The sequence below is a fragment of the Allorhizobium undicola ORS 992 = ATCC 700741 genome (assembly GCF_000621665.1).
GTDB lineage: Bacteria > Pseudomonadota > Alphaproteobacteria > Rhizobiales > Rhizobiaceae > Allorhizobium > Allorhizobium undicola.
Map to the genome: position 1 here is coordinate 1 of NZ_JHXQ01000007.1, position 115,343 is coordinate 115,343.

The window sequence follows — 115,343 nt, forward strand, 5'->3', positions numbered from 1 at the left end:
GTCCGGATCATTGGACATCGCAGCGAACATACGCCACCAGACGCCCTTTTTGCTCCAGCGGCTGAAGCGCCGGAAGACGCTATTCCACTCGCCGAAGACCTCTGGCAAGTCACGCCAGGGCGAGCCCGTGCGCACGATCCAAAGCACGGCTTCCACGAACATCCGGTTGTCGCGGCCCGACGACCCCCGTGTCCGTTCGTCACCAATGATGTGCGTCGATATCCGCGCCCACTGCTCGTCCCGAAGGATCAACCGGTCCAATACGCCCATGACTGCCTCCAAAAGACAGTCTTGAATCTGATTTGCTCAGCCTTGGGAATCCCAAGAGTCCACAAGACCTAAAGCAGCCCGGCCTTGCGCATCCGGTATTCCAGCTTGGCGCGGGAAATGCCGAGATGGCGCGCGGCGGCGGAAAGATTGCCGCCGCTTTGGGCCAGAGCCTCGGCAAAGAGACGATTTTCGGCGATTGTCAGCTCCTCCAGCGCGGTTTCACGCGGTTGCGCTGGATATTCCGGTTTCCGGCTTTTCCTGAGATTTTCCGGGTAATCGGTTTGCAAGCCGGTAGGGCCGATACGGCCAAGCCGGTTCAATGCGAGGTTTTCCGGCTTGGCGCTCCGCGTCTCCGAGCCGGTGAAGAGATGTTGCAGATCGATCTGGCCATCCGGCTCGGCAAAGATGACGCCACGCTCGATCATGTTCTGCAATTCCCGGATGTTGCCGGGAAAATCATAGGCCAGAAGCGCGTCCATGGCCCGGCGGGTCAGGCCGCGGACGTGCCGCCCGTGGCGCAGGCGGAACTGTCGCAGAAAGTGGTCGGCAAGCAGCGGCAGGTCGTCGCGCCTTTCGCGCAGCGGCGGAATGGTGATGGGAAAGACGCAGAGGCGGAAATAAAGGTCCTGCCGGAAGCGGCCGGCGCGCACTTCTTCCGCAAGATCGACATTGGAGGCCGCGATGATGCGCACATCCGTTTCGATCAGCCTCGTGCCCCCGACCCTTTCGAGTTTTCGCTCCTGAATGGCGCGCAGCAGTTTGCCCTGTGCCGCATAGGCAAGAGAGGCGACCTCGTCGAGAAAAAGCGTGCCGCCATTGGCCCGCTCGAAGGTGCCGGGACGGGAGGCCACGGCCCCGGTAAAGGCGCCCCGCTCCACGCCGAACAATTCCGATTCCACCAGATTTTCGGGAATGGCCGCGCAGTTGACGGGAAGAAACGGCCCGCGCGCGCGGCTGCTGAGACGATGGATTTGCTGCGCAAACACCTCCTTGCCGACGCCGGATTCGCCGACCAGAAGAACGGTGGCCTGGGTATCGGCCACCTTTTCCACCATCAGGCGGGCGGTGAGAAAGCGGGCGGAGACGCCCACCACTTCATCGCGCTCCGGCTTTACGGTCTCGTTCAGGGGCGAAGCTGCCGGAGCGGATGTTGAAGGCGCGCTGTGCCGGGCCTTCCATTGCAGGCCGAGATAGGCTTTCTCCGGCGCATCGGCCTCCCATTCCTCGGCATTTTTGCCAATGACCACGCAATGGGCCGCGCCCATGGCGAGGCATTCCGTTTCGCGAAACAGCACGGGTCTGCCGAAGAGCGTGCTGGTATAGCCGGTGGGGTAGCCTGCCTGCATCCAGCAAACCGGCTCTGCCGACAATCCGTGATGGCTGAGATGTTCGGCGGCCTCGGAGGAATCGTGCCAGTGGAATTCGCCGTGGTAAAAGCCCTTTTCCCGATCGAATTCGAAATGGCGGGTGACGACCTTTACAAAGCCTTCCAGCGTATGCATCCGTGGCCCGGCGGCCAGCGCATGGGTGAGATCCTGATCGGGAAAGCGCTTCATCACCAGTTCGGCATCGCGCACGCCCTGCATGTAGCCGACCCGCATGAAAATGCCCTTGGCGGTTTCCATGCCGAAGGCATCGATGATTTCCTGCCGCAGACGTCCCAGAACCTGGCTCTGGATCAGCACCATGCGCTGGTCGTTCAGCCAGATACGGCCATCGCCGAGCGAAAAATGCAAGGCATCGGCCAGCTCTGCCCAGGTGGGGGAGGCGCCGGAGGCCAATTGCCGGAAGTCTCCCCGCAGCATGGGGCTGGCGGCCGCTTCTGAAACCTGCCTGAGAGTGACGCTATCGGAACCGGAGGGGCGTTTCGGCATCAGACTTCTCTTCATCAAATGATGAAATTATTCATCATTTTTAGAAATCCGCAAGGGGAAAAGCCGGAGCGTGGTTTTGGTGGTCGAGGAAATGCCTGTATTTCCCGAAAAAATCCATTTGGCACGGTGTTTGCTGATCCCTGTAACAGGCCGCTTGAGGAGGCGGCTTGGAGGATGTCGCGTAATTCGAAACTGTCTACCGGGCTTTGCCCGGCAGGGCGAAGCCTTGCCTTCAGGTCTTCGAATGGTCGCCACGGGCGCTACGCGGCAGAGATGAGTGTGGAGCGACAGAGAGAGGAGATGGCGCCATGACAATGCAAACACCCGAATTTATCGACAGGGCCCGCTGGACGGACCGTGGCTTCCTTGGCGGCTGGCGCAGCCTTGCAGGCGGTACCGGCGAGGTTGTCAATCCTGCCACGGGGGCAATCCTTGCCACCGTCGGCATGGCGGGAGCGCAAGATGTGGCGCTGGCGGCCCGTGAAGCCCGCGCCGCCCAGAAGGAATGGGCGGCAAGATTGCCGCAGCAGAGGGCAGAGATCATCAACCGGGCTGCCGATCTTCTGGAAAAGCATGGAGCCGAGCTTTCCGGCTGGATCATGCGCGATTCCGGCTCCGTTCAGGCCAAGGCGATGATTGAAATCGAGCATGGCGCCTTGTTCCTGCGCCATGCGGCAAGTCTTGCAACCCAGCCGCTCGGCACCTTCATCACCGGCATGGACGAGCGCCGCCAGTATGCCCGCCGCGTGCCTCATGGGGTGGTGGGGGTCATATCGCCCTTCAATTTTCCGCTGGTGCTGTCCCTGCGCTCCATTGCGCCAGCGCTTGCGCTGGGAAATACGGTGGTCCACAAGCCCGATCCGCGCACGGCGATTTCAGGCGGCATCATTATTGCGAGGATTTTTGAGGAGGCAGGTCTGCCGCCCGGCGTGTTGCATGTGTTGCCGGGTGGTGCCGAGGCCGGGGAGGCGCTCTGCACCGACGGTAATATCGCCATGATCTCCTTCACCGGCTCCAGCCGTGGCGGGGCAAAGGTAGGCGAGTTGTGCGGGCGGCATTTGAAGAAGGTGCAACTGGAGCTTGGCGGCAAGAACCCGCTGGTCATTCTGGACGATGCCGATCTCGATGTGGCGGCCTCCAATGCCGCCTGGGGCGCCTTTTTGCATCAGGGCCAGATCTGCATGGCAACCGGCCTCGTGCTGACGCATGAAAAGATCGCCATGCAACTGGCCGAAAGGCTGGTGGAAAAGGCCAGGAACCTGCCCGCAGGCGATCCCGATACGCTTCAGGTGGCGCTTGGACCGATCATTTCCGATGGACAGGTCACGGCGATCCGCGAGGTTGTGGAGGATGCGGTTGCCAAGGGCGCGAAGCTTCTGGCCGGTGGGCGCCATCAGGGCCGCTTTTTCGAGGCGACAGTCCTGGCCGGTGTAAAGCCTGGAATGCGCGCCTTCGACGAGGAGATTTTCGGCCCGGTTGCCTGTGTCGTATCTTTCTCGACCGATGACGAGGCCGTGGAACTTGCCAATCGCAGCGAATACGGGTTGGCGGGCGGGGTGATTTCCGCCGATCTTGGCCGGGCCATGGCGTTGGGGGAAAGGCTGAATGTCGGCCAGCTGCACATCAACGACCAGACGGTGCAGGGTGGCCCATATGCGCCCTTTGGCGGGCGCGGCAAATCGGGCAATGGCAGCCGCATGGGCGGCCCCGCCGACATCGAAGAGTTTACCCAGTGGCAGTGGGTCTCCGTCAAGCAGGCCGCCACAGCCTATCCCTTCTGAACTGCTTGAGGTCCGCCTTATAGCGGTTTTTCCACACATGTGTTGTTTTGAAGCGTGATCAAACTTTTTGCCGGCTTTGTCCGGATCGCTCATGCTAGTCGATGAGGAGATGAAACATGAATTTGCAGGGTAAGACGATTGTCGTAACAGGCGTTTCTTCCGGTATTGGCGGCGAGGTCGCCCGGCTTGCCCGCTTTTACGGGGCAAATGTCATCGGCATTGACCGCAATGACGCGCTTTTGACGCTGGATGGCTTTGTGAAGATGGATCTTGGCGATCCGACGCTTATCGACCGGGAATTGCCAAAGCTTCCCTCCCGGATCGATGCGCTGGTCAATGCCGCAGGCGTGCCGGGAACGGCGGATCGCGATCTTGTCGCGCGGGTGAATTATCTCGGCCTCAGGCATTTGACGGAGGCGCTGATGGAGCGGATGCCGAAGGGCGGCTCCATCGTCAACATTGCCTCCATTCTCGGCGGGGAATGGCAAAAACGGCTGGAGCAGCACAAGGCGCTGGCCGCAACGGCGGGCTTTGCCGAGGGGCAGGCGTGGCTGCGGCAGAACCCGGTGGCGCAGGAAAGCTGCTACCAGTATTTCAAGGAAGCGCTGATCGTCTGGACCATGAAGCGCGGCTACGAGCTGTTCATGGACAATGACATTCGCATGAACAGCGTGGCGCCGGGGCCGGTGTTAACGCCGATCCTTGGGGATTTCGTGACAATGCTGGGTGAGGAGCGGGTGCAGAAGGACGCCGCCAAAATGAAACGACCGGCGCTGGCCGATGAGATAGCCGGCCCCGTGCTGTTCCTTTGCTCGGATCATGCCCGCTGGGTCGCAGGCATCAACCTGCCGATCGACGGTGCGCTGGCGTCGGTCTATCTATGATGGGCCGCGTTGCGTGGCGGGGGCCTCCCGTCACGCAATATTATGATTGAGTGCGATGCAAAACGGCTTGCAATCTGCAAAATATTTCTATTATCATTTCTGTGTTCTCAGGGCGGGGTGCAATTCCCCACCGGCGGTATGGAGCCTGCTCCGAGCCCGCGAGCGCTTTTCCGGTTTTGCGGAAAAGGTCAGCAGATCCGGTGAGAGGCCGGAGCCGACGGTATAGTCCGGATGAAAGAGGACAAGCGACATGGCGCCTTTCCGCGTGAGGGGCGTACTACGCCTGTTCGCCCAAGGGAGTTTGGTGTGCTTCGGCACGCATAACCAGCCGGTTTTCCGGTGGAACCCTTGAAAGGCAAGTGCATGAGTTTTTCCCGTATCGAAGACGCCATCGATGCCATTGCGCGTGGTGAGATGATCGTGGTTGTCGATGACCATGACCGTGAAAATGAAGGCGACATCATCGTCGCCGCAGAGAAGGTGACGCCCCAGCAGGTGGCCTTCATGATGAACAAGGCGCGCGGCCTCATCTGCGTTCCCATGGAGGGCGAGCGGCTGGACGCGCTCGAAATGCCGCTTATGGTTCCGAACAATACCGAGCTTTACCAGACGGCCTTCACCGTCTCGGTGGATTACCGCCCGGCTACCACCACCGGCATTTCCGCCAGCGATCGTGCCGCCACCATCCGGGCGCTGCTGGATGAAAATGCAAAGCCGGAAGACTTTGCCCGTCCCGGCCACATGTTTCCGTTGCGCGCTCGCAAGGGAGGGGTTCTCGAGCGGCCGGGCCATACGGAAGCAGCGCTCGATATGTGCCGTCTGGCGGGGCTTTATCCGGCGGGCGTCATTTGTGAAGTGGCCAAGGATGATGGCGAGATGGCCCGGTTGCCGGAGCTGGAAGTCTTTGCGGCAGAGCATGGTTTGCATCTGATCGCCATCGAAGACCTCATTGTCTGGCTGAAGGAAAATGGCATGGCCGACGGCGTGCGCGAAAGCGTTGCCGCCTGAGCATGGCATCCATTGTGAAAGGGCCTGCCTTCGGGCGGGCTTTTTTTTGACCATTCTGATTTGTATACAAAGTCCCGAACCGCAGATGAGAATTAGCCTATACGGCCACGTATCTAGCGAAAAATTCCGCTGAATATTGACATTCTGTATACACCGTGGTCATCTTCCAGCATGAACTGAGGAGGACAGATCATGACCGCACGACCGACTTTCCCGATGAATGCCTGGTACGCCGCCGCTTACGATGTGGAGGTAAAGCGCACGCTTCTGGCGCGGACCATCTGCAACAAGCCCGTGGTGCTTTATCGCAAGGCGGATGGCAAGGCCGTGGCGCTGGCCGATGCCTGTTGGCATCGCCTTGTGCCTTTGTCCCTTGGGCGGCTGGAGGGTGATAATGTCATCTGTGGCTATCACGGGCTTGAATTCGACGATACGGGGCGCTGCGTCTACATGCCTTCGCAGCACACCATCAATCCCTCGGCCTGCGTCAAATCCTATCCGGTCGCCGAAAAACATCGCTTTATCTGGATTTGGCCGGGCGACCCGGCCCTTGCCGATCCGGCCCTCATTCCCGATCTGCACTGGAACGACGATCCAGATTGGGCAGCGGACGGAAAGCTGATCGAGGTGAAATGCGATTATCGCCTCGTGGTCGATAATCTCATGGACCTGACGCATGAAACCTTCGTCCATGGTTCGTCCATCGGTGACAGGGCGGTTGCCGAATCGCCCTTCGAAGCAACCCACAGCGATCGCTTCGCCTATATCACCCGCTGGATGGAGGGCATTCACCCACCGCCCTTCTGGGCCAAGCAGTATGGCCGGTCCGGCCCCGTCGATCGCTGGCAGATCATCCGCTTCGAAGCGCCTTGCACGGTTGCCATCGATGTGGGTGTGGCAGAGGCCGGAACCGGCGCGAAAGAGGGCAACAGGTCTAAGGGTGTCAATGGTTATGTGCTGAACACTATCACGCCCTCCACGGACAAGACCTGTCTTTACTTTTGGGCCTTTGCCCGCAATTACGACCTCAAGAACCAGGCCCGGACCCATGAATTGCGCGAGGGGGTTGCCGGTGTCTTCCGGGAGGATGAGGTGGTGCTGGAGGCGCAGCAGCGGGCCATTGATGCCAATCCCGATCATCGCTTCTATAACCTCAACATCGATGCGGGTTCCATGTGGGCGCGCAAGCTGATCGATCGGATGATCGATGAGGAGCTGGGCATCGGGACGGGTTTGCCCGTTGCGGCGGAGTAGATCATGGCCGAAGAACAGGCATCCGGCCGGCAGCAGACGGCAAAGGCCCTTTTGGGGCTTCGCGATCTGGTGCTGACGGGACGGCTTTCACCCGGTGAAAGACTTTCCGAAGTTGCGCTTGCCAACCGCCTGGAGGTGTCGCGCACGCCCCTGCGCGCCGCCCTTCAGAAGCTGGAGCAGGAGGGGCTTTTGACCCCGCTTGCCGGCGGCGGATATGAAGTTCGCCGCTTCAGCCGTCAGGATGCGGTGGATGCCATAGAGTTGCGGGGCATCATGGAGGGAACGGCGGCACGATTTGCCGCCGAGCGCGGTGTGCCGCCTGCTCTTTTGCGCAAGCTGGGAGACATCGTGGAAGCGCTGGATGGCGTCTTTGCCTCCTACCCGCAATCCATGGATTTCGAGGCCTACCCGCAAATGAACGAGGCCTTTCACCGGCTTCTTGCAGAGGCAAGTGGCAGCAAGCTGGTAATGGCGGAAATCGAGCGCGTCACCAACCTGCCCTTTGCCAGTCCGAACGCCTTTGTGGGAACGGAAACCGACTTTCCGGCCTTTCAGAGTTCGCTTTTCGTGGCGCAATCGCAGCACAAGGCTTTGCTGGAGGCAATTTCCCGCCGGGAGGGTGCCCGCGCGGAAGCGATTGCCCGTGAACATGCCGGAATTGCCCGGCGAAACCTCGATTTCGTGCTGGAGGAGCAGCCTGATTTGAAGGGCAAGGTGCTGGCGCTGGCATTGCTGGAAAATATCCGCTGACGCCTGCACATCGCAACACCGCGTCATGCGGAAATCCGAATGTCTGGCGAGGGATGAAAAATGAGGAGGAGCAGATGAAATCAAGACTGGAATGGCGAAGGGCCCGCGTCATCGAGACAAGTCAGCCCGCCGAAGATGTGCGCATGGTCACGTTTGCCGTGGAGGGGCTGCGCGGTGGTTTCGATCCGGGATCGCACAGCAATATCAAAGTGCTTATCAATGGCGCACCGGCCATACGCACCTATACTGTTATTCCCAGTGCGCCGGGCACGCTGGCAATTGCGGTCAAGCTGCATCCCAATAGCCGCGGAGGATCGGCCTATATCTGGACCTTGCAGCCGGGAGACGAGACGGAGATGACGGAGCCGGAAAACCGGTTCGAATTGTCCTGGCGAGCCTCGCATTATCTGCTGATCGCCGGTGGGGTGGGCGTCACCCCCATTTATGGCATGGCGCAGGCGCTCGCGGCGCGCGGTCAATCCATGCGCATGATCTATGGCGCAAAAAACCGAAGTCTCATGGCCTTTGCCGGAGAGTTGCAGGCTTTGCTGGGTGAAAGGCTTGCCTGTTTCTCACAGGATGACGGTCAGGCGATGGACCTGAAAGCAGAATTTGCGGCACTGCCGGAGGATGGTGAGGCCTATATTTGCGGACCGCTTGGCCTGCTTGAGGCTGCGAAATCGCTCTGGCAGCAAAGCGGGCGTCCGATGAGCCGCCTGCGTTACGAAGTGTTTGGCGATAATGGCCGCTTTGCCGAACAGGAATTCAGCGTGCGCGTGGCTGGTCTTGAGCGTAGCGTGGCGGTACGCGCCGACCAGACCATGCTCGATGCCTTGAGCGAAGCAGGCGTGCCGATGATCTTCGACTGTCGGCGGGGAGAATGCGGGCTTTGCGCCGTCTCCATTCTATCATCGACCGGAGAGATCGATCATCGGGATGTGTTTTTTTCCGACGCCGAGCGGCGCGAAAATCCGCGCATCTGCGCCTGCGTTTCAAGGCTTTGCGGCGGTGAACTGGTCATCGATACCGGCTACCGCCAGGAAAAGGCAGCCTGATCGGCTGCCTCTTCGACGGTTCAGGCGCCTCGCCTCGGCTCATGCAGGCTGCCTTTCCTGCTTGCGGGCAAGGCGGGCGCGGATAGAGGCGACATCTGCCTGAGGCGTGGCGGCAAACAGCGTGCGGGTATAAGCGTGTTGCGGATTGGCAAACACTGCGTCCCGGCGGCCATATTCCACCGCTTCGCCGTAATACATCACCATGACCTGATCGGCGATATGGCGCACCACCGAGAGGTCGTGGCTGATGAAAACGTAAGTCAGGCCGAACTCTTCCTGTAGGTCGGACAAGAGGTTCAGCACCTGCGCCTGTACGGAAAGATCAAGGGCGGAAACCGGCTCGTCCAGCACCAGCAGCTTCGGGTTCAGCATCAGCGCGCGGGCAATGGCGATGCGTTGGCGCTGGCCGCCGGAAAACATGTGCGGATAGCGGTTATAGTGTTCCGGTCCCAGTCCGACCTTTACCAGCATGTCCATGGCGCGCTCGCGCCGCTCAGCGCTGGACAGGCCGGTGTTGATGGCCAGCGGTTCGCCCAGCACATCGCCGATCTTCTGGCGGGGATTGAGCGAGCCATAGGGGTTTTGAAAGACGATCTGCACCTTGCGGCGCATCTGCGCGCTCAAATGACCGGGACGGGTATCGACGGTCTTGCCGTCGATCAGCAGTTCGCCTGCCGTCGGTTCGTCGATAAAGGTCAGGATTCGCGCCAGCGTGGATTTTCCGCAGCCGCTTTCGCCAACGATGGCAAGGGTCTTGCCCTTTTCCAGCGTGAAGGAAACGCCTTTTACGGCGTGGATGATCTTTTCCTTTTTGAGAAAGCCGCCGGGCACAACATAGTCGCGCTTGATATTGCGGATTTCCAGCATGGGAATGGGGCTGTTGCTGTCGCTGTCGCTCATGGGCGTTCTCCCGTCGTCTCGGTCAGCGCCATAAAGTCGGAAACCGTGTTGAGGCGCTTGCCCGTGGCATTTTCCGGCAGGGCGGAGAGCAGGGCGCGGGTATAGGGATGGCCCGGTGACTCGAAAAGGCTCAGCACATCGGCTTCTTCCATTTTGCGGCCCTTGTATTGCACGATCACGCGGTCGGCGGTTTCCGCCACCACGCCCATGTCATGGGTAATCATGATAAGCCCCATGCCGGTCTTGTCCTGAAGGGAGACGAGAAGATCGAGGATCTGCTTCTGGATCGTCACGTCGAGCGCCGTTGTCGGCTCGTCGGCAATCAGGAGCCTGGGGTTGCAGGCAATGGCCATGGCAATCATCACCCGCTGGCACTGGCCGCCCGACATCTGATGGGGGAAATGATTGAGCCGCTCGGCCGGATTGGGCAAGCCCACCTGCGTGAGAAGTTCGATGGCGCGGGCGCGGCGCTGCTTGCGGCCAAGACCCATATGGATGCGCAGCACCTCCTCGATCTGGAAGCCCACGGTGAAGCAGGGGTTGAGGCTGGCGATCGGCTCCTGGAAGATCATTGCCATGTCCTTGCCGATGAGCTTGCGGCGTTCGGCCGGTGCAAGAGCCTGAATGTCGCGGCCCTCAAACTCCATGCGGTCGGCGGAAATCCGGGTGCTGGCTGGCAGCAGGCCCATGACGGCCAGCATGGAAACCGATTTGCCCGAACCGCTTTCCCCGACGATGGCGAGAACCTCGCCCGCCTTGACCGAAAGGGAAACGCCATCCACGGCACGGAACCAGCCATTGGCCGTCTGGAATTCGACGGTGAGATTGTCAATCGTCAGAAGTGCCATGGTCACGACCTCTTCATCTTCGGGTCAAGGGCATCCCGCAGACCATCGCCCATCAGGTTGATGGCCAGCACCGTGATGAGAATGGCAAGCCCTGGAAATGTCACCACCCACCAGGCACGCAGAATGAACTCACGGGCTTCCGCCAGCATGGTGCCCCATTCGGGTGCGGGCGGTTGCGCGCCCATGCCGAGAAAGCCGAGCGCTGCGGCATCCAGAATGGCATTGGAAAAGGACAGCGTGCCCTGAACGATCAGCGGTGCGGTGCAATTCGGCAGGATGGTGCGAAACATCAGCCGCAACGGTCCGGCCCCGGCAAGGCGGGCGGCGGTCACATAGTCGCGTGTCTTTTCCGCCATGACGGCAGCACGGGTCAGCCGCACGAAATGCGGCTGAAGCACCAGCGCAATGGCGATCATGCCATTGATGAGACCGGGACCGAGAACGGCAACCAGAACCAGCGCCAGCAGCAGCGAAGGAAAAGCCAGGATGATGTCCATCAGCCGCATGATGAGCGTATCCACCCAGCCGCGATAATAGCCGGCGATCAAGCCCATGATAATGCCGGTGGACAGCGACAGCGTGGTCACGAAGACCCCGATGAACAGGGAATATTGCGAACCGTAAATCAGTCGCGAGAGAATATCGCGCCCGACGGGATCGGTGCCGAGCAGGAACTGCGCCCGTCCGCCTTCGACAAAGGCCGGTGGCAGCAGCACGGCATCGCGATATTGCTCGAAGGGTGAGTGCGGGGCAATCAACGGCGCCAGCACGGCAATCAGCACCAGCAGCACGAACAGGACCAGGCCGATGACCGCGCCCCGGTTTTCGGCGAAATAGAACCAGAATTCCTTGAGCATCTGGCGGCGCATCGCCGCGCTGCCGGTGGCTTTGGTTTCGGATGAGCTTGCATTCATGGATGTTCTGCCCTCAATGCCGGATACGCGGATTGATCAGCCCGTAGAGCAGATCGACGATCAGGTTGACGATCATGATAATGCCCGCCACCAGCAGCAATCCGCCCTGAATGACGGCATAATCCCGGCGAAACACGCTATCGACCATCCATTTGCCGATACCCGGCCAGGAGAAGATCGTTTCCGTCAGGATCGCGCCCGCCATCATCACGCCGATTTGCAGGCCGATGGTGGTGATGACCGGGATCATGGCATTGCGCAGCGCGTGAAGGCCGACGACACGGAAGGGCGAAAGACCCTTGGCGCGAGCCGTGCGGATATAATCCTCGGACAGGACTTCCAGCATGGCCGAGCGCGTCTGACGCGCAATGACGGCCAGCGGAATGGTGGCCAGCACGATGGATGGCAGGATGAGATGGCTGACGGCCGAGGAAAAGGCCCCCTTCTGGCCGGAAATCAGCGAATCGATCAGCATGAAACCGGTTACGGGTTTGAAGAAATAGATGAGCGAGATGCGGCCTGATACGGGCGTCCATTGCAGGATGCCGGAAAACAGGATGATGAGCAGCAGCCCCCACCAGAAGATCGGCATGGAATAGCCGACCAGCGCAACACCCATCATGGATTGGTCAATCGCCGAACCACGCTTGATGGCGGCAATGACCCCGGCAGGCACGCCGATGATGACGGCAATCAGGATGGCGCAGATGGACAGCTCGACCGTTGCCGGGAACAGCGCCAGAAACTGCTTGAGGATCGGGGTTTTCGAGACGATCGACGTGCCGAAATCGCCCGTGAGGACACCGCGCAGGTAATCGAAATATTGCACGATCATCGGCCGGTCCAGCCCAAGCTGGGCGCTGATCGCCGCATGGCGTTCCGGCGACATGACCCTTTCTCCCGAAAGCAGGGCAACCGGATCGCCCGGCAAAAGCCGGATGAAGGCGAAGGAAATAATGGAAACCCCGATGAAGGTCGGGATCAGCACGGCAAGACGCCGCAGAAAAAAGCCGAACATGGGCGAACCTGTTATTGGGCGATGATGACGTCAGGACATGCCTTCAGCAGGGTGCTGGCCCCGCTGTTTCTCGATGCGTTTATCGTTCAGGAAAAGCCGGAACCGGCTTTTCCCGGCAAACGCAAGCAAAAGACGCGAACCGGCGCGGGCTGCGCCGGTTCGCAAGGCTTTTTACTCCGCGATGTCCACGTTTTCGAACGTGAAGGCGCCCAGCGGGCTCTGCGTGAAGCCGCTGACTTCCTTGCGCATCGGCACCACCGAAAGCGAATGGTCGAGCGTTGCCCAGGGGGCTTCCTTCTTGAAGATCACCTGTGCCTCTTCATAAAGCTTGGTGCGCTCTGCCTTGTCGGCAGTGACCTTCGCCTTCTTCACAAGGGCGTCGAACTCCTTGTTGCACCATTGCGCACGGTTGTTGCCGCCAACGGCATCGCAGCCGAGAAGCGTATCGAGGAAGTTGTCCGGATCGCCATTGTCGCCGGTCCAACCGAGAATGGCGGCGCCGTCACGGTCCTTGGCCTTGGAGCGTTGCAGATATTCGGCCCATTCATAAGAGACGATCTCCACCTTCACGCCGATCTTGGCAAAGTCATCCTGCATGATTTCGGCGGCGCGGCGGGCATTCAGCATATAGGGGCGCGACACCGGCATGGCCCAGATCTTCATGGACAGGTTTTTCACGCCTGCCTTTTCAAGCATCTTCTTGGCCGCATCCAGATCGTAACTGTCGTCCTGGATCTTGTCGTTATAGGACCACATGGTCGGCGGGATCGGGTTCTTGGCCGGTGCGGCCATGCCCTGGAACACGGCATCCACGATTGCCTGCTTGTTGATGGCCTTGTTCAGCGCAATGCGCACTTCCGGCTTGTCGAAGGGGGCCTGCAAGGTATTGTAGCCGAGATAGGCAACGTTGAGGCCTTCCTGCTCCATGACCTTGAGGCTGGGATCGGCCTTCATCGCCTTGACGTCGGCGGCATTCGGGTAAGGCATCAGCTGGCATTCGCCAGCCTTGAGCTTCTGATAGCGAACGGCGGCATCCTTGGTGATGGCAAAGACCAGATCGTCGATCTTCGGCGCGGTGCCCCAGAAGTCGGGGTTCTTCTGGTAGCGGATGGCGGCGTCTTCCTGATAGGCGACGAAGGAGAAGGGGCCGGTGCCGAGCGGCATCTGGTTCAACTGCTCCATCTTGCCGTCAGCCTTGAGCTTGTCGGCATATTCCTTGGACATGATCGAGGCAAACGGCATGGCCAGATTGGCCAGGAACGGGGCTTCCTGACGGTTCAGCACGAACTTCACCGTCAGATCGTCCACCTTTTCGATCGACTTGATCAGTTCGGGAAAGCCCATGCCGGCGGCATATTCCCAGCTGCCACCAGTGACATACTGGTTGAAGGGATTGGCCTTGTTGATCTGGCGGTCGATGCTGAAGATCACGTCATCGGCGTTCAGCGTGCGGCTTGGCGTGAAGAATTCCGTGGTCTGGAATTTCACGTTCGGGCGCAGCTTGAACGTATATTCCTTGCCATCGGGTGAAACGGTCCAGCTTTCCGCAAGGCCAGCCACCGGATTGGTCGTGCCGGGCTTGAATTCCAGAAGACGGTTATAGACCGGATAGGCAGCGGCATCATAGGTTGTGCCGGTGGTGTAGAGCCCGGGATCGAAGCCTTCCGGCGATCCTTCGGAGCAATAGATGAAGGTCTTGGCGCTGGCCGTTCCAGCCAGGAAGCTGGCAGCAAGCAACGCCGCTGCAAAAGCGAATGTCCGTTTCATAAAATTCTCCCAGCGAATGATCCGCGCAAAAGGGCGGCCCCGCAAACAATGAACCCTCAAGACGCGGCTTCTGCTTTTTCTTCCGCGCCTGTCTGAATTTGTCTGCATGAAACAAGCTTGCAAAATATCGCCATTCGCAGCTTGCCCGACTACAGAACTGCTGTTTGTAGCGGGTGTATTAGAGCTGTAAATACCGGCTTCAATGAATTCGCCAACTCAGCCCCGAAATCCTGTTGAATTTTACTGATCGGAAAAAAGAACCGCCTTTCGCGAAATAAAATTTCGTGCGCAATTGTCTGCGAGCGGTTGAATGGCGATTGCGCAGCAACCAGAAGGAAGAGGTTGGTATAATCACAAAAAAAGCCCACCGATGGACGGCGGGCTCAAATCAGTCGGGGAATTGGCGATTTGCCCGGCACGCCGGGCGTTTCGTCACATACGGTCCACGGCGCCCTTCACGGCATCCTTGGCATTGCCAACAGCCTTCTGGGTCTTGCCCTTGGCTTCCTGGCCGGCACCTTCAGCGCGCAGACGATCGTTATCGGTTGCCTTGCCGACGGCCTGTTTTGCCTTGCCGGCAACTTCGTTGGCGGCGCCCTTTACCTTGTCAGACATGCTACCCATGGTTTTTCTCCTGTTTCCTCATATTCGTTGCAAGCGGAAAACGGGGATGGGCATAAAAGGTTCCGGTCTATTCTGAACGGGAGAATTTCCGCTCAAACTGTGTTCCCAAAGCGGCTCAAGGGACAAAGGCCGAGAAGCTTCCGAAACGGCCATTGGCGAAGCAGAGCGGCGCTCCGTTTCGCAAGGTAGCGCGCATGACCTCGCCGATCAGGAGAGAGTGATCTCCGGCATCATGCACGGCATGAAGGCGGCATTCGAAGCAGGCAAGCGTGCCGGTGATCACCGGCACGCCTTCGCCATTGGTCTGCCAATCGACGCCATCGAAACTGAAGGCGCTGCGGGCAAAGGCCATGGCGATGGCCTCCTGCTGCTGCCCCAGAACGTGAATGGCAAAATGCGCTGCGGCGCGAAAGGTCGCGTGGCGGGAAGAAGAACGCGCCGCCGACCACAGCACCAGCGGTGGCTCGAGCGAGACCGAGGTAAAGCTGTTCGCCGTCATGCCAACGGGGCCGGAGGGGCCTGCGGCTGTCACCACCGTAACGCCGGTGGTAAAGCTGCCGAAGGCATCGCGCAGGGCACGATTGTCGCCTGCGCCGGGAATGATGACGCGCTCTTTTGCCATCAGGGCACGTCTCCACCGATGGCTGCCGTATAGAGCCGGAACCAGGTCTGGCGATCCAGTCTGATGCGGACGGCATCGCCGATGCGGGCAATGCGCTCCAGCCTGTTGGTGCCGACGACCGGCAAAATCCCAGCCGGGTGGTGCAGCAGGAAGGCAAGCGCGATCGTGCCGGCATCTGCGTCATGCTGTTTGCCAACGGCTTCCAGGACGTGCAGCAAGGCGGCGTTCTCGCCTGAAAACAGGCCACCGCCGCCGAGCGGCGACCAGGCCATGGGATGGAGACGGCGTTCCTGCAAATAGGCCAGATCACCATTTATGAAGGGAGCCGTATGCGTCAGGCTCATTTCGATCTGGTTGGTGACGAGGCGGTTGTGCATGGCCGATTGCAGCAGGCTGAAATCCCAGGGCCGGAAATTGGAAACCCCCACCGCCCGCACCTTGCCGGAGGCGACCATGTCGTCCAGTGCCCGGCCCGTTTCTTCCGCGTCGATCAGCGGATCGGGCCGGTGGATCAGCAGAAGGTCGATATGGTCTATTCCCATTTGCGAAAGCGAGGTTTCCACACTCGCGCGGATATGGGCTGCACTGGTGTCGTAATATTTCACGGGCGCGTCGGCATACCGCCCTACTGGCGCGACGATGCCGCATTTCGTGACGATTTCGATGTTGTCGCGCAGGCAAGGGCGGGTTTTCAGCGCGGCGCCGAAAATGCCCTCGACGGTGTATCCGCCATAGATGTCGGCGTGATCCATCGTGGTGATGCCCTGTTCAAGGCAGCAATCCAGCTTGGCAAGAACATGATCGGCGGAGGTGTCGGCGCCGTCGGCCAGGCGCCACATGCCATAGGCGATACGGCTGAACTCAAGGCCCGGTTGCAGGGAAATTCGTTCCATCAGCGACGCTCTCCCATGCCCAGTGGCGTTGCCGGTGTGCTTTGCGGAACGCGGCCATAAATGTGCGGCAGGGAGCAGGTCTTGAGCTGCGGCAGAACGCGCCTGCCGAAATGCTCCGCCTCGTCGAGATGCGGATAGCCTGAGAGAATAAAGGCCCGGATGCCCATTTTTCGATATGCCTCCAATTCGGAAAGTACCTGATCCGTCGAGCCGACGATTGCCGCCCCGCAGCCCGACCGCGCCCGGCCGATGCCGGTCCACAAATGCGGCTCGACATAGCCGTACTGGTCTGCCAGTTCGCGGGTGCGGGCCTGATGATGTACGCCGAGCGAGATGCTGTCATGGGCGCGGTCGCGGATAAGCCGTCCGTATTCGTCATCCAGCCGGGAGACGAGATGGTCGGCATAGTCGCGGGCCTCTTTTTCCGTATCGCGTACGATGACATGCACACGCAGCCCATAATCCAGCGTGCGGCCATGGGCTTCAGCCCGCGCATGGACGGCGCGCATCCGCTCGGCCAGTTGCTCCTTGGGTTCGGGCCACATGAGATAGACATCGCATTGCGCGCCGCAAAGCTCCAGCGCGTCGGGGGAATAGCCGCCGAAATAAAGCAGCGGGCCGCCATTTTGCTGATAGGGCCGGGCGGGCTCGGTGGAAACCCCCTTGAAGCTGTAGATCGTCCCTTCGAAATCAATGGATTCGCGGGTCCATGCCTGCCGCAGGATTTCCACCACTTCGTGGCTGCGCCGATAGCGATAGCCGCTATCGGCAACCTCGCCCGGAAAATCCGAGCTGATGACATTGAGCGTCAGGCGGCCTTGCAGCATGTGATCCAGCGTGGCGATGGTGCGCGCCAGCATGATGGGCTGCATTTCGCCGCAGCGAATGGCGGCGAGAAAATTGATATTGCCGGCAAGCTGCGATGCAGCGGCAACAAATGTTAGTGTATCCTGACCGACTTGATAGGAAGACGGGCATAGAATATTGCGAAAGCCGAGGGCATCGGCTTTTTTGACAATGTCGGCGCAATGCTGAAAACTGGAACGCAGGGCGCCGTCGGGAACGCCGAGGAAGGCATAATCATCAGAGCAGAGCGCGGAAAACCAGGAGACTTCCGCCCCATCCAGATCGGCAGAGGTAACAGGGACTACAGTCATGCGGATGTTCTCCTCGCGATTGGCCCTTCAGGCAGGAAAGCTGGCGGGCCATGTTTGGCGGCTTCTTGTGGCCGTCCTGGGGTTTGCCGTTCTTGAACGCTGCCATTCGTTTCAAATGCTGCTAACATAATTGCGTAACATCAATAACGGCGTAGATCAATAATATAACAATTTCTCTTTGGTAAGGGTTCATGAAGCAGGCGCGTGGCAGTCTTCCGCTTTATCTTCAACTCGTTGAGCTTCTGGTTCGCGACATTGCCGCCGGGCGCTTGCAGGATGGTGAAAAACTGCCGCCCGAGCGCGACATGGCCAACGATCTGGGCGTGGCGGTTGGCACCTTGCGCAAGGCGCTTGCCGAGCTCGACATACGCGGATTATTGCAGCGGATCCAGGGGTCGGGCAATTATATCCGCGCCCAGGCCAGCCCCCGAAGCGTCTATTCGCTTTTCCGTCTGGAGTTGCTGGAAGGGGGCGGGCTGCCCACGGCACAGGTTCTGGGCGTGGAACGGTTGCGCAAGCCGGACGACCTGCCCAGATTCGGTGCCGGCGACTTTGCCCATCGCATTCGCCGTCTGCGGTTTCTCTCCGGCAAAGCGGCCGCGATGGAGGAAATCTGGCTGGATGCGGGGTTGGCGCCCGACCTTGTTGCCGAGGATCTGTCTGAATCCCTCTATCTTTTCTATCGTATGCGGCTTGGCCTGTGGATCGAAAAGGCCGAGGATGTCATCGGCCAAAGCCCGGTTCCGGATTGGCGGCCGGCGGGTTTTGGCCCCCCTTGTGCAGCGCCCCTGCCGCATATCGTGCGGCGCAGTTTCGCGCAGGACGGCTCCGTCCCTGAAGTCTCGCAGACCTGGTACGATCCGCAAATTGCCCGCTATGTGTCGCGCCTGCGCTGACGAAACGCAATTTCTCTAAACTCTCCCGATTTAGTAGGATTTTGCAAAATCCTGCTTTCAGGCAAATTGATGCAATATTGATTTCTGCTAAAACCCTCGTAAGATTGCTCGACCAAAGCATTTTCAGGAAAAGTGGAAACCGGTTTTCCGCGTGAAAATGCGAAAGAACAGACAGTGGGAGGCCCGCCGCATATCGCTGCAAGCAGCTGTCCGTATCTCCGAATGGTCGCTGGACATTCGGGGCGCGGGATGCCTTTTCGCGGGATGCGGATGTTGCGGCAAATCAGAAAAACGCAAGGCGAAGCCGTGCTTGGAGCAGGATATGGCGTCAGTAACCCTGAAGGGGGTGGAGAAGCATTACGGCGCAAGCCGGGTTGTCAAAGGCATCGATCTTGACGTCGCGGATGGTGAATTCGTCGTGCTGGTCGGCCCCTCCGGCTGCGGAAAATCCACGACCCTGCGCATGATAGCCGGGCTGGAAACCATCAGCTCCGGCGATGTGATGATCGGTGATGCGGTGGTGAACCGGCTTTCTCCGCGTGAGCGCGATATTGCCATGGTTTTCCAGGACTATGCGCTTTATCCGCACAAGACGGTGCGGCAAAATATGGGATTTGCCCTGAAGGTGCGCGGAGTGGCGGCCGATGAGGCCCGTGCCCGGATTGATGAGGCTGCCGAGCTTCTGGGCATTTCCCATTTGCTGGATCGCCGCCCCGGCGCGCTTTCCGGCGGCCAGCGCCAACGGGTGGCCATGGGGCGCGCCATCGTCCGTCATCCGCGCTTGTTTCTCTTCGATGAGCCCCTGTCCAATCTCGATGCGCAATTGCGCGGGCAGGTGCGCACCGAAATCAAGAAACTGCATCAGAAGCTGAAGACGACGATCATTTATGTGACGCACGATCAGGTCGAGGCGATGACGCTTGCCGATCGCATCGTCATTTTGCGCAATGGGGTAATCGAGCAGGTGGGAACGCCCGACGAGGTTTATAACCGTCCGGCAAATGTGTTCGTTGCGGGCTTTGTCGGCTCTCCGGCCATGAATTTCGCTCACGCCACCGTCAAGGGCGACAGCCTCGTTTTCTCCGATGGAAACAGCGTGGCACTGGAAAGGCTGAGCCTGCCCCGCGGCTATCTTGCGCAGGATGAGAGGCTGATTGTCGGCATTAGGCCTGAGCATGTGCTGCCCTGCGGCGAAGGGCTGGATGAGATTGCAGTGCGGGTCGAGGTGGTCGAGCCTTTGGGCTCCGATACGCTGCTGCATTTTTCTCTCGGCGGGGCAACGGTCACGGCGCGCCTGCCGCCCGCCTTCAGACCGGCGCCGGGCGAGATGGTGCGTCTCGGGATCGATCCGGGCAAGCTGCACCTTTTCGATGCGGCTGGCGAATTGCGACGAGAAAAATGAGCATCGGGCCGAAAAGTGGTTTCCGGTTTTCGGGAAACCCGATGCGGAGAAAAATGAGCATCGGGCCGAAAAGTGGTTTCCGGTTTTCAGGGTGACGGGAAAAGCAATAATTGAAAATGGGGAGGATGAGATGACGACACGAGACCATTCGGATGAGATTGGAAAGCCCGCTTTCACACGTGGACATGTCAAGAACAACGAGATGAAGGGTTTCCATACGCCAATGATGCGCGCACATATGCTGTTGAAGGCTGCTCTTGCCACGGCACTTGCTCTTGCGGCAGGAGCCGCGCACGCCGAAACCGACCTCAAGATCTTTCTTTCCAGCCAGCACCGGCCCGAGGTCTGGCGCAAGGCGCTCGACCAGTATGAGGCGAAAAATCCGGGAACGAAGGTGACAATCGAAACCGGCGGCAACACGTCCGAGCTTCAGGCGCAGTATCTGAACACGGTCATGTCCGCCAAGGATTCCAGCCTCGATGTCATGATTCTCGATATTATCCGCCCCGCGCAATATGCGGCCGCGGGATGGACCGCAGATTTTGCGGGCAAGGACATGTCGGCCTATCTGCCGACCTATGCCGAGGCCAATACGGTGTCGGGAAAGGTGGTGGCTCTGCCTGCCTTTGCCGATGCAATGTTCCTCTATTATCGCAAGGATCTGCTGGACAAATACAAGATCGCGCCGCCGAAGACCTGGGACGAACTGGTCAAGGCCGCCGAAACCATCACCAAGGGTGAAAACGATCCTGAGCTTCAGGGCCTTTCCTTTCAGGGCAAGGCCATTGAAGGGGCTGTCTGCACGTTTCTGCTGCCATACTGGAGCCAGGGAAAGACGCTGGTGTCCAATGGCAAGCTGAGCTTCGACAAAGAAGCAGCCGTGAAGTCGCTGGCGCTCTGGAAGGGCTTTGTCGATAAAGGCATTGCCAAGAAGAACATAGCCGAAGTGGCAACCGACGATACCCGCAAGGAGTTCCAGGCGGGTAAGGTGCTGTTTGCGGTGAACTGGTCCTATGCGTGGAACCACTTCCAGGGGGCGGAATCCAGTGTCGGTGGCAAGGTTGGCGTGGCACGGCTGCCCGCCATGCCGAATGGCGAGCAGGCAAGCTGTCTCGGTGGCTGGGAATTCGGCGTTTCGGCCTATTCGACGCATCAGGACGATGCCCGCAAGCTGGTGGAATATCTTTCCAGCCCTGACGTCTCCCGCTTCATGGCGGTCAATGCGGGCCTTTTGCCAACCTATGGCGCAACTTATTCCGATCCAGAAGTGTTGAAGGCCGCGCCGTGGTTTGCCGAGGCCAAGGCGGTGGTCGAAACCGCGCGGCCGCGCCCGGTAACACCGCGCTATAACGAGGTCAGCGAAGTGATCCGAACCACGGTGAACTCGGTGCTGGCGGGTGCTACGACGCCGGAAGACGGCGCGGCGCAAATGGAAAACCGGCTTCGCCGCATTTTGCGCTGATAGAGCATAATCCGACCGGAGTGAAACGAGGATCGACAAGATTATCGTTCAAAAAGAAAAGGTTAGAGCGTCGATCTGATTCAGTCGGATCGACGCTCCAAGGGTGACAATGCGGAAGGCAGGTCTTGCCGCCCACCGTACCCTCTTTTCTATTTCCAGCCTCCTTTGTGCTTTTGATGGCACCCGCAAAGGAGGTTGCAGAGCGAAAAATTGGAAACCGAATTTTCATTCTGAAGCATGTAAAAACAGTCAGTTAGATGGTTTTGCCGTTCCCTTGAAACGATGAAATGCTCTAAAGGCCAACCCGATGTGACGCCCTTGAACACGACAGTTCCACCGCGCCAGAAAAGCCGCTCGCCACTGGCAAAAATCCTCGATCCCGGCGAAACCGCGCTTGCCACTCTGCTGCTTGCGCCGGGAGCCCTGCTGCTTTTGCTGGTCATTGTCTATCCCGTCGGGCGGCTCATCCTTACCAGCTTCTTCAACCTGTCGCTGACCTCGGGCCTGCCTGCCGAATTTGTGGGGCTGGACAATTACCGGCTGATGGCCAGCGACCCGGTTTTCTGGGAGACGAGCTGGAATACGCTGCTGATCACGCTGATTACCGTGCCGGGAGCGCTGCTCGTGGGGCTCGCGCTCGCACTTCTGGCCAATCTGCCCTTCAAATATCGCTGGCCGGTGCGTCTTTCGCTGCTCATTCCATGGGCTTTGCCGCTTTCCTTCGTGGGGCTGATTTTCGCGTGGTTTTTCCATTCGGAATATGGGATCGTCAACGATGTGCTGGCGCGTTTCGGCGTACACGGCATAATCTGGTTTAATTCTCCGGATCTGGCCTTTGCGGCCATCTGTCTGGCCATTATCTGGAAAACCTCCTCCTTCATGGCGCTGATGATCCTGGCCGGTCTGCAAACCATTCCCCGCTCGCTTTATGAGGCCGCCGATGTGGATGGCGCAGGCCCGTTGCGGCAGTTTTTCGAGATCACCCTGCCGCTTCTGAAGCCGGCAATCGTTGTGGCTCTGATCTTCCGCACCATCACGGCCTTGCAGACCTTCGACATTCCCTATCTGATGACGGGTGGCGGCCCCGGCACATCCACGGCAACGCTGGCCATGTATATTCACCAGAATACCGTGTCTTTCCTCGATCTGGGTTATGGTTCGGCTCTTGCGGTGGTGATGTTTGTCTTCTCCATGGCGGTCACGGCGGTTTATCTGCGCATCATCCGCGCAAGGGGGAAGTGATGGGGCGCGACAACACGATTCTTTCGGGAAAGCCTCTGCGTTTCATTGCCTCCGGGGTGCTGCTGGTGAACGGACTTTTTCCGGCGTTGTGGATTCTTTTCACCTCGCTCAAGTCCGAGGCCGAACTGACGGTAAGGCCTATTACCTGGTTTCCGCACGCCCCGACGGCTGGCAATTATCTGCGGGCCTTTTCCGATCAGCCTTTGCATCTTTTCCTGTTCAACAGCTTCATGGTGGCGCTGATCTCCACGCTGTTGACACTTTTCGTCTCGGTGCTGGCAGCCTATGCGCTGGCGCGGCTCGATCTTCGGTTTCGCGGTCTCATTCTCGGCGCGATCATTGCCGTTTCCACTTTTCCGCTGGTGACGCTTCTGGTGCCGCTTTTCGAGGTGATGCGCACGCTCAACCTGCTCAACAGCTGGACGGCGCTGATCCTGCCCTATGCGGTGCTGTCATTGCCTGTCTGCACGCTGATGCTGGTTTCCTTTTTCGAGGGTATTCCTCGTGATCTCGAAAATGCAGCCATGATCGATGGCTGCACGCGGCTGGGGGCGCTGTTCCGGGTTGTCGTGCCGCTTTCAGCACCCGGCGTGTTCACGGCGGGCATTCTTGCTTTCGTCAACGCATGGGATGAATTTCTGCTGGCGCTTTCCTTCAATTCCAACCCGGCCCTTCGCACCCTGCCGGTCGGCATCCAGCTTTATCAGGGAGAGTTTTCCTTTCCCTGGCCGGTTATATCGGCAGCGCTGGTGGTGGGCATCGTGCCTGTGGCCATTCTCATCGTGATCTTCCAGGAGCGCGTCGTCTCCGGCCTGACCACGGGCGCGATCAAGGGATAAGACTTTCATGACATTGACGCTCACGCCACTTTCAAACGGCTTCTCGCTGGCTATGAATGGCCTCACGCTCCTGTCGCACACGCCGGAAAGCCCCGCTCTTTATCTGGGGTGCGGACGGGAGCGGATGGACATGTATCGCGGCAATTTCGACATCGAGGACTATCTGGAAGAGCGGGTGCCTTTGTCTCGTGCTGAGGTGAAGGGGGACGAGGTTCATCTTTCCTTTGCGGCCGGGCAGGCCCCCGCGCTGATCCTCACCGCAGAGGTGGGACGGCTGCTGTTGCGCGCGCAAGACAGCAGGTTCAATCGCTTCTGGCTGCGGGTCCGGGCTGAGGCGGGCGAATATGTCTATGGCGGCGGCGAACAGATGTCCTATTTCGACATGCGCGGGCGCCGCTTTCCGCTGTGGACGTCGGAGCCCGGCGTTGGCCGCGACAAAACCACGGAGATCACGCTTCGCGCCGATCTGAGCGGCAAGGCGGGGGGTGATTACTATCACACCAACTATCCCCAACCCACCTATGTGTCCTCGCGGCGCTATGCCCTGCATGTGGACACGACCGCCTATTCCGTCTTCGATTTTCGCAATGAAGGCTTTCACGAAATCGAGGTCTGGGCGGTGCCGCAGGCGATCGAAGTCTTTGCCGAGGCAAGCTTTGCCGCGCTGGTCGGCCAGCTTTCCCGGCGCTTCGGGCGGCAGCCCATGTTGCCGGACTGGGCGCTGGACGGAGCGATTATCGGGCTGAAGGACGGCGAAAACTCGCTTCTGCGGCTTCAAACCATTCTTGCTGCGGGCGTAAAGGTTTGCGGATTGTGGTGCGAGGATTGGGTGGGACTGCGCCATACCTCATTCGGTGCGCGGCTCTTCTGGGACTGGCAGGCCAATGAAGCCCGCTACCCCAATCTTCGCGACACGATTGCCCGCCTGCGGGAAAAGGGCATCCGCTTTCTGGGCTATGTCAATCCCTATCTGTGCGAGGACGGGCGCCTGTTCCAGGAAGCGGCGGCTGCGGGCTTTCTGGCGCTGGATGACACGGGCGGCGTGGCCTTGGTGGATTTTGGCGAATTCGAATGCGGCGTGGTGGATTTCACCAATCCCGGCGCGTCAAGCTGGTTTGCCGAGCGGGTGATCGGCCAGAATATGCTGGATTACGGTCTTTGCGGCTGGATGGCGGATTTTGGCGAGTATCTGCCGATAGATGTGCATCTTGCAAATGGCGTGGATGCCAGGCTGATGCACAATGCCTGGCCGACAATCTGGGCCGAGGTCAATGCGCGTGCCATTGCCAGCCGGGATATGACCGGCGAGGCGCTGTTTTTCATGCGCGCCGGCTTTACCGGCGTTCAGGCCCATTGCCCGCTTCTTTGGGCGGGCGATCAGTCCGTGGACTTCACCCGCCATGACGGGCTGGTGACAGTGATCTGCGGCGCTTTATCGTCAGGCTTGCTTGGAAACGCCTATCACCATTCCGATATTGGCGGATATACAAGTCTTTTCGGCAATGTCCGTACCGGCGAATTGATGATGCGCTGGGCCGAGATGGCGGCCTTTACGCCGGTCATGCGCACGCATGAGGGAAATCGGCCAAAGGAAAATCTCCAGATCGATCAGGATGCGGAGGTTCTGGCGCATTTTGCCCGGATGACCCGCCTGCACGGGCTGCTCAAGCCCTATTTCAAGGCTCTGTGCCTTGAGGCCAGCCAGGCTGGCCTGCCGCTGCAAAGGCCGCTTTTCCTGCATTACGAGACGGATGAAGCCGCTTATTCAATCCAGGATCAGTATCTTCTTGGTGCCGATCTTCTGGTTGCGCCCGTCTGGCAGGCAAATCAAACGCAGCGCAGTCTTCACCTGCCGGGCCCGGAGCGCTGGGTGCATCTGTGGAGCGGTGACGTGCATGATGGCGGTGGCGAGATCGTGGTGGCCGCACCTGTCGGTCTGCCGCCGGTTTTCTTCCGGGCCTCCTCGCCCTTCGCGGCGCTGTTCAGGACATTGGCAGAAGATGTACCGCCGCAAGGCTGAGCCCGGCAAGGGCGATAATCGAAAGTGCGCCTGCCGCAAGCACCCGCCCGCCTGAGGAGAGGATGGCGCGAAGATTGACCGAAAGGCCAAGCGCGGCCATGGAAATCGTCGTCAAAGCCGTGGAGCTCTGGTGCAGGGGCTCAAGGACCATGTCGGGCAGAAGGCCGAGCGCGCGGCAGACGATAAGCGCCAGAAAGCCCGTTATGAACCACGGGATGAAAGGCGTTCCGGATTGTGCGCCTGCCGTTTTTTCCTGTCTTTTATGCATCAAGCCAAGCGTCAGGACGACGGGGCCCAGCATGAGAACGCGCATGAGCTTGATGACGGTTCCCATCTGGGCGCTAACCGTGCCGATCGGCAGGGTGGCAGCCAGAACCTGCGGCACGGCGTAGACCGTCATGCCTGCCAGCATCCCGTATTGCGTCTGGCTGATGGACAAATACGAGAAACTCAAGGGCAGCAGCATGACCACGACGATGCCCAAGGCTGCTGTAAAGGCAATGGAGGCCGTAACCTCTTCATGACTGGCATGGACTGCCGGGGCGGCCGCCACGATCGCGGAATTGCCACAGATGGAATTGCCGCAGGCGACCAGCAGGCACAGGCGCGGCGGCAGGCCAAGAAAGCGCCCGATGCTGTAACTGACGAGAAGCGAAATTGCCACCATGGCCATGACGGCAATGAAAAGCATCATTCCGTTTCCCGACAAAGCCGACAGGCTGACCGATGCGCCCAGGAGAACGATCGCCAGTTCCAAAAGCCGTTTGGCGGCAAAATTCACCCCCGAGACAAAACGGTCGGAGAGACCGAAGGCGGTGTGGATGAGCGTGCCAATGATGATGGCAAGCACCAGACCGTCCATGAGGACGCTGCCGAGCAGTCTGCGCTGGAGGGTTTCCAGGAGCAGGGCGATGAGCGTCACCGCTGCCGAGAGCAGGATGCCTGGCACGATGGAGCAAGAAAAAAAATTGCGTATTTGGGTCATGGCGCGAAAATGCCATTGCCAAACATGCAATTCCATCGAATAAAAAAACACGTTTCATGCACTTTTTCTGGATGGTTTGCGTGACATTCGAGCAATTGCAGATCTTTGTCGTGGTCGCCGAGCGTCAGCACATCACGCAGGCGGCCCAGATCCTGAACCTGACGCCATCGGCGGTAAGCGCCTCGGTGAAAACGCTGGAGGCGCTGCACGGAGTGCAGCTTTTCGAGCGCGTCGGGCGGCGGATCGAGCTGACACGGGAGGGAGGGCTTTTTTTGAAGGAGGCGCGCGAAACACTGGCGCGCATGAAGGATGCCGAGCGAATGCTGGCCGATCTAGCCGGTGTGAAGCGGGGACAGGTCGATATTCAGGCCAGCCAGACCATCGGACATTACTGGCTGCCGCCGAGGCTTGTCAGCTTTCAGGCCAGCTATCCGGGCATCGAGGTTCGCTTCTCGCTGGGCAACAGCCGTGGTGTTGCCGAGGCCGTTCGTAACGGGACGGTCGAAATCGGGTTGATCGAGGGAATGCTGGACGATCCGGCCCTCTCCATGCGGCAGGTGGCGACCGATCATCTGATCGTAGTGGCGCCCCTGGGGCGGGTCGCCGCAACCGCCGCAGCCCGTCCGGACGATATGCTGCGCAATCTGCACTGGATCATGCGGGAAGAGGGCTCCGGCACACGCTCCGAATTCGAAACGGCGCTCAAGGCGTTGGGTGTCGATATTGCCGAGCTGAAGGTTTTGCTCACCCTGCCATCGAACGAAGCGGTGCTTCGTGCGGCTCTGGCGGCGGGAGCGGCCACCGTGGTGTCGCGGCTGGTAGCAGAACCGATGTTGGAAAGCGGGCTGCTCGTATCGCTTGATGTGCCGCTGCCGCCGCGCCATTTCATTCTGGTAAGGCATAAGGAACGCCACCTTTCTTCCGCTGCGCGGCGTTTGATCGCGTATTTCGATGCAGGATCGCGCTTGCCTGCGTGAGCCGGGTTGACAGGCGCGCCTCCCGGCTTTTAATAATTCGTCAAATTGCCGAACAAATATCAAGGTGGATCGTGAGCGACGCTTCGTCATCTCCTGCCCCCGGCGCGGCTGCCGGTGAAGGCGCCGCGATGGAGGCGGCCTCACGCTGCACCGTTGTCGGCATAGACCTCGGCGGCACGAAACTGGCGGGCGGTCTGGCGCGGCTGGATGGCACATTGCTGGCCCGCGAAGAGGTCTTGACCTTGCCCGCGAGCCAGCAATCGGCTTTGAGCCAGATAGCCGATATGGTGTTGCGGCTGGCGGGCGCGGCCGGGGTCGAAAGACGTTCCATCGCGGCATTGGTTGTCGGCGTGCCTGCGGTCGTATCGCCGCAGACCGGGCTTGCAAGTCTTTCGCCCAATCTGGCACTTCCCGCCGACAGGCCGCTCTCTCGCCTGCTGGAAGAGGCGCTGGGCCTTGCCGTTGCGGTCGAGAATGATGTCAATCTTGCCGCCTTCGCCGAGGCGCGTGCGGGGCAGGGGCAGGCCTCGCTTGCTTTCGTATCCTTCGGCACCGGCGTTGGAATGGGGCTGGTGGTGGACGGCCAGTTGATGCGCGGCGCGAATGGCCGGGCAGGTGAAATCGGCTTTCTGCCGATTGGCGCCACCCCTCATGCGGTTGCGGGCCAATCCGTCAATGGCCTGCTTGAAGATGAAATCGGGACGGCTGCGCTGCGCAGGCGCCATGCGAGCCGGTGGCCGGATATGCGAGACCTGTTTTCCGCCCTGCGTGCGGGCGATGATGCGGCTTTGGCGGCGCTGGATGATCTTGCCTGCACGGCCTCGATCGGCATCGCCGCCATACAGACGCTGATCGATCCCGCTCTGACGGTGATTGGCGGGGGAATAGGCAGTCAGCCGGAATTTCTCGCAGCGCTCAGGCGGCATGTTGCCGCGCTGCTGCCATTCGAATGCCGCCTGGCGGAAAGCCGGTTTGGCGCCGAGGCCGGAATGATCGGCGCGGTGATGATGGCTTGCGAACTGGCCAGACAAGGGAGAGTTTCATGACGAGCGCTGACTTCAAGGCAAGGCCGCGCGCCGACGGGCTTGTCGAGACCGATCTTCCCTTGCAGATGGCGTTCATGGCCCCGCGTCTTCAAGGCGATTTCTACCCGCAGGGGCGGCTTGACCTGTCTCTGTGGGGGTGCGGACGGATGGCGAGCCTGATGCTGGAGCCGTGGGACGGCCCTTTCATTCATGCGCCAAACCGGCTGACATGCGGCGAGGCCGGCCTTTATGTGGCGCAATCCGCGCCTGTGCTGGCGCTGGTCGGCGCAAGGGTGAAACGGGCCATGCCTGCCAGACGTTGCGCCTGGTGGGGCAGTGTCATTTCCCCGCCGAAGGTGGAGCGGCGCGACAGGCTGCGGCGGGTTGCAACGCCCTGGGGCGTGACCCTCGTCGATGAACGGCCCGATGGCGTCATTGTTGCGGTCGGCGCCTCGGAAGAGGAGGCTTCGCGCGGGCTGAGCCTTTCCGTGGAGGCGATTATCGCCGAGGCCGAGCAGTATGTGCGGCGCTGCGATATTCTGCCCGAGGCGCCCGCTTTGCTGCGCAGCATGGCAATCCAGAGCACCCATGCGGCGCTGTCTTCCATACGCCGTGCCGAAGATGGCAGCTTTCTCGGCCTTGCCGCAGGTCAGGCCTATAGCGCGCCTACCCGCACCTATTACCGGGATGGCTACTGGACCCTTCAGGCGCTCCTGCATCTTGATCTGGAGGCGGTGCGCGAACAGATCGATCTTCTCGCAGGGGGTATCCAGCCCGATGGCGAAGCGCCCAGCGCCGTTATTCTCACGGGCCCCGCCCAGGGCCTGGAATGGGAGAAATTCCGCACGACAAACAAGGTCTACAAGGAAGAACATCTGCGCCCAAGCGACTGGTGGAGCGATCATTTCGATAGCCCGCTCTTCTTCATTCTCACCCTTGGCGATTATCTTGGCAAGGGTGGCGACAAAACGGTATTGGCGCGACATTTCGCCAAGGTGCGGGCAATTTATAACCGCTACCGCGCCCTGGACAAGGAAGGCAATGGCCTGCCGCAAAAGCCGCGCCATGACCGTGACTGGGCCGACAATGTCTATCGCCATGGCTATGTGGCCTATAATATCGGCCTGTGGATCGGGGCGCTGGATGTGATTGCAACCTTCGGAGCCGAAATCGATGCCGATCTGGCGCTGGAGGCAGCCCGAACCGCAGAACAGGCGAGAGCCAGTGTGGATGCCGCCCTCCTGACCGCGAATGGCTGGTATGCCGATTATGGCCTGAAGGGGGAGTTCGTTGAAGATCACCTCACGCTCGACAGCCTGACATTGTTGCGTTTCAACGCCGTATCGCGGGAGAAGGCGGTCGAGGTGCTTGGTCATGTGCAGACTTTGCTGGAAACCCGCAACAATCAGCAGCAACCCTATGGTGACTGGGGCGTGATGTGCGCTTGGCCCCCGTTCAAGCGTCCTGCCGATACCCGTGCGAAATCGGCCTTTGCCTACCGCTATCACAATGGCTCGGACTGGCCCTATCTCTCCGGTCTTTACGCCGAACAAAGGCTGCGGTTTGGCCTTGATGGCGCGGATTATCCGCTGCTGCGCTGGTGGCGCACCAGCCTTGAGAATGGCTGGATCGGTTCGGTGGAATATTTCTCGCCACCCTTTGGCCGGGGATCGCTGCTGCAAGGCTGGACGGGAATGCACGCCGCCGCCATTTTAGCCTGGCGCGAGCGGGTGGAAAACATGATGCAGGAGATGGCCTGAACCCACCCTGTCCTCCCATGCCTCATGTCATCAGGCTTGCCGCGTCCCGATCCACAATCCACGTCACTGACGGGTGGGCGAGAAGGGCCGAAGCGGGGCAGTTCTCCGTAATGGTCCCGCAAAGGGCGCTTCGGACGGCTGCGGCCTTGCGGCTGCCGGTCGCCAGCACCAGAATGCGCCTTGCCTCCAGGATCGTGCCGATGCCCATGGTGATGGCTTCCGCCGGAACCGCGCCATCGGCAAAAAAGCCCCGATTGGCCTCGATGGTGGAGATATGCAATGCCACCTGCCGGGTTCGGCTGGAAAAAGCAGATCCCGGTTCGTTGAAGCCGATATGGCCGTTGCCGCCAAGGCCGAGCAATTGCAGATCGATGCCGCCAGCCGCCACGATTGCCGCCTCATAGGCTTGTGCGGCGGCGCGCCGGTCGCGGCTTTGACCATCGGGCAGGAACGTTTTGCCGGGATCGATGTCCACATGATCGAAGAACAGCCGGTTCATCGTGCTGCGATAGGAGCCCGGATGCGTGGGGGCGAGATTGGCATATTCATCGAGGTTGAAACTCGTGACGCCTGCAAAGCTGACCGCACCGCCGGCATGAGCCGCGACGAGATGCCGGTAGACAGGCTCCATCGTGGCGCCCGTGGCAAGACCGAGAACGGTCCGTGGTTTTTGACGAACCGTCTCGATGATGGATCGTGCAACCCGTTCGGCGGCAGCATGGCTATTATCCATGACATGCCGGGCGGGAGTATGGATGACAGGCGTGGTGGAGGAGACCGGCATCGTCACCTTTTCCTCAGGGCTGGTTGGTGCGAATGAGGCTGCCATCGGCGCGCTTTTTCGCAAATGCCTTGCCCGTTACGGCATCGAAAAGATGCAGCCGGCACGGATCGATGCCAAGCTCCAGCAATTGCCCTTCCTGCACCGATACATGGTCTGGAAGATGCAGCGTGACGGGGCTTTCATGTCCGGCCATACGGCCGTAGATATAGGTTTCCGTGCCGACGCTTTCGGCATAATCGGTTTGGAAGCGGGCCTGAGCTGCCGTTCCATCCGCGCCACCCGTCAGACGGAAATGGTTCGGCCGCGCTCCGAGTGTTACCTTCGCGCCGATGGTGCTTCCTTCGGGATCGACAGCAAGTGTCATCTGTTGAAAACCGGGAACGGCGACCGTTACGCTTTCGGCTCCAAGGCTTGTGATGGTCCCGTTGAAAAAGTTCATTTGCGGCGAGCCTATGAACCCTGCGACGAAGCGATTGACCGGAAAGTCGAACAGTTCCAGCGGGGGGCCGTATTGCTCAAGCCTGCCGCCGTTCAGAACGGCGATGCGGTCGGCCATGGTCATGGCTTCGATCTGGTCATGGGTCACATAGATCATGGTTGCGCCAAGCCGCTTGTGCAGGCGGCTGATCTCGCCGCGGGTCTTGACCCGTAGTGCCGCATCAAGATTTGACAGCGGCTCGTCGAACAGGAAAACCTGCGGCTGGCGCACGATGGCCCGGCCAATGGCCACACGCTGGCGCTGGCCGCCCGAAAGCGCCTTCGGCAGCCGGTCGAGAAGTGGCTCTATGGCCAGCATCTCGGCGGCTTCCTTCACGCGCGCCTCCACCTCCGGTTTAGGCAATCTCGTGTTTTCAAGGCCAAAGGACAGGTTTTTCCTGACTGTCATATGCGGGTAAAGTGCGTAGGACTGGAAAACCATGGACAATCCGCGCTCGCCAGAGGGGAGCGCCGTGACATCGCGTCGCCCGATTTCGATTGCGCCGCCGCTGATTGTCTCCAACCCCGCAATGCAGCGCAGCAAGGTGGACTTGCCGCAACCCGACGGCCCGACCAGAACAGTAAATTCACCATCCTCGACCGAAAGGTCTATGCCATGCAGGACGGTGTGGTTGCCATATTGCTTGACCACGGATTTCAGTGCGAGACCTGCCATGATTTTCCCTCGAAGGCCAAGTGGCAGAAAATGGAGCCCGGATTTGCAACCCTCGTCTGTCAAGGGTTGTGACGGTCCGTAATCTGCCGCAATGTTCTTTCCGCCAGAGCGCCGGTTGTCAGCGAGACGGGGAGAATGTCTCGCATCTTCCATAGTTCGTCAAGTCGCCGAACATTTAAGGCCGTCGATCTGGCGTGATTTGGAAATTCCACGCTTCTCCCTTGACGCCGTGCATTTCCTGTTTTTAATTCGTCTTGGTACCGAACAAATTCGGCCACGCAATCCTGGCGCAGAAACAGGAAGCCGAACATCGCAAGGCCGCGCCAATGCCGACGACAACTTCGCCGGGTGAAAACGAGGGTGTGCCGGAATGCCGCCCGCTGGGAGAGGAAGGGGAACAGCATGAGGATCAAGACACTGGCTGGAGCGCTGGCTCTGGCAACGCTTGCAATGATGACGGATGCTGCGGCAGCGCAGCTCAAGCTGGTCTGGTATGTGGACGACGACGCGCAGGAAAAGGCGCTCAGAACCTTGCTGGACAAATACACAGCCGCCCATCCCGAAACGACCTTCGACCTGCAAATCACGCCCTATGACGGAATGTTGCAGAAATTCCAGCAATATGCCGCATCCGGCATCATGCCGGATCTGTCACTGACCTCCTCGATGGAGCCGGTGATCCGGCCGTTTCTGGCCGATTTCAACAAGGAGATCGGCCCGGACTGGATCAAGGATTTCGTGAAGGGCTGGGCTGATGGCGCAAGGCTTGGCGATCAGGTGATTGCCGCTCCGCTCGATGTCACCTCGACCGGGGTCTTCCTCAATGCCGATGCCTTCAAGAAGGCAGGCGTGGAAATCCCCGCCCAGGACAAGGGCTGGACCTGGGACGAGTTCACGAAGAAAATCAAGGACGTGTCGCAGAAATCCGGCACGCGCTATCCGATGGTCTGGGATATTTCCGCCAGCCGTTTCATCGTCTATCCCTTCCAGTACGGCAACCACATCTTCTCGGAGCAGGAGCCAGTGAAGGTGGTGATGAACGATGCCGCCTGGGTCAAGTCCGTGGAAGGCTTTGTCGGCCTCACCAAGGATGTCATGCCGCCCGGCCTGTGGTCCGGGGCCAGTTCCGATAATCCGAAGGAGCTTTTCCTCGGCGGGCAGGCCGTGGCCTACATGTCCGGCAGCTGGCAGATCCCGACGCTGGCCACCAAGGCCAAATTTGCCTGGCAGGCCGGTCCAACCCCCGGTGGTACGGTGCGGTCCTCCATCTATGGCGGCGATTATCTCGTGGCCTTCAATACCTCGCCGCATCTGAAGGAGGCGGTCGGCTTCATCAAGTGGATCACCTCGCCGGACGTGCAGGCCGATTACGGCAAGACCTTTGGCGTCATTCCAGCCAATATGAAAGCGGCCAAGGTGGATTACGGCAACGAAGCAGCCTCCAACGCGGTCAAGATCATGCAGGGCGAGCTGGATGCAAGCCCGGCCTATGCCGCCACCGATCAGGCATGGCCGGAAATGCAGCCTGTCTGGGCGGTCATCAAGCCCGCCATCACCCAGGCGGTTGCGGGGCAGATCAGCCCGGCTGAAGCGGTGGCGCAAATCCGCAAATCTGCCGAGGAAGCCATCGAGGCCGGGCGGTGAGCGGGGAAACGAAGCCGGAAGGCAAGGGGGCGGCGCTTGTCGCCCGGCATGGCCTTTCGGCTCTTTTTCGCAAAGGCTGGCCCTATCTGTTGATGGCGCCGACCATGGTCTTGCTGGTGGCGTTCACGCTCTACCCGTTGGCGCAGGGCCTTTTCATGGCCTTTTTCAAGCGGGGCGTCGTGGTGCTGCCACAGGTCAAGCAGACATGGCCTGTCTTTGTCGGGCTCGATAATTTCATCAGCCTGCTCGACAATCGCGAATTCCGGGATTCGCTGCTGAAAACCGTGATTTTCGTTGTCTGTGCCGTGCCGGTCAATATTGCCGTTTCGCTGGGCCTTGCCCTGTTGCTGCAACCGCAAAAGCGCATTTATGCTTTTGTGCGCACGGTGGTATTCTTTCCCTCGATGATAAGCCTGCTGATTATCGGTGTTACGTGGCGCTGGTTGTTCGGGCTCAATAACGGGCTGGTCAACTATGCCCTTTCGCTTTTGCATATCGCGCCGGTGCCGTGGCTGGAACAGGACATCATGGCGCAGGTTGCAGTTATGGTGGCCTGGGTGTGGTGGCAGGCAGGCGTCAACATGATGATCTTTCTGTCCGGGCTGACAGCCATATCCCAGGATTATTACGAGGCCGCCTCGATAGACGGCACTTCGAAGTGGCGGCAATTCACCCATATCACCCTGCCGCTTCTGAAGCCGACCATGGCGGTGGTGGTGGTTCTGTCCTGTATCGAAGCCTTCAAGGTTTACGAGCTGGTCGTTTCTCTGACGGGCGGCGGGCCGGGCAAGGCCACGGTCTACCTTATCCAGACCATCTACGAAACAGCGTTCCAGATGCCGATGAAGGCAGGCATTGCGGCGGCGCAATCGGCTGTGCTGTTCATCATTCTTATTACGCTGACCGTCATCCAGCTCAGGATTTCGAGGAGCAAGTCATGACGAATGCCTATTCGCCCCTGCGGCTCGTCCTGCTTGGTGTGGTTCTGCTGGTCTTTCTTCTGCCTCCGGTCTGGCTTTTCGTGTCGGCGCTGAAGCCGCAGGCGGAAATCTTCGCCTGGCCGCCAACGCTGCTTCCTGCCGATCCGACGCTTGAAAACTTTCTCGCGGCAATGTCCCGTGCCCGCTTTCTGACCTTTTTCCGCAATTCCGCGGTTGTCTGCCTGCTGTCGGCAACACTTTCGGTGACGATCAGCGTGATGGCGGGCTATGCGCTGGCAAAATTCCGCTTCAGGGGCGACACGCTGCTGTTCATGCTCATCATGTCGTCGCTGATGGTGCCGCTACAAATCGTGCTGATCCCGGTTTTTCTCGTGCTGCGCGATCTTGGTCTGCTGAATACGCTGGCGGGACTGATCATCGCGCCAGCCGCCACGCCCACCGGGGTTTTTCTGATGCGGCAATATATCGTCAACATTCCCGATAGCCTGCTGGAAGCCGCACGGCTGGATGGAACCCCGGAATGGCGGATTTTGCTGCGGATCATCGTGCCGCTATCGCTTCCGGCGATCGGAACGCTGATGGCCTTCAACCTCGTCTGGCGCTGGAACGATTATCTCTGGCCGTTCCTGATCGTCAATGACCAGGAAATGTGGACGGTGCAGATGGCCATTGCCAATTCTGTAGGGCGTTTCGGCATTGATTGGCCAAAACTCCTGTCCATGTCGGTGCTGTCTGTCCTGCCGGTGCTGGTCGTCTTCACGCTGCTGCAAAGGCTGCTGATGGGGGGCATCATGGCGGGGGCGACGAAGGAATAAAGCATTCCCAGCAAAAGTGCGCAGCGGTTTTGCGTCCGGGAATGCGTGAGGAAAAACCATTCCCAGCAAAAGTGTGGAGCGGTTTTGCGTCCGGGAATGCGTGAAGAAAAACCATTCCCAGCACAGGTGCACAGCGGTTTTGCCGGGAATGCCTGGAATATCGGCCGTGGTGCTGTTACCTGCTCCGAAAGCCGAGAAGGTGATAGAACAGGATGGCGCCGATGGTTGCCGTGCCGATGCCATCGAGGGTAAAGCCCGCGACAGCCAGCTTGAAATTGCCGGCTCCCAGGACGAGCGCGATGCCGACGGTGATGAGATTGCGCGGGTCGGAGAAGTCCACCTTGTTTTCCACCCAGATCCTGCCAGCGGTTGCGGCAATAAGGCCGAAAACCACGATGGAAAGGCCGCCAATCACCGGGGCGGGAATGGTCTGGATCAGTGCACCGAATTTGGGCGAAAAGCCCAGGAGAATTGCGAAGGCCGCAGCCACCAGGAAGACCAGCGTGGAGAAGATGCGGGTGACGGCCATGACACCCATATTCTCGGCATAGGTGGTCATGCCGGCGCCGCCAAAGCAGCCTGAGACAATGGTGGCCAATCCGTCACCAATGAAGGCGCGGCCAAGATAGCGATCGAGGTTGCGGCCGGTCATTGCGCCGATTGCTTTGATATGTCCGAGATTTTCGGCAACGAGAATAACGACGACCGGCGCGATCAGGGTGATTGCGGGAAGCGAAAAGACAGGCGCGGTGAAATGCGGCCAGCCAAACCAGGGGGCTGCCGATACGCCGGAAAAATCCACCGGCGTGCCAAGGCCGAAGCCATTGGCGAGAATGTAATAAGCCAGATAGGCGATTGCCCCGCCGATGAGAATGGGAAGACGTCGCGCCATGCCCGGTGCATAAACGGCGATGGCGCCGACCGAGATAAAGGCGAGAATGGCAATCCATCGCGAAAGCTGAAATCCATTGGGATTGGCCGCACTGGTGCCGGAGGCGCTGGCAATGGCGATTGGCGCCAGCACAAGCCCGATTGCTGCGACGATGGCGCCGGTCAGCACGGGCGGCATCAGCTTTTCGATCCAGCGATGTCCGGCAAAGCTGACCACAAGTCCCACCAGTGCATACAGCACGCCCGCGGCAATGATGCCGCCAAGCGCTACGGCAAGGTTAGGGTTCGGGGATCCCGCCGCTGCGCCGGTCGCAACCAGAATGGGGCCGATAAAGGCAAAGGAGGAACCAAGATAGCTTGGCACCCGTCCGCCCACGGCAATGAAGAAGATCAGCGTCGAAAGCCCGGAAAACAGAATGGAAACATTTGGATCGAAGCCCATGATGATCGGCGCCAGCACGGTGGAGCCAAACATGGCAACCACATGCTGTAGGCCCAGAACCAGGGTCTGAAAGGCAGGCGGTCGCTCATCGGGGAGAATGCGACCCTCGCGTTTCAATGTCCAGCGTGGAAAATATCTGCCGGTCTCGTCCATCAGCCCCTCCATTTTCGATCTGTCGAATGCTTTGCTGTCTCTTGACAGGGCGATACGAGATTCTTTCGGAAAGAAGAAGGGTGGCGATGGGTTTATCCAGAGGAGGTGCGTTGCGAACCGGAAGGGTCGGGATGAGGGGACAAAGTTTCGATAAGTTCGTCAGGTCCACGAACGCTTTCCTTGGCCTGACCGATAATGTACAAAAGAAGGTGGCTGGCGGTCTGGTTTCGATGTTTGCCATGATGTGCAGCCATCGCGACGGCCAATGTCATGTCATTGCATCCGGTTGTGGGTGGCAGCATTGCCGATCACTTTCGTTCCGTCAATCTTGCGCCGCATCAGGTCCTGCCGATGAACCAGAGCATCCCTAATCCCCCCGTGTTGCGGCAGATTTCGGTTCGCGCCGCCATGGATCTCCTGCTGCATGAGGGGCCGATGTCACGCGCCGCGCTCGCGAAGAAAACCGGCCTGTCCAAGCAGACCATGTCGGAGGTCATTCGCACGCTGGAGGAGTCCGGCTGGGTGCAGGTGAAAGGCGTGGTCAGCGGCAAGGTCGGACGCAGTGCCATTACCTATGAGGTGGCGGCCAATGCAGGCTATGCTCTGGGTCTCGATATAGGCGCAACCATGGTGCGCATGGCGCTGGTCAATATTGCCGGCACGATCGTCGAGGAATGCGAGCAGCCATCCGGGGGGCTGAGCGGCGTAAACCTCTTGACCCTGACGCATGACATGCTGGAAACGAGCCTCAAGCGGGCGGGGATTGCCCGCGAAAAAATCCTGCTGGCCGCTGTCGCCACGCCGGGCGTCGTCGATCCCTTGTCCGGGGCGCTGACACTTGCGCCGAATATGGGCGACCTTTCGGGACTGGACCTGGTGGCCGGGCTGAGCAAGGCGCTGGGGGCTGGCGTGATCGTGGAAAATGACATCAACGCCGCCATGGTGGGCGAGGCCTGGAAGGGCTGTTCTGCGGGGATCGAAAACGGCGCCTTCATTTCGCTTGGCACGGGTATCGGCCTTGGCATGATGGTCAATGGCAAGCTGATGCGCGGCGCACATGGAGCCGCAGGCGAGATTTCCTACCTTCCCTTCGGGGCCGATCCCTATGCCAGCGAAAGTCTCGATCGCGGTGCGCTGGAATGCGCAATCGGAGCACGCGGCATCATGGAACGCTATCGGGCCATGGGCGGCGAGGCGGCAGCGGTGCGCGAGGTGCTGGAACGCGCCGTGGCCGGAGATCGCGCCGCCCATGGCGCGATTGCCGAAACCGCCCGCCTCACGGCGCTTCTCGTCGTTTCCGTGGATGCAATGTTCGATCCGCAAAAGATCGTGCTTGGCGGCAATGTCGGGCGGCATCCGCTGATGGTGCGGCTGATTGGCGAGGCGCTGCCTGCTTGCAGCCGCAAGCGGATCACGGTGGAAGCAAGCCTGCTGGGCAGCAGGGCCACCATGGTCGGCGCGGTGGCGCTGGCGCTCAACCAGCTTCACAATACGCTGTTTTCTCCGCAGGATCTTCCCAGCGAGATGCGGCTGCCATCTTTTGTGGCGTGAAGCGCTGTCCACCGGGAAGCGGGAACCGTTTTCATTTGCAAATGCGAAAAAACTGCAAGGCTGGAGGCTGTCTTTTCCGGCAGTGTGAATAGATTATCCGTCAGGGAGAAGGATTTTCGGGAGGAGTTGCGTCTTGTCGCCTTTGGATTATTTTCACGCCTATGCTTTGCGTTACCAGCCCTACAAGGCGGGGGCGTGGTGCTATGAGGATGGATGCCTTTACCGTGGCTTGCAGCTTTTGTATGAGGCCGACCCGCAGGGGCCGTGGCTTGGCCATCTCGTTCGGCTCGTCGATGGCCAGATTGATCGGCACGGCAAGCTGAAATCCTACGATCCGTCCGATTATAATATCGACAATATCCTGCCCGGCCGGGTTCTGTTTTTTCTCGCGGCCCAAAGCGGCGATAACCGCTATCGCCGGGCGGCCGATCGACTGATTGCCCAGCTCGAAACCCATCCGCGCCTGCTTGCCGGAAATTACTGGCATAAGAAGCGCTATCCGCATCAGCTCTGGCTGGATGGTCTTTACATGGGTCTGCCCTTCCAGATCGAATACGGAATGGATAGCGGCAGGGAGGGCCTGATTGCCGATGCACTTCAGCAGCTTGCAACAGCTCTCGTGTTGACCGACCATGGTTCGGGTCTTTTCGTGCATGGTTACGACGAAAGCCGGATACAGGCATGGTGCGACAGGATGACGGGCAAATCCCCGGCAGTATGGGCGCGCGCTGTGGGGTGGCTCGTCATGGCGCTGGCCGATACGCTGTCGCTTGTGGAGGATGACGAGGCCATCACGTCCTTGAGGAGGCGATTTTGCCTGCTGCTGGGCGCACTCGTGGAGCGGCAGGAGGAAAGCGGCCTGTGGATGCAGGTTCTGGAGGCGCCCGGACTTTCCGGAAATTATCAGGAAAGCTCTGCCACGGCGATGTTTGCCTATGCGCTTCTGCGCGCCGCGCGCCTCGGGCTGGTGGAAGAGGGGGTGCTGGCGTCCATGCAGGCTGCGGGCGAAAGGGCGCTTCAAGGCCTTCTGCAAACCCGTCTTCAGGCAGATGAGGGCGTGCTGCGTCTGACCGGAATTGTTCAGGTGGCGGGGCTTGGCGGGTTCGAGGGGCAGGAACGGGATGGCTCGCCTGCCTATTATCTGCGCGAGCCGGTCGTGAGCGACGATGTCAAGGGCGTGGGCCCGCTGATGATGGCCTATTCCGAGCATATGAGACTGTAATTGGCCGTTGAGGCCAATGAAATCTGTCAGGTCCACCGGACGCGCTTCTTTTGTTTTGCGCATTTCCGGACGGAAAACCGTGACTGCACTTTTCTCGGATACTTTAGAGCATTTCCAGCAAAAGTGTAGTCGGTTTTGCGTCCGGAAATGCGCCGAAACAAGAAGTTAGAGCATTGTAGGTGAACCCGTGTTCACCGGAAGTGCTCTAGAAACTCGGCGGGGTGCAGGCGCTTATGACCTCGCATGGCACCGGCCCCACGCAACGGAAGCGATGGGGGCGGCGGCTTTCGAAATAGTAGGCATCTCCCGGTCCGAGGATCCGGCGCTCCCCGTCCACCGTCACCTCCAGACGGCCGCTGAGGACGATGCCGCCTTCCTCGCCGTCATGCACCAGCAGTACTTTGCCGGTATCGGCGCCGGGCTGGTAGCACTCTTTCAAAATTTGCAGACTGCGACCGAACAGGTTTTCTCCAACCTGCCGATAGGAAATTGCCCCCTTGCCGATCTCCACAAGATCTTCGCTGGCATAAAATGCCTTTGCGGGCTTTTCCGGCTCATAGGAGAAAAACTCCGCAAGGCCAATGGGAATGCCGTCGAGAATGCGCTTCAGGGCACCGACGGACGGATTGCTGGCATTCGATTCAATGAGGGAAATCGTCGAATTGGTAACACCCGCCCGCTTGGCAAGTTCGCGCTGCGACAACTTGTTCGCCAAACGCAGGTGGCGCAGCCGGCTACCTATATCGATGTTCATGGCTTGCCTGTTTCAAGTGTTCGAAATATCGCAATATTAGCCAGTCATCCTCATAGAAATCAATGGATTGATCGCCAAAAGAAAAGGGCTTGTTTGCTTGAGCGATATGCGGGAGAGATAGCCAGATCGCCATGGAGCCTTTTGAAATGACCAGCCACTCCGCTTCCAACATGCCCGCACTTGAAAATTTCTGGATGCCGTTTACGGCAAACCGCCAGTTCAAGGCCTCGCCACGTCTCCTCGCCTCTGCCGAGGGCATGTATTACACCGATATCGATGGCAAACAGGTGCTGGACGGTACGGCCGGTCTTTGGTGTGTGAATGCGGGCCATGGCCGCAAGCGTATTGCTGAAGCCGTTGAGCGCCAGTTGCGAACGCTGGATTTTGCGCCCACCTTCCAGATGGGGCACCCGATTGCCTTCGATTTTGCAGCACGTCTTGGCGCCATGGCGCCGGGTGGTCCCGAAGCCGGTCTTGACCGGGTCTTTTTCACCGGCTCCGGCTCGGAGTCGGTCGATACGGCCCTCAAGATTGCCATTGCCTATCAGCGCGCCATTGGCCAGGGCACGCGCACGCGCATCATCGGCCGGGAAAAGGGCTATCACGGTGTCGGCTTCGGTGGCATTTCCGTTGGCGGGCTCGTCAACAACCGCCGCGTTTTCCCGCAGATTCCGGCAGACCACATGCGCCATACGCTGGATCTGGATCGCAACGCCTTTTCCAAGGGGCTGCCTGAACACGGTCTCGAACTTGCCGAGGATCTCGAGCGGCTCGTGGCATTGCACGGCGCGGAAACCATCGCTGCGGTCATTGTCGAGCCCATGTCCGGCTCCGCCGGTGTCATTCTGCCGCCGAAAGGCTATCTGGAGCGTATTCGCGCCATCTCCGAAAAATACGGCATCCTGCTGATTTTCGATGAAGTCATTACCGGGTTCGGCCGTCTCGGTACGCCTTTCGCCACCGATTATTTCGGCGTGGTTCCCGATCTCGTCACGACAGCCAAGGGCCTGACCAACGGGGCAATTCCCATGGGGGCGGTTTTCGCCAGCCGCAAGGTGCATGACGGGCTGATGAACGGGCCGGAGAACCAGATCGAACTGTTCCACGGCTATACCTATTCCGGGCATCCGGTTGCCAGTGCTGCGGGTCTTGCCACTCTCGACATTTACGAGCAGGAGGGGCTTTTGACCCGCGCCGCCGGTCTGGTCGAAGACTGGCAGGAAGCACTGCACAGCCTGAAGGGCCTGCCGCATGTCATCGATATTCGCAATCTTGGCCTTGTCGGCGCAATCGAGCTGGAACCGCGCGCGGCAGCGCCCGGCACCCGCGCCTATGACGTTTTCGTCGATTGCTTCCGAAGCGGCCTGTTGATCCGCGTAACCGGTGACATCATCGCGCTTTCTCCGCCATTGATCATCGAGAAGGAACAGATCGCAACTCTCGTGTCGATTCTGGGCGATGCCTTGAAGCGGGCGGCCTGAGGGGAAGGCTTGCGGCTGAAACCTCACTGGATGAAGCGTTAAAGTCTCCCGCAAAAGTGTGCAGCGGTCTTGCGATAACGACATGCGAAAAAAATGAAGTAAAGCGTCGGGAGCGACTCTGAAAGATCGCGAGACGCTGTAACGGCGCTGGCGTGTTATAATGCCAGCGCCTTTGGCTGGTTGTGGGGCGCGGCCCGCTTTTGCAATTCACCCCCGCAAATGTCGAGAATCCTCATATTCGTCGCTTGACAAAGGCGTAATGATTAGGAAAGTCGATGTCATGAACGAAGTGGCTGATTGGTTAACCGCAGCAAACCCGATCAGTCGGAAAAATGCGGCTGAAGTGGTTTTTGATGATATTCGCACGGCCATCATGTCGGGGCGCGTATCTGTCGGCACGCGCCTGCCTTCTGAATCGCATCTGGCAAGCCGCTATGGTGTCAGCCGTCCTATCGTGCGCGAGGCGCTGCGCTCGCTCCAGACCCTGGGCCTGACGCAGACGCGAACGGGAAGCGGTACCTTCGTGGTCATGTCCCAGCCCGGCAAGGAGCTGACCTACGGCAATTATTCTGCCCGTGATCTGATGGAGGCGCGGCCTTTCGTGGAAATTCCTGCTGCCGGCTGGGCGGCGGAGCGGCGCAACGAAGCGCAGATGAAAAACCTTCTCTCGCTTTGCGACCAGATGGACCGGCAGGAAGATCCCCTCAAATGGGTGCTGCTGGATTGGGAATTTCACCGGGCGATTGCCGAGGCATCCGGCAACGCGGTCTTCTGCAAGATCGTGTCGGATGTGCGTGAGGCGCTGACGGAACAGTCCGAACTGGTCAATTTCATGGCGCCGCGCCGCACGGCCTCCAATATCGAACACCGCCGGATTGCCGAAGCCATCCGCAGCGGTTCTGCCGAGGCGGCGCGCGCGGCGATGGAATCGCATCTTGGCCTTGTCAGCCAAGTGGTCGCCGAGATTACCGGCGAAACCCGCCAGCATTAGAGCATAATCCGACCGACGTGAAACAGGGGTCGTCAAGATTACGCTTCAAAATGTCATGCGCCAAGGTTTCCGGCAGTGTTTCGTCCCGGAAACATAATCGAACCGGCCTTGTTTGCCGGTTCGAGGTTTTCACGCCATTTATGACAGGTTGGCAAGCAGGCTTGGATTAAGCGCCGCCTGCAACTGTGCTTCTGTCAGATGCCCCTTTGCAAGCACGACTTCTGCCACGCTGCGGCCTGTTGCCAAGGCTTCCTGCGCAATCTGCGTGGCGGCATAATAGCCGATCAGCGGGTTGAGAGCGGTGGCAAGGCCGATCGATTCCTCCACCCGGCGCGCCATGATCTCGCGATTGGCGGTGATGCCGTCGATGCAGCGCCCCGCAAGCGTCCGGCAGGCGGCGCTCATATGGGTGATGCTGTCGCTCAATGCCCTGATGATGACCGGCTCGAAGGCGTTCAATTGAAGCTGTCCTGCTTCTGCCGCCATGGTTACGGCAATGTCGTTGCCAATCACGGTGAATGCGACCTGGTTGACCACCTCCGGAATGACCGGGTTGATCTTGCCGGGCATGATGCTGGATCCCGCCTGCAAGGCCGGGAGATTGATTTCGCCGATCCCGGCCCGCGGGCCGGAGGAAAGCAGCCTGAGATCGTTGCAGGTTTTCGACAGCTTCACCGCAACACGCTTCAACACGCCGGAGAGATGCACGAAGGCGCCGGGATCCTGCGTTGCTTCGATCAGGTCGCCTGCGGTGACGAGAGGGCGTCCGGTCAGTTCCACCAGTGCCGCACAGGCCTTGGCTGCATAACCGGCAGGCGCATTCAGGCCGGTGCCGATGGCTGTTGCACCCAGATTGATCTCGTGCAGCAGCGCTGCCGATTCGATCAGTCTCGCCCGGTCCTCACCCAGCATGATTGCGAAAGCACGAAACTCCTGGCCGAGTGTCATCGGCACGGCGTCTTGCAACTGCGTGCGTCCAACCTTGAGAACATCGTGAAACTCCTTTGCCTTGCGGGCAAAGGACTCCTCCAGAACGCCCATGGACGCGACCAGATCGTCGATCGCCTCGATCAGCGCGATGTTGACGGCGGTCGGATAGGCGTCATTGGTCGATTGGCTGAGATTGACGTGATCGTTGGGATGCAGCGCCTTGTAGTCCCCCTTGGCGTGGCCAAGGATTTCCAGTGCACGGTTGGCGATTACCTCGTTGGCATTCATGTTCGTGGAGGTTCCGGCGCCACCTTGAATGGCATCCACGACGAACTGGTCATGCAGCTTTCCGGCGCGTATTTCCTGGCAGGCTTGGCGAATTGCCTTGAGATGGCGCTCATCCAGAAGCCCCAGTTCGTGATTGGCCATGGCTGCGGCTTCCTTGACATAGGCAAGCCCGCGGATCAGCCAGGGATAGCGGCCGATCGGTATGCCGGTAATTTGAAAATTCTCGACCGCCCTTGCCGTGTGAACGCCCCAGTAGGCGCTGGCGGGAATGTCTTTTTCGCCAAGCAGATCACGTTCGCTACGCATCAGGTTCATGAATGCCTCCCAAATAAATCTGTCTTGCTGTCAGACAGATAATACTCTACGGATAATCCCATTCCATCCTCGGGTCAATGGGGGCCTTTTTGGGCTCAAGAGGCGTTCATTGGTAACGGAGAGGGCCCATGGCAGCTGAGGGTTGACGCTTGGGGAGGAAAAGCACTAAGAGGGCAAAGCTGTCATACAGTATAACAGAATATCATAATGCGAAGATGCATTGATATTCGTTCACAAGTTGACTTCGGATGGATCAGGCGGCTTTTTTGATTTGATTATTCGAAGACACTTCTGGATCTGGCGCATCGCGTTTCCGGTCCGGCAATGATTGGCAAAAGCCGCCATGCTTCGAGGGGCAGGGCAGGCTTCTAATGAAAAATCGCAGGGAGGAGTACTCGCCGTGAGTGCGAAAAATGTCGAAAAACAAATGGAGCAGCAGGAAGACCTTGGTTATCACAAGGCCCTGACGTCCCGTCAAATCCAGATGATCGCCATTGGTGGCGCAATCGGCACCGGGCTTTTCCTGGGCGCAGGCGGGCGGCTTGCCGCAGCCGGACCGGCGCTGATTTTCGTTTATGCCATTTGCGGTTTCTTCGCTTTTCTCGTGCTGCGGGCGCTGGGCGAACTGATCATGCACCGCCCCACCTCCGGGTCTTTCGTATCCTATGCCCGCGAGTTCTACGGGGAAAAGATGGCCTTTGCGGTCGGCTGGATGTATTGGCTGAACTGGGCGATGACGTCGGTCGCGGACGTAACGGCTGTCGCCCTTTACATGAATTTCTTCAAGCAATACGTGCCGTGGCTGGCGGGTGTTGATCAGTGGATGTTTGCGCTCGGCGCGCTGGTCATCGTGCTGTCCATGAACATGCTGTCGGTCAAGGTGTTTGGCGAGCTGGAATTCTGGTTCAGCCTCATCAAGGTGGCAGCCCTCGTTTCATTCCTGGGCATCGGCATTTATTTCGTGATTTTCGGCACGCCCATCGAAGGTCACACGGTTGGCTTCAGCCTGATCTCCAGCAATGGCGGCTTTTTCCCCAACGGCATCATGCCGGCTTTGCTTATCGTGCAGGGTGTGGTCTTTGCCTATGCCTCCATCGAGGTCATCGGCACGACGGCTGGCGAAACCGAAGATCCGCGCAAGGTCATGCCGCGTGCCATTCGCACCGTGGTTGCCCGCCTGCTGATTTTCTATGTCGGTTCCGTGCTGCTGCTCACGCTTCTGTTGCCCTATTCGGCCTATAAGGCTGGTGAAAGTCCCTTTGTCACCTTCTTCGGCCTGATCGGTATCAAGGGTGCGGACATCGTGATGAACCTCGTGGTGCTGACGGCCGTTCTTTCATCGTTGAATGCCGGTCTTTATTCCACGGGCCGCATTTTGCACTCCATGGCCATTTCCGGCTCCGCGCCGGCGGCTCTTGGCCGCATGAACCGCCAGGGTGTCCCTTATATGGGCATTGCCGTAACGGCTGTCGTGACGGTCATGGGTGTGGTTCTCAACGCTTATGTGCCGTCAGAAGCATTCGAGATTGCCATTAACATCTCGGCGCTTGGCATCATTACCGCTTGGGCGGCCATCATCCTGTGCCAGCTCAAGCTGTGGCATATGGCCCGTCGCGGGGAAATCCAGCGCCCTGCCTTCCGCATGTTCGGTGCGCCCTATACCGGCATTCTGACCCTGATCTTCCTCTTCAGCGTCATCGTGCTGATGGCTCTCGATTATCCGGTGGGCAGCTATACCGTGGCATCGCTCATTCTGATCGCGCCTGTTCTGGTGATCGGCTGGTACATGCTGCGCCATCGCATCCGCGCCATCGCTGCGGGAGAGGCCGCTGCCTGAAGCATTGTTCCGAGAAAAATGTAGTTTCGTTTTTCCGTCGAAAGATGCGTAGGAACAAGAATTTGGAGCGCGTCCGGTGAACCTTTGTTCACCGGACGCCCATCTAGCCGGGTAATTGGGCCGCTGGAGGATGTCCGACAGCGGCCCAATTGCGTCAACAATCCGGATCGACGCCCGTCATTCGAAGGACCGTGGCCAGCCTCAGGAGGGAAGGCCCTGTCTTTCTGGCATTGTTGCGGTGTGAGACGCGGCTGGTTTCCATTTTCGCCGCAGGTGTTCTATCGCCAGAAACACGGTGGGCGTTGTGTAGATCGTTACCAATTGGGACACCAGAAGCCCGCCGACAATGGTCAGGCCAAGCGGTTCGTAGAGCTCCGAGCCGATGCGTCCGCCGATTGCCAGCGGCACGGCCCCCAGAATGGCGGCCAGCGTGGTCATCAATATGGGGCGGAAACGCAGGATAGCCGCATCCTGAATGGCTTGCCGACGGTCAAGACCCTGCTCGCGCATGGTGGTCAGCGCGACATCCACCATCAGGATCGCGTTTTTCATGACGATACCGATCAGCAGCATCAGCCCGATCACGGCCACGAAGCTGAATTCCGTGCCGGTGACGAGCAGGGTGGAAATCGCCCCGATGGCAGCGGATGGAATGGTGGAGAGAATGGTGAACGGGTGGGCAAAGCTTTCGTAAAGCACGCCAAGAAGTCCGTAAATGGCGATGATCGCGCCGATCAGCAGCCAGCCCTGTTTGGCGATGGATTCCTGACTGGTCTTGGCGCTTCCGGCAAAAATGCCGCGAATATCGCCCGGCATTCTGGCATCGCGGGCAGAGGCTTCGATCAAGGCCGTGGCCTGTTCAATCGAGATGCCTGCTCTTGTATCGAAGGAAAGCGTGATGGCCGGAAGTTGCGCCTGATGATTGACCTGAACCGGGCTCATGCCAGGTCCGGCCTTCGCAACGGAAGTAAGCCGGACGGGCATTCCATCCTGACCGGGTACATAGAGATTTTGAAAGGCTTCCGGAGAGCTTGCCTGTTCCGCCGCCATGCCCATGACGACACGATACTGGTTTGAAGGTGTATAGACGGTGGCGATTTGCCGCTGGCCGAAGGCGTCGTAAAGGGTCTGGTCGATCGATTCCACGGAGACGCCCAGCCGCGCGCTTGCATCGCGGTCGATGGCCAGCGCCGTGGTCAGGCCGCTATCGTCCTGATCGGAGCCGATATTGACCAATTCCGGCATGGCGCTCATCCTGTCGCGCATAACCTCGGCCCATTGCAGCAGTTTAGAAAAATCCGCACCCTGTAGCGTATACTGGTAGCGTCCGCGCCCGGCACGCCCGCCAACCGCAATGGTATCCACCTGCGAGAGGAAGGTTTCGATCCCGGCCACGGCCTTGAGCTTTGGCCGAAGTCTTTCGATGACCTCTGCGGTGGGGATCTTGCGGGTTTCCAGCGGCTTGAGGTCGATGCGCAATGTGCCGGTATTGAGAGCGTTCAACAGACCGATTCCGACGGATGAGGTCAGGGCATTGACGTCCGGATCGGCGAGAATTACCTCGGCTACGGCCTTCTGGCGCTCGCGCATCGCCTCAAAGGAAATCTCAGCGGGGGCAGCGGTCACGCCGCGAATGACGCCGGTATCCTGGGTCGGGAGCAGACCTTTCGGTATGGCGGCAAACATCCAAAGTGACGCAAACAGCAGCGCGAAAAGGCTGAGCAGCGTCAGACGGGGCCGGTCGAGCGCTGCCGCGAGGCTTTTGGCATAACCGCGCGTAATCAGCGAAAGTCCACGCTCGAAGAGTCCGGGCGGACGCGGCTCCTGCGGCGTTGCCGGAAGAAAGCGGGCGCAGAGCATGGGCGTCATCGTCATGGAGACGATGGCTGAAAGAATAATGGCAAAGGCCAGCGTTGCCCCGAATTCCTGAAAAAACCGCCCGATGACATCGGGCATGAACAACACAGGGATGAGCGCCGATAAAAGTGCGGCCGTCAGGGAGACGATGGTGAAGACCATTTCCGAAAGGCCCTGATGGGCGGCTTCCAGCGGGGTCTTGCCTTCATCGATCAGCCTGACGATGTTTTCGATCATGACGATCGTATCATCGACGATGAAGCTGACGGCAATGATGAGCGCCATGATCGAGAGATTGTCCAACCCGAATCCGGCCGGATACATCAAGGCAAGCGTGCCGCCCAAGGTGACGGGAATGGTCAGTGTGGGAATGGCGGTGGCCCAGAAGCGGCGCAGGAAAACGCCAACGACGCCGATGACCAGTGCGGCGGTCAACAGCAGCGTGGTTTGCATTTCCTCAAGGCCCGCCTGGATGAAGCGGGTCTGGTCGGAGGCGATTTGCACGGTGATGGCGGCGGGCAGCCAGCGTTCGGCCTGTTTGAGCGCTTGCCGCACCTCGGCCACGGTGGCGGTGATATTGGCGCCGGGACGGCGCATGATTTCCACGAGGACTGCGGGTTTGTCGTTCCACCACGAGGCCTGGCGGGTGTCGGTCACGCCATCGGTAACGGTCGCAACGTCGCCCAGCCGCACAGGCGCGCCGTTCTGTTCGGCAATCACCAGATGGCGATAGGCGTCGGCGCCGCTCACCTGCGTATCGGCGGCAATCACGAAGCTGCGCTCGGAGGTGTCGAGCCGTCCGAGCGGCTGGAGAATGGTGGCCGCCGCCAGTGCCTTGCGCACATCATCCGTAGAAAGGCCCCGCGTGGCCAGAAGGGCCGGATCGAGATCGACCCGGACGGCGGGTTTGGCGCTGCCACTCAATTCTACCCGGCCAACCCCGTCAATGCGGGAAAGGCGTTGCCGTAACACGGTCTCGGCGCGGTCATAAATGTCGCTGACCGACATGGTGTCGCTGGTCAGCGCCAGGATCAGGATGGGGTAAACGCTGGGATTGGCCTTGATATAGATGGGCGGCTGCGGCATTTCGGCGGGAAGATCGGCCTCTGCCGCATTGATGGCCGCCTGCACGTCCTGGGCTGCGCCATCCACGTCGCGTTGCAGGCTGAACTGCGCGACAATGGTGGAGGAGCCCTCGGCATTGACCGAGGTCAGTTCGCTGAGGCCGGCAATGGTTCCCAGTTGCCGTTCCAATGGCGTTGCCACCGTGGCGGCCATGGTTTGCGGGCTTGCCCCCGGCAGGCTGGCACGGATGACGATGGTGGGCAGGTCCACGGCAGGAAGGGCTGCCACCGGCAGGCGGCCATAAGCAAGGCAGCCGAGAACGAAGATGCCGATGGCCAGAAGCGTGGTGGCCACGGGGCGATCGATGAAGAAGCGAAGCGATGTCATCAGCGGTTCTCGCCGCCAACCGGGCTGGGCCGGGCAAAGGCGCGTGCGAACAGGCCTTTCAACTGGCGTTGCAGCGCATCAAAGGCAAGATAGATGACCGGCGTGGTATAAAGACTGACGATCTGGCTGAGGATCAGGCCGCCAACGATGGCAATTCCGAGGGGCTGGCGATATTCCGCGCCGATGCCGGAGCCGAAGGCAAGCGGCAGCGCGCCGAGCAGGGCGGCCCAGGTGGTCATCATGATGGGCCGGAAGCGCAGGAGGCAGGCCTGATGAATGGCCTCTCTTGGGCTCATACCCTGTTCCCGCTCGGCGACGAGCGCGAAATCGATCATCATGATGGCGTTCTTCTTGACGATGCCGATCAGCAGGATAATGCCGATAAAGGACATGACATCCAGCTCCAGCCCCGCCATCATCAGCGCCAGCAGCGCGCCGATGCCTGCCGAGGGCAAGGTGGATAGAATGGTGATGGGGTGAATGAAGCTCTCGTAAAGCACGCCCAGCACGATATAGACGGTGACGAGCGCGGCAAGAATGAGCAGCCATTGCCCTTCAAGCGTGCGCTGGAATTCGGCAGCCGCGCCGCTATAGCCGGTGGAAAACAGGTCCGGCAAGCCAATCTCGCGTTCAGCCCGGTGAATGGCGGCAAGCCCCTGCTCCAGAGAGATGCCCGCCGCAAGATCGAAGGAAATGGTGGCAGCAGGAAACTGGCCGAGATGGGTGATCGAAAGCGGGGCATCGGCGCGCTGCATCGAGGCGAAGGCGTCAAGCGACACCATGGAATTGTCGCTCGAGCGAACCCTTATCTGCTTCAGCATGTCGGGATCGTCGCGGAAATCGGCGCCGACCTCCATGATGACCTTGTACTGGCTGGCCTCGGCATAGATCGTGGCGATCTGCCGCTGGCCGAAGGCATTATAGAGCGCATCGGCAATGGCCTTGGCGCTGACCCCGAGCCGGGACGCAATATCCCGGTCGATCTCCACGAAAAGCTGGGGGCCGCGGGCCTTTTCGTTCCAGCTGACATCCTTTAATTCCGGCTGCCGCTGGAGCGCCTGCATGAAGGATGGCAGCCATTGCTCGATCTCGGCGGCGTTGGCTGCCTGAAGATTATATTGATAGGGCGTGCGCGAGGTGCTGCTGCCGATCTGGACTTCCTGCACCGATTGCAGTTGCAGGGTGAGGCCGGCAATGCCGGCGGCGGAGGCTTGCAGACGGTGCATGATTTCGGATGCCGTGGCGCTGCGCTCCGAATGCGGTTTGAGATTGATGTAGAGGCGGCCGACATTGGCCGTGGGATTGGCGGTTCCGGCGCCGACAAAGGCGCCGATGCCCGTGATGTCGGGGTCCTGAAGCAATTTCTCCACCATGGCCTGCTGGCGGGCGGCAAGGGCGGGAATGGAGGTGTCGGGCGATGCTTCCGTCACCCCGATCATCAGGCCCGTATCCTGCTGCGGCAGAAAGCCCTTCGGCACGACGATATAGAGGTGAACCGTCGCGGCGATGGTCGCGACCGTTACCGCCAGCATCAGCTTTTGATGGTTCAGCACCCAGACGAGGCCCCGCCCGTAAAGCCGGTTGAAATAGCCGGAATGGTCTTCGTGATGGGCTGAATGTCCGGATTTTCCACGTTTGAGCAGCCGGGCGCACATCATGGGGGTCAGGGTCAGCGAGACGATCGCCGAAAAGATCACGGCGAGCGACAGCGTGACGGAAAATTCCCTGAACAGCCTTCCCACCACGCCGTTCATCATCAACAGCGGAATGAATACGGCAATCAGTGAAACGCTGAGCGAGACGACGGTAAAGCCGATCTGCCGCGCCCCCTTGATGGCCGCCGTCATCGGATCGTCGCCTTCTTCGATCTGCCGCACGATGTTTTCGATCATGACGATGGCGTCGTCCACCACGAAACCGGCGGAAATGGTCAGCGCCATCAACGTCATGTTGTTCAGCGTGAAGCCCGCGACGGCCATGGTGCCGAAGGTGGCGACCAGCGAGACCGGCAGCACGATGCTGGGAATGACGGTGGCCCAGAGCGATTTGAGGGAAAGGAAAATAACCAGAACCACCAGCGCGATGGACAGTACCAGATGGAACTGCACCTCATGAACGGAGGCGCGGATGGTGCCGGTGCGGTCTGTCAGAACGGAAAGCTCGACAGAGGCGGGAAGGTTGCTTTTCAGCTCCTGCAATTGCGCATGGATGGCATCGACCACCTGGATCGTGTTGGCGTCCGGCTGGCGCTGGATGTTGAGAATGACACCGCGCTTGCCATTGAACCATGCGGCCTGATCCTCGTTTTCAAGGCCCGTTCGCACGCTTGCCACATCCTCAAGACGCACGGCTGCGCCATTATTGTAGGCTATGACCTGCTGGAGATAGGCTTGCGGATCGACGAGCTGGTCGTTGGCGTCGATCTGGTAGGATTTGGCTGGTCCGTCCAGCGACCCTTTCGGCAGGTTGGGAGTGGCGGCAACAATGGCCTGGCGCACGTCATCCAGCGAAAGACCGAGAGCGGCGATGGCCATCGGATTTGCCGCAATGCGGATGGCCGATTTCTGACCGCCCTCGACGCTGATGAGGCCAACGCCTTCTACCCGTGAAAGCCGCTGGCGCACCGTGGTATCGGCATATTCGTTCAGCCGTTCCAGCGGCAGGGTGGTGGAGGTCATTGCAAGGATCATCACCGGCGCATCCGCAGGGTTGATCTTGGCATAGGTGGGGCGGCTCGGCATCTGGTCCAGCGGCAGCAATCCGGCAGCGCCGTTGATGGCGGCCTGCACGTCCAGCGCGGCATTGTCGATCTTGCGCGAAAGGTCGAATTCCAGCGTGATCCGGCTGATGCCCGTCGTACTGGTGGAATGCATGTTGGAAAGGCCGGAAATCTGCCCAAGCTGGCTTTCCAGCGGTGTTGTCACCAGCGATTCCATGGTGGCGGGGCTTGCCCCCGGCAACTGGGCCGTGACCTGGATGGTGGGAAAATCCACCACCGGCAGCGCCGTCACGGGCAAAAGCCGGTAGCCGAGAATGCCAAGCAGAATAAGGGCGGCCGTCAGCAAGGTCGTTGCCACGGGCCGCAGGATGAAGGGCGTGGAAAAGCTCATGAGATCGGCGCCGTGGCTGTGGTTGGGCTGGCTTGCTTGACGAGGCTTCCCTCGCGCAGGCTATAGGTGCCGTCGATGACCACCTGATCGCCTTCGGCAATGGCGCCGGCAATCACCGCTTCGCCTTTCAACCTGTCCAGCACGGCCACAGGCTGGCTATGCGCCTTGCCTTGCGGGTCGATCTTCCAGACGAAGAGCCCTTGTGGCCCCTGCTGCAAGGCCGCTTCCGGCACCACGAGCCCACCCTCATGCGAACCGACCTGAAGGCGCATGTTGACGAACTGGCCGGGCCACAGCGTCAATTGCTCATTGGCGAAGGAGGCCTTGAGCTTCACCGTGCCGGTCTGGGTGTCGATCTGGTTGTCGATCATGGAAAGCGCGCCGGATACCAGCTCGTTGCGGTTGCTCTTGTCGAAGGCGGTAACGGGGAGGGGCGCTTTCGCCTGTCCCGACAAAACGGATTGAAGATCATCCGACTGCACGGTGAAGATCACGGCAACCGGCTTCAGCCGGTTGATGACGACGATTGGCGTCTGGTCGGTGGGCTGCACGATATTGCCGACATCGACCTGACGGATGCCCGCCTTGCCATCGATGGGCGAGCGAATGATCGTCTGGTCGAGGCTCGTCTGGGCCGCGTCGATATTGGCATTGTCGGCGGCAAGTTGCGCGGCCAGCCGCTGCACCTGTGCCTGTTGCGTCGTGACGGTTTCCTGGCTGGCGAAATCCTTGAGCGCCACGCGGCGGTTGAGAAGGACCTTGGCATCTTCCAGCTGGGCGGCAGTGCTGTCCCGGGTTGCCAGCGCCTGACGAAGCTGGGCTTCCAGCGCCTTGCGGTCAATGACCGCGAGAACGTCGCCGGTCTTCACGTCCTGACCTTCCTGGAAGTGCAGTTCCACGAGCTGGCCCGTGACCTGGGTCTTCACCTGTACGCTTTCCGAAGGCTGGACGGTGCCGATGCCGCGCAGATAGATCGGCATGTCGCGCCTTGCCACCTGGGCGAGTTTTACCGGCACGACCGCGGGAGCGCTTTCGGTCGGGCGGGCCGTATTGGCTTCGCTTTTCAGGGTCAGCGCATAGAATGCGCCACCGAGGCCAAGCACTGCGATAAGAAGATGGGGCAGATGTCGCATTCTCATGGATTATGACCGTGATGAGGCTGCAAGCAGCCGTTTTGGTTCCACGGCGGCTGCCGTGGCAGAGGGGGAGGCGTGCAGAAGGCCCCAGTCGCTGAGCGTTTCCAGTGCGGTTGCCACGCCATTCTCAGCGCGGATCTTTTCGCCAAGGGCTGCGGCATGGGCTCGCATGGCAAGGGATTTTGCCGCCCTGATTGCCTCGGCAAGGTGTTCTGCACTTAGTTTTTCGCGTGGAAGCGCCGGTGGCGCGGCACCCAGCGCCGCCAGCCGCGCCGCCCAGAATGGCTGATCGCCAAACACCGGAGCAATGACGGAGGGAATGCCGGCGCGCGCTGCGGCGGACGTGGTGCCTGCCCCGCCATGGTGAACGGCAAGTGCAAGCTTGGGAAACAGCCAGTCATGCGGCACGCGCTTGATGGCGATGATCCGATCGTCCGCGCCGGTTGCCGCCTGCAATCCACCCCAGCCCGTTGCCAGAATTACGCGGTCGCCGGTGATGGCGATTGCCTTCATCACCATGGCGGTGAAGCTTTCCGGATCGTGATGCAACATGCTGCCGAAGCCGATATAGACCGGCGGCGGGCCTGCGGCGAGAAAATCGGCAAGGGCCTTGTCCGGCTCGTAACCGGGGCTATCCAGAAACCAGGCTCCCGTGGCCAGCGTCTTGCCGGGCCAGGCGGCGGATGGAGGAATGAGGCTCGGGCTGAAGCCGTAAAGTCGCGGATGGTTGATGAAAGCGGCGTCAAAGCAGGCAAGCCCCGGATAAGCGGGCAGGTTCAGTGCGGGACGCACTTTTTCGTTATAGACGGGCCGCATGGAGCGCCACACCATGAGGCGCGCCGCATTTCCAAGCGCACGATTGGCAAAGCCCGGCAGCGACGAAAGCCAGCGGGGCAGGGGAACCGGCGGCGGGGTCTCGGATGGCAGCGTGGGCATCAGCTGCGTTTCCACGACGGGAATGGCAAGCCTTTCGCCGATCGAGGCGGCCAGATAATAGACCATGCCATTGCCGATGATGAGGTCGGCGCCAACTGCGGCTTCCATGGCCTGACGCGGCCATTGCTCCGCCATGGCTTTCAGCCTTTTTCGGGCCTCGGCCATGATGGTGAAGAAACCGAGGCCCTTTTTCAGCGTGGAATGGTCGCTGCGCATCCAGGCCAGAAAGTCGCCGTTCAGCGGTGCATAGGCAAGGCCCTGATCGGTGACGAGTGCAGCGCAGCTTTGATCGGTGGCGACAAGCACATTGTGCCCCGCCGCTTTCAGCCCAAGACCAAGCGCGATCAGAGGACGGACATCGCCCTCCGTTCCAATGGTGAATATGACGATCCGCATGGCGACACTCAGGCCGTCATCGCGTTTTCCTGGCTTGCGTCATTGCTGCGCAACACCAGGAATTCACGGAGAATTTCTGCCTGGATGGCAGCGCCGATCTCGGCTGCGGGGCCTGCATCCAGCATTTCCTGATGGTAGCAATCCAGCGCACGGCGATAGACACGCCCGCCGACATGGGTCAGCCATGCCTCCGGCTGGTAATTGATGACATGGTCGATGGCGGCATTGTTCCCGCGCTTTGCGGTGAAGAAATGCATATCGGTATCGACCCAGCCCGGCTTGAATTTCTGCGCCAGCCCAAGGTGGTGGATCACCACCGAGCGGGCTTTTTCCAGAATATCCGGCTCATAGGCCTGCACTTCCGTCACCAGCGGATGATCGTCCAGCCCGTATTGCTGGAAGAGATAATCGTTCAGCACCGAAAAAAGCGGCTTGTTGGTGTCGAGTTCAGCCGGATCCACATCGAAGCCGAGGAAGCCAAGGGCTGCCTGCACCAGCGTGGCATCGTCCAGACGCGCGGCATCGGCGTTTTGCAGATAGGGATAGGAATCGAGCAGGCCAAGGAAGGCGACCTGTTCATCCTGATCGCGAAGCTGGCGGGCAATCTCGTGGGCAACCAGCCCGCCAAACGACCAGCCGAGCAGATGATAAGGCCCCTGCGGCTGAATGCGCCGCATATGGTCCACATAGCGACCGGCCATTTCCTCCACCGATTGCGGCAGGGCGGAAAGATCGCGCAGACCTTCCGACTGGAAGGCATAGATCGGCGTGTCGTCCGAAACATGTCCGGCAAGCGAGTAGAAGCCCCAGCCCATGCCAAGAACCGGATGGACGCAGAAAAGCGGTGCGCCATGGCCGCGCTCGCGGATCGGCAAAACCGGATCAAGGAAATTGGCCCTTGCTGCCGGCGCTTCGATCAGGCGCGCCAGCGTGGCGATGGTGGGGGTGTCAAAAACGGCAGCGATCGGAATTTCGCTCTTCATCCGGGCGCGGATGGCGGCAATCATCCGGGCGGCGGCAAGGCTGTCCCCGCCGAGGTTGAAGAAACTGTCATGGATGCCGACATCCTTGATGCCGAGAATATCGCGCCAGATGGCGGCAATCGTCTCCTGGGCCGCGGTCTGCGGCGCAACGAAACCTTCCTCCGCCTTCCATTGCGGTGCGGGCAGGGCGTTGCGATCGATCTTGCCGTTAACGTTGAGCGGGATGGTTTCCATCTCCACATAGGCGGCAGGGATCATATGTGCGGGCAGGGACTGGGCAAGGCGGGCCGAAAGCTCTGCTGCATCAGGCAGCGTGCCCGCGCTTGGCACGACGTAAGCCACCAGCCGCTTGCCCTGGCCGGGATCGTCACGCAGCACCACGACGGCCTGGCGGATTTCCGCCTGATCGATGAGGGCGGCTTCGATTTCACCCGGCTCCACCCGGAAACCGCGAATCTTGATCTGATGATCGTTGCGGCCGAGATATTCCATCACGCCGTCGGCACGCCAGGTTGCCATATCGCCGGTGCGGTACATGCGTGCGCCGTCGCCGGCAAAGGGGTCCGGCAAAAAGCGCTCTGCGGTCAATTCCGGCTTGTCGAGATAGCCCTTCGCCACCCCGGTGCCGCCGATGTAAAGTTCACCGGCAACGCCGGGGGGAACGGGCTGGCCGTTCCTGTCGAGAACATAAAGGCGGGTGTTCCAGATCGGCTTGCCGATCGGCGTCGTATCGAGATCGCTGCCGGTAAGGGCCATGGCGGTGGACCAGACAGTCGTTTCCGTCGGTCCATAAACGTTGAGAACCGGATGGCCGAGTTTTGCCATGCGGTGAGCGAGATCGGCAGGCAGGGCTTCACCGCCAACCAGCGAACGCAGGCCACGAAGCTCGCTCAGATGCTCTTCCAGCAGGGCGCGCCACAGTGAAGGTGTCGCCTGCATGACGGTGGCGCCCGATTGCTTGAGAAGTCGTGCAAGGGCTGCCGGATCGCGCACCGTATCGCGCGTGGCAATGACCGTCTGCGCGCCGGTCAGAAGCGGCAGATAGAGTTCCAGCGCGGCAATATCGAAGGCGATGGTGGTTACGGCAAGCAACCGGTCCTTTTCCGTGAGTTTCAGCAGGTCCTGCATGGAAAGCAGGAAATTGGTCAGCGCACGGTGTGGGATCTGCACGCCCTTGGGGCGGCCGGTCGAGCCGGATGTGAAAATGACATAGGCCGTGTCGTCATCGGCAATGACCGGACGCTTCAACTGCCCGGCCGAGGCCGCAAGTTCACCGGAAATACGGTCGATCAGCAGGGTGTTGATCCCGCCGAGGGAAAGGCGGGCGCTGCCTTCCGTGGTGGTGATCACGGCGCCGGGCCTTGCATCTTCCAGAATGATGCCGATGCGCGCCGGTGGATCGGCCGGATCGAGCGGCAGGTATGCGGCCCCCGCCTTCAGCACGCCGAGAAGGGCCACGACCATCATTTCAGACCGTGGAACGGCCACGGCGACCAGCTGGCCGGGCTTGACCCCCTCAGCCTGTAGGCGGGCGGCAAGCCCGTCGGAGGCCGCGTCAAGCTGGGCATAGGTAAGGCTATGCTCACCGAAACGCACCGCCACGCGCTCAGCCTTGCTGGCTGCCTGCTGGCGGAAGAGATCCGGCCAGTTCTCTTGCGGGAGGGGCTTTGTCGTGGCGTTCCAGTCTTCCAGCACCTGCTGACGCTCGCCTTCGGACAGGAGGCTGAAGGCACTGAGCGGCATGTCGGGCGACAGAAGCAGGCTGTCCATCATCCGGGTGAAGCGGGCCTCGTGGGCCTTCAGTTCCTCTTGCGAATAGAGGGCCGGGTTGGCATCGAAGTCCACCCTGATCTCGCTGCCGTCACCACGGTCATAGGCGAAGATGGTGATGTCGTTCATCGTGCCGTTCGACAGATTGTGCATGGTGGTCGGGTGGCCACCGAAATGAAGATCGTAATCGAAGGGCTCGATATTGACGCCGATGAAGGCGATCTGCTCATCCTGCCGCACCATGCCGATGTCGCGCCGCATATCCTCATAGCGATAGCGCTGATAGCGCAAGGCGCGCATCATCTGCTGGGAAACCTGCTTTACGAGATCCTGAAGCGAGGTTTCCCGCGAGAGCTTGAAGCGAAGGGGAACGGCATTTGCCATCATGCAGGGAATGCGGCGGGCGGCGGCGCTGACGCGCGCCGTGACCATGGTGACGATCGCCAGATCCTCAACATCGGTTGCGCGCGCATAATAGGCGGCGACCATTGCAATGAGGGTTTGGGGAACGCTTGCCCCCAGGACCTTGGCGGCATTGATGATTTCAGCGGATTTTTCGCAGGACAGATAGGTACTGTGACGCAACATGCCGCCAGCCGGGGCAACGCGCTTGCGTGCCAGCGTGACCGGTTGCGGCACATTCTGCAACTGCTCCATCCAGTAGGCGCGGTCGCGCTCGAAATGCGGAGAATTGCGGTATCCCGTTTCAATTTCCAGCAGATCTTCCAGCGAGCCGAAGTCGCAGGGCAGCGGTGCGCGATTTTCTTCCAGAGCATTATAAAGCTCCGAGAGACGGCGTGTCGCCATGCCGCCAGTGAAGCCGTCGAAGGCGATGTGATGGACGCGGTGATACCACAGCCAATGATCGTCGGCGAGCTTGACGAGGGCGCTGGTCCAGAGCAGGCCGGTGGCAAGGTCGAGCGGCGCCTCGATGTCGGCCATCATCCATTGCCTGGCGGCGGCCAGCGGGTCCGTTGCGGAGGAGAAATCCATGACACGGAAGTCTTCCGGATAGGCCGCCAGAACGACCTGATGAGGCTGTCCGTCGATTTCGCGAATGCGAATGCGGGTGGCCTCCAGCTCCTGCGTCAACTGCGTAAGGGCCTTGACGAAATGCGTCTGGTTGACGGGGCCATGAATTTCCATGAACTCGGCCAGATTGAAGACAACGCCCGGTGCTCCAACCTTTTCGCTGATCCACATGCCGGCCTGTGCCGGGGTGACCGGTAAAATCTTTTCCATACTGGTCATCTTAAATCCATACCCTTGAAATATTTGTCAGAAAATGAACAAAGCTTCGCCCTGCGCGGCGATGATGCCCCGTCCGTGGAATAAAAATGGCTGTTCTTGCGGTTTTGGCGTGAAAGCCGGTCGTCGTAAAAAAAATACTTTAGAAAATTATAAATTTAAGTGGATTGCCGTTGTGTGGTCATCCGCTTGCGTCCTTGAATTGTTTTACAGCAAGGTCGTTGTGCAATGCAATTGCGGTATCGAACTAGGCGGTTATGCGCTTAATGAGATATTAAATCGGAAGTCCCTCAAAGCCAAGGGGTCAACGCTGCGAAAGGCCGCACTTACAGGGTGTTACGGCCTAAAAGCCGGGAATTTAACGAATAATTTTGCGCTGCAACATAATGGAAAGGCGTATTTTAGCCCGATTTTTGCCTCATACCCTCAATTCTAACGGGTAAATATGGAAAATTCGACTGAATTACCCTCTTTTGTATGGCGGCGAGATGCCGGGAGCCTGCTGCATTGCGTTAAATTGGATCATTAAAGCGTGTGGCGATCTTTCAGATCCGCTCCTGACGCTTTAGGTGCATTTCGATCTGATTGAATAAGATCGGCGCTCTGGCTTTTTGGCTCGCGCCTCAGGCTGGCATACATTCCAGTGGTGCGGAATTGTGACGGTGAGACCGAATAGATGCGGCGGAAGACCTTGGAAAAGTAATTGCTGTCGGTGAAGCCGCAGAGAATGGCAACCTGCTTGACCGACAGTTTCTCCGAGCCCGCCAGCAGGACTGCCGCATGGTGAAGGCGACGGTGGAGGACGTATTCCGCGGGTGCAATGCCTTCAGCCGCCGCAAAACGGCGGGAAAAATGTGCTCTGCTCATGCCCATCAGGCCCGCAAGACTGCTCACATCCAGAGTGCTGCCGATATGCGTTTCAATGTGATCCAGCACCGGCTGCATATCCCTGTGCCGGTTGGGCATCTCCACCGCGCCGAACACGTCATCATAAAGCGCCGTGATTGCCTCATAGGCAATGGCCGAGGCCTGCCCGATCGTGGCGGGATCCTGCATCAGGCGCAGCGCGCATCCGGCCAGATGCTCTATGGTGGCACCTTGCAGGCGCAGCACGGGGCCGGCTGCGGCCTGGATCATGGTGTGAAGGCGCAGTGCCTCCTCACCGGTCATGGAAATCCAGAAGAATTCCCAGTGTTCGCCCGGTTGCAGCCAGTAACGATGATTGTCCGGAACGGTCAGAAGCAGGGTCTGGCCCGGCGCGATACGAAACTGGCGGCCTTGGTGGCGCAGATTTCCCTGCCCGCTGATCGTGTGCTGCAAGACTGTAAAGGGGGAGGCGCCCCGGTTGCGCCCATCCCATTCATAGTGTTCATTGCGGCGCAGTTCGTAGCCGGCGCTGGTCGGCATGATGGTCAGATGCTGGCGTCCGCGCGGCAATGAAATGATCTGGAGGCGCGGGCCGCCTGCAAGGAGATTTTCAAGCACAAAATTACCCGTATTTGCCGGTTTCGTCCCCTAGCCGCTTGAAATGTTCAATCATAATCTTTCGCCGATCAAGTGCCTCGTCAGAAATTTCAGCGGTTTACCTGTAAAATTCCTGTTGCGGCATCACGTGCACGGGGTCTTCTGTCTTTGGATGCGGGCCACGGAATGGCGATCAAAAAGACAGATGGCCCGCACAGGCAAAGGCGGCGGCAGTGCCGCGCAGGGAAGGATATTGACCAATGGCCAAACAGCCCAGGATCACGTTTATCGGAGCCGGTTCCACCGTCTTCATGAAAAATATCATCGGCGATGTTCTTCAGCGACCGGCACTTTCGTCCGCGCGCATTGCGCTGATGGATATTGACCGCGAGCGGCTGGAGGAAAGCGCTCTGGTGGCTGGCAAGCTGATTTCCACACTCGGCGTTGGGGCAACGGTTGAAACATTCATGGACCAACGGGCGGCGCTTGACGGCGCGGATTTCGTGATCGTCGCTTTCCAGATTGGCGGTTATGAGCCCTGCACGGTCACGGATTTCGAAGTGCCGAAAAAGTTCGGCCTGCGCCAGACCATTGCCGATACGCTGGGCGTGGGCGGGATCATGCGCGGTCTGCGGACGGTGCCGCATTTGTGGAAGATCTGCGAGGACATGCTGGCCGTCTGCCCCGGCGCCATCATGCTGCAATATGTAAACCCCATGGCAATCAACACCTGGGCGATTGCCGAGAAATATCCGCAAATCCGCCAGGTCGGTCTTTGTCATTCCGTTCAGGGCACGGCGCATGAGCTGGCGCTGGATCTGGATATTCCCTATGAAGAAATCCGCTACCGTGCCGCCGGTATCAATCACATGGCCTTTTACCTGACCTTCGAACATCGCCAGCCGGACGGTTCCTATCGCAATCTCTATCCTGATCTCGTTGCGGCCTATCGGCAGGGCCGCGCGCCCAAGCCGGGCTGGAACCCGCGCTGCCCCAACAAGGTGCGCTACGAGATGTTGATGCGGCTTGGCTATTTCGTCACGGAAAGCTCCGAGCATTTTGCTGAATACACGCCCTATTTCATCAAGGAAGGTCGCGAGGATCTGATCGAGAAATACGGCATTCCGCTGGATGAATACCCCAAGCGCTGCATCGAACAGGTGGAGCAGTGGAAAGGGCAGGCCGAGGCCTATCGGAGCGCGGAGCGCATAGAGGTCAAGCCCTCGCATGAATACGCCTCGACGATCATCAACTCCGTCTGGACCGGTGAACCTTCGGTCATCTACGGCAATGTGCGCAACAATGGCTGCATTACGTCGCTACCGGCCAATTGCGCGGCGGAGGTGCCGTGCCTGGTCGATGCATCCGGCATCCAGCCCACCTATATCGGTGAATTGCCGCCGCAGCTGACAGCGCTGATGCGAACCAATATCAATGTGCAGGAGCTGACGGTGAAGGCGCTGATGAGCGAAAACCGCGAGCACATCTATCATGCCGCCATGATGGATCCGCACACGGCTGCCGAGCTGGATCTGGATCAGATCTGGTCATTGGTGGACGAGCTTCTGGCCGCGCATGGGCAATGGTTGCCGCAATGGGCCCGCGTCTGACAGGAAATTGGTGGGGAAAGCTAAAAAAGCTTTCCCTTTTCTCTGGTTTTGTCTAGTAAATATTTACTGCGCTTTTGGGCGCTGTTGCCGCTTCGTTTATGTGCGAAGCGCCATTGGCTGCGGATGGGTTTCGACATCATCCTGGAAGCGCCAATGAGTTTTCCGCCCTTCACGGAAGTGCGGGAAAACGTGTTCAATCGAAACTTCCTCCGGACCCCCGTGCCGGTGGCAGGGAAAGACGCGCAAGAGCATGGCCACGATAAGGGACATAGCCGCGGCAGTTGGAGTGTCGTCGGGAACGGTGTCCCGCGTCTTGAACAACGACCCCAGCCTGTCGATTTCTCAGGCCAGACGCGAGGCGATTGTCGCGACCGCTCAGGAGCTTGGCTATGCTACGCCGCGCAGCCGGTACCGCGCCAGCAAAATTGCGCCGCTTGCAGGCCGCAAGGGGGGCGTGCAGGCCCGCATCGCGCTTTTGCATTTTCTGACATCCGAGCAGGAATTGTTCGATCCCTATTATGTCGGGGTTCGTCTGGGCATAGAGCGGCGTTGCGCGGAAAACGGACTGGAGATCGGGCGGGTTTTCACACCTTTATCCCCCTGGAACGTCAATGATCACGGTGCAATGCCGGGGGCCATTGTCATCGGCAAGCATGGCCGGGGCGAAATCGCGGCCTTGTCGGCTCACTGCCCCCAGGTGGTCTTTGCCGATGTCGATCCGCATCTGGCGCAACACGACTGCGTGGCGGCCGATCTTGCCATGGCGACACGGCAGATTCTGGATGGCCTGTGGTCCGTTGGGTATCGGCGCATCGGTTTCATCGGCTGCAACGAGTTGATGGATGGCAATAGCGAGCCCTATACGGAAATGCGCTGCCGCGCCTATCTTGACTGGATGAAGGCGAAGAATGCTCTGGACCCTGCCCTGCTTGCTTTGGGCGAGGGGCGGGAATGGGGGCATAATCTGCGCCTTGAGGTGGGATATGAACAGGCTGGCCGCTTGCTTGCCCTGCCTGTCCGGCCCGATGCCATTCTGGCGGCCAATGATAACATGGCCATCGGGGCCTATCGCGCCATCCAGGAAGAAGGCCTGACCATTCCTGCCCATATCGCGCTTGCCTCGTTCAACAATATCCCTGTAACCGAATTCCTCAATCCCACCCTCTCGACCATGGATATTCCGGGAGACAGTATCGGCGAGGCGGCGGTCGATCTTCTGGTGGAGCGTCTGATGGGGCGCACCTATTCCAAACATGTCACCATTCCCACCCGGATGCGGTGGCGCGACAGTTGCCGCCATCCCGCCGGGTAATCATTTTCTCGTAATGATTTTCTTCGCATCTGCGAAATAGTTTTACTAAATATTTTCTTGCGCCTTTCGCGGATGAGCGGAATAGTTTGGCCATGCTTGCGCGTCCGTGGCCGGACGTTGCGGGTGTCGTTCTAAACGCGACCGTTCATTTGGGGAGGATGAAATGAAAAAGACTATCGTGACACGCCGCGCTGGCGCCAAGGGAGCCGCTTTTGCCGGCTTGATGGCTTCAACCTTGCTTATCTCTGCCGCAAGCGCCGCCGCTGGTGAAATCACCGTCTGGTGCTGGGATCCGAATTTCAATGTGGCGATCATGAAGGAGGCGGGTGCTCGCTACAGCGCCAAACATCCCGGCACCACCGTGAAGGTCGTGGATTTTGCCAAGGCCGACGTCGAGCAGAAGCTTCAGACGGGCCTGGCCTCCGGCGCCACCGATACGCTGCCCGACATCGTGCTGATCGAGGATTACGGCGCGCAGAAATATCTGCAATCCTTCCCCGGCGCCTTTGCGCCAATGAGCGGCAAGGTGGATTACAAGAATTTTGCCCCCTACAAGGTCGAGTTGATGACGCTTGAGGGCAAGACCTACGGAATGCCCTTCGATACCGGCACCACGGCGCTGTTTTACCGCAAGGACATTATCGAGGCTGCCGGCTTCAAGCCGGAGGACATGCAGAACCTGACCTGGGACCGCTTCCTTGAAATCGGCAAGCAGGTAAAGGAAAAGACCGGCAAGCAGCTTATTCCGCTGGACGCCAATGACGGCGGAATGACACGCATCATCATGCAGGCTGGCGGCGGCTGGTATTTCGACAAGGATGGCAAGCTTTCCATCACGAACAACGCACCCCTCAAAGCCTCGCTGGAGTTGCAGGCCAGGCTGATCAAGGACGGTCTTGCCAAACTGTCCAACGGCTGGACAGATTACGCGCAAAACGCCGTTTCCGGCAATGTCGCGGGCGTGCTGACGGGCGTCTGGTTCACCGGCACCATCAAGGCGCAGAAGGATCAATCCGGCAAGTGGGGTATTGCCGCCACGCCGAGGCCCAATGTGCCAGCTGCGGTCAATGCCTCCAATCTCGGCGGGTCGAGCTGGTATGTGCTGGAGAATTCGAAGGAAAAGGACGAGGCCATCGATTTCCTCAACGAAATCTATGGCAAGGATAATGATTTCTACCAGAAAATCCTGACGGAGCGTGGCGCCATGGGCACCATGCTGGGTGCGCGCACAGGCGCCGCCTACAGCGCGCCGGACCCCTTCTTCGGCGGCGAAAAGGTCTGGCAGAACTTCTCCGACTGGCTCGCCAAGGTGCCGTCCGTCAATTACGGCGTCTTTACCAACGAGCTGGATACGGCGGTTACGGCCCATCTGGCCGACCTCAACAAGGGCGCGCCGATCGACAAGGTGCTGAAGGACATAGAGGGCCAGGCCGAAGGTCTGATCCAGTAAGGGCAAACAGTCATTTTGACCCGGCAACTGCGGATCGGCGATCCGCGGTTGCTCTTCATCGATCTGGAGGCGCCTATGGCTTTCGTGGCACGTCGGGGTGGACTGGCCCGTCAATACCAGATGAGCGGCTGGCTGTTTACCGCGCCCGCCCTTCTGTTGATCGGGATTTTTCTGGTCTATCCGATCATCCGTTCGCTTGTCCTGTCCTTCTATTCAGGCCGGGGAATGATGCAGAAATTCGCCGGTGCGGATAATATCCTGCGGCTGAGCAACGATCCCGTTTTCCTGAAGGCGCTGGGCAATACGATGATCTTCTTCATCGTCCAGGTGCCGATCATGATTACGCTGGCCATCTTGCTGGCGGCGGCGCTGAACAATCCGCGCCTCCGCTTCGTGGGCTTCTTCCGTACGGCCATCTTTCTGCCCTGCGTGTCGTCGCTCGTGGCCTATTCCGTGCTGTTCAAAAGCATGTTTTCCGTTGATGGCGTGGTCAACAACACGCTGATGTCGCTTGGTCTGATGGCAGAGCCGATCGGCTGGCTGACGGATCCCTTCTGGGCCAAGGTGCTGATCATCATTGCCATTACCTGGCGCTGGACCGGCTACAACATGATCTTCTATCTGGCTGCCATGCAGAATATCGACCGCTCCATCTATGAGGCGGCGACGGTGGATGGCGTGCCTTCCTGGCGGCGCTTCCTGCACCTGACGGTGCCGATGCTGAAGCCGGTGATCCTGTTTACCACCATTACCTCGACCATCGGCACGTTGCAGCTTTTCGATGAGGTCTATAACCTCACGGCTGGCACCGGCGGTCCGGCCAATTCCACGCTCACACTCTCTCTCTACATCTACAATCTGACCTTCCGCTATATGCCGAGCTTCGGTTACGCGGCCACGGTCTCCTATGTCATCGTGGTGATGGTGGCGCTGCTCTCGCTCTTTCAGTTCTATGCGGCGAGGGAAAAGCAATGACCAGCTATGCCACGAAACGCCGCCTTGGCTCCCTGTTGCAATATCTGCTGTTGGGACTTGCTGCCTTCCTGTCGATTTTTCCCTTCTTCTGGATGGTGATCGGCGCAACCAATACCACTGCGGACATCGTGCGCGGCAAGGTGTCCTTCGGCATGGCGTTGTTTGCCAATATCGCGGATTTCTTCACCAAGGTGGATGTACCGCTGGTGTTCTGGAATTCGATCAAGATCGCCATATTCGGCACGGCGCTTACAGTGCTGATCTCGGCCATGGCGGGCTATGGCTTCGAGATGTTCCGCTCCCGGCTGCGCGACCGTCTTTACGCGGTGGTGCTTTTGACACTCATGGTGCCGTTTGCGGCGCTGATGATCCCGCTTTTCCTGCTGATGTCGCAGGCGGGGTTGATCAACACCCATGTGGCGATCATTCTGCCCACACTCGCCTCCGCTTTCATCATCTTCTATTTCCGGCAGGCAACCAAGGCTTTTCCGGGCGAGCTGCGCGACGCCGCCAAGGTTGATGGGCTGAAGGAATGGCAGATATTCTTCTACATCTATCTGCCGGTCATGCGTTCCACCTTCGCGGCCGCCTTCGTCATCGTCTTCATGATGAACTGGAACAATTATCTTTGGCCGCTGATCGTACTGCAATCCAATGAGACGAAGACCATCACGCTCGTCGTCTCATCGCTCGCTTCGGCCTACTACCCCGAATATGGCACGGTGATGATCGGCACGATCCTTGCCACTCTGCCCACGCTTTTCGTCTTCTTCGCCATGCAGCGCCAGTTCGTGCAGGGTATGCTCGGCTCCATTAAATAGGAATAGTGATATGCGTCGTTATGAAAGCTTCAACAAGGGCTGGACCTTTACGGAGGGCTTTTCCGCCGCACACGCCGGTGAAATGCTTGCCGGAGAGGTGGTGCAGCTTCCGCATACGGCGGTAGAGCTGCCCTTCAACTATTTCGACGAGACATGCTATCAGCGCGCCTTCACCTACCAGAAAGAAATCGTCTGGGAGGAGGGCTTCGAGGGCTGCGAGGTTTCGGTAGCCTTCGATGGCGCCATGGCCGATAATGTCGTTTATCTGAATGGCGCGGAAATCCTTGCCCACAAGGATGGTTATACCCCCTTCGAGGCGCGTCTGACGCCGAAGCTGAAGGCGGGTAAAAACCTGCTGACCGTGAAAGTGGATGGCTCTGAAAATCCCGCCATTCCGCCCTTTGGCGGACAGATCGATTACCTGACCTATGCCGGTATCTATCGCGATACATGGTTGAAGGTGACGACTCCGGTTTCCATTGCCAATGTGAAGATCGAAACCCCGGATGCGTTGGCCGACCGCAAGACGGTGACGGCCCGGATTTTCCTTGCCAATCCGCAATCGCAGCCGCTGTCCGGCGCAGTCACCGCGACGATCACCGACAAGAGCGGCAAGGTTATGGCCTCCATAAGGGCTGAGCTTTCCGGCGATGACCTCACGCTTCGGCTTGAGGGCATCGAAGGTGCAGAGCTTTGGGATCTCGACAATCCAGCCCTTTATACTCTGACGGCCGAGCTTGAAACGGCCGCGGGCAAGGACAGCTATTCCAGCCGTTTCGGCTTTCGAACGGTGGAATTTCGCATCGACGGCTTTTTCCTCAATGGCCGCAATGTGAAGCTGCGCGGTCTGAACCGTCATCAGGCATGGCCGCATCTTGGCTATGCCATGGGCCGGCGCGGTCAGGAAAAGGACGCCGACCAGATGAAGTTCGATCTGCGTTGCAATGTTGTGCGCACCTCGCACTATCCGCAGTCGAAGTGGTTCCTGGATCGCTGCGACGAGATCGGCCTGCTGGTCTTCGAGGAAATTCCCGGCTGGCAGCATATTGGTGACAAGGCTTGGCAGCAGGAGTCCGTTGCAAATGTTCGCCGCATGATCGAGCGCGACTGGAACCATCCGTCGATCATCATCTGGGGCGTGCGCATCAACGAATCCCAGGATAATCACGATTTCTATCTGGAAACCAACCGTGTGGCCCGCGAGCTGGACACCACCCGCCAGACGGGCGGCGTGCGCTTCATCACCGATAGCGAATTGCTGGAGGACGTTCACACCCAGAATGATTTCATTCTGGGGCTAGAAGAGCAGCCCGGCCATAATCGTGGGCGGATCGTGCTGCGCGAACAATCGGAAATCACCGGCAAGAGCGAAAAAGTGCCGTATATGATTACCGAATATAATGGCCACATGTATCCGACCAAGCGCTTCGATCAGGAGCAGCGGCAGGCAGAGCATGTCACCCGCCACCTTCTGGTGCTGAATGCGGCGGCAGGCGACGAAAACATTTCCGGCTGCACCGGCTGGTGCATGTTTGATTACAACACCCACAAGGATTTCGGCGCGGGCGACCGCATCTGCTATCATGGCGTCATGGATATGTATCGCGAGCCGAAATTCGCGGCCTATGCCTATGCCTCGCAAGGCGCGCCGGAAGGGGGTGTGGTCCTGAAGCCCGTGACCTACTGGGCGCGCGGCGAGCGCAATATCGGCGGCATCCTGCCACTGATCATCCTCACCAATTGCGATTATGTGGAGGTGAAGTTCGGCGATCTTGCACCCAAGCGTATCGGTCCTGACCGCCAGACCTATCCGCACCTGCCGCATCCGCCGGTCATTCTGGACGAGCGCAATGTCACGCCTGCCGAATTCGGAACCTGGGGCCTGCAATGGCGCGGCGGCGTGATCACCGGCTATGTCAACGGCAAGCCGGTGAAAACGGTGGAGCTGGCGGGCGATCCCGTGCCCGGCTCGCTGCAAATCGAAGCGGACGATACGCAGTTGAAGGCTGGCGAGAAGGATACGGTGCGTGTCATCCTGAGGGCGCTTGACCAATGCGGCAATATCCTGCCCTTCTTCGACGATCCGGTCGAACTGTCGCTGGAAGGGCCGGGCCGGATCATCGGGCCAGTGCTGTCCAGCTTCAAGGGCGGCACGACGGGGCTTTATATCGAAGCTGGAAATGAGCCCGGCACATTGACGCTGAAGGCACGGTGCCGCCCCTTCGGCGAGCAGACGATCACCCTGACGGTTGCTTGAGGTTTACCCATGGCTGATGTTTCGCTCACCGATATTCGCAAAAGCTATGGCGCGGTCGATGTCATCAAGGGTGTCGATCTTTCCATCCGCTCGGGGGAATTCGTGGTTTTCGTCGGCCCGTCGGGCTGCGGAAAATCGACGCTGCTGCGGATGATCGCCGGACTGGAGGACATTACCGCAGGCTCGCTGAAGATAGGCGGGACCGAGATGAATGATGTCGATCCGTCCAGACGCGGCATTGCCATGGTTTTCCAGTCCTATGCGCTCTATCCGCATATGACCGTGCGGGAAAACATGGGCTTTGCACTGCGTTTTGCGGGCATGGAAAAGCCCGAGATCGACCGGCGCGTCAATGCCGCAAGCGCCAGCCTGAAACTGGATGCTCTGATGGATCGCAAGCCCGGCGCCCTTTCCGGTGGTCAGCGGCAGCGCGTTGCCATCGGCCGGGCCATTGTGCGTGAGCCGCAGGTCTTCCTGTTCGATGAACCGCTTTCCAATCTGGATGCGGAACTGCGCGTGCATATGCGGCTTGAAATCGCCCAGTTGCACAAGCAGCTCAAGACCACGGTGATCTACGTTACCCATGATCAGGTGGAGGCCATGACGCTTGCCGACAAGATCGTGGTTCTGCGTGCCGGTGTGGTCGAGCAGGTGGGCTCGCCCATGACCCTCTATGACGATCCGGACAATGTGTTCGTGGCAGGCTTCATCGGTTCTCCAAAAATGAACTTTCTTTCAGGGCGAGTTGCGGCCCATGCCGGTAACGGCGTGATGGTGGAGATTTCGGGCGCCGAAAGCGCGCGTATCCTGCTGCCGATTTCGGGCGCGGGCCTCAGTGTGGGAGATGAGGTCAAACTGGGGATCCGGCCGGAACATCTCATGACAAATGGCGGTGGCGACGTCACTCTGACGGTGCCGGGTCTGGCGACCGAAAATCTCGGATCCACCGCGTTCATCTATGCCAGCCTGAACGGCAGCGAAATCATTGCCGAACAGCGGGATCGCCGTGGGCGGACAGGGGAGCAGCAATCGCTTGGATTTTCGGCGAGCCATTGCCTTCTTTTCAATGCGGCGGGCAAGCGTGTCCGATAGGCTGCCCATCGCCGGACATCGTCAGGAGGATTAAAGGCTATAAAATCTAGTAAAAATATATATTATTAAGGTCAGTCCGGCAAAAGGCTTCCTTGTTAAGTTTTCCTCACCTGTCCATGCTTGTTTGTGGGGCTCGCCAGGGGGCGGGGTTGAAAACGGATTTAAGGAAGAACGAGATGCGTGGATTTGCAGGCGCCTTGGCCGGACTGGCAGCAACGGCGGCAATTCTCTTCGGCGGGTCGCAGGTTTCTGCCGCGGAAAAGACGGTGACATTCGCCTATCAGGACATGATGACGCCCATTCGTGTTCTGATGGAAAGCGGCAGGCTGGAACAGGAAACCCACACAAAAATCAAATGGGTGAAGTTCGGCGGCGGCGGCGATGTCGTGCGGGCGCTTGCGTCCGGCAGCGTGGATCTCGGTGAGGCGGGCTCGTCGCCGATTGCGGCTGCGGCCTCGCAGGGCCTGGGCGTGAAACTGTTCTGGATTCTCGACGATATTGCCAATGCCGAGCAACTGGTGGCCCGCAATGGCAGCGGTATCGAGAAGATTGCCGATCTGAAGGGCAAGACGGTCGCAACGCCCTTTGTCTCCACCTCGCATTATCAGCTTATGTATGCCCTGAAGGAGGCAGGTCTTGGACCTCAGGATGTGAAGCTGCTCAACCTGCGTCCACAGGAAATTGCCGCCGCCTGGGAGCGCGGTGACATTGACGCTACCTTCATTTGGGCGCCGACGCTGGATGTCGCCAAAAAGAACGGCAAGGTCATTGCCAGCGCCGGTGATTTCGCGGCCAAGGGTAAGGCAACATTCGACGGTATTATCGCAACGGATAAGTTCGCCGCTGAAAACCGCGATTTTCTTGTCACCTTCGTCCGGCTGCTTTCCGAAGCCGATGCCGATTACCGTCGCAATGCCGCGAGATGGACGCCCGATTCTGCCGAGGTGAAGGCTGTGGCCAAATGGACTGGCGCCAACGCGGCTGATGTTCCGGCAGGTGTTGCGGCCTACAGATTTCCTGATCTCAACCAGCAGGCCTCGAGCCAATGGCTGGGCGGCGGCGCTGCCGAGGCGCTCAAATCCACGGCGGAATTTCTGAAGGAACAGGGCCGGGTCCAGGCGCTCGCGCCAGACTACAGCACCTTCGTGACGGCGGATTACGTCAAGGCGGCGCTTGGGCAATAAAGCATTGTGCCGAGAAAATTGGGAGCCGGTTTCCCGAGTTGGCATGTGAGGTTATGGGCGGATGTTGTCGCTGAAAGATGTCAGTCTGCGGTATGGCGAGGGGGCAGGGCAGACGCTTGCTCTATCCCATGTGGACCTCGAAATCACCGAGGGTGAGATTGTCGTTGCACTTGGGCAATCGGGCTGCGGCAAAACCAGCCTGCTCTCTGTCATTGCGGGTTTTCTTCCCGTAAGCGAAGGGTCATTGCTGCTCGACGGTCAGGTGGTGCGGGGTCCGGGGGCGGATCGTGGCGTGGTGTTTCAGCGTCATGCTCTCATGCCCTGGTTGAGCGTGGCCGATAATGTTGCACTCGGCTTGAGATTTCAGAGTGTGCCAAAGGCTGAGCGGCGTGAGCGTGCCGAAGAGCTTTTGAGCAAGGTTGGCCTTGCCGGATTTGGTCAGCGGCGCGTCTATGAATTGTCGGGCGGTATGCAGCAAAGGGTAGGGATTGCCAGGGCTCTGGCGGCAAATCCCCGAATTTTGCTGATGGATGAGCCTTTCGGGGCGCTTGACGCTTTCACGCGCGAGCAGATGCAGGAACTCATTCTCGATATCTGGGCGGAAACGGGCAAGACGGTGTTCTTCATCACGCACGATGTCGAGGAAGCCGTCTTCATGGCAACCCGGCTTCTGGTAATGAGCCCGAGACCGGGGCGCATTGTCAAAAGCCTGTCGCCCGGTTTCAGTCGCAGCTATCGCGAGCATGGCAATAGCCGGGACATAAAATCTTCACCGGATTTCATCGCTATGCGGGAAGAGGTGCTTGCACAGGTTCATGGCCGAAGCCACGCGAATGGAAGGCATGTCGCATGAACGATATGAGGGTTGTCGCGGAAAGTGCCGGCATCGAGCCGGGCCTTGCAAGGCGCTGCGACAAAGGAGAGGAGCAGCGGCGCGGTAGCGATGCTGCGGTGTCCGATAGATCAGGCATCGCCCGCGAAGGCAGGAAGGACGGGAAAGCAATTGCCCAAGGGGGCACCAATTCTGGGCTACACAGCAGGGCATGGATTGGTGGCGCCAGTACCCTGGCGTTTTTTCTGCTGTGGTTTGCGGTTTCGTCGTCCGGTCTGGTCAGCCCGCTTTTCCTTCCGGCTCCGCAAGCCGTGTGGGCTGCTTTTACCGATGCGCTTGCAGGACGGCTGGACGGTGCGCCGCTGGCTGATCACGTGCTGATGAGCCTTTTTCGGGTCGTGTCCGCCTTTCTGTTCGCCGCAATACTCGGCGTGCCGCTTGGGCTGGCGATGGGGCTCAATCCGGTCATCAAGGCGATTTGTGATCCGGTCATCGAATTCTACCGTCCTCTGCCGCCGCTTTCCTATTTGCCATTGGTGGTCATCTGGTTTGGGATTGGTGAAACGGCGAAAATCCTGCTGATCTTCTTGGCCTGCCTTGCGCCGGTTGTGCTGGCCGCGCGGGCCGGTACGCGCTCGGCCAGCGACGATCAGGTCAATGCAGCCCGCGCGCTGGGGGCAACACGAACGCAACTCCTGCGGTTTGTCATTCTTCCGGCTGCCTTGCCTGAGATTCTTGTCGGTCTGCGGATTGCCATGGGTGTCGGCTGGACAACGCTCGTGGCGGCAGAAATGGTCGCCGCCTCCACGGGGATCGGCCAGATGGTTCTGAATGCTTCAAATTTCCTGCGCACGGATATTGTCGTCATGGGCATTTTCATCATTGGCGGCTTTGCCGCCCTTATGGAATGCGCCATGCGCTGGCTGGAACGCAGGCTGGTGCCGTGGAAGGGGCAAGGGTGAGGCTGCCCGGTGCACGACACACAGCGGACTTTGGAGCCATCATAGTCAGAAATCCAACTTTCTAGGGTGTGTGGGTATTCAACGTTGGGCGGACTGCAAACGGCAATTTGCTGTGCTTACCCAGGCTCATATACATTAAGGACACTCCGCTCCGGTTCTCGCAAATCACCGTTTCCGTGAAACAGTGAAAGGCTCTATGAGGCAGCCATGGCCGTTATATCTTCCGCCGGGGCTGCCTCCAGCGCCTGCTGGCGCAGCACGTGCTTCTGGATCTTGCCGGATGCGGTGCGTGGCAGGCTCTCGACGAGGCGAAACTCTTTTGGCACCTTGTAGCGGGCAATCAGGGTCTGGCAATAATCGGCCAGCACCTGTGCCGTGGGGCGAGCCGCCGGTTCGGCGACCACGAAGGCCATGCCCACTTCGCCCCAGCGCGCGTCCGGCACGCCGATCACGGCCACGTCGCGAACGGCAGGGTGCTGGATCAGCACGGCTTCCACCTCGACCGGATAGACGTTTTCGCCACCGGAAATGAACATGTCCTTCAGCCGGTCAACGATGGAAATGAAGCCATCGGCATCGCGCCGGCCAATATCGCCGGTGCGGATCCAGCCATCGGGCGTGAAGCATCGGCCACGTTCTTCCGGCCGGTTCCAATAACCGGGCGTGACGTTCATGCCATAGACCAGGATCTGCCCCGCCATGCCATCGGGAAGGTCGCGCTCATCGTCATCCACAATGCGGATCGAGGTGAGGGGGCCGGGAATGCCCGCCGCGCCTGCTTTTTCATAGAGGATGTCGCGGGCAAGGGGCATACCCAGAGTGGTGCCGGTCTCCGTCATGCCGTAGCCATCGACCATGCGCACGCCGCGCTCAAGCCACCAGCGGATATTGCTGGCCGGATTGGGCGCTCCGCCGGTAAACAGGGCCTTGAGTTTCCCCCATTTTTCCGGCTGGAAATTCGAAGCCTGACGCAGGGCCTCGGCCATTTGCGGCACACAGAAATAATGCGTGACACCAAGGGCGGCATCGGCAAGGCGGTCATTGGTGGCCTCCGGCTGGAAGCCGGACGAGACGATAAAGGTGCCGCCGCGCAGCATGGGGGGCCATATTTGCGTGACCGCACCGATGACATGGAACATCGGGCTATCGCAAAGAAACACGCAGCCGGTATCCACCTCGCCCAGAATGTTGAAATTGACAGCCGTGGCCAGCAGGAACTGCGAGGTCAGCAAGGCGCCTTTCGGCACGCCGGAGGTGCCGGACGTATAAAGAATGATGCAGGTATCGTGGCCCGAATGCGGTGCGCAGCGGGGAGCGGGCGCGGTTGCTTCCACGGCGTCCCGGAAACTTTCCATATCCTTTTGCCGGCATCCCGGTGGCAGCGGCGGAATGGCATCGTCGGTATAAAGCAGCACCGGCAGGCAATCCATGAGGAGAGCACCCAGCTCTGGCAGCGAAAGCCGCCAGTTGAGCGGCACGAAAATCGCGCCAACACGCATGGCCGCCTGCTGGAGGATAACCTGATGCACGCTGTTGCGCGCAAGCACCGCCACGCGGTCGCCCTTGCCGATGCCCTCCTGCTGCAAGACCGCAACGGCACGCTGAATGTCGGCGTCCAGTTGCCGATAGCTCCATTGGCGGGCGCTGGCCAGATCGATGCAGGCAAGGCTTTCAGGCCGAAGGCGCGCATGAAGGCTGGCCGGATCGGGCGATGTGAAATCCACCATGTTTTCCTCCTCAAAATCGAATGCATATCGGCAACGGGCGCTTGCGGCTCCCCGCCTGCCTTTCCTCCAAAGCTGGCGGGGGCAAGCGCCCGTCTGTCCATCGCGGCAGGTTCAGCCGCGACGGCTCTTGTCGTAAGCTCCCAGTCCGGGCTTGTAGGACTTTTCGTCGATGAACTGGCGAATGCCTTCCTTCCGGCCCTCGTTATCGTAGGAGTTTGCGGCCTCCTGTGCGCGCACCAGATAATCCTCGGCCTCGTCATAGGTCATGATGCCAACGCGGCGCACCGCATCCTTGGTGGCCTTCAGCGCGACAGGATTTTTCTCCAGCAGCACTTTTGCAACATGGGTCACGCGCGCCTTGAGCTGAGCAAGTGGCAGGCTTTCATTGACAAGGCCCCATTCCGCAGCGGTCTTGCCGTCGATCGGTTCGCCGAGCATGGCGTGATACATCGCCTTGCGGAAGGGCAGCAGCTCCACGGCAACCTTGGTGGCGCCGCCGCCCGGCAGAATGCCCCAGTTGATTTCCGAAAGGCCGAACTTCGCCTCATCCGCCGCAAAGGCCAGATCGCAGGCAAACAGCGGACCATAGCCACCGCCAAAGCACCAGCCGTTGACCATGGCAATCGTGGGCTTCTGATACCAGCGCAGGCGTCGCCACCAGCCATAGCTTTCACGCTGCGCCTTGCGCGTGCCGCGCAGGCCGTCTGCCTCGGTTTCGCGGAAATATTCCTTCAAATCCATGCCCGCCGTCCAGGCCGGACCTTCGCCCGTCAGCACCAGAACGCCGACATCGTCACGAAACTCCAGCGCATCCAGAACCTCCATCATGGCGCGGTTCAGCACCGGGCTCATGGCGTTGCGCTTGTCCGGACGGTTGAACCTCACCCAGGCTATACGGTCGATCACCTCGTAGGCGACGGTATCCACGTCATTGGCCATCATGTTTCCTTCCTGCCGCCGGTGGGCGGCTTTCAAAATGTAACGCAAGATCAGAGTGGATAATGCCCAGGCTGGGTTTCCATGGTGATCCAGCGCAATTCGGTAAATTCGGCAATGCCTGCCCGACCACCAAAGCGGCCATAGCCGGAAGCCTTGCTGCCGCCGAAGGGCATTTGCGCCTCGTCATGCACGGTTGGGCCGTTGATGTGGCAGATGCCCGACTGGATGCGCCGCGCCAGGGTCAGGCCGCGCGCCGTATCCCGCGTGAAGATCGAGGCGGACAGGCCGTATTCGCTGTCGTTTGCCAGCCGGATGGCATCCTCCTCATCGGCGGCCCGCAAGATGGCAACCACCGGACCGAAGCTTTCCTCGGCATAAATCCTCATGTCGGACGTGACCTTGTCTACCACCTGGGCAGGCATCAATACGCCCTCGGCAGCTCCGGCGCTGGTGACAACAGCCCCCTTGGCGCGGGCATCGGCAATCAGCGCCTCGACTTTTTCCACCGTATGGCGGTCCACCACCGCCCCCAGCGGCGCATCGCCCTTTGCCGGATCGCCCGCCTTGAGGGCCGCGGCGCGGGCGGTGAATTTTTCCAGAAATGTCTCTGCAATCTCCGGCGTCAGGATGATCCGTTCGGTGGACATGCAAATCTGGCCCTGATTGAAGAAGGCGCCGAAGATTGCCGCCTTCACTGCCTCGTCCACATCGGCGTCCTTCAAGACCACAAGTGGCGCCTTGCCGCCCAGTTCAAGCAGCACGGGCTTGAGCTGGCGGGCGGCCCGTTCGGCAATCAGCCGGCCAACGCGGGTCGATCCGGTGAAGTTGATGCGGCGCACGGCGGCGTGATCGATCAGCGCGCCGACAATATCGGCTGCATCCTCCGGCGCGTTGGTAATCAGGCTGACCAGCCCTTTCGGCAGTCCGGCCTCCTCCAGCGCCTCGACGATCAGCGCGTGGGTGTGGGGGCAGATTTCCGAGGCCTTGAACACCACGCCATTGCCGCAGGCAAGCGGCGTTGCCAGCGCCCGCACACCCAGAATGACCGGCGCATTCCACGGTGCAATGCCCAGCACCACCCCTGCTGGTTCCCTGAGCGCCATGGCCAGGCAACCGGGCTTGTCGGAGGGAATGACTTCACCAGCCACCTGCGTGGTCAGCGCCGCTGCCTCGCGCAACATCGAGGCTGCCAGCATGACATTGAACCGTGCCCACGGCACCGTTGCGCCGATTTCGGCCGCCATGGCCGCAACGAAAAGATCGCCCCGCGCCGCCAAAGCATCCGCGGCCTTCAACAGAACGGCACGGCGTGCATTCGGCCCCATCGCCGCCCAGGCGGGAAAGGCGGCGGCACTGGCGTCTGCCGCAGCGATTGCATCCGCCACACTGGCGGCGGCCGCCTCGCTGGCAAGCACGCCGGTTACAGGGTTAAGGCGGCGGTATGTGCGTCCGCCTTCTGCATTGCGGGGCTCTCCGGCAATGCGCAACATAATACTCGTCATGATATTCCTCCCAATATGCCATGCCACAGGGTGCTCCCGTCCTCCGGCATGTCTGCTATCCTCCATAGCAATTGACTGCTATCATGCATAGCGGTACAGTGATTGCAAGACTGGCAAAGCATGGATGAGGTAAAAATGTCGCGAGATGCTGCGGCAGACTGGCGTGACGAGGCCGCGAAGGGGCGGTTGTGCGACCTGATCGGCTACCAGCTTCGCCGCGCATCCGTTCAGGACCTGCAAGGCGCCGTCGCGGCTCTCGAACCAGCCAATATCCGCACGGTTCCATTGAGCGTGCTGCAAACCATCGTGGAAACGCCGGGCCTCAGCTCCGCAGACATTTGCCGCGTATTGGGAATGCAGCGTGCCAATATCGTTTCCATTCTCGCCGACCTTGAGGGTCGAGGATTTTTTGTCCGGGAAACAGATCCTTCCGACCAGCGGGTGCAGAAACTTTTTCCAACACGGCGCGGGCGGGAAGAGGCCGCGCGCTGCATGGAATTGATCCGCACCCATGAAGACAGGATGCTGGCCCGGTTCACGCCTGAGGAAAGGCAGCAATTGCGCTGCCTGCTTGCAAAACTTTGGGAGGATGAGAGCCCGCCGGAAGCCTGATTTGCCAAGGGCACGGCCTTTGCCCGGTCCTGCGCATTGATGCGATGGATCGCGCAAAACTGCCTTTTTCTAAAGACACTGCGTCCTGTCCGGATCATCCGTTTCAGGGTTTATCCATACATTCACGGGCTCTTGGGAGAGGGCCGTATTGCAACAGGGGCGTGACGATCGCCCCTTCGGGAGGACATCATGAAATATGACAGCAGCGACCGCCCGATCGGGCGGCGAGCCCGTTCGCTCGCCTTTCTGGGCGCGATCATCGAGGGCTTCGACCTTCAGGCCGCAGGCGTTGCCGCGCCACGGCTCATCCCCGCTTTCAAGCTGACACCGGAACAGGCGGGTCTGTTCTTTTCCTCCGCCACGATGGGCCTCATTGTCGGCGCCTTGATCGGCGGGCGTATCGCCGATGCTTTGGGGCGGCGGGCCGGGCTCGTGCTGTCGCTGGTGGTCTTTGGTGTGTTTTCCATCGCAACGGCCTTTGTCGGCACATTCGAGCAATTGGTTCTCTTTCGATTTCTGACGGGCATTGGCCTTGGAGGCGCCTTTCCCAACCTCGTGAACATTTCAGCCGAATCGGCCCCGCCGGAGCGCAGGGGCCGCGCCGTCGCTACCATGTATGCCGGGGTGCCGCTGGGCGGGGCCACCGCCAGCGGCGTGGCAATGCTGGGTTTTCACGGCGGTGACTGGCAATCCATTTTCGTGACGGGCGGTATTCTGCCGCTTCTTCTGGCCCCCTTCGTGCAATTCATGCTGCCGCCTTTCGAGGTTGAAAAGACCGACCGCAAATCACTTTCCTGGGCCATGGGGCAGATTTTCGCGCCTGAACGTCTCGTTACCACCGTTTCGCTCTGGCTTTCCTTCTTCCTTGGGCTGATCGTGGTTTATCTTCTGCTCAACTGGATGCCGCAACTGCTGGTGACACGGGGCCTTGAACGCAGCGAAGCATCGCTGGTGCAGATTGCCTTCAATCTCGGCGGCGCGCTCAGCAGTTTCGTTGGCGGCGGCCTGCTCGACCGCAAAAAGCCCGCCCTGCCGGTCATGTTGACCTTCGTGGCGGCTGCGGCATCGCTTGCCCTGCTTGCCTTCATGCCTGCCGATTTCACGCTGTCGCTCATCGGTGGCACGCTGATTGGCCTCACTATCCTCACGGTGCAGGGCGTTCTCTACGGTGCGGCACCGCAATGCTATCCCTTCGAAATCCGCGGAACGGGCGTTGGCGTCGCGGTAGCGGTCGGCCGTCTTGGCTCCATGGCAGGCCCGCTGCTTGGCGGCTATCTCGTTGCCCATGGCAGCTCGCCTGCCGATGTCATCCTGTTTCTGGTGCCGGTCATGCTGCTGGCGGGTGTTTTCAGCGTCGTGCTGTTGTGGCGGCGCAGCAGGGAGCTGCAATTCGCCTGAATATCTGAGCAAAACCGCGGCTGCATTTATCCTTCAGCAGCAGTGATATATGCTCAGGCCTGAAACGAAAGAAGCGCCGGTTCTTATCCGGCGCTTCCGTGTCAGTCCGATCCATTGATGGATGGCGATTTAAGAGCATAATCCGACCGGCGTGAAACGAGGATCGACAAGGTTATGCTTCAAAAACAAGATGTTACAGCGCCGTGCGTTTTATCAAACGCACAAAGGACGCTGTAACAGTTTAAATCTGCTGCATAATTTTCACCTCAAATCGATTCCGATTCAAGGAATTATGCAGTCGAGCGCCGATCTGATTCAATCAGATCGAAAGGCGCCCTAATAGGGCAGGCCGACGTAATTTTCCGCAAGCGAGGTGGATGCCGCCCGCGAATGGACGAGGTAATCCAGTTCCGCCTCCTGGATCCGCTGGCCGAAGTCGCCCGTATCCGGGAAACGGTGCATCATGGTGGTCATCCACCAGGAGAAACGGACGGCCTTCCACACCCGCGACAGCGCCCGGCCTGAATAGGCATCAATCCCGGCAGATGACTTGTCACGATAAAATTCGATAAGGCCTTCGCTGAGATAATAGACGTCGCTGGCGGCAAGGTTCAAACCCTTGGCGCCGGTCGGCGGAACGATATGGGCTGCATCGCCTGCCAGAAACAGCCGCCCGAACCGCATGGGCTCGGTCACGAAGGAGCGCAGCGGCGCAATGGATTTTTCAAAGGATGGACCCGTCACCATGGCCTCGGCGACATTCTGCGGCAGGCGGCGGCGGATTTCGTCCCAGAAGCGGTCGTCGCTCCATTCCTCCACCTTGTCGTCCAGCGGGCATTGCACATAATAGCGGCTGCGGGTGCTGGAGCGCATGGAACACAGCGCAAAGCCGCGCGGATGGTTGGCATAGATCAGTTCATGATCGACCGGCGGCACCTCGGCCAGAATGCCCAGCCAGCCGAAGGGATAGACACGCTCGAATTCCTTGCGCGCCCCTTCGGGCACCGACTTGCGCGAAACGCCGTGAAAACCATCGCAACCGGCGATGAAGTCGCAATCGATGCGATGTGTCACGCCGTCCTTCTCAAAGGTCACATAAGGATTGTCACCATCGAAATCATGCGGGCGGACATTGCCTGCCTCGTAAATCGTCGTAAGACCGGCAGTCTGGCGCACATCCATCAGGTCGCGCGTCACTTCCGTCTGGCCATAAACCATGACCCGCTTGCCGCCGGTGAGGTCGAAAAGATCGATGCGATGGGCCTGCCCGTCAAAGGTGAGAGAAAAGCCGTCATGCGGCAGTCCTTCTTCATGCAGCCGGCTGGCCGCGCCCACTTTTTCCAGCAGGCCAACCGCGCCTTCCTCCAGCACGCCTGCCCGAACCCGGCCCAGAATATAGTCCCGGCTCACGCGGTCGAGAAGCACCGTCTCGATGCCCGCCTTTGCCAGAAGTTGCCCGAGAAGCAGGCCCGCCGGGCCGGAGCCGATGATAACCACCTGTGTACGCATTCTTCCTCCCTCCCTGGAGCGCCTCAGCTTTTACGCAAGCATCGCGCCGCTCCAACATCTTGCATTCATGCTTTCGTCATCCAAAGCTGACCTTTGCGCACGGTTCTCTCAATGGACTTTCCGTGCAAAAAATTGGATTATTCGAACATCACCGCAGGAGAGTGGCGTGGCGCGCAATGTTCCGACCTATGGGCTTTATGGCGAAGAGACATCGAAACAACCGCAATTCTGGCTGCATTGCGAAACGCTCTATGCCCGCAGCAGCATCTACCGCTTTGAAATCGCCCCGCACCAGCATGAGCTTTTCTTTCAGATCTTGTACATTCGCGAAGGCTCCGGCGATGCAAGCCTTGACGGTCGAAGCCATGTCCTCAAGCCACCGGCGCTGTTGATATTGCCGCCGGGCACCACTCACGGCTTTCGATTTTCCCGTGACGTGCAGGGCCTGATCGTCACGGCCTTGCCGGCGGCGCTGCCCACCGCGTTGCAACCTTTGTTGCTGGCACTGCTTGCGAAGCCTCGCCTGCTGCCTCTTCAGACTGATGCCGCAGAGGGGTTTCTTCTGGAGCAGATTGCCGCAGAGTTTGACGGAATGGGACAGACGCGCAGCCTGATGGTGGAGTCGCTTCTGACGGCCGCCGTCATTCATCTGGCGCGAAGCAGCGCCCCTTCCACCTTGGGCGACAACGGTGACGAGCCACGGCTGGCGCGGTTGCAAAATCTGATCGCGCTGCATTTTCGTGCCCATAAGCCGGTGAGTTTCTATGCGCGGGAACTTGGCCTTTCGTCCACCCATCTCACCCGCATGGTAAAAAGCCGGTTCGGCCTGACGCTCCAGACCATGCTGGCCCACAAGCTGATCGAAACCGCCCGTCAGGAGCTGATTTTCAGCCATGTCAGTGTCAAAACCATTGCCGAGAGCCTGGGTTTTCAGGACCCGGCCTATTTCACCCGCTTCTTCACGCGCGAAACCGGCATGACACCGCGTCAATGGCGTCAGCAGGAGCGGGAAAGGCTAGACGTTTTCGGCCAGAGCCGGGAGACGTTTGGCTGAAACGGCTTATCCCAAAGCTGTCCGCAATTCCCGCTGCGTGGCCAGCAGCAGGTCGAGATAGCGTCCGGCCATTTCTGCGGCAGGCGCGTGGGCGGCAGGCGCGCCGATATTGAGGGCGGCCAATACGTGCCCACGGCGGTCAAAAACCGGCACGGCAATGGAGCAGAGGCCTATTTCCAATTCCTGATCGATCAGCGCATAGCCTTGCTGGCGCACGACGGCAATTTCCTCCAGCAAGACGGCGGGGTCGGTGCGGGTAAAGGGCGTATGCGCCCTCAGCGTGCTGGCTGCCAGCACGGCCTTCATTTCCTCCTCAGGCAGGGCTGCCAGCAATACGCGGCCCATGGACGCACTATAGGCGGGCAGGCGAGAGCCCGGCATGAGGTTGATGGACATGACCCGTCTTTGCGCCGCACGGGCGATATAGACCACCTCGGTGCCATCGAGAATGGAGGCCGACGCGCTTTGCCCGGCCTGTTCCGAAAGCCTGTCAAGATGCGGCTGGAGAAGTGCCGGGAGCGGCGCCGCCGAAAGCCAGCCATGGCCAAGCCGCAGGATTTTTGCCGTCAGGGAAAAGAATTTGCCGTCGTAATCGGCATAGCCCAGTTCCGCCAATGTCAAAAGACAGCGTCGCGCCGTTGCACGATCAAGGCCGCAGCCTGCGGCGGCCTCGGCAATCGACAGGCGTGGCTTGTCGGCGCTGAACGCCTCCAGCACCGCCAGGCCTTTGGCAAAACCGCCCATGATGTCCTTCTCGCCCAATGCCACATCGATCTCCAAAAGTGCGATAATCGAACAAATATCGTATATCGCACATTTTTCTTGCCGTCCAGCCGAACCCCGCCTAGTTCTACCCATGGAGGTGGCCCATCCGGGCCAAAAATCACACGGGAGTTCCCGACATGGACAAGACAATTGCGAGCGCGGCGGACGCCGTCTCGGAGATCGGCGATGGCGCCACCGTCATGATTGGCGGTTTCGGCGGCTCCGGCGCGCCGATCGAGCTTATTCACGCTTTGATCGACAAAGGGCCTAAGAACCTGACGGTCATCAACAACAATGCCGGCAACGGCCGCATTGGCATTGCCGCGATGATCGATGCAGGGCTGGTGAAGAAGATGATCTGCTCCTTCCCGCGCTCTTCCGATCCGCGCGCCTTTACCGACCGTTACCTTGCGGGCCAGATCGAGCTGGAGCTTGTGCCGCAAGGCACGCTTGCCGAGCGCATTCGCGCCGGGGGCGCGGGCATTCCCGCCTTCTACACGCCCACCGGCTTCGGCACGGAACTGGCGCAAGGCAAGGTTATTGCCGAATTCGACGGTCGCTCCTACGTGCAGGAGCGCTGGCTGAAGGCGGATTTCGCCATCGTCAAGGCGCATCTGGCCGACCGCCACGGCAACCTCACCTACCGCAAGGCGGGCCGTAACTTCAATCCGCTGATGTGCATGGCGGCCAGCCGTACCATCGTGCAGGCCTGCGAGATCGTCGAGCCCGGTGAAATCGATGCCGAACTGGTGGTAACGCCCGGCATTTTCGTGGACCGGGTGGTGAAGATCGCCAATCCGCAGCAGGAAGAAGAGCTTATTCGAGCCGGAGTGGCCTACGTATGACCGTTGATACGCGCGAAGACATCAAGCTTTCCAACGCCCAGATCGCCTGGCGCGCCGCGCAGGACATTGCCGACGGCGCCTATGTCAATCTTGGCATCGGCTTTCCCGAAATGGTGGCCCGCTATCAGCCGCCGGGCCGTGAAGCGATCTTTCATACCGAAAACGGCATTCTCAATTTCGGCGAGCAACCGCCGGCAGGCGAGGAGGACTGGGATCTTATCAATGCCGGCAAGAAAGCCGTGACCTTGAAGCCGGGTGCTGCCTTCTTCCATCACGCCGACAGCTTCGCCATGGTGCGGGGCGGACATCTGGATGTTGCCATTCTCGGCGCCTATCAGGTGGCGGAAAGTGGTGATCTTGCCAATTGGCGGGTCGGTTCCAAGGGTGTTCCAGCCGTTGGCGGCGCCATGGACCTCGTGCATGGGGCAAAGCAGGTCTGCGTCATCACCGAGCATGTCACCAAGACCGGTGAACCGAAGCTGGTGGAACGCTGCACGTTTCCGCTGACGGGCGTTGGTTGCATTACCCGCGTTTATACCAGCCACGCCGTGGTGGACATCGTGCAGGGCCGTTTCGTGCTGCGGGAGAAGCTTGCGGCCATGACGCTTGAGGAATTGCAGGCCATGACGGGTGCGAAACTGCATATCGAAGGTCCGGTGGCTGATCTTGTCGTGCCGGAATTGTGAGGATTTTCCATGACTGACGCCTTTATCTGCGACTATATCCGCACGCCCATCGGCCGTTTCGGCGGTTCGCTTTCTTCCGTTCGTGCCGACGATCTGGGTGCCGTTCCGCTGAAGGCGCTGATGGCGCGGCATTCCGGTCTCGACTGGCAGGCGGTGGATGACGTTATCTATGGCTGCGCCAACCAGGCCGGTGAAGATAACCGCAACGTGGCCCGCATGTCGCTGCTTCTGGCGGGCCTGCCGGACAGTGTCACCGGCACCACCATCAACCGGCTCTGCGGCTCCGGCATGGATGCCTTGATAACGGCGGCCCGCGCCATCAAGGCCGGAGAGGCCGATCTGATGATTGCAGGCGGCGTGGAAAGCATGAGCCGCGCACCCTTCGTGATGCCCAAGGCCGAGAGCGCCTTTTCGCGGGCGGCCGAGATTTACGATACCACCATCGGCTGGCGCTTCATCAATCCGGTGATGAAGAAGCAATATGGCGTCGATTCCATGCCGGAAACCGGCGAGAACGTTGCCGCCGATTTCAATATTTCCCGCGAGGATCAGGACGCCTTTGCTGTACAGAGCCAGAACAAGGCGGCCGCGGCCCAGGCCAATGGCCGACTGGCCCGGGAAATTACCCCCGTCACCATTCCCCAGCGCAAGGGTGATCCGGTCATCGTGGAAAAGGACGAGCATCCTCGCGCCACCACGATCGAAACGCTGGCCAAGCTTGCCACGCCCTTCAAAAAGGAAGGCGGTACCGTCACCGCTGGCAATGCCTCAGGCGTCAATGATGGAGCGGCCGCGCTGATCATTGCCTCGGAAGCGGCAGCGAAAAAGCATGGACTTACCCCGATTGCCCGCATTCTTGGCGGCGCAACGGCGGGCGTGCCGCCGCGCATCATGGGCATCGGCCCGGCTCCCGCCAGCCAGAAGCTGCTGGATCGGCTTGGCCTGACGCAAAGCCAGCTTGACGTGATCGAGTTGAACGAGGCCTTTGCCTCGCAGGGGCTGGCAAGTTTGCGCCAGCTTGGCATTGCCGATGACGATCCGCGCGTCAACCGCAATGGCGGCGCCATTGCCCTTGGCCATCCGCTCGGCATGTCGGGGGCGCGCATCTCGGGCACGGCAGCACTGGAGCTGCAATTGTCAGGCGGTCGCTATGCGCTGGCCACCATGTGCATTGGCGTTGGACAAGGCATTGCCGTGGCGCTGGAGCGCGTCTGAGCTTACATCACCGGGAATATGCGGCCCGGTCGGGCCGTGTATTCAATATGGGTATTGTTCAAATACCGGCCGCCTCCGCTTTTCCCTGCGCCGCTGTGCGAATGGCCTGCATCAAAAGCATCAAGGGCAGCGAGGGCAGGCTTTCCGCCCGCATGGTCAGGCCGACCGGCCCGCTGGTGCCGGTCATGTCGAGGGGTAGAACAGCAAGGCTGTTATCGGCAATATCGCCTGCCACCACGCCTTCGGAGATGATCCACACTGCATCCGAACGCCGAAGGAAGGCCCGGCCAAAGCTGTCGGAAACGGTTTCGATCTGTACCGGCAAGGCGGCAATGCCGTGGGCAATGAGGAATTGTTCCACCACGGGCCGGATGATGGAATGGCGCGTTGGCATCAGCACGGGAAAATCGCCAAGCCGATCCAGCACGTCCACCCCCGCCGCAAGGAGCGGATGGGAGGCGCGAACGGCAAAAACCACATGTTCCGAATAGAGATGCTCGAAGGAAAAGCCTTTCATCTTTTCAGGCGCGGCGAGCCGGCCGACCACCAGATCCAGTTCGCCAAGCCGCAATTGCTCCAGCAAAACGGCGTTATCGCCGGTAACGATCTTGATGATGCTGCCGGTTTCTTCTGCCAGAAAGCTCAGCATGGCCTGCGGCATGATGCGGGCCGAAACCGTCGGCAGGGCGCCGATGCGAAGCGGCGGTGCGGCATTGGCCACCTCGCGGGATACTGAATCCATCGCCTGCCGCAAGGCGGTGATGGTTGCTCCCGCGTGCCGCAGGAAAACCTCGCCGGTGCGCGTCAGCCGAATTCCACGCCCTTCACGTTCCAGCAGGCGCGCATCCAGCATTTCCTCCAGTTCGCGGATGGTCTTCGTCACCGCCGGTTGGCTTACATGCAGGCTTTCGGCTGCCCGGATCACGCTTTTAAGCCTTGCCACCTCCATGAAGGTGCGCAAATGGCGAAATTTGAGCGGAGGCTCCATGGAATGATAATCCCCAGGTTATGAAAATCGTGTGAAAAGTAATTTTACTTAACTTTCCGGATGGAACAAGATCGTCGGCAAGAGGAGAACGACATGCATTTTCTGCGCATCGAAAGCCGTGCCCTGCATTACCGCGCCATCGGGCTCAGTCCTTCAAAGCCAAGCATCGTCTTCATCAATTCGCTCGGAACGGATTTCCGCATCTGGGACGAGGTGGTGGAACGGGTGGCGCCGGACTATGGCATCATTCTTTACGACAAGCGCGGCCATGGCCTGTCCGATAGCGGTAATGCGCCCTATTCCATCAACGATCATGTCGATGACCTGATCGCCCTTCTGTCTCATCTGCAACAGGGTCCAGTCATTGTCTGGGGGCTTTCGGTGGGCGGGTTGATTGCGCAAGGACTTTATGCCCGGCGTCCGGATCTGGTGCGGGCCATGGTCTTGAGCAATACGGCCCACAAGATCGGCACGGCGGAGATGTGGAATGCCCGCATCGCCCAGATCGAGGCGGGCGGCATCGAGAGCCTGCTTGGGCCCATCATGGAACGCTGGTTTACGCCTCGCTTCCGCGAGGCGGGCAATGCTCTTTACGCGGGCTGCTGCACCATGCTGATCCAGCAATCCGTCACCGGCTATAACGGCACCTGCGCGGCCATTCGCGATGCCGATTTCACGGACACCGCGCGGGAGATCAAGGTGCCCGTGCTGTGCGTGGCGGGTGACGCCGACGGATCGACACCGGCAGAACTGGTCAAAAGCACCGCGGGCCTTATTCCCGGCAGCCGCTTTGCCGTGATCGAGAATGCCGCCCACATTCCCTGCATCGAGCAGCCGGATGCCTATGTGGCGGCGGTTCGAGGCTTTCTTTCATCCTTGCCGGAGAATTGACATGGCCGACAAGCCTCAATCCGAAATCTTCACGACGGGCATGGCAACGCGCCGCTCGGTTCTGGGCAATGCGCATGTGGACCGCGCCGAGGCCAACAAGACCGAATTCGACGCCCCTTTCCAGACCTTGATAACCGAGGCTGCCTGGGGCCGGGTCTGGTCGGGAACGCAATGGACGAAGCGGGAGCGCTCCATGGTCACGATCGCGCTGCTTGCCGCGCTTGGCCAGGACGAGGAGGTGGCCATGCATGTGCGCGCCACCGCCAATACCGGGGCAACCGCCGAGGACATTCGCGAGGCGCTCATGCATGTGGCCATTTACGCCGGTGTTCCGGCGGCCAATCACGCTTTCAAGATCGCCAAGGCAACGCTTGCCGAAATGGCAGCCGCCAAGGCCTGACAACTCAAGCCCTGTTGCCGCGCAGCAGGGGCGCACCTTCACGGAGGAGAGCCATGAACAACAGACAACCGGAGACCGGGGCCTTCTTCGCCCGCGACCGCGACATGCACCCCCCGGCCTATACGCCGTGGTACAAGACAACCGTGCTGCGTTCGCCGCAGCGGGCATTGATTTCGCTTGAGGGCACGCGCAGCGAAATCACCGGGCCAGTCTTTGGCCACAACATGCTGAACGAGCTGGATAATGACCTGATCCTCAATTATGCCCGTCCGGGCGAAATGCCGGTCGGTCCCCGCATTCTCGTGCATGGCCGGGTGCTGGACGAGCGCGGCGTGGGCGTGGCCGGTGCGCTGGTGGAGTTCTGGCAGGCCAATGCCGGCGGGCGCTATCGCCACAAGAAGGAAACCTATCTGGCGCCGCTCGATCCGAATTTCGGCGGTTTCGGCCGCACCGTCACCGACGAAAACGGCTATTACTGGTTCAAGACCATCCAGCCCGGCCCCTATCCCTGGCCGAACGGGGTGAACGACTGGCGCCCGGCCCATATTCATTTTTCCATTTTCGGCCATGGCTTTGCCCAGCGCCTGATCACCCAAATGTATTTTGAGGGCGACCCGCTGATTTCCCGCTGTCCAATCGTCAAGACCATTCCCGACGAGGAAGCCATCCGGCGGCTTGTCGCGCCTCTCGACATGAACGCCACCATTCCAATGGACATGCGCGCCTATAAATTCGACATCGTGCTGCGTGGCCGCCATTCGACACTGTTTGAAAACCGCAAGGAGGGCAACTGACATGGTTCAGCCACTCGGATATCTGAAGGAAAGCGCCTCCCAGACCGCAGGCCCTTATGTGCATATCGGGCTTACGCCGAATTTTTGCGGCATTCATGGCGTTTACGACAAGGATCTTGGTTCCGGCCCGCTTTACAGCGAAAAGGCCAAGGGTGAGCGCATCACCATTCGCGGTTTCGTCATCGATGGCGGCGGCAACACTCTGAAGGATGCGCTGGTGGAAGTCTGGCAGGCCGATGCCGACGGCCTCTATAACAGCCCTTCGGAAACCCGTGGCAGTGCCGATCCGCATTTTTCCGGCTGGGGACGCTGCCCTGGCGATATGGCGACCGGCGAATTTGTGTTCGAGACCATCAAGCCGGGCGCCGTTCCCTTCCGCGATGGCCGCATGATGGCTCCGCATGTGACGTTCTGGGTGGTGGCGCGCGGCATCAATATCGGCTTGCAGACCCGCATGTATTTCCCCGACGAGGAAGAAGCCAATGCCGCCGACCCGGTTTTGGCCCGGATTGAGCATAAAAGCCGGATTCCGACGCTGATTGCGAAAAAGGATGGCAGTAGCTACACCTTCGACATTCGCTTGCAGGGTGAAAACGAAACCATCTTCTTCGACATCTGACGGTTGCCATGTCCTTTCTTGCCTTCGATCATCCCTTCCTGTCCGGCCTTGTCGGTGATGAGGAGATTGCCGCATATTTTTCCGCCGAGGCAGATATAGATGCCATGCTCGCCTTCGAGATGGCGCTTGCCGAGGCTGAGGCCGAATGCGGGGTGATCGAGGCCGCAGAGGCGCAGGCCATCCGGGCGGGGCTATCGGGTTTTTCGCCGGATATGGCCGATCTCAGGCGTGGCACGGCGCAAGACGGCGTTGTCATCCCTGCTCTGGTGCGGCAGATGCGCAAGGCCGTCGGCGGCGAGGCGGGCGAGAGGCTGCATTATGGCGCGACAAGTCAGGATGTCATCGATACCAGCCTGATGCTGCGATTGCAGCGAACGGTCCATTTGATCGATCACCGGCTGGAAGATGTTTGCGCGGCTTTACAGGCGCTTTCAGACCGTCTGGGAACAAACGGCCTGATGGGGCGCACCCGAATGCAGGCGGCCATTGCCATCACTGTGGCGGACCGCATCGACTCCTGGCGGCGACCGCTGATGGACGGCCGCCGGCAGGCCGCAAGCCTGCTTGCCTCGGGTTTTGCCGTGCAATTTGGCGGTGCTGCGGGAACGCTTGAAAAATTTGGTGCCAAGGGACCGGCGGTTCGCGCCGCGCTGGCGCGGCGGCTGGGTCTGGTCGATGTGCCGCAATGGCAAAGCCAGCGCGGTCGGCTGGTGGATATTGGCCATTTTCTGACGAGCATTTCCGGCAGTCTCGGCAAATTCGGGCAGGATGTTGCCCTTCTTGCGCAAACGGGCGGGGAAATCAGCCTGTCCGGCGGGGGCGGCTCTTCTGCCATGCCGCACAAGCAAAATCCGGTTGCGGCCGAGGTTCTGGTGACGCTTGCCCGTTTCAATGCGCTACAGATTGGCGGACTTTATCAATCCATGGTGCATGAGCAGGAAAGATCGGGCGCGGCCTGGACGTTGGAATGGCTGATACTGCCGCAAATCGCCGTAACAACAGGCGCATCGCTCAAACTTGCCGTAACGCTTGCTGGGTCCATTCAGTCTCTGGGGCAAGGCAAGACGATCGAGTCCTGAATTGTCTTCATCTTAGGGTGTGTGGTTATTCAACGTTGGGCGGGCTGCAAACGGCAATTTGCTGCGCTTACCTGGGCTCATGTACATTAAGTACACTCCGCTCCGGTTCTCGCAAATCACCGTTTTCGCCTCACCCAACGTCGAATCCCCACACACCCTGGAGCGGATGACATACAGATCGGCCAGACTGTCTGGTCGTGATTACGCGGGGCCTTAGAGCGTCTTTACGAAAGGCATCGAAAATGTCATATCCGTCTGCCCATCGGCCAAAGCCGCTGGCAATATTGATATGTCCGGCATGGCCGATGAGCTGGGTTCGGCTTCCCCACTGCTGCGCATGTCGGTAAAGCGCGGGGACGGTCATGTAAGGGTCGTTGAGACTACCCACGATCAGGCTTTCAAAAGGAAGCATGTCCTCAGGGAACCAGGGCATTTGCACCGTGCAGGGGTGCAGCCACTCCACAACCTCCATATCGGCGGGCGCCACGAGCATTGCGCCGGAGATCTTGCTGGCAAGGGGTGAGTCCGCCATGCTGGCGGCAAGAATACAGCCAAGGCTGTGTGCCAGGATAAAAACCGGACTTTGCGTGCGCGCCAGCTCGTATTCCAGCCGTTGCTTCCATGTCGGAAGGTGCGGGCAGGTCCAGTTGTCCTGCTCAACGACCTTGCAGCCGGGTCTTTCGGCGGCCCAGATGCGCTGCCAGTGCTCTTCCGCCGATCCGTTGAGGCCGGGCAATATCAGTGTCTGAAACATGACGCATCCTTCCGTTGAAAGATCGCCCGATTGTAAGGGCAAGCCCTGCCCCGATGAAGAAAAACCACTCTAAAAATCTGGCGGCACCCGGATGTTTCTCGCCCAGAGACAAAAGGGGGGAGAAACCCGTCCCTCATGGATGATTGCGTGGAGAATGGTGCCTTCAAGCTGTTGTGCAGGCCATGTAGCAGGACTTTCCACGCCAGTTCCAATGCATGGAGAAAACATCTCCGAATGCAGCACGAAATGGAATAGTAAATTGATAGAAAATATTGACTGGGTGGTGCGTGACCGTAAAATCTCCCCTGCATCGATAATCCGGGTGGCCGCTGTGTGGCAGGTCCAGCATGGCCCTCCGTCTTTCCGCGGTGCTTATCTCAAATGAATTTGCAGGAGGCCCCATGCCGCGCCAGCGTGAAAAACCCGTCATTGCCGTTATTGGCGGTGGCTTTACCGGCGCCGCCTTCGCGCTGCATTTCCGGCAGCGGCATGGACAGGATGCGCGGATCGTGGTGTTCGAGCCCCGGACGGCATTGGGTGCAGGGCTGGCCTATGCAACGCAGGATCCGGCCCACAGGGTCAATGTTCCTGCGGGGCGCATGACCCTTTATCCGCAGGACAAGGAAAGCTTTCTTCGCTTTGTGCTCACTCATGCTGAGGACGATCCGGGCCTTTGGGCTGCAAATGGTGAGCCCTATCCTCGCCGAAGCCTGTTTGGTGCCTATGTGCGGGCGCAATTGCAGCCGTTATTGACTGCTGGACTGTTGGAGCATCGGCAGTCGCGGGTGATGGATGTGGCGCGTGACGGCGAAAGCTGGGTGCTTCGCGACAGCCAGGGTTTCATCCTCCATGCCGACAGTGTCGTCATCGCTGCCACCCATCCCGCTCCCGGCCTGCCTGCAATACTGCACGAGTGGCGCGGCCATGCCAGGCTCGTGGCAGACGCTACAGTCCCTGATGCGCTGGCCGCCATAACGCCGGATGATACCGTACTCATTGTCGGCAACGGGCTGACGGCGGCCGATGTCGTCGCATCCTTGAAAGGACGCGGCCATCGCGGCCATATCACCTCGCTGTCACGGCGCGGCTTGCGCTCGCGAGGGCATCCGTCCGCGGTGCCGGAGCCCTTTGGTGATTTTTCATCCGAGCCTTCCCGTCTTGCCTCGCACCTGCTGCGCTCGATCCGTCGGCATTTGGCGCAGGCCGGGAATGAAGGCATTGGCTGGCACGCCGTGCTGGATGCCGTTCGCATTCAGGGCTTTGCCATCTGGCAGGGGCTGGAACCGGCAGCGCGCCGACGTATCGTGCGCCATGCCCGCCCCTTTTGGGACGCCCACCGTTTCAGAATTGCGCCGCAAGTGGAAGAGGTGCTTGATAAAGCCATCGCCAAGGGCACGCTTTCCATTCGTGCTGCCCGGCTGACGGGGGGTCGGGAGGTGGGCGATGGCTTTCACGTTGGCCTTGCAGAGCGCGGCGGGAGGCAGGACTTTCTCCACGTAAACCGCATAGTCGTGACCACGGGACCGGAGCATGGCCGTGTGCTGCGTTCGCAAGCCTTCATGGCTGCCCTGGCCGATGGAGCCTGGGTCGAGGCCTGCCCGACCGGGCTTGGTCTTGCCTGCGATCTGGAAGCGCGTGCCGTTAACGGCAAGGGGCAGGTCTCTCCAGGTCTCTTCATTGCAGGCCCGCTGGCGCGGGGCAGCTTCGGCGAGCTTATGGGGCTGCCGCAGGTAACGGACCACGCGATCTTCGTTGCCGACAAGGTCGCCAGCTTTCTGAAGTCGGCAGGTAGGGGCATGGGGGCAAAGTTCCATGGCGATAGCCATGAAGAAAAGCGAAAAATTCTACAAAAATTATAGAATAGGAAATTCTGCGCCTGTCCCGCGCGCTGCCCGATGCTTATCTTCAGTTAACAAGGTGCTTCAAGGCAGGGCCGTCAGCCGGTCTTTGCCGAAAAAACACTGCCCATAACGATAGACGAGATTGCAGCATAAATCCGAAAACCAGTTTCGGGCTAAGAAAACATGCAGCAGATTTAAAGTGTCACATCGTCCTACGATCGATAAATCGGACGGCGATGTGGCGGATCAGGAGCCATGCCGATGACGCAGCAATATTCGAAAAAGGACTTTCAGGCACTGGACGACGTGCTGCCCTTTCAAGACAGGGGTGGCGACAGCGACAGCCTGAAACTGGCGCTTCGCAGCCTTGCTGGCGGCGTGAGCGTCATCACTGCCGGCGATGGCGATGAGCGCACCGGCGCCACCGTCACATCCGCGACGGCACTATCGGTTGATCCACCGCGAATGCTGGTGTCTCTCAACCGGTCGTCCTCGACATGGCCTGTCGTGGAGAAATTCGGCGCCTTTGCGGTCAATATTCTCGGATCCCGGCATGAAGCTCTGGCCAATCAGTTTGCTGGAATCGGTGGATTGAAGGGGCCAGACCGCTATCGTGGTTTCGAGTGGACCAGGCTTGCGACGGGCGCGCCCTTGCTGGACGATGCCGTTGCCGCAATCGATTGCACGATCGAAGAAGCGATCGAGCGCCACAGCCATGTCATCGTGATCGGCAAGGTTCATGCCGTGCGCGTCACCGGCCGTCGGTCCCTTGTCTATCAGGGCGGCGCCTATCACCATCTGGGATAGGCGATCTACTGCATAATTCCTTAAATCGGAATCGATTTTAGGTGAAAATTATGAAGCAGTTTTAAAGTGTTACAGCGTCCTTTGTGCGTTTGATAAAACGCACGGCGCTGTAGGCTTTCGCCCTTCAAGGGGTATCATGCCCTGCCGCATCTTCGAGCCTTGGTATAGCGAATTGCACAATGTCAGGTCTTTGACAGGTTGGCGATATTGGAAATCCGTCAGGCATCGATAACTTGATGTAAGGCTGTGATCTGGTCCAGCAGAATAACGGCCTGCATGGCGCTGGTTGCACCCTGCGCCTCGCCGCGTTCAATCTGCGTCACCAGCACGCGGTGCGGCTCGATCATCGCCTCCAGAGACTGCGGCGCATCGGTGGCGATGACGGGCAGATAGGCAAAGGCATGAGAAAGCTCGATCACGCCATAGGCCGCCCGTAAAAACGGATTGCGGCTGGCATCGGCGATGATCAGATGCAGCTCGAAATCCGCCAGACAGAAATTCAGCGGTTCCCCTCGCGAGGTCTCCATCTGCCTCAGCCAATAATGCATCAGACGCAATTGTTCGCCGGTGCGGAAGCTGGCGGCTTGCGCGGCGGCCAAGGGTTCAAGCGCCATGCGCACATCGTGCAGGTGTTTGAGAAAGTCCCGATCCGGGGCGGCCTCGAGATGCCAGGCCAGCACCTGCGGATCAAAGAGGTTCCAGTGGTTTTTGCGGGTGACGCGGGTGCCCACCTTCGGGCGTGATTCAAGCAGGCCTTTGGCCTCCAGCGTTTTGATCGCTTCGCGCAGCACGGTGCGGGAAACGTCGAACTGGTCGCAGAGTTCCGCGTCGCCGGGCAGGGTGGAGCCTTGCGCAAAGCGCCCGGCAATCACGCCGCTGCCAAGCGCGTGGATAACATGCGAGTGGAAATTGCGTGGCCGTGCCTGCCCCGACAGCGAGCGAAGCAGGCTCCCCGGTTCGCTCATGCCTGTGCCTTCTTGACCCTGCCGGTTTGTGCGGTGAAGACCAGCTGTTGCAGCAGGATGAACATGAACAGCAGAAACCCGATCGCGATTTTCGTCCACCAGCTGGAGAGCGTCCCGTCAAAGACGATATAGGTTTGCACCAGCCCTTGCAGCATCACGCCGATCAGCGTTCCGAACACGAAGCCATATCCGCCTGTCAGCAGCGTGCCGCCTATCACCACGGCGGCAATCGAGTCAAGTTCGATGCCCACCGCCGCCAGCGGATAACCGGCCGAGGTGTAAAGCGCATAGACAATGCCCGACAAGGCGCCGAGAAAGGATGAAAGCGCGTAGATGCCGATTGTCACGCGCGCTGTCGGCACGCCCATCAGCGAGGCAGACTGGCTGTTGCCACCAATGGCGTAGACATAGGAGCCGAAGCGGGTGCGGTGGGCGATGATGCCGCAGATGATGAACACCAAAAGCATGGTCAGCCCGATGGCGCTCAACCGTCCACCCTGCGGCAGGCGAATGTAAAGGCTGCTTACCCATTTGAAAAAGGGATGATTGATCGGAACCGAATCCTGCGTGAGAACCGATGCCAGGCCGCGCGCCAGAAACATGCCCGCCAGCGTGACGATGAAGGGCGGGACTTGCAGATAGTGGATCACCGCACCCATGGCCGCGCCGAAAAAGGCCCCCAGCACCAGCACGATGCCAAAGGCTGCCAGCGGGTGCAGGCCGAGATGCGAGATCAGCAGGGCGACGATTACCCCTGTCAGGCCGATGACGGCGCCGATCGACAAATCGATGCCGCCCGACATGATGACGAAGGTTGCGCCCGCCGCCGCGATGCCCAGAAAGGCATTGTCGGTCAGGAAATTACCCAGGACGCGAGTGGATAACATGCCCGGATATTGCAGGATGCAGAGCCCGTAGGCAATGATGAAGATCAGTGTGGTGGCGGCAATTGGCCGGTAGCGCGGGTTCATCCGGTCCTCTCGGAGGTCTTGCGAAGGGGAAGGGCGGCTGTGTTGCGGCGCGGCCCGGCGAAAAGATGCGAAAGCTTTGCCGATTGCAGCACGAGAATGATGATGATGAGCCCCGCCTTGACAATGAGATTGAATTCCGGTGGAAAGCCGGAAACGAGAATGCCGGTGTTCATCGCCTGGATGATGAGCGCTCCCAGCACCGATTTGGGGATGGAAAAACGCCCGCCCATCAGCGAGGTGCCGCCGATGACCACGGCCAGAATTGCATCCAGTTCCAGCCATAGACCGGCATTGTTGGCATCGGCGCCGCGAATGTCGCCTGCGGCAATCGTGCCCGCTATGGCGGCGCTCAGTCCGCCGAAAGCATAGACGCCAAGGATCAGCGAGCGGGTTCGGATTGCCGTATAGGTTGCCGCCGAGCGGTTGGTGCCAATGGCCTCGATAAAGAGCCCAAGCGCCGTGCGCCGCATGGCGAGGTGAGCAAGCAGCATCAACAGAATGGCGATGACCGCCGGCATGGGCAGGCCGAGCAGGGAACCGGTGCCGATGAAGATCAGGCCCGGATCGTTGAAGGTGACGATGGAGCCTGCCGTCATCAATTGCGCAAGCCCGCGCCCCGCCACCATCAGCACCAGCGTGGCCACGAAGGGCTGGATGCCGAGAAGCGCAACGAGCCCACCGTTCCAGATGCCGCAGGCAAGGCCGAGCGCCAGCGTGACCGCCAGCGTCACGATCAGGGGCTGGCCGCTGGTGGCGCAAAGGGCGGCGGCGGCTCCCGCTACCGCGATGACGGCGCCGACCGAGAGATCAACGCCCTTGGTGGCGATGATGGCCGTCATGCCGATGGCGAGAATGGCCACCGGCGCGCCGCGATTGATCACGTCGATGAGACTGCCGAATAACCGGCCATCCTGCCAGGTGATCGAAAAGAATCCGGGAAAGACCAGCCAGTTGAAAAACAGAACGCCGACAAGCGCCAGAAGCTGCGGTGTGACAAAACGGCGGGGTGGAAGAATCTTCATGCAACAGTCTCCGTTGCTTCTGCGGCGATGGCCTGCACGATGGCGCCGGGATTGATGTCCGCGCCATAAAGTTCTGCCACCATGGCCCGATCCCGCATGACCACGACGCGGGAGGAATAGCTGACGATTTCATCGAGTTCGGACGAAATGACCACCAAGGCCAGGCCGTCTTCCCTGAGGCGGCTGATCATGCGCACGATTTCGGCATGAGCGCCCACGTCGATGCCGCGCGTCGGCTCGTCGAGAATGAGGAAACGTGGATCGGTCGCAAGCCAACGGGCCAGAATGACCTTCTGCTGGTTGCCGCCGGACAGGAGCTTGATCGGCAGATCGGCAGATGCCGTGCGAATATCCAGCGCCTCGATGAAATTTCCGGCGATTTCCATCTGCTCGTCGCGGTTCAACGCCTTGAACCAGCCGAGCTTGGCCTGAAGGGCGATCACGATGTTTTCGCGGACCGAAAGCTCGCCGAAAATCCCGTCGATCTTGCGGTCTTCCGGGCAGAAACCGAAGCCAAGGCCTGCCGCCTGTTGCGGCGAACTGACCCGGATTTCCTTGCCGTCGAGATGGAGAGCGCCGCTATCGGCGGCGTCCACGCCAAACATCAGCCTCACCATTTCCGTGCGTCCGGACCCCAGAAGCCCCGCCACGCCGATCACCTCGCCGCGATGGATGGTGAGATCGAAAGGCTTGACCTTGCCGGTCAGGCCCACATTTTCAAACCGCATGAGCGCGTCACCCGGCACGCCATTGTCATCGGCGAGCTGCGCCTGCGCAAAAGCCAGATCCTTGCCCAGCATCATCCGCACCAGCGCCGTGCGCTCCAGGCCGGAAATCGGCTCGGTGCCGACCAGGCGGCCATTGCGCAACACCGTGACCCGGTCGCAGATTTCAAATACCTGATCGAGAAAATGGGTGATGAAGACGATGGCCAGCCCGCGTTTTTTCAGGATCAGCAGGATTTCGAAGAGCTTTTCCACCTCCGAGCGGTCAAGGCTGGCCGTTGGCTCGTCGAGGATCAGAACCTTGCCGGAAAGATCGACGGCGCGGGCAATCGCCACAATCTGCTGGACGGCGACCGAGAAGGTTGAAAGTTCGGCCCGGACATCGATCTCGAGGCCATAGGTCGCAAGCGTCTCGGCTGCCTCTCTGGCCATGCGCCTGTGATCGACAAGGCCGAAGCGGCGCGGCTGGCGGCCGATATAGAGATTGTCTGCCACCGTCATATTCGCCAGCAGGTTCACTTCCTGATAGACGGTGCCGATCCCGGCCTTTTGCGCCTGAAGCGGGGCGGAAAACTGCATGACGTCGCCATCGACGCGAATTTCCCCGCCATCGGGCGAATAGGCCCCCGTGAGGATCTTGATAAGGGTGGATTTCCCGGCGCCGTTTTCGCCGAGAAGGGCGTGAATCTCGCCGCCTCGCAGCGTAAAATCCACGCCATCCAGCGCTCTGTGGGCACCGAAAATCTTGGTGATGCCGCTGGCCGAAAGGACCGGTTCGTGAGGTTCGTTCATCGTCTTGGCAATCCTGCAAGGCGGTTGAAAAGGGCCGGGCGGGTGCGATAAGGCCGCCCGGCCGATCAATCAATCAATATCCAAGGCCCTTGCGCTTTTCATATTCGCCCTTGGGGTTATCGGCAGGCGTGTAAAGCTTGGATTCGGTGATGATGAACTTTTCCGGCTCCTTGCCGGTCTTTTTGTAAGCCTCCAGCGCGTCGAAGGCCGGGCCTGCCATGTTGGGCGTCAATTCCACCGTGGCATTGGCCTCGCCTGCTGCCATGGCCGAGAAAATATCGGGCACGGAATCGATGGAAACCACGAGAATGTCCTTGCCCGGTTTCAGGCCCGCATCCTTGATGGCCTGAATGCCGCCGACTGCCATGTCGTCGTTATGGGCATACATGGCGCAGATATTTTTGCCGCCATTTTCCGCCTTGAGAAAGCCTTCCATGACTTCCTTGCCCTTGGCGCGGGTAAAGTCACCCGTCTGGCTGCGGGCGATGGTGATGTTGGCGTGACCGGCAATGGCCTCCTCGAACCCCTTCTTGCGGTTGATGGCCGGGGTGGAGCCAACAGTGCCCTGAAGCTCGACGACCTTGCAGGGCTTGGAGCCCACCGTCTTCACCAGCCAGTCGCCGGCGACCTTGCCTTCCTTGACCTGATCGGAGGCCACGGAGGTGAGATAGAGATCCTTCGGCGCATCGACGCCGCGGTCAAGCAGGATAACCGGAATCTTGGCTTCCTTGGCTTCGGTCAGCACGTCTTCCCAGCCAGTGGCGACCACCGGAGCAACAAGAATGGCATCGACGCCCTGAGCAATAAAGCCCCGAATGGCCTTGATCTGGTTTTCCTGCTTCTGCTGCGCATCGGCAAATTTCAGCGTAATGCCACGCTTTTCCGCCTCCATGCGCGTCACCGAGGTTTCGGCCGCACGCCAACCGGATTCCGAGCCGATCTGCGAGAAGCCGACCGTCATGCCCGCCGCAAGGGCCGACGTCGAGGCGAGCGCCATCATGCCTGCGCCAAGCGCAAGTTTACGAAGTATAGACATGGATTTCCTCCCCAATGGCATAGAAAAACGGGACGAAAATCTATGTTTCGCCGTTCTATGCACAAAAAACTGAAGTTTCCTCTTCCTTCAGGTGCTGCCTCCACAGCACATTTTTGAATTAGTACAGAATGAAAGAAGTGTAAAGGCGAATAATATGATTATTTGTGCTGCACCGCACCAATTCATTTGTGCAGTGTGCAAGCCTGGCAGGCTGGCGGGGAATGCCAAGGGTTATTGAAAATGACTCTTGGTATTCCCTTTTCGAATACCGCAAGCGACTGACGCGGTTGAGATATTCGAAATTTTTTCAAGGCGAGGATGCTCTCCAGGCTTTTTTTCCCGCATTGTCGGAGGCAAAACCGACTACACTTTTGCTGGAAATGCTCTAAGCTTTTGTTCCATGCTGGCGGCCTGTGTTCGGCTTCGGGTGATGTCTGGCTGCTGGTTCATCTTTCTTAACGGTTGTGGCTCCGTCCGCTCCGTCCTGCCGGGTGCATGATGTTGAACGCTGAAGAGGCGCTGGAATTTTTCGAGAAGAACCCGGATATCGAGGTTCTTGAAGCCTTTGTCATCGATGTGAATGGCGTGCCGCGCGGAAAATGGATCCCGCGGGAGCGCGCCATCGATGTGCTGACCAAGGGCATGGCCATGCCGCGATCGGTCTATGCGCTGGATGTCTGGGGGCGTGACGTCAACGGGGCGGGACTTGCCGAAGGCACGGGCGATCCGGATGGGCTGTGTTTTCCCGTTCCCGGCACGCTGTCGCGGGTGACATGGCTTTCGCGGCCAACCGCCCAGGTCTTGTTGCAGATGCAGGTCAATGGCGAGCCCTTTTATGCCGATCCACGCCGCGTGCTGGCCAATGTGCTGGAGCGTTACAAGGCAGCGGGGCTGACGCCGGTTGTGGCGACGGAGCTGGAATTCTACCTCATCGACCCGGTGCGCTCCGCGCTTGATCCTGTGCGTCCGCCCAATACCCGCGAGGGCCGCTGGCATACCGGACAAACACAGGTTCTCTCGATTTCCGAATTGCAGGATTTCGAGGAGGTGTTTTACGGCATTTCCGCCGCTGCCCGTGCCCAGAATGTGCCGGCGGATACGACGCTACGCGAAAATGGTCCCGGTCAGTATGAAATCAACCTCAACCACGTGCCGGATGCGCTGGCGGCCGCCGATTATGCCGTGTTGCTGAAGCGTATCGTCAAAAGCGTTGCCCGTGCCAATGACCTTGATGCCACGTTCATGGCCAAGCCCTATGGCACGCAGGCGGGCAGCGGAATGCATGTGCATTTTTCGGTGCTGGATCAGGCGGGCCGCAACATCTATGCCGGTGAGGAGGGGCCGTCGGAAAGGCTGATGCATTCCGTGGGCGGGCTTCTGGAAAACATGGGCGAGAGCATGGCGGTTTTTGCACCGCACCAGAACAGCTATCGCCGTCTGCGGCCGTCCGAACATGCGCCGACCTATGCGTCCTGGGGGTTTGACAATCGCTCTGCGGCGGTGCGGGTGATAACCGCATCGAAGCCCGCCACCCGCATCGAACATCGCGTCGCCGGGGCCGATACCAATCCCTATCTGGTGCTGGCCATGATTCTCTCCGCGGCGCTGGCGGGCATGAAGGAAAAGCTTTCCCCCGGCGGGGCGATCACAGGCGACGATCATGCCGTCAATCACGAGCCCTTGCCGACCAACTGGGATTATGCGCTGCAACGGTTTTCTCGCTCCAGCTTTGCCTATGCGGCTTTGGGGCCGAAATATCGCGGACTTTATACAGCCTGCAAGCAGCAGGAGCTTTCCGAATTTTCCCTGCGCGTCACCGATGTCGAGTATGACGCCTATATCCGGACGGTGTGACATGATGCAACGCCCTGGCAATCCAGGCCATATCGATAGCTGGTATGCTTTTTCGGCCAATGACAGGCATGAGCGGCCTGCCTTGCAGGGCGAAATCGAGGCGGATGTCTGCGTGATCGGCGCGGGGTTCACCGGTATTTCGGCGGCACTGCAACTGGCCGAAAACGGCTATAAGGTGGTGGTGCTGGAGGCTGCGCGCATCGGTTTCGGTGCGTCAGGCCGCAATGGCGGGCAAATCGTCAACGGTTACAGCCGCGACCTTGAAACCATTGCCCGCCGTTACGGCGAGGACAAGGCCGTCAGCCTTGGAAAAATGTCGCTGGAAGGCGGCGAGATCATTCGCGAACGGGTGGCGCGCTACGATATAAGGTGCGATCTCGTTGATGGCGGTTTCTTCGCTGCCTTTACCGACAAGCAGATCCGCGAGATGGACGCGGTGCGGGTGAACTGGGAAAGACATGGCCATTCCGGCCTCGAAATGGTCTCCCGTGCCGAGGTTGGCCACTATGTCCAAAGCGGCCGCTATGTCGGCGGCATGATCGACAGGCTTGGCGGGCATATCCATCCGCTCAATCTGGTGCTTGGCGAGGCGAAGGCCGTGGAAAGGCTGGGCGGGCGGATTTTTGAAAAAAGCCGCGTGACAGGTGTCGAGCCGGGCGCCGCGCCCGTGGTCAGGACCGCGCAAGGACGGGTGAAGGCCCGCTTCGTGCTGGTCTGCGGCAATGCCTATCTGGGCGATCTGCTTCCCGAGATCACCGAAAAAATGATGCCGGTTTCCTCGCAGGTCATGGCAACCGAGCCGCTCGACCAAAGCCTGATCGAGAGCCTTTTGCCCGCCAATTACTGCGTGGAGGACGCCAATTACGTGCTGGATTATTACCGCCGCACCGCCGACAACCGCCTGCTCTATGGCGGCGGCATCGGCTATGGTGGACAGGATCCGGCCGATCTTACCGGCGTCATCCGGCCCAACATGCTGAAAACCTTTCCGCAATTGCGGGGCGTGAAGATCGATTTTGCCTGGAGCGGCAATTTCGCACTCACCCTGACGCGCATTCCGCATATGGGCAAGCTTTCCGACACTCTATTTTTCTCCCACGGCGACAGTGGACATGGCGTTACCACGACCCATCTTCTGGGGAAGATATTGGGCGAGGCGGTGAGCGGTCAGATGGGACGGTTCGATGTCTGGTCGTCATTGAAGGCCTATCCCTTTCCCGGTGGCAAGACTTTCCGGGTGCCGCTGACGGTGCTGGGGGCGTGGTGGTATGGCCTGCGTGACCGGTTGGGGGTTTAAGACGTCTGCCGCGCCTGCCGCCATTTCGTCCGGCTCGGCCAATGCAATTTTGAACAGTAAGGTAGTTATGACATGAGCATTTATCCCGATACCGATCTGCTTGTTGGCGGTCAGTGGCGTTCCGGCGGCGCTGGTGTTCTGGATGTGGTGAACCCGGCCACGGAAGAGGTCATTGGCAAGCTTGCCAAGGCTGGCCGTCAGGATCTGGATGATGCGCTGCAAGCCGTCGCCGCAGGCTTTGATGCATGGCGCAGGACGAGCGCTTACGAACGCGCCGCGCTTATGCGCAAGGCCGCCGATCTTCTGGCCGCGCGCGTGGAGGAGATCGCGCCCGTGCTGACGATGGAGCAGGGCAAGCCGTTGCAGCAGGCGCGCAACGAGGTCAATTCCGCCGTGGAGGTGATCCGCTGGTTTGCCGAGGAGGCAATGCGCGCCTATGGACGCATCATTCCGGCCCGTGCGCCTGATGTTGTGCAAAATGTCATCAAGGAGCCGGTCGGTCCCGTCGCTGCCTTCACGCCCTGGAATTTCCCTATCAATCAGGCGGTGCTGAAAATTTCCGCCGCGCTTGCGGCAGGCTGCTCGATCATCGTCAAGGGGCCTGAGGAAACGCCCGCCAGTTGCGCGGCATTGGTGAAGGCCTTTGCGGATGCCGGTTTGCCGGACGGTAGCATCAACCTGCTATACGGCGTGCCGTCGGAAATCTCCTCCTATCTGATCGCCAGCCCGATCATCCGCAAGGTTTCCTTCACCGGCTCAACGGCGGTGGGCAAGCTTCTGGCCGAACAGGCCGGGAAATACATGAAGCGCATAACACTGGAACTGGGCGGCCACGCGCCTGTTCTGGTCTTCGACGATGCGGATGTAGAAGGTGCCGCCAAGGTGATGGCGCGGCTCAAATTCTATAATTCCGGCCAGATCTGCATCGCGCCCACCCGCTTCATGGTGCAGGAAAAGGCCTATGACAATTTCGTTGCCGATTTTGAAAATCAGGTCAGCAAGCTGAAGCTCGGCAATGGGCTCGAAGCGGATGTCACCATGGGCCCGCTTGCCAATGACCGCCGCCTGTCTGCCATGGCGGAACTGACGGAAGACGCGGTCAAGCATGGCGGAAAGCTTTTGACCGGCGGTGAGCGCGTCGGCAATCGCGGCAATTTCTTTGCGCCCACCATTTTGCTGGAAACGGATCCTGCGGCAAAAATCCAGAATGACGAGCCTTTCGGTCCGGTGGCGCTGGTCAGCCGCTTCAGGACGGCGGAAGAGGCGATTTCCGAAGCGAACCGGCTGCCTTTCGGGCTGGCGGCTTATGCCTTTACCCGTTCGGCGAAAACCATGAACGACCTGTCCGATCATGTCGAAACTGGAATGCTGAGCATAAACCATGCCGGTCTTGCCCTGCCGGAAACACCTTTCGGCGGCGTGAAGGATTCCGGTTACGGCATGGAGGGTGGCGCCGAAGGCATCGAGGCCTATCTACAGCCGAAATTCGTCACCAGAAAGCTGTTTTAGAGCATAATCCGACCGGAGCGAAACGAGGATCGATAAGATTATGCTTCAAAAATAAGATGGTGCCTTTCAGGCCGGGCTGGCGGGGTTTTCCGAAAAATGCAGCCGGGCGGTAAAGAGCGTCTGGCCGGATGGCTCTCTTTCTGCGGCCAGATCCAGCCTGCCCCCCATCTGTGAGATGAGGCGCTCGACGATGGCAAGGCCCAGTCCCGAGCCCGGCGCCGTGGACCTGCCGCGCCGGAAGCGCTGGCGAAGGGCGTTTACATCGCCGTCGATCGGATCAGCACTGATATTGCTGACGGTAACGGTGCCGTCCGCGCAAAGCATGGCTTTGACCGTGGTGCCGGGTTCTGCGTATCGGGCCGCATTTTCCATCAGGTTCTGGAGCGCAATGGCGAAGGCATCGGCATCGATGCGTCGCGCAATCGGCCCGCTTTCGGCATTATCCTTGCGAACCTCGATGAGCAGCTGCGGATAGGCGCGGCAAATATCGCTCAGCACCAGATCGAACAGCGGCTCGATGGCCACTGGCTGTTCGCCAATGCCGATGCCAGCCTCGGCGCGGGCCAGTTGCAGCAGCTTTTCCAGCATGGTGGAGAGCCGTCTCAGGCCTTTCAGAACCTGTTCGGCGCGCGGGCGGGCGGCGTGGCCCTCCAGTTCTTTGACCAGAAGCTCGGTTTGTGCCAGGGCGCCGGCAATGGGGGTGCGCAACTCATGGGCGCTGTTGGCGGCAATGTCGCGCTCTGCCTGAAGGGCATTGTCCAGCCGCGCCATCAGTTTGTTGATGGAGGCTGGAATATCGGCCAGTTCCTTTGGGAGATCGCTGGCTAAAATCGGCGCCAGATTACCGCCATCGCGGGATGACACGGCGTGGAGCAGGCGCTCCACCGGCGCAATGGCCTGCCGGGTGATGAGCCAGACGAACAGCATGGCCAGCGGCAGAAGAATCATGACAGGCAGGATGAGCGAAAATGCCCCTTCGCGGGTGGCCTCGTTGCGATGGTCGAGGGAATCTGCGACCTGAACAAACAGGCTGCCGCTGACTGTTTCCATCGTATAGACACGGTGATTGGCATCGCTCCAGAAACCAGGTTTCAGCGGGGCATCGTAAGGGGTGGCAGGCGTTTGCGAGGAATGCAGCAGCACCCGGCCATTCGCATCCCGGAGTTGATAGGTCAGATATTCCTCGTCCACTTCGCTTTTCGGGTCGAAGACGCGATATGGCCCGGTCTGATTGTCCCGGCTATAGAGATCCTCCACCAGAAGCGGCATCAACCTCTCGGTGGTTTCCTGAAGCCCGCTGTCGAAGACTTCATCGAATTCATCGCGCATGGTGCGAATGCCAAGCATCACCGCCGCCACCCAGAACAGGCACAGCATGACGGAGATGGACAGGATCATACGGCGCGAAAGGCTATAGGTTTTTCCTTCAGGCATCGGCGGCAATCCTGTATCCGAGACCGCGAACGGTCTCGATGATTTCCCTGCCGAGTTTGCGCCGAAGCCGGCTGACATAGACTTCAACCGTATTGCTTTCGATTTCGGCGCCGAATTCATACAGGGCGTCTTCCAGCTGTGCCTTGGAAACGATGGACTGGCGGCGGGCAATGAGCCGTTCCAGAATGGCCCATTCGCGGGCAGAAAGCGTTATGTCCTGTCCGTTTCCATCGATGACGCGGCGCTCCGATGGCAGGACCCTGAGGCCCCCGAGCAGGATTTCCGGCAGTTGATGGGCATTGTAACGTCGCGAGACCGCATGGAGGCGCGCCTGCAATTCATCGAGATCGACGGGTTTGACGAGATAATCGTCTGCCCCGGCGTTCAGTCCGGCGATCCGTTCCGATACCTGGTCGTGGGCCGTGAGGATGATGACCGGCGTGACATCCCGGCCGTTGCGCAGGGATTTCAGCACATCGAGCCCGTGTCCGTCCGGCAGGCGCAGGTCGAGCAGAATGAGATTGAAGGCCACCGCCTGCAAGTGCGCTTCGGCTTCTTCCAGGCTTTGCGCCCAATCGACGGCGTGTCCCTGCCGGGCAAGGTGTGTTCTGACGGCATCCCCCAGCAATTCATCATCTTCCACCAGCAATATGCGCAATGTGCATCTCCCTCGGATCCCGATCTGTCGAGCAGGACTTGTCCTTGCTTGCATAAGCTTACACCGGGCTGAATGTGCAGGGCGAATGGAATTGCGAAAAGATTTCAGCGCTTTCAGCTGAATGTCAGTTTCGGGGCGCAACTATCGGTCATCAACAACCGAAAGGAAAAGCCCATGCGTTTCATTCTTGCCACCACCTGTGCATTGACCCTCCTGAGCGGCGCGGCATTCGCCGCCGAAAAATGCTCGGTTCCAACCGCGCAATGGCAGCCCCGCGAAGCCTTGAAAACCAAGCTGGAAGGAGAAGGCTGGAAGGTTCGCACCGTCAAGACGGAAGATGGCTGCTACGAAGTCTATGCCTTCGACGCCAAGGGCAAAAAGGTGGAAGCCTATTTCAATCCGCAGACCTTCGCCTCCGTGGACGTCAAGAGCGGGGATTGATCCATGGAAGCGCGCGTCAAGGTCTGGGACCCGTTCGTCCGGCTGTTTCACTGGGGGCTGGTTGCCGCCATTATAATTGCCTGGTTCAGCGCCGATGGCGTGCGCAACCTGCATGAATTTGCCGGTTACATGGCGGCGGGGCTGATTGTTCTCCGGCTGGCGCTTGGCCTCATGGGCAGCCGTTATGCCCGCTTCCGGCAGTTCATCCGTTCGCCGCGGCATGTTCTGGCCTATGTGCGGGATGTGCTGCGGCATCGCGAGCGGCGCTATCTGGGCCATAATCCGCTTGGCGCGCTCATGGTCGTCTTTCTGCTGGCCATAGTCTCCTGCATCGCTCTGACCGGCTATTTACAGACAACGGATGCGTTCTGGGGCGTGGAATGGGTAGAGGAATTGCATGAGGGGCTGGTGAATGTCCTGCTCCTTTCCGTCCTGGTACATGTGGGCGGGGTGGTTCATGCCAGCTTGCGCCATCGCGAAAATCTGGTGGCCGCCATGGTCGTGGGATCGAAGCGCAAGCCTGACAATTCCGACATTGATTGAGGCCATGCGCGTCGCTCTTTCGAGCGGCGCGTTTTTTGCTGTTGGGTTCACTTTCAGGTTCCTGTCAGGAAAGTCAGGCAAGAGGTCTTCATCCGCAAGGGTAATGACGCATCTGAAAACCGGCATCCGGATTGCCTTCCGATGCCGCTCACTCTCCGGGCAGCAGACATGTCGCTTACCACGCCTCAAAATCCCTACATGCCGCTGGTCCGCACGCGGGCCTGGTTTGCGCGGTTGGCGGCAGGCCTGCTTCTGTGTCTCGTGGTATCGGCCGGTTATCTCGGCTATCTCAGGCTTACGGGAAATTTCAATACCGTGATCGAGGGGGAGGTCTACCGGTCTGCCCAGCCCACGCCCGCCATGCTGAAGTCCTATATGGCGCGCTACCACATACGCTCCGTCATCAACCTGCGGGGCGCCAATCCCGGCAGGCCCTGGTATGATGCGGAGGTGTCCGCCGCCTCCGAGCTTGGTCTGGCACATGTGGATTTCCGCATCAGCGCCCGCAAGGAGCTGTCCAAAGATCAGGTCATGCGACTGATCGAGATCATGAAGACGGCCCCCAAGCCGATGCTTATCCACTGTCAGGCGGGGGCAGACCGCTCCGGCCTGGCATCTGCGCTCTATGTCGCAGCCGTGGCCGGTCAGGGCGAGGCGGCCGCCGAAAGGCAGCTTTCGCTCTTGTTCGGACATTTACCTCTTCCTTTCATCGCCGAGGCCGCCATGGACCGCACATTCGAGGCGATGGAACCGGTACTGGACTTTATTCGAAGCTGACCCCAGAGCCTTGCAAAGGCAGAATTTCGGGAATCGCGTCATGGCAACATTCGCGATTACTACCGTTTTTTGCGCTGCAAAATTGCCTTGGCCGATTTTCCTTTCCGGCCCCTGGGTAGAGAAATTCTCATTTAATTTCATAAATACAATTAGATAGGCCTAAACCTTTCTATTATGGGAAACATGTTGTGCCGCAGCATTCTCCGTGTTAGGTTCCTTAACTACTATTTAAGAGCGACCGCATGATGCGGCTGTGATCGTAAATCGATGTGTGAAGTGAAGGCGGAGCCCTAATGGATATCACCGTTTTTGGTATTGGCTATGTCGGTCTCGTCCAGGCAGCAGTGCTGGCCGATGTCGGGCACAATGTCATGTGCGTGGATGTGGATGCTGAAAAGGTGCAGCGCCTCAATCAGGGTATTATTCCGATCTTCGAGCCCGGCCTTGAAGAGCTTGTGAAGGAAAATCACACCGCCGGCCGTATCATCTTTACAACCGATGCCGCTGCTGCGGTAAAATTCGGCCAGATCATCATCAGCGCCGTTGGAACGCCGCCCGGAGAAGACGGTTCCGCCGATTTGAAATATGTCATTTCCGTCGCCGAGACCATCGCGCGCGAAATGGAAGAGCACAAGATCATCGTCAGCAAGTCAACGGTGCCGGTCGGCACTTGCGACATGGTGCGGCGGCGTGTTGCCGATCTTCTTTCCGAGCGCGGGCGTCCGGATCTGACATTCGATGTCGTATCCAACCCGGAATTCCTGAAGGAAGGCTCGGCGGTTGCCGATTGCATGAGGCCGGACCGGATCATCGTCGGAACGCAGTCGGAAGAGTCCGAGCAGGTGATGCGCGAGCTTTACGCGCCGTTCAACCGCAATCACGAGAAGATCATCGTGATGGACATTCGCAGTGCGGAATTTACCAAATATGCCGCCAACTGCATGTTGGCCACCAAGATCAGTTTCATCAATGAAATGGCGAGCCTTGCCGAACAGCTTGGCGTCGATATCGAGGAAGTGCGCAAGGGTATCGGCAGCGATCCCCGCATTGGCTATCACTTCATTTATCCGGGCGCCGGTTATGGCGGCTCCTGCTTTCCCAAGGATGTGCGCGCGCTGATCAAGACGGCCGAAGGCGTAAACTTCGATGCCCGCATGTTGAAGGCGGTGGAAGAGCGAAACGACCGGCAGAAATATGTGCTGTTCGACAAGGCCTACAAGCATTTCAATGGCGATCTTAAGGGCAAGCGTTTCGCTCTCTGGGGGTTGGCCTTCAAGCCGAACACCGATGATATGCGCGAAGCACCGTCTCGCGTGCTGATGGAAGAATTGTGGCGCGAGGGCGCATCCGTCAGTGCCTATGATCCGGAAGCCATGCAGGAATGCCAGAGCATTTATGGCCAGCGCAACGACCTGATGTTGTGCGGGACCAAGGAAGCCGCACTACGCGATGCCGATGCCCTCGTGATCGTTACCGAGTGGAAGAACTTCAAGGCACCGTCCTTCGAGATGATCCGGCAGTCGCTGAAGAACCCGGTGATTTTCGACGGCCGCAACCTTTATAATCCGAAGGTGGTGGCGCGTTACGGCTTGCAATATTACAGCATCGGCCGCATGGCGGCCTGAGGGGCGATGGCTCCTCCGGTTTGGGGAAACCGCAAGAATGACTGCATGATCCCTTGGATCGAAACCGATTTAAGATGGAAATTGCGTAGCAGATTTAAAGTGTTACGGCGTCCTTTGTGCGTTTGATGAAACGCACGGCGCTCTGATTGGTCGTCTGCCTGAAAGGGCGGAAGAGGGGACTATTTTCATTCGTCCGGGCGAAACAAATCCATCTTGCCCGGACTTTCAGAAATTTGCGATTCCGTGCTGTTGCAATCGGAATTGCCGGAGCAGGAGCACAAGCAATGAAGGTTCTTTTCGCCGGCGGAAGTGGTTATTACCCCGAGTTCAACGGGGGCGTTCAATCAAGCACTCACCATCTTGTCAAACAGTTGCGCCAGCGCAAGCACGATGCCTGGGTTCTTGCATCATTATTCGGAGACGGGTTTTTCGGATTTAAAACCCGCGCCAAGCTCAAGCTTACCCGGCGCCCTGCCGTCATGGATACTTATCCCGGCTATCCGGTGATGCGCGCATGGCATCCCTGGGAGGCGGCAGGATTTGTTGCGGAGACGTTCAGGCCGGACGTTGCCGTCGTGCAGTGCCATAATTCCGTGCCGATCGCCAAGGTTCTTCAGGCGCATAATGTGCCAACGGTCATTTATCTGCGAAATGTCGAGTTTCACGAGCTTGCCGGCGATCTTTGCGATCTGGGGCCGTCGCTCTACATTGCGAATTCCGAGTTTACCGCCCGCAGCTACAATGCCGAATATGGCATTGAGTCCGTTGTCATACCTCCGACGATCGATCCGGCGGCTTACGCGACGCAATCCACGCGTGAATGCGTAACCTTCGTCAATCCCTATGCGGAAAAGGGTTTCGAGCTGGCGCTGAAGATCGCGCAGGCCTGCCCGGAGATTCCATTTCTTTTTCAGGAAAGCTGGAAGCTTAGCGAGGAGCATCGCGCCGATGTGGAAAAGGCCATTGCACCGCTGCCAAATGTTCGCCTGGAAAGCCGCACGCCCGACATGAAAGCGGTCTATGGGCGCACGAAAATCCTGCTGGCGCCCAGCAAATGGGAGGAGGCCTGGGGTCGGGTCGCTTCGGAAGCTCATTGCAGCGGCATTCCCGTTCTGGGTTCTACCCGTGGCGGCTTGCCGGAGGCGATCGGCGAGGGTGGCGTTGTTCTTGATTACGACCAGCCTGTAGAGGTCTGGGTGGCGCAGCTTAAGCGTCTGTGGAGTGATGAGCCCTATTACGACGAGATGTCGCGGCGTGCCCTTGCATTTTCCCAGCGTCCACAACTGAAGCCTGAAAGACAATTTGAAATATTTCTTAAGGTTTTGGAGCGAGCAGCCAGCACTCACGCAGAATCGCAGCTCTTTGCGGATGTTGCTGCCCAATAAAAATCCGCTGCGCCTTGTGAATTATTGGGGGTTTTTATAAGGCTCTTGTGATGCGCTTTTGGAGCGTGATAAAAGCTTGTCCGGCTTGATCTCTCCATCCTTCCGCTCGTTAAGAATTAACATTTAAAGGGCGGACCTACCATGCAAGGCAGTCAATGCGCGTTGGTTTTATCGTAGGGAAGTTTCCTATCCTTTCGGAGACATTCATCATCAACCAGATGGATGGCCTGTTGAAGAGAGGGGCTGAAATCGGCGTGATCTGCAATGGTCTGGCGCCGCTTGATCATATCGATACGAAAACCGGTCCCGTATCGAAATTGCTTCAGGTGCGTCAGGACTGGTGGGGCATGATGGCGGGGGCGCGTCAACATATCGACAAAGTGCCTCACCGCTGGCGTGACAAGGTTTCCTCGACGCTTGACATGATGGCTGTTCCCCATCTGAACAGCTTCGATGTGCTGCTTGCCCATTTCGGCCATAACGGTGCGCGGGTCTGCCGGCTGAAAAAACGGGGTCTCGTCAGGCCGCCCGTCGTTACGGTATTCCACGGCTTCGATGTCGGGGTTCCCTATCAGGAAGACGGTCTGGCCATGTACAGGGATCTTTTCAGGCTGGGCGCAATGAACCTTCCGGTCAACGCGCATTTTCGCCAGATGCTGATTTCCGCTGGTGCTTCGCCTGAAAAGGTGGCGGTGCATCACATGGGAATAGATGTGGAGCAGATACCATTTCAATGGCGGGAACGGAGCGGGGTAACGCTGCAATTGATTACGGTCTGTCGGCTTGCCGGGAAGAAGGGCGTGGAATTTGCGCTTCGAGCGCTTGGCAGGCTGGCGAACGAACGTCCGCAACTGGATTGGCGCTATACGATCATCGGTGATGGTCCTCTTCGCGCCGAGCTTGAGCAGTTGGCAGCCGAGCTTGGGATTGCCGGTCGCGTGCAGTTTCTGGGAAGCCAGCCGCACAAGGTTGTCAAATCCTGGCTGGCAGAGGCGCATGTGTTCGTGCTGCCGAGTGTGACGGCGCCGAATGGGGATGTCGAAGGCATACCCGTTGCGCTCATGGAAGCCATGGCGGCGGGATTGACCGTGGTCAGCACGATCCATTCTGGCATTCCGGAACTGATTTCCCACGGTACAGAGGGCCTCCTGGCGCCGGAAAAGGATGTCGAAACGCTGGCCGCCAATCTTGCCTGGGTGATCGAGCACCCGCAGGAGTGCCAGCCCATTGCCATGTCCGCCCGCCGGAAGGTCGAGGCCGAATTCAATAACCGCCTGCTTGACGATGCTCTGGCGGGCCAGCTTGCGAGCCTTGTCGCAACCGACAAAAAGAAGAGATCATGAACACGAACACCTTCGGAAGAGTAGCGCTGCGCGGCGGTGTGGTTACGGGTGCCGCACAAATCATCCGCATCGTCATCCAGCTTCTTTCCGTCGCCATTCTGTCGCGGCTTCTTTCTCCGGAAGATTTTGGCCTCATGGCTGCCGTCGGGCCTATTGCCGCCTTCGTTGCGCTCTTCCAGAATCTCGGTTTGCAGCAGGCCATCGTCCAGCGTAAGGATATTTCCGAGCTGCATCTCAATCAGGTTTTCTGGATCAGCACTTTTGTCGGCCTGCTCTGCACCGGGGTGATGCTGCTGATCTCGCCGCTGGTAGCGCTTTTTTATGGCGATGGCCGCATGACAGGCATTACCATGGCGGCGGCCATGCCTGTATTTCTCGGCAGTATGGCGGCATTACCGCTGGCGCTGATGAACCGGCGCCTCCAGTTTGGCCAGCTGGCCATCAATGATGTCCTTTCGGGTGCAATCGGCCTGATCGTCACGGCTGTCTGCGCCTATATGGGGCTACGCTACTGGTCTTTGGCCATTGGCCCGATCGCCGCGGCGGCGGTGGTTCTGGCCGCATCCTGGTGGACCACGCGCTGGATGCCCGGCAGCCCCACATTGCGGGCAGACAAGGATATTATCTCTTTCGGCGCCAATCTGACCGGCTTCAATCTGGTCAATTTCTTCTCCCGAAATCTGGATAATATCCTTATCGGCAAATATTCCGGTGCCGAGGCGTTGGGCTATTACGACCGCGCCTACAAGCTGCTGATGTTCCCGATCCAGAACATCAACCAGCCGCTGACGCGGGTAATGATTCCGTTGATGAGCCAGTTTCAGGATGACAAGCCGCGCTTCCGCAACGTCTATCTGCGAACCAACTGGCTGTTGGCGGCTGTGCTGATGCCGGGCATTGCCACCATGACATGCACCGTGTCTTCTGTCGTCAACATCGTGTTTGGACCGCAATGGGCGGAAGTCGGGCCGATTTTCGCCTGGCTGGGCCTTGCAAGCCTGGTGCAACCGCTCAATAACACGACGGGATGGATCTTCATCTGTCAGGGCTATACCAGGACGATGTTTCGCTGGGGAATTTACTCTTCATCGGTTTCGGCGCTGGCTTTTATCGTCGGCTTGCAATGGGGGGCGGTTGGCGTTGCGGCTGCTTACGCCATCAGCGGTTATATCCTGCTGATCCCGGTGCTTGCCTGCGTGCTGCATCGCGTCGGGCCGGTTACAGCCTTTGATTTTCTGAGCATACAGGTTACGTTCGTCACCTCGGCGGGGCTCTCATGGCTTTGCTTCCGCCAGATTGCCGCGACGGGGTGGATCACGTCCGATATCCTGTCCGTCGCGGTGGCTGCCTTGTTAAATTATGGAATTGCTGCGGTTCTGGTAGTCGCTTTTCCCACCAGCCGCAGGATCCTGTTCTTCTGGCTTTCGACCCTTCGCAACATGCTGGTCAAATCGCCCGCGGGGAGCAATGGCACGGAGCAGGCTGGCCACTGAAAGGGCGGAAGCCGCTTCCTTGATGGCGGCCTGAAGGCTTACCCTGCGGTAATGGGCGAAATCCCGCAGGAAGGCTGCAAGATGGGAAAGCGCCTCACTCGACGTTACCGTGTCGATGTCGAGCAGAATGTCCTCGATGCCCAGACGTTTTGAAAGTTCTTTCGTCTTGAACTCATAGGCAATGGGCAGAACGGGCGTTCCAACGCAAAGCGCCATGATCATCATGTGCATTCGGGTGGAAATGACGAAGTCAAAGCCTTTGAGCTTTTCCATGAGCTGATGGGGCGTATGGAAGCCGCCATCCACGCTGACCTTCTCGCGAATATCGGCTGCCAGGCCTTCGACAATAAGGCGGGCTGTCTTGCTATCGTCATGGTGATATTCCGGAACGCCCTGGCAGGTGGATAGAAAAACCACGTCCTTGCCATGCTGGCGTACCAGCGTTTCGGTCATACTGCGCACTGCCTCGATATAACGGCTCATTCCGCTATCGCCACCTTCCACATAGTTCCAACGGCGAACGGAAATCGCCACACGGTTGGTGGGCGGATTGGCCGGATTGGCAAGCTGTTCTTCTATGCGGGCAATATCTGCCAAGGCGAAAACGGAATCCGCCACCACATGGCATTTTTGCGGTGTTGTCGTCATCCCGGCAATATTGTCATGCGAATACTGGTCACGCAGCAGAACCAGGGGCGATCGTTCCACGACCGGGCGAAGCCGCCGGATATTGTCCGGTTTGCGGAAGGGGCCGAGCGATTGCGTGAAGAAAACCGGCGCCTTGCCGAGCAGCAGGTCGAGTTCGAATTGCTTCAAGCGCTTGTCAAGATTATAGGTTTCCACAAGATAGGTGCCGCCGGTGGTGATGACCATGTTCGCCTTGCGGTACAGGTCCAGCGCCGCTTTCTGTCTGGCCGTCAGCACATTGCGGAAAACGCCATTCTCTGGAATGGCAAATTTGAGGATGCGCCCAAGAAGCCTGTTGTAAACCAGCTTGAGCTTATTCTTTAGCCGGTCTTCCCGATGATAGGGAACTTTGTAAATCTCGTCGGCAAGAAGACGGTGAAAGGTCAAATCCTTATATCCGTCATAAAGACGCTGAGCCACGTCGGGTTGGCTGTCAAAAACATGAATTTCCAAGGGCTCATCGAAAACATGTTTCAGAATGTGACGAATGGCCAGAAGAATGGCTGCATCGCCAGTATTCAGACAAACAGTATTTTCAATGATAAACTTCATGGGATCTCCTGAAAATTTAAGAATTTCGGTGGAATCTCGATTCAAATTCTACCCTGAAATCTTCAAGGTGAGGATGCATAAGCATCTTTGATGCCTTGGTATAATGCATATTTTCAATGGGCTTCCGGCGCAATGCGCCAAAGCTGTGATGGTTACGTTAGAGCGGCAATCTGATTGAATCAGATCGGCGCTCTAACATTTTAGTTTGACGCATAATTCGACCCTCGTTTCACTTCGGTCGAATTATGCAGCAGATTTAGGGTGTTACAGCGCCGTGCGTTTGACAAAACGCACGGCGCTGTAATGTTTTCTCCGAATATGCTGAACCTTACCAAGTCGGGAATGTTTCGTCAATTAGAGTGTGACAAAGTTGGTATAGTGTACAACCAAACTATATCATGGAACGCTTTTGATCCGATGCTCCAGAGGGTTGCCTGGGCGGTCGGGTGTTTTATCCTCAGCCTCGCCACTGTCCTTCATTCATCTCGCGCTCGTCGTAATTCAGATCCCATTCCTTTTTCGGCATTTTCTGGCCAGGAGGCT

The 115,343-nt window shown here is 59.5% G+C and carries 95 protein-coding genes, 1 pseudogene and 1 riboswitch (1 of these 97 running past the window's edge); of the genes and pseudogenes, 57 read left to right on the plus strand and 39 right to left on the minus strand.

The features are described 5' to 3' along the window. Nucleotides 1-270 (minus strand): IS5 family transposase (locus T424_RS0109425; RefSeq protein WP_037067207.1); only part of this gene is annotated, 270 nt, incomplete at its 3' end. Nucleotides 271-338: 68 nt separating this feature from the next. After that, nucleotides 339-2,144, minus strand: a complete 1,806-nt coding sequence (locus tag T424_RS0109430) for a sigma-54-dependent Fis family transcriptional regulator (RefSeq protein WP_037067216.1) — start codon at nucleotides 2,142-2,144, stop codon at nucleotides 339-341. Nucleotides 2,145-2,452: 308 nt separating this feature from the next. Here T424_RS0109430 and T424_RS0109435 point away from each other — a divergent pair, with 308 nt between their 5' ends. From T424_RS0109435 to T424_RS0109465, 6 genes are all read left to right on the plus strand, one after another. Further along, entirely contained in the window at nucleotides 2,453-3,925 is a 1,473-nt protein-coding gene (locus tag T424_RS0109435; RefSeq protein WP_027487505.1) for a benzaldehyde dehydrogenase, read from the plus strand. A gap of 116 nt (nucleotides 3,926-4,041) precedes the next feature. After that, nucleotides 4,042-4,809 (plus strand): coniferyl-alcohol dehydrogenase, encoded by a 768-nt coding sequence (locus T424_RS0109440; protein ID WP_027487506.1) that lies wholly within the window; start codon nucleotides 4,042-4,044, stop codon nucleotides 4,807-4,809. Nucleotides 4,810-4,908: 99 nt separating this feature from the next. Further along, a riboswitch (FMN riboswitch) is annotated at nucleotides 4,909-5,056 on the plus strand. Nucleotides 5,057-5,172: 116 nt separating this feature from the next. Continuing rightward, the gene (gene ribB / locus T424_RS20660; protein ID WP_037067219.1) at nucleotides 5,173-5,817 is read left to right on the plus strand and encodes a 3,4-dihydroxy-2-butanone-4-phosphate synthase; all 645 of its coding nucleotides are present in this window, start codon (nucleotides 5,173-5,175) and stop codon (nucleotides 5,815-5,817) included. A gap of 192 nt (nucleotides 5,818-6,009) precedes the next feature. Further along, the gene (locus tag T424_RS0109455) at nucleotides 6,010-7,071 is read left to right on the plus strand and encodes an aromatic ring-hydroxylating dioxygenase subunit alpha (protein ID WP_037067222.1); all 1,062 of its coding nucleotides are present in this window, start codon (nucleotides 6,010-6,012) and stop codon (nucleotides 7,069-7,071) included. Nucleotides 7,072-7,074: 3 nt separating this feature from the next. Continuing rightward, complete coding sequence (locus tag T424_RS0109460; RefSeq protein WP_027487508.1) at nucleotides 7,075-7,821, plus strand: GntR family transcriptional regulator; 747 nt, start codon at nucleotides 7,075-7,077, stop codon at nucleotides 7,819-7,821. 74 nt (nucleotides 7,822-7,895) lie between these two features. Beyond that, nucleotides 7,896-8,876, plus strand: a complete 981-nt coding sequence (locus T424_RS0109465) for a PDR/VanB family oxidoreductase (protein ID WP_027487509.1) — start codon at nucleotides 7,896-7,898, stop codon at nucleotides 8,874-8,876. 39 nt (nucleotides 8,877-8,915) lie between these two features. On the opposite strand, the gene T424_RS0109470 is transcribed toward T424_RS0109465, so the two are convergent. The 9 genes from T424_RS0109470 to T424_RS0109515 all read right to left on the minus strand — a co-directional run bounded on the left by T424_RS0109470 (nucleotide 8,916) and on the right by T424_RS0109515 (nucleotide 17,619). Then, the gene (locus T424_RS0109470; RefSeq protein ID WP_027487510.1) at nucleotides 8,916-9,776 is read right to left on the minus strand and encodes a dipeptide ABC transporter ATP-binding protein; all 861 of its coding nucleotides are present in this window, start codon (nucleotides 9,774-9,776) and stop codon (nucleotides 8,916-8,918) included. Then, nucleotides 9,773-10,624 (minus strand): ABC transporter ATP-binding protein, encoded by an 852-nt coding sequence (locus T424_RS20665; protein ID WP_084268456.1) that lies wholly within the window; start codon nucleotides 10,622-10,624, stop codon nucleotides 9,773-9,775. The genes T424_RS0109470 and T424_RS20665 overlap by 4 nt, the downstream gene beginning before the upstream one ends. Before the next feature lie 2 nt (nucleotides 10,625-10,626). Continuing rightward, on the minus strand, nucleotides 10,627-11,538 hold the full coding sequence (locus T424_RS0109480; RefSeq protein WP_037067225.1) for an ABC transporter permease subunit: 912 nt from the start codon (nucleotides 11,536-11,538) through the stop codon (nucleotides 10,627-10,629). Between the two features lie 13 nt (nucleotides 11,539-11,551). After that, a complete protein-coding gene (locus tag T424_RS0109485) occupies nucleotides 11,552-12,556 on the minus strand; it encodes an ABC transporter permease subunit (RefSeq protein WP_027487512.1) in 1,005 nt (334 codons plus the stop codon). Between the two features lie 171 nt (nucleotides 12,557-12,727). Beyond that, complete coding sequence (locus tag T424_RS0109495) at nucleotides 12,728-14,323, minus strand: ABC transporter substrate-binding protein (RefSeq protein WP_027487513.1); 1,596 nt, start codon at nucleotides 14,321-14,323, stop codon at nucleotides 12,728-12,730. 432 nt (nucleotides 14,324-14,755) lie between these two features. Next, entirely contained in the window at nucleotides 14,756-14,947 is a 192-nt protein-coding gene (locus T424_RS0109500) for a CsbD family protein (RefSeq protein ID WP_027487514.1), read from the minus strand. Nucleotides 14,948-15,062: 115 nt separating this feature from the next. Then, entirely contained in the window at nucleotides 15,063-15,569 is a 507-nt protein-coding gene (locus T424_RS0109505; protein WP_037067238.1) for a flavin reductase family protein, read from the minus strand. Further along, nucleotides 15,569-16,462, minus strand: a complete 894-nt coding sequence (locus T424_RS0109510; protein ID WP_027487516.1) for an aldo/keto reductase — start codon at nucleotides 16,460-16,462, stop codon at nucleotides 15,569-15,571. Before T424_RS0109510 ends, T424_RS0109505 begins: the two co-directional genes overlap by 1 nt. Further along, nucleotides 16,462-17,619 (minus strand): LLM class flavin-dependent oxidoreductase, encoded by a 1,158-nt coding sequence (locus T424_RS0109515; RefSeq protein ID WP_027487517.1) that lies wholly within the window; start codon nucleotides 17,617-17,619, stop codon nucleotides 16,462-16,464. The genes T424_RS0109510 and T424_RS0109515 overlap by 1 nt, the downstream gene beginning before the upstream one ends. Nucleotides 17,620-17,810: 191 nt before the next feature. Between T424_RS0109515 and T424_RS0109525 the strand changes: the two genes are divergently transcribed. The 6 genes from T424_RS0109525 to T424_RS0109550 all read left to right on the plus strand — a co-directional run bounded on the left by T424_RS0109525 (nucleotide 17,811) and on the right by T424_RS0109550 (nucleotide 25,480). Next, the gene (locus tag T424_RS0109525; protein WP_027487518.1) at nucleotides 17,811-18,515 is read left to right on the plus strand and encodes a GntR family transcriptional regulator; all 705 of its coding nucleotides are present in this window, start codon (nucleotides 17,811-17,813) and stop codon (nucleotides 18,513-18,515) included. 322 nt (nucleotides 18,516-18,837) lie between these two features. Continuing rightward, nucleotides 18,838-19,917: an ABC transporter ATP-binding protein gene (locus T424_RS0109530; protein WP_027487519.1), complete on the plus strand. Its 1,080-nt coding sequence runs from the start codon at nucleotides 18,838-18,840 to the stop codon at nucleotides 19,915-19,917. A gap of 238 nt (nucleotides 19,918-20,155) precedes the next feature. Beyond that, nucleotides 20,156-21,379, plus strand: a complete 1,224-nt coding sequence (locus T424_RS0109535) for an ABC transporter substrate-binding protein (RefSeq protein WP_407921391.1) — start codon at nucleotides 20,156-20,158, stop codon at nucleotides 21,377-21,379. Between the two features lie 360 nt (nucleotides 21,380-21,739). After that, complete coding sequence (locus T424_RS0109540; RefSeq protein ID WP_027487521.1) at nucleotides 21,740-22,621, plus strand: carbohydrate ABC transporter permease; 882 nt, start codon at nucleotides 21,740-21,742, stop codon at nucleotides 22,619-22,621. After that, entirely contained in the window at nucleotides 22,621-23,460 is an 840-nt protein-coding gene (locus T424_RS0109545; protein ID WP_027487522.1) for a carbohydrate ABC transporter permease, read from the plus strand. The genes T424_RS0109540 and T424_RS0109545 overlap by 1 nt, the downstream gene beginning before the upstream one ends. 7 nt (nucleotides 23,461-23,467) lie before the next feature. After that, nucleotides 23,468-25,480: an alpha-glucosidase gene (locus T424_RS0109550; RefSeq protein WP_027487523.1), complete on the plus strand. Its 2,013-nt coding sequence runs from the start codon at nucleotides 23,468-23,470 to the stop codon at nucleotides 25,478-25,480. Here the strand turns inward: T424_RS0109550 and T424_RS0109555 are convergent. After that, complete coding sequence (locus tag T424_RS0109555; RefSeq protein ID WP_330217729.1) at nucleotides 25,443-26,429, minus strand: YeiH family protein; 987 nt, start codon at nucleotides 26,427-26,429, stop codon at nucleotides 25,443-25,445. The two genes, T424_RS0109550 and T424_RS0109555, sit on opposite strands and share 38 nt — an antisense overlap. Before the next feature lie 116 nt (nucleotides 26,430-26,545). On the opposite strand from T424_RS0109555, the gene T424_RS0109560 reads away from it, so the two are divergent. The 3 genes from T424_RS0109560 (at nucleotide 26,546) to T424_RS20670 (ending at nucleotide 30,227) form a co-directional block, all read left to right on the plus strand. Further along, nucleotides 26,546-27,442 carry a LysR family transcriptional regulator gene (locus T424_RS0109560; RefSeq protein WP_027487525.1) on the plus strand — a complete coding sequence of 299 codons (897 nt, stop codon included), beginning with the start codon at nucleotides 26,546-26,548 and terminating at the stop codon, nucleotides 27,440-27,442. A gap of 71 nt (nucleotides 27,443-27,513) precedes the next feature. Then, entirely contained in the window at nucleotides 27,514-28,488 is a 975-nt protein-coding gene (locus tag T424_RS0109565) for an ROK family protein (protein WP_245269503.1), read from the plus strand. Then, a complete protein-coding gene (locus T424_RS20670) occupies nucleotides 28,485-30,227 on the plus strand; it encodes a GH116 family glycosyl hydrolase (protein WP_037067241.1) in 1,743 nt (580 codons plus the stop codon). Before T424_RS0109565 ends, T424_RS20670 begins: the two co-directional genes overlap by 4 nt. A 22-nt stretch (nucleotides 30,228-30,249) precedes the next feature. Here T424_RS20670 and nagB read toward each other — a convergent pair whose 3' ends face one another. After that, entirely contained in the window at nucleotides 30,250-31,011 is a 762-nt protein-coding gene (nagB, locus tag T424_RS0109575; RefSeq protein WP_084268458.1) for a glucosamine-6-phosphate deaminase, read from the minus strand. A gap of 13 nt (nucleotides 31,012-31,024) precedes the next feature. After that, complete coding sequence (locus T424_RS0109580; RefSeq protein ID WP_027487528.1) at nucleotides 31,025-32,164, minus strand: ABC transporter ATP-binding protein; 1,140 nt, start codon at nucleotides 32,162-32,164, stop codon at nucleotides 31,025-31,027. Between the two features lie 402 nt (nucleotides 32,165-32,566). On the opposite strand from T424_RS0109580, the gene T424_RS0109585 reads away from it, so the two are divergent. Genes T424_RS0109585 through T424_RS0109595 form a run of 3 tightly spaced genes read left to right on the plus strand, consistent with a single transcriptional unit; the run spans nucleotide 32,567 to nucleotide 35,564 of the window. Further along, complete coding sequence (locus tag T424_RS0109585) at nucleotides 32,567-33,808, plus strand: extracellular solute-binding protein (protein ID WP_027487529.1); 1,242 nt, start codon at nucleotides 32,567-32,569, stop codon at nucleotides 33,806-33,808. Then, a complete protein-coding gene (locus tag T424_RS0109590; protein ID WP_027487530.1) occupies nucleotides 33,805-34,749 on the plus strand; it encodes a carbohydrate ABC transporter permease in 945 nt (314 codons plus the stop codon). The genes T424_RS0109585 and T424_RS0109590 overlap by 4 nt, the downstream gene beginning before the upstream one ends. Then, nucleotides 34,746-35,564, plus strand: coding sequence for a carbohydrate ABC transporter permease (locus T424_RS0109595; protein ID WP_027487531.1), 819 nt, complete (start codon nucleotides 34,746-34,748; stop codon nucleotides 35,562-35,564). The genes T424_RS0109590 and T424_RS0109595 overlap by 4 nt, the downstream gene beginning before the upstream one ends. Nucleotides 35,565-35,739: 175 nt before the next feature. On the opposite strand, the gene T424_RS0109600 is transcribed toward T424_RS0109595, so the two are convergent. Further along, nucleotides 35,740-37,050, minus strand: coding sequence for a solute carrier family 23 protein (locus T424_RS0109600; protein ID WP_027487532.1), 1,311 nt, complete (start codon nucleotides 37,048-37,050; stop codon nucleotides 35,740-35,742). A gap of 270 nt (nucleotides 37,051-37,320) precedes the next feature. Here T424_RS0109600 and T424_RS0109605 point away from each other — a divergent pair, with 270 nt between their 5' ends. Together T424_RS0109605 and T424_RS0109610 are read left to right on the plus strand one after the other, a co-directional pair. Beyond that, nucleotides 37,321-38,601: an ROK family transcriptional regulator gene (locus tag T424_RS0109605; RefSeq protein WP_245269504.1), complete on the plus strand. Its 1,281-nt coding sequence runs from the start codon at nucleotides 37,321-37,323 to the stop codon at nucleotides 38,599-38,601. 133 nt (nucleotides 38,602-38,734) lie between these two features. Beyond that, nucleotides 38,735-39,823: a glycoside hydrolase family 88/105 protein gene (locus tag T424_RS0109610; protein WP_027487534.1), complete on the plus strand. Its 1,089-nt coding sequence runs from the start codon at nucleotides 38,735-38,737 to the stop codon at nucleotides 39,821-39,823. Between the two features lie 205 nt (nucleotides 39,824-40,028). Here the strand turns inward: T424_RS0109610 and T424_RS0109615 are convergent, their stop codons facing one another. Next, entirely contained in the window at nucleotides 40,029-40,577 is a 549-nt protein-coding gene (locus T424_RS0109615) for a cupin domain-containing protein (protein ID WP_027487535.1), read from the minus strand. Between the two features lie 146 nt (nucleotides 40,578-40,723). Here T424_RS0109615 and T424_RS0109620 point away from each other — a divergent pair, with 146 nt between their 5' ends. Together T424_RS0109620 and T424_RS0109625 are read left to right on the plus strand one after the other, a co-directional pair. Continuing rightward, nucleotides 40,724-42,058, plus strand: a complete 1,335-nt coding sequence (locus T424_RS0109620; RefSeq protein ID WP_027487536.1) for an aspartate aminotransferase family protein — start codon at nucleotides 40,724-40,726, stop codon at nucleotides 42,056-42,058. A gap of 280 nt (nucleotides 42,059-42,338) precedes the next feature. Beyond that, nucleotides 42,339-43,049 carry a FadR/GntR family transcriptional regulator gene (locus T424_RS0109625; protein WP_027487537.1) on the plus strand — a complete coding sequence of 237 codons (711 nt, stop codon included), beginning with the start codon at nucleotides 42,339-42,341 and terminating at the stop codon, nucleotides 43,047-43,049. Nucleotides 43,050-43,187: 138 nt separating this feature from the next. On the opposite strand, the gene aspA is transcribed toward T424_RS0109625, so the two are convergent. Then, entirely contained in the window at nucleotides 43,188-44,582 is a 1,395-nt protein-coding gene (gene aspA, locus T424_RS0109630; protein WP_027487538.1) for an aspartate ammonia-lyase, read from the minus strand. A 427-nt stretch (nucleotides 44,583-45,009) separates the two neighbouring features. Between aspA and T424_RS0109635 the strand changes: the two genes are divergently transcribed. After that, nucleotides 45,010-46,419: an amino acid permease gene (locus T424_RS0109635; RefSeq protein ID WP_051558900.1), complete on the plus strand. Its 1,410-nt coding sequence runs from the start codon at nucleotides 45,010-45,012 to the stop codon at nucleotides 46,417-46,419. Nucleotides 46,420-46,620: 201 nt separating this feature from the next. On the opposite strand, the gene T424_RS0109640 is transcribed toward T424_RS0109635, so the two are convergent. The 5 genes from T424_RS0109640 to T424_RS0109660 are packed head-to-tail and all read right to left on the minus strand — an operon-like array spanning nucleotide 46,621 to nucleotide 59,310. After that, a complete protein-coding gene (locus tag T424_RS0109640; RefSeq protein WP_027487540.1) occupies nucleotides 46,621-49,728 on the minus strand; it encodes an efflux RND transporter permease subunit in 3,108 nt (1,035 codons plus the stop codon). Next, on the minus strand, nucleotides 49,728-52,838 hold the full coding sequence (locus T424_RS0109645) for an efflux RND transporter permease subunit (protein ID WP_027487541.1): 3,111 nt from the start codon (nucleotides 52,836-52,838) through the stop codon (nucleotides 49,728-49,730). Before T424_RS0109645 ends, T424_RS0109640 begins: the two co-directional genes overlap by 1 nt. Further along, nucleotides 52,835-53,977, minus strand: coding sequence for an efflux RND transporter periplasmic adaptor subunit (locus T424_RS0109650; RefSeq protein WP_027487542.1), 1,143 nt, complete (start codon nucleotides 53,975-53,977; stop codon nucleotides 52,835-52,837). Before T424_RS0109650 ends, T424_RS0109645 begins: the two co-directional genes overlap by 4 nt. A gap of 3 nt (nucleotides 53,978-53,980) precedes the next feature. Then, a complete protein-coding gene (locus T424_RS0109655) occupies nucleotides 53,981-55,306 on the minus strand; it encodes a glycosyltransferase (protein WP_037067244.1) in 1,326 nt (441 codons plus the stop codon). A gap of 8 nt (nucleotides 55,307-55,314) precedes the next feature. Continuing rightward, nucleotides 55,315-59,310, minus strand: a complete 3,996-nt coding sequence (locus T424_RS0109660) for a non-ribosomal peptide synthetase (RefSeq protein WP_027487544.1) — start codon at nucleotides 59,308-59,310, stop codon at nucleotides 55,315-55,317. Nucleotides 59,311-59,344: 34 nt separating this feature from the next. Here T424_RS0109660 and T424_RS22520 point away from each other — a divergent pair, with 34 nt between their 5' ends. Next, nucleotides 59,345-59,743 (plus strand): hypothetical protein, encoded by a 399-nt coding sequence (locus T424_RS22520; RefSeq protein WP_154664864.1) that lies wholly within the window; start codon nucleotides 59,345-59,347, stop codon nucleotides 59,741-59,743. Nucleotides 59,744-59,832: 89 nt separating this feature from the next. On the opposite strand, the gene T424_RS20675 is transcribed toward T424_RS22520, so the two are convergent. Next, nucleotides 59,833-60,792: an AraC family transcriptional regulator gene (locus T424_RS20675; RefSeq protein ID WP_245269505.1), complete on the minus strand. Its 960-nt coding sequence runs from the start codon at nucleotides 60,790-60,792 to the stop codon at nucleotides 59,833-59,835. A 239-nt stretch (nucleotides 60,793-61,031) separates the two neighbouring features. Here T424_RS20675 and melA point away from each other — a divergent pair, with 239 nt between their 5' ends. The 10 genes from melA (at nucleotide 61,032) to T424_RS20680 (ending at nucleotide 73,266) form a co-directional block, all read left to right on the plus strand. Beyond that, nucleotides 61,032-62,381, plus strand: a complete 1,350-nt coding sequence (gene melA, locus T424_RS0109670; protein WP_027487545.1) for an alpha-glucosidase/alpha-galactosidase — start codon at nucleotides 61,032-61,034, stop codon at nucleotides 62,379-62,381. A gap of 250 nt (nucleotides 62,382-62,631) precedes the next feature. After that, nucleotides 62,632-63,693: a LacI family DNA-binding transcriptional regulator gene (locus T424_RS0109675; RefSeq protein ID WP_027487546.1), complete on the plus strand. Its 1,062-nt coding sequence runs from the start codon at nucleotides 62,632-62,634 to the stop codon at nucleotides 63,691-63,693. A gap of 163 nt (nucleotides 63,694-63,856) precedes the next feature. Further along, nucleotides 63,857-65,143 carry an ABC transporter substrate-binding protein gene (locus T424_RS0109680; protein ID WP_051558902.1) on the plus strand — a complete coding sequence of 429 codons (1,287 nt, stop codon included), beginning with the start codon at nucleotides 63,857-63,859 and terminating at the stop codon, nucleotides 65,141-65,143. A 75-nt stretch (nucleotides 65,144-65,218) separates the two neighbouring features. After that, nucleotides 65,219-66,118: a carbohydrate ABC transporter permease gene (locus T424_RS0109685; RefSeq protein ID WP_027487548.1), complete on the plus strand. Its 900-nt coding sequence runs from the start codon at nucleotides 65,219-65,221 to the stop codon at nucleotides 66,116-66,118. Beyond that, nucleotides 66,115-66,939, plus strand: a complete 825-nt coding sequence (locus T424_RS0109690; protein ID WP_051558903.1) for a carbohydrate ABC transporter permease — start codon at nucleotides 66,115-66,117, stop codon at nucleotides 66,937-66,939. The genes T424_RS0109685 and T424_RS0109690 overlap by 4 nt, the downstream gene beginning before the upstream one ends. 10 nt (nucleotides 66,940-66,949) lie before the next feature. Continuing rightward, nucleotides 66,950-69,196 (plus strand): glycoside hydrolase family 2 protein, encoded by a 2,247-nt coding sequence (locus T424_RS0109695; protein WP_027487550.1) that lies wholly within the window; start codon nucleotides 66,950-66,952, stop codon nucleotides 69,194-69,196. Between the two features lie 9 nt (nucleotides 69,197-69,205). Further along, on the plus strand, nucleotides 69,206-70,288 hold the full coding sequence (locus T424_RS0109700) for an ABC transporter ATP-binding protein (RefSeq protein WP_027487551.1): 1,083 nt from the start codon (nucleotides 69,206-69,208) through the stop codon (nucleotides 70,286-70,288). A gap of 176 nt (nucleotides 70,289-70,464) precedes the next feature. Beyond that, on the plus strand, nucleotides 70,465-71,472 hold the full coding sequence (gene tauA / locus T424_RS0109705) for a taurine ABC transporter substrate-binding protein (RefSeq protein WP_037067247.1): 1,008 nt from the start codon (nucleotides 70,465-70,467) through the stop codon (nucleotides 71,470-71,472). Nucleotides 71,473-71,533: 61 nt separating this feature from the next. Next, the gene (locus T424_RS0109710; RefSeq protein ID WP_027487553.1) at nucleotides 71,534-72,325 is read left to right on the plus strand and encodes a taurine ABC transporter ATP-binding protein; all 792 of its coding nucleotides are present in this window, start codon (nucleotides 71,534-71,536) and stop codon (nucleotides 72,323-72,325) included. Then, nucleotides 72,322-73,266, plus strand: coding sequence for an ABC transporter permease subunit (locus T424_RS20680; protein WP_051558904.1), 945 nt, complete (start codon nucleotides 72,322-72,324; stop codon nucleotides 73,264-73,266). Before T424_RS0109710 ends, T424_RS20680 begins: the two co-directional genes overlap by 4 nt. Before the next feature lie 194 nt (nucleotides 73,267-73,460). On the opposite strand, the gene T424_RS0109720 is transcribed toward T424_RS20680, so the two are convergent. The 3 genes from T424_RS0109720 to T424_RS0109730 form a co-directional block, all read right to left on the minus strand. Next, the gene (locus T424_RS0109720; protein WP_027487554.1) at nucleotides 73,461-74,993 is read right to left on the minus strand and encodes an AMP-binding protein; all 1,533 of its coding nucleotides are present in this window, start codon (nucleotides 74,991-74,993) and stop codon (nucleotides 73,461-73,463) included. A gap of 111 nt (nucleotides 74,994-75,104) precedes the next feature. After that, the gene (locus T424_RS0109725) at nucleotides 75,105-75,932 is read right to left on the minus strand and encodes a p-hydroxycinnamoyl CoA hydratase/lyase (RefSeq protein WP_027487555.1); all 828 of its coding nucleotides are present in this window, start codon (nucleotides 75,930-75,932) and stop codon (nucleotides 75,105-75,107) included. Nucleotides 75,933-75,982: 50 nt separating this feature from the next. After that, a complete protein-coding gene (locus tag T424_RS0109730) occupies nucleotides 75,983-77,434 on the minus strand; it encodes an aldehyde dehydrogenase (protein ID WP_154664865.1) in 1,452 nt (483 codons plus the stop codon). 135 nt (nucleotides 77,435-77,569) lie between these two features. On the opposite strand from T424_RS0109730, the gene T424_RS0109735 reads away from it, so the two are divergent. Continuing rightward, entirely contained in the window at nucleotides 77,570-78,046 is a 477-nt protein-coding gene (locus T424_RS0109735) for a MarR family winged helix-turn-helix transcriptional regulator (RefSeq protein ID WP_161712560.1), read from the plus strand. Nucleotides 78,047-78,235: 189 nt separating this feature from the next. Further along, nucleotides 78,236-79,444 (plus strand): 3-(3-hydroxy-phenyl)propionate transporter MhpT, encoded by a 1,209-nt coding sequence (gene mhpT / locus T424_RS20685; RefSeq protein WP_037067251.1) that lies wholly within the window; start codon nucleotides 78,236-78,238, stop codon nucleotides 79,442-79,444. A 336-nt stretch (nucleotides 79,445-79,780) separates the two neighbouring features. Here mhpT and pobA read toward each other — a convergent pair whose 3' ends face one another. Further along, nucleotides 79,781-80,953, minus strand: a complete 1,173-nt coding sequence (pobA, locus tag T424_RS0109745; RefSeq protein ID WP_027487558.1) for a 4-hydroxybenzoate 3-monooxygenase — start codon at nucleotides 80,951-80,953, stop codon at nucleotides 79,781-79,783. Between the two features lie 166 nt (nucleotides 80,954-81,119). Between pobA and T424_RS0109750 the strand changes: the two genes are divergently transcribed. Further along, complete coding sequence (locus tag T424_RS0109750) at nucleotides 81,120-82,007, plus strand: helix-turn-helix domain-containing protein (RefSeq protein WP_027487559.1); 888 nt, start codon at nucleotides 81,120-81,122, stop codon at nucleotides 82,005-82,007. Between the two features lie 6 nt (nucleotides 82,008-82,013). Here the strand turns inward: T424_RS0109750 and T424_RS0109755 are convergent, their stop codons facing one another. Further along, complete coding sequence (locus T424_RS0109755) at nucleotides 82,014-82,751, minus strand: IclR family transcriptional regulator domain-containing protein (RefSeq protein ID WP_407921392.1); 738 nt, start codon at nucleotides 82,749-82,751, stop codon at nucleotides 82,014-82,016. A 158-nt stretch (nucleotides 82,752-82,909) separates the two neighbouring features. Here T424_RS0109755 and T424_RS0109760 point away from each other — a divergent pair, with 158 nt between their 5' ends. Genes T424_RS0109760 through pcaF form a run of 3 tightly spaced genes read left to right on the plus strand, consistent with a single transcriptional unit; the run spans nucleotide 82,910 to nucleotide 85,518 of the window. Continuing rightward, nucleotides 82,910-83,617 carry a 3-oxoacid CoA-transferase subunit A gene (locus tag T424_RS0109760; RefSeq protein ID WP_027487561.1) on the plus strand — a complete coding sequence of 236 codons (708 nt, stop codon included), beginning with the start codon at nucleotides 82,910-82,912 and terminating at the stop codon, nucleotides 83,615-83,617. Continuing rightward, a complete protein-coding gene (locus T424_RS0109765) occupies nucleotides 83,614-84,303 on the plus strand; it encodes a CoA transferase subunit B (RefSeq protein ID WP_027487562.1) in 690 nt (229 codons plus the stop codon). The genes T424_RS0109760 and T424_RS0109765 overlap by 4 nt, the downstream gene beginning before the upstream one ends. 9 nt (nucleotides 84,304-84,312) lie before the next feature. Next, a complete protein-coding gene (gene pcaF / locus T424_RS0109770; protein ID WP_027487563.1) occupies nucleotides 84,313-85,518 on the plus strand; it encodes a 3-oxoadipyl-CoA thiolase in 1,206 nt (401 codons plus the stop codon). A gap of 58 nt (nucleotides 85,519-85,576) precedes the next feature. Here the strand turns inward: pcaF and pcaQ are convergent, their stop codons facing one another. Then, the gene (gene pcaQ / locus T424_RS0109775) at nucleotides 85,577-86,506 is read right to left on the minus strand and encodes a pca operon transcription factor PcaQ (protein WP_027487564.1); all 930 of its coding nucleotides are present in this window, start codon (nucleotides 86,504-86,506) and stop codon (nucleotides 85,577-85,579) included. 93 nt (nucleotides 86,507-86,599) lie between these two features. Here pcaQ and pcaD point away from each other — a divergent pair, with 93 nt between their 5' ends. From pcaD to T424_RS0109800, 5 genes are read left to right on the plus strand one after another with little or no spacing between them, the layout of a single operon-like run. Further along, nucleotides 86,600-87,397: a 3-oxoadipate enol-lactonase gene (gene pcaD / locus T424_RS0109780; RefSeq protein WP_027487565.1), complete on the plus strand. Its 798-nt coding sequence runs from the start codon at nucleotides 86,600-86,602 to the stop codon at nucleotides 87,395-87,397. 1 nt (nucleotide 87,398) lies between these two features. Next, the gene (pcaC, locus tag T424_RS0109785; RefSeq protein WP_027487566.1) at nucleotides 87,399-87,797 is read left to right on the plus strand and encodes a 4-carboxymuconolactone decarboxylase; all 399 of its coding nucleotides are present in this window, start codon (nucleotides 87,399-87,401) and stop codon (nucleotides 87,795-87,797) included. A gap of 53 nt (nucleotides 87,798-87,850) precedes the next feature. Beyond that, a complete protein-coding gene (pcaH, locus tag T424_RS0109790; protein WP_027487567.1) occupies nucleotides 87,851-88,591 on the plus strand; it encodes a protocatechuate 3,4-dioxygenase subunit beta in 741 nt (246 codons plus the stop codon). Between the two features lies 1 nt (nucleotide 88,592). After that, complete coding sequence (pcaG, locus tag T424_RS0109795; protein WP_027487568.1) at nucleotides 88,593-89,210, plus strand: protocatechuate 3,4-dioxygenase subunit alpha; 618 nt, start codon at nucleotides 88,593-88,595, stop codon at nucleotides 89,208-89,210. 8 nt (nucleotides 89,211-89,218) lie between these two features. Further along, nucleotides 89,219-90,289 (plus strand): 3-carboxy-cis,cis-muconate cycloisomerase, encoded by a 1,071-nt coding sequence (locus T424_RS0109800; RefSeq protein WP_027487569.1) that lies wholly within the window; start codon nucleotides 89,219-89,221, stop codon nucleotides 90,287-90,289. A 130-nt stretch (nucleotides 90,290-90,419) separates the two neighbouring features. Here T424_RS0109800 and T424_RS0109805 read toward each other — a convergent pair whose 3' ends face one another. Then, entirely contained in the window at nucleotides 90,420-91,043 is a 624-nt protein-coding gene (locus T424_RS0109805; protein ID WP_027487570.1) for an RBBP9/YdeN family alpha/beta hydrolase, read from the minus strand. A 401-nt stretch (nucleotides 91,044-91,444) separates the two neighbouring features. Between T424_RS0109805 and T424_RS20690 the strand changes: the two genes are divergently transcribed. Both T424_RS20690 and T424_RS0109815 read left to right on the plus strand, forming a co-directional pair. After that, nucleotides 91,445-92,902 carry an FAD/NAD(P)-binding protein gene (locus tag T424_RS20690; protein WP_084268466.1) on the plus strand — a complete coding sequence of 486 codons (1,458 nt, stop codon included), beginning with the start codon at nucleotides 91,445-91,447 and terminating at the stop codon, nucleotides 92,900-92,902. A 243-nt stretch (nucleotides 92,903-93,145) separates the two neighbouring features. Further along, nucleotides 93,146-93,691, plus strand: coding sequence for a flavin reductase family protein (locus T424_RS0109815; protein WP_027487571.1), 546 nt, complete (start codon nucleotides 93,146-93,148; stop codon nucleotides 93,689-93,691). 218 nt (nucleotides 93,692-93,909) lie between these two features. Here T424_RS0109815 and T424_RS0109820 read toward each other — a convergent pair whose 3' ends face one another. The 5 genes from T424_RS0109820 to ytfQ form a co-directional block, all read right to left on the minus strand. Further along, nucleotides 93,910-94,656 carry a FadR/GntR family transcriptional regulator gene (locus T424_RS0109820; RefSeq protein WP_027487572.1) on the minus strand — a complete coding sequence of 249 codons (747 nt, stop codon included), beginning with the start codon at nucleotides 94,654-94,656 and terminating at the stop codon, nucleotides 93,910-93,912. Continuing rightward, nucleotides 94,653-95,627: a galactofuranose ABC transporter, permease protein YjfF gene (gene yjfF, locus T424_RS0109825; RefSeq protein ID WP_027487573.1), complete on the minus strand. Its 975-nt coding sequence runs from the start codon at nucleotides 95,625-95,627 to the stop codon at nucleotides 94,653-94,655. The genes T424_RS0109820 and yjfF overlap by 4 nt, the downstream gene beginning before the upstream one ends. Further along, a complete protein-coding gene (locus T424_RS0109830) occupies nucleotides 95,624-96,649 on the minus strand; it encodes an ABC transporter permease (RefSeq protein ID WP_027487574.1) in 1,026 nt (341 codons plus the stop codon). Before T424_RS0109830 ends, yjfF begins: the two co-directional genes overlap by 4 nt. Further along, on the minus strand, nucleotides 96,646-98,166 hold the full coding sequence (locus T424_RS0109835; RefSeq protein ID WP_027487575.1) for a sugar ABC transporter ATP-binding protein: 1,521 nt from the start codon (nucleotides 98,164-98,166) through the stop codon (nucleotides 96,646-96,648). Before T424_RS0109835 ends, T424_RS0109830 begins: the two co-directional genes overlap by 4 nt. 73 nt (nucleotides 98,167-98,239) lie before the next feature. Continuing rightward, nucleotides 98,240-99,202 carry a galactofuranose ABC transporter, galactofuranose-binding protein YtfQ gene (gene ytfQ, locus T424_RS0109840; RefSeq protein WP_027487576.1) on the minus strand — a complete coding sequence of 321 codons (963 nt, stop codon included), beginning with the start codon at nucleotides 99,200-99,202 and terminating at the stop codon, nucleotides 98,240-98,242. A gap of 498 nt (nucleotides 99,203-99,700) precedes the next feature. Between ytfQ and T424_RS0109845 the strand changes: the two genes are divergently transcribed. The 3 genes from T424_RS0109845 to T424_RS0109855 all read left to right on the plus strand — a co-directional run bounded on the left by T424_RS0109845 (nucleotide 99,701) and on the right by T424_RS0109855 (nucleotide 103,862). Continuing rightward, nucleotides 99,701-101,056 carry a glutamine synthetase family protein gene (locus T424_RS0109845; protein ID WP_407921389.1) on the plus strand — a complete coding sequence of 452 codons (1,356 nt, stop codon included), beginning with the start codon at nucleotides 99,701-99,703 and terminating at the stop codon, nucleotides 101,054-101,056. Nucleotide 101,057: 1 nt separating this feature from the next. Continuing rightward, nucleotides 101,058-102,353, plus strand: coding sequence for an NAD(P)/FAD-dependent oxidoreductase (locus T424_RS0109850; RefSeq protein WP_037067266.1), 1,296 nt, complete (start codon nucleotides 101,058-101,060; stop codon nucleotides 102,351-102,353). A gap of 72 nt (nucleotides 102,354-102,425) precedes the next feature. After that, entirely contained in the window at nucleotides 102,426-103,862 is a 1,437-nt protein-coding gene (locus T424_RS0109855) for an NAD-dependent succinate-semialdehyde dehydrogenase (RefSeq protein ID WP_027487579.1), read from the plus strand. A 66-nt stretch (nucleotides 103,863-103,928) separates the two neighbouring features. Here the strand turns inward: T424_RS0109855 and T424_RS0109860 are convergent, their stop codons facing one another. Together T424_RS0109860 and T424_RS0109865 are read right to left on the minus strand one after the other, a co-directional pair. Beyond that, nucleotides 103,929-105,296, minus strand: a complete 1,368-nt coding sequence (locus tag T424_RS0109860) for an ATP-binding protein (RefSeq protein WP_027487580.1) — start codon at nucleotides 105,294-105,296, stop codon at nucleotides 103,929-103,931. Next, the gene (locus T424_RS0109865) at nucleotides 105,289-105,954 is read right to left on the minus strand and encodes a response regulator transcription factor (protein WP_027487581.1); all 666 of its coding nucleotides are present in this window, start codon (nucleotides 105,952-105,954) and stop codon (nucleotides 105,289-105,291) included. Before T424_RS0109865 ends, T424_RS0109860 begins: the two co-directional genes overlap by 8 nt. Nucleotides 105,955-106,128: 174 nt before the next feature. Between T424_RS0109865 and T424_RS0109870 the strand changes: the two genes are divergently transcribed. The 7 genes from T424_RS0109870 (at nucleotide 106,129) to T424_RS20700 (ending at nucleotide 113,561) form a co-directional block, all read left to right on the plus strand. Next, complete coding sequence (locus T424_RS0109870; RefSeq protein ID WP_037067302.1) at nucleotides 106,129-106,395, plus strand: PepSY domain-containing protein; 267 nt, start codon at nucleotides 106,129-106,131, stop codon at nucleotides 106,393-106,395. A gap of 3 nt (nucleotides 106,396-106,398) precedes the next feature. Next, complete coding sequence (locus T424_RS0109875) at nucleotides 106,399-106,938, plus strand: cytochrome b/b6 domain-containing protein (protein WP_027487583.1); 540 nt, start codon at nucleotides 106,399-106,401, stop codon at nucleotides 106,936-106,938. 141 nt (nucleotides 106,939-107,079) lie between these two features. Then, a complete protein-coding gene (locus T424_RS0109880; RefSeq protein ID WP_245269506.1) occupies nucleotides 107,080-107,715 on the plus strand; it encodes a fused DSP-PTPase phosphatase/NAD kinase-like protein in 636 nt (211 codons plus the stop codon). Nucleotides 107,716-108,008: 293 nt separating this feature from the next. After that, nucleotides 108,009-109,340 carry a UDP-glucose dehydrogenase family protein gene (locus T424_RS0109885; RefSeq protein WP_027487585.1) on the plus strand — a complete coding sequence of 444 codons (1,332 nt, stop codon included), beginning with the start codon at nucleotides 108,009-108,011 and terminating at the stop codon, nucleotides 109,338-109,340. A gap of 284 nt (nucleotides 109,341-109,624) precedes the next feature. Beyond that, nucleotides 109,625-110,725, plus strand: a complete 1,101-nt coding sequence (locus T424_RS0109890) for a glycosyltransferase (protein ID WP_027487586.1) — start codon at nucleotides 109,625-109,627, stop codon at nucleotides 110,723-110,725. A 155-nt stretch (nucleotides 110,726-110,880) separates the two neighbouring features. Beyond that, entirely contained in the window at nucleotides 110,881-112,068 is a 1,188-nt protein-coding gene (locus T424_RS20695; protein WP_051558906.1) for a glycosyltransferase, read from the plus strand. After that, nucleotides 112,065-113,561 (plus strand): lipopolysaccharide biosynthesis protein, encoded by a 1,497-nt coding sequence (locus T424_RS20700; protein ID WP_037067269.1) that lies wholly within the window; start codon nucleotides 112,065-112,067, stop codon nucleotides 113,559-113,561. Before T424_RS20695 ends, T424_RS20700 begins: the two co-directional genes overlap by 4 nt. Nucleotides 113,562-113,747: 186 nt before the next feature. On the opposite strand, the pseudogene T424_RS23040 reads toward T424_RS20700, so the two are convergent. After that, a pseudogene (locus T424_RS23040) lies at nucleotides 113,748-114,800 on the minus strand (polysaccharide pyruvyl transferase family protein); the annotation flags it as partial. Nucleotides 114,801-115,257: 457 nt separating this feature from the next. Next, nucleotides 115,258-115,343: the end of a hypothetical protein gene (locus T424_RS0109930; RefSeq protein WP_245269508.1), read on the minus strand. The gene runs 181 nt beyond the window's last position; 86 of the gene's 267 nt are visible here — the last part of the coding sequence; the start codon falls outside the window, past its right edge; its stop codon occupies nucleotides 115,258-115,260.

Bases quoted from the DNA above. Each gene is read 5' to 3' on its own strand.
- T424_RS0109430 (WP_037067216.1), bottom strand. From the start codon at position 2,144: ATGCCGAAACGCCCCTCCGGTTCCGATAGCGTCACTCTCAGGCAGGTT.
- T424_RS0109435 (WP_027487505.1), top strand. From the start codon at position 2,453: ATGACAATGCAAACACCCGAATTTATCGACAGGGCCCGCTGGACGGAC.
- T424_RS0109440 (WP_027487506.1), top strand. From the start codon at position 4,042: ATGAATTTGCAGGGTAAGACGATTGTCGTAACAGGCGTTTCTTCCGGT.
- ribB (WP_037067219.1), top strand. From the start codon at position 5,173: ATGAGTTTTTCCCGTATCGAAGACGCCATCGATGCCATTGCGCGTGGT.
- T424_RS0109455 (WP_037067222.1), top strand. From the start codon at position 6,010: ATGACCGCACGACCGACTTTCCCGATGAATGCCTGGTACGCCGCCGCT.
- T424_RS0109460 (WP_027487508.1), top strand. From the start codon at position 7,075: ATGGCCGAAGAACAGGCATCCGGCCGGCAGCAGACGGCAAAGGCCCTT.
- T424_RS0109465 (WP_027487509.1), top strand. From the start codon at position 7,896: ATGAAATCAAGACTGGAATGGCGAAGGGCCCGCGTCATCGAGACAAGT.
- T424_RS0109470 (WP_027487510.1), bottom strand. From the start codon at position 9,776: ATGAGCGACAGCGACAGCAACAGCCCCATTCCCATGCTGGAAATCCGC.
- T424_RS20665 (WP_084268456.1), bottom strand. From the start codon at position 10,624: ATGGCACTTCTGACGATTGACAATCTCACCGTCGAATTCCAGACGGCC.
- T424_RS0109480 (WP_037067225.1), bottom strand. From the start codon at position 11,538: ATGAATGCAAGCTCATCCGAAACCAAAGCCACCGGCAGCGCGGCGATG.
- T424_RS0109485 (WP_027487512.1), bottom strand. From the start codon at position 12,556: ATGTTCGGCTTTTTTCTGCGGCGTCTTGCCGTGCTGATCCCGACCTTC.
- T424_RS0109495 (WP_027487513.1), bottom strand. From the start codon at position 14,323: ATGAAACGGACATTCGCTTTTGCAGCGGCGTTGCTTGCTGCCAGCTTC.
- T424_RS0109500 (WP_027487514.1), bottom strand. From the start codon at position 14,947: ATGGGTAGCATGTCTGACAAGGTAAAGGGCGCCGCCAACGAAGTTGCC.
- T424_RS0109505 (WP_037067238.1), bottom strand. From the start codon at position 15,569: ATGGCAAAAGAGCGCGTCATCATTCCCGGCGCAGGCGACAATCGTGCC.
- T424_RS0109510 (WP_027487516.1), bottom strand. From the start codon at position 16,462: ATGGAACGAATTTCCCTGCAACCGGGCCTTGAGTTCAGCCGTATCGCC.
- T424_RS0109515 (WP_027487517.1), bottom strand. From the start codon at position 17,619: ATGACTGTAGTCCCTGTTACCTCTGCCGATCTGGATGGGGCGGAAGTC.
- T424_RS0109525 (WP_027487518.1), top strand. From the start codon at position 17,811: ATGAAGCAGGCGCGTGGCAGTCTTCCGCTTTATCTTCAACTCGTTGAG.
- T424_RS0109530 (WP_027487519.1), top strand. From the start codon at position 18,838: ATGGCGTCAGTAACCCTGAAGGGGGTGGAGAAGCATTACGGCGCAAGC.
- T424_RS0109535 (WP_407921391.1), top strand. From the start codon at position 20,156: ATGCTGTTGAAGGCTGCTCTTGCCACGGCACTTGCTCTTGCGGCAGGA.
- T424_RS0109545 (WP_027487522.1), top strand. From the start codon at position 22,621: ATGGGGCGCGACAACACGATTCTTTCGGGAAAGCCTCTGCGTTTCATT.
- T424_RS0109550 (WP_027487523.1), top strand. From the start codon at position 23,468: ATGACATTGACGCTCACGCCACTTTCAAACGGCTTCTCGCTGGCTATG.
- T424_RS20670 (WP_037067241.1), top strand. From the start codon at position 28,485: ATGACGAGCGCTGACTTCAAGGCAAGGCCGCGCGCCGACGGGCTTGTC.
- nagB (WP_084268458.1), bottom strand. From the start codon at position 31,011: ATGCCGGTCTCCTCCACCACGCCTGTCATCCATACTCCCGCCCGGCAT.
- T424_RS0109580 (WP_027487528.1), bottom strand. From the start codon at position 32,164: ATGGCAGGTCTCGCACTGAAATCCGTGGTCAAGCAATATGGCAACCAC.
- T424_RS0109585 (WP_027487529.1), top strand. From the start codon at position 32,567: ATGAGGATCAAGACACTGGCTGGAGCGCTGGCTCTGGCAACGCTTGCA.
- T424_RS0109595 (WP_027487531.1), top strand. From the start codon at position 34,746: ATGACGAATGCCTATTCGCCCCTGCGGCTCGTCCTGCTTGGTGTGGTT.
- T424_RS0109600 (WP_027487532.1), bottom strand. From the start codon at position 37,050: ATGGACGAGACCGGCAGATATTTTCCACGCTGGACATTGAAACGCGAG.
- T424_RS0109605 (WP_245269504.1), top strand. From the start codon at position 37,321: ATGTCATTGCATCCGGTTGTGGGTGGCAGCATTGCCGATCACTTTCGT.
- T424_RS0109615 (WP_027487535.1), bottom strand. From the start codon at position 40,577: ATGAACATCGATATAGGTAGCCGGCTGCGCCACCTGCGTTTGGCGAAC.
- T424_RS0109620 (WP_027487536.1), top strand. From the start codon at position 40,724: ATGACCAGCCACTCCGCTTCCAACATGCCCGCACTTGAAAATTTCTGG.
- T424_RS0109625 (WP_027487537.1), top strand. From the start codon at position 42,339: ATGAACGAAGTGGCTGATTGGTTAACCGCAGCAAACCCGATCAGTCGG.
- aspA (WP_027487538.1), bottom strand. From the start codon at position 44,582: ATGAACCTGATGCGTAGCGAACGTGATCTGCTTGGCGAAAAAGACATT.
- T424_RS0109635 (WP_051558900.1), top strand. From the start codon at position 45,010: ATGGAGCAGCAGGAAGACCTTGGTTATCACAAGGCCCTGACGTCCCGT.
- T424_RS0109640 (WP_027487540.1), bottom strand. From the start codon at position 49,728: ATGACATCGCTTCGCTTCTTCATCGATCGCCCCGTGGCCACCACGCTT.
- T424_RS0109645 (WP_027487541.1), bottom strand. From the start codon at position 52,838: ATGAGCTTTTCCACGCCCTTCATCCTGCGGCCCGTGGCAACGACCTTG.
- T424_RS0109650 (WP_027487542.1), bottom strand. From the start codon at position 53,977: ATGAGAATGCGACATCTGCCCCATCTTCTTATCGCAGTGCTTGGCCTC.
- T424_RS0109655 (WP_037067244.1), bottom strand. From the start codon at position 55,306: ATGCGGATCGTCATATTCACCATTGGAACGGAGGGCGATGTCCGTCCT.
- T424_RS0109660 (WP_027487544.1), bottom strand. From the start codon at position 59,310: ATGACCAGTATGGAAAAGATTTTACCGGTCACCCCGGCACAGGCCGGC.
- T424_RS22520 (WP_154664864.1), top strand. From the start codon at position 59,345: ATGAACAAAGCTTCGCCCTGCGCGGCGATGATGCCCCGTCCGTGGAAT.
- melA (WP_027487545.1), top strand. From the start codon at position 61,032: ATGGCCAAACAGCCCAGGATCACGTTTATCGGAGCCGGTTCCACCGTC.
- T424_RS0109675 (WP_027487546.1), top strand. From the start codon at position 62,632: ATGGCCACGATAAGGGACATAGCCGCGGCAGTTGGAGTGTCGTCGGGA.
- T424_RS0109680 (WP_051558902.1), top strand. From the start codon at position 63,857: ATGAAAAAGACTATCGTGACACGCCGCGCTGGCGCCAAGGGAGCCGCT.
- T424_RS0109685 (WP_027487548.1), top strand. From the start codon at position 65,219: ATGGCTTTCGTGGCACGTCGGGGTGGACTGGCCCGTCAATACCAGATG.
- T424_RS0109690 (WP_051558903.1), top strand. From the start codon at position 66,115: ATGACCAGCTATGCCACGAAACGCCGCCTTGGCTCCCTGTTGCAATAT.
- T424_RS0109695 (WP_027487550.1), top strand. From the start codon at position 66,950: ATGCGTCGTTATGAAAGCTTCAACAAGGGCTGGACCTTTACGGAGGGC.
- T424_RS0109700 (WP_027487551.1), top strand. From the start codon at position 69,206: ATGGCTGATGTTTCGCTCACCGATATTCGCAAAAGCTATGGCGCGGTC.
- tauA (WP_037067247.1), top strand. From the start codon at position 70,465: ATGCGTGGATTTGCAGGCGCCTTGGCCGGACTGGCAGCAACGGCGGCA.
- T424_RS0109710 (WP_027487553.1), top strand. From the start codon at position 71,534: ATGTTGTCGCTGAAAGATGTCAGTCTGCGGTATGGCGAGGGGGCAGGG.
- T424_RS20680 (WP_051558904.1), top strand. From the start codon at position 72,322: ATGAACGATATGAGGGTTGTCGCGGAAAGTGCCGGCATCGAGCCGGGC.
- T424_RS0109720 (WP_027487554.1), bottom strand. From the start codon at position 74,993: ATGGTGGATTTCACATCGCCCGATCCGGCCAGCCTTCATGCGCGCCTT.
- T424_RS0109725 (WP_027487555.1), bottom strand. From the start codon at position 75,932: ATGGCCAATGACGTGGATACCGTCGCCTACGAGGTGATCGACCGTATA.
- T424_RS0109730 (WP_154664865.1), bottom strand. From the start codon at position 77,434: ATGACGAGTATTATGTTGCGCATTGCCGGAGAGCCCCGCAATGCAGAA.
- T424_RS0109735 (WP_161712560.1), top strand. From the start codon at position 77,570: ATGTCGCGAGATGCTGCGGCAGACTGGCGTGACGAGGCCGCGAAGGGG.
- mhpT (WP_037067251.1), top strand. From the start codon at position 78,236: ATGAAATATGACAGCAGCGACCGCCCGATCGGGCGGCGAGCCCGTTCG.
- pobA (WP_027487558.1), bottom strand. From the start codon at position 80,953: ATGCGTACACAGGTGGTTATCATCGGCTCCGGCCCGGCGGGCCTGCTT.
- T424_RS0109755 (WP_407921392.1), bottom strand. From the start codon at position 82,751: ATGGGCGGTTTTGCCAAAGGCCTGGCGGTGCTGGAGGCGTTCAGCGCC.
- T424_RS0109760 (WP_027487561.1), top strand. From the start codon at position 82,910: ATGGACAAGACAATTGCGAGCGCGGCGGACGCCGTCTCGGAGATCGGC.
- T424_RS0109765 (WP_027487562.1), top strand. From the start codon at position 83,614: ATGACCGTTGATACGCGCGAAGACATCAAGCTTTCCAACGCCCAGATC.
- pcaF (WP_027487563.1), top strand. From the start codon at position 84,313: ATGACTGACGCCTTTATCTGCGACTATATCCGCACGCCCATCGGCCGT.
- pcaQ (WP_027487564.1), bottom strand. From the start codon at position 86,506: ATGGAGCCTCCGCTCAAATTTCGCCATTTGCGCACCTTCATGGAGGTG.
- pcaD (WP_027487565.1), top strand. From the start codon at position 86,600: ATGCATTTTCTGCGCATCGAAAGCCGTGCCCTGCATTACCGCGCCATC.
- pcaC (WP_027487566.1), top strand. From the start codon at position 87,399: ATGGCCGACAAGCCTCAATCCGAAATCTTCACGACGGGCATGGCAACG.
- pcaH (WP_027487567.1), top strand. From the start codon at position 87,851: ATGAACAACAGACAACCGGAGACCGGGGCCTTCTTCGCCCGCGACCGC.
- pcaG (WP_027487568.1), top strand. From the start codon at position 88,593: ATGGTTCAGCCACTCGGATATCTGAAGGAAAGCGCCTCCCAGACCGCA.
- T424_RS0109800 (WP_027487569.1), top strand. From the start codon at position 89,219: ATGTCCTTTCTTGCCTTCGATCATCCCTTCCTGTCCGGCCTTGTCGGT.
- T424_RS0109805 (WP_027487570.1), bottom strand. From the start codon at position 91,043: ATGTTTCAGACACTGATATTGCCCGGCCTCAACGGATCGGCGGAAGAG.
- T424_RS20690 (WP_084268466.1), top strand. From the start codon at position 91,445: ATGCCGCGCCAGCGTGAAAAACCCGTCATTGCCGTTATTGGCGGTGGC.
- T424_RS0109815 (WP_027487571.1), top strand. From the start codon at position 93,146: ATGACGCAGCAATATTCGAAAAAGGACTTTCAGGCACTGGACGACGTG.
- T424_RS0109820 (WP_027487572.1), bottom strand. From the start codon at position 94,656: ATGAGCGAACCGGGGAGCCTGCTTCGCTCGCTGTCGGGGCAGGCACGG.
- yjfF (WP_027487573.1), bottom strand. From the start codon at position 95,627: ATGAACCCGCGCTACCGGCCAATTGCCGCCACCACACTGATCTTCATC.
- T424_RS0109830 (WP_027487574.1), bottom strand. From the start codon at position 96,649: ATGAAGATTCTTCCACCCCGCCGTTTTGTCACACCGCAGCTTCTGGCG.
- T424_RS0109835 (WP_027487575.1), bottom strand. From the start codon at position 98,166: ATGAACGAACCTCACGAACCGGTCCTTTCGGCCAGCGGCATCACCAAG.
- ytfQ (WP_027487576.1), bottom strand. From the start codon at position 99,202: ATGTCTATACTTCGTAAACTTGCGCTTGGCGCAGGCATGATGGCGCTC.
- T424_RS0109845 (WP_407921389.1), top strand. From the start codon at position 99,701: ATGTTGAACGCTGAAGAGGCGCTGGAATTTTTCGAGAAGAACCCGGAT.
- T424_RS0109850 (WP_037067266.1), top strand. From the start codon at position 101,058: ATGATGCAACGCCCTGGCAATCCAGGCCATATCGATAGCTGGTATGCT.
- T424_RS0109855 (WP_027487579.1), top strand. From the start codon at position 102,426: ATGAGCATTTATCCCGATACCGATCTGCTTGTTGGCGGTCAGTGGCGT.
- T424_RS0109860 (WP_027487580.1), bottom strand. From the start codon at position 105,296: ATGCCTGAAGGAAAAACCTATAGCCTTTCGCGCCGTATGATCCTGTCC.
- T424_RS0109870 (WP_037067302.1), top strand. From the start codon at position 106,129: ATGCGTTTCATTCTTGCCACCACCTGTGCATTGACCCTCCTGAGCGGC.
- T424_RS0109875 (WP_027487583.1), top strand. From the start codon at position 106,399: ATGGAAGCGCGCGTCAAGGTCTGGGACCCGTTCGTCCGGCTGTTTCAC.
- T424_RS0109880 (WP_245269506.1), top strand. From the start codon at position 107,080: ATGCCGCTCACTCTCCGGGCAGCAGACATGTCGCTTACCACGCCTCAA.
- T424_RS0109885 (WP_027487585.1), top strand. From the start codon at position 108,009: ATGGATATCACCGTTTTTGGTATTGGCTATGTCGGTCTCGTCCAGGCA.
- T424_RS0109890 (WP_027487586.1), top strand. From the start codon at position 109,625: ATGAAGGTTCTTTTCGCCGGCGGAAGTGGTTATTACCCCGAGTTCAAC.
- T424_RS20695 (WP_051558906.1), top strand. From the start codon at position 110,881: ATGCGCGTTGGTTTTATCGTAGGGAAGTTTCCTATCCTTTCGGAGACA.
- T424_RS20700 (WP_037067269.1), top strand. From the start codon at position 112,065: ATGAACACGAACACCTTCGGAAGAGTAGCGCTGCGCGGCGGTGTGGTT.